Below are 113,744 nucleotides of genomic sequence, written 5' to 3'. Positions count from 1 at the left end.
GGCGTCAGACGGGCGGAAATCGCCTTCAGCAGGGTGGTTTTACCGGAGCCGGATTCCCCGACGATGCCGAGTACTTCTCCCGGCCACAGTTCAAAGGAGACATCGCGAAAACCTTTGTCCGGGGCGTAGAGATGGGTCAGGTTATTCACAGCAAGTAATGGCTGGCTCATTTTTTCTGCCCCTCGCTCTGCTGGCGGCAATAGTCGGTATCGGAGCAGACAAACATCCGCTGGCCGCTGTCATCCAGTACCACTTCGTCGAGGTAGCTGTGGCGCGAGCCGCAGATGGCGCAGGGCTCATCCCACTCCTGCACGGTAAATGGATGGTCGTCGAAATCGAGACTCTCCACCGGGGTATAGGGCGGCACCGCGTAGATCCGCTTTTCGCGCCCGGCGCCGAACAGCTGCAGCGCCGGCATCATGTGCATTTTCGGGTTATCGAATTTTGGGATCGGCGAAGGGTCCATCACGTAGCGGCCATTGACCTTCACCGGGTAGGCGTAGGTGGTGGCGATATGGCCGAAGCGGGCGATATCTTCATACAGTTTCACCTGCATGACGCCGTACTCTTCCAGCGCGTGCATGGTGCGGGTTTCGGTTTCGCGCGGCTCGATAAAGCGCAGCGGCTCCGGGATCGGCACTTGATAGATCAGGATCTGATCCTCCACCAGCGGCGTCTCCGGGATCCGGTGGCGGGTCTGGATCAGGGTGGCGTCTTCGGTACGCTCGGTGGTGGCGACACCGGTGACGCGCTTAAAGAACTGACGAATCGACACCGCGTTGGTGGTGTCATCGGCGCCCTGGTCAATCACCTTCAGCACGTCGTTCTCGCCGATGACGCTGGCGGTCAGCTGGATGCCGCCGGTGCCCCAACCGTAGGGCATTGGCATTTCGCGACCGCCGAACGGCACCTGGTAGCCGGGAATCGCTACCGCTTTGAGGATCGCCCGGCGGATCATGCGCTTGGTTTGCTCGTCGAGATAAGCAAAGTTATAGCCAGTCAGTGGGTTAGCCACGTTCGTTCTCCCGTTGCAGGCGTTTCAACAGCGCCAGTTCGGCCTGGAAATCGACATAGTGCGGTAGTTTCAGATGCGAGACGAAGCCGGCCGCTTCGACGTTATCGGCATGGGCCAGCACAAACTCTTCATCCTGAGCCGGGCCAGCAATCTCTTCGTCGTAGTCCGGCGCCTGCAGGGCGCGGTCGACGAGGGCCATCGCCATTGCTTTGCGCTCGCTCATGCCGAAGGTCAGACCGTAGCCGCGGGTGAAGTGCGGCGGCTCATCCTGCGGGGCGACGAAGCCGTTGACCATCTCACACTCGGTCAGCAGCAGCTCGCCAATATTGACGCTAAAGCCCAGCTCTTCCGGGACGATTTCCACCTGCACGTAACCGCTGCGGATCTCGCCGGCAAACGGATGGTTGCGGCCATAGCCGCGCTGGGTCGAGTAGGCCAGCGCCAGCAGGTAGCCTTCATCGCCGCGCATCAGCTGCTGTAGACGCGAGGAACGCGAACAGGGGTAGACCGGTGGAGTGCGGGTAATATCATCGGGCGGCGTGCCGTGGTCCTGCTCCGCTTTTGCCAGCCGCTGCTGCGCCAGCAGGTGGAAGACGTGCGGCGTCGGCTCTGCTTCGCCATCGGCTTGCTGCACAGACGGCGCTTCGCCGTTGGCCAGCAGGGTAAAATCGAGCAGGCGATGGGTGTAGTCGTAGGTGGGGCCCAGCAGCTGGCCGCCGGGAATGTCTTTGTACACTGCGGAGATGCGGCGTTCGAGGCGCATCTCCGCAGTGTTAATCGGTTCGCTGACCGCCAGCCGCGGTAGGGTGGTGCGGTAGGCGCGCAGCAGGAAGATCGCTTCGACGTTATCACCGCTGGCCTGCTTGAGCGCCAGTGCCGCCAGTTTGCGGTCGGCGATGCCACCCTCGGTCATCACCCGGTCCACCGCCAGGTTGAGCTGTTCGCCTATCTGATCAACGCTCAGTTCGGGAAGCCGTCCATCGCCCCGCCGTTTCTGTTCCTGTAAGGCGTGAGCGGCGAGGATCGCCTTCTCGCCGCCCTTGACGGCTACATACATTTAGCAAACCTCCACGTGGGTGGTGCGCGGGATCGCCAGCAGGCGCTCGCCGCAGGTGAGGATCAGGTCGATGCCCAGCGGGAACGGGTGCGGGCGTTCGGTTAATTCGTCGATGATGCAGTCCGGCAGTTGGGGCGCAATCATTCGCTCTTCGGCAATGCCTGCCCCGGTCAGGCGCAGCATGCGTCCGCCGCTGAGGCTGGCGAGCTGAACAATCAGCGTGACGCCGGTTTCCGGAGCGGTGACGGTGCCAGCGGAAAGGACGTTGAGCTGCTCGGCGCTGATACCGTCATTGGCGACGGCAAAGACCGCCTGCTGCGGCTGGTCCACCAGCGGCGCGCCGGTATGAAAGCGCAGATTCTGTCCCACCAGATCGTTATGCAGGGCGCTGGTGAGCCAGACCGGCGTTTCATGATCGGCAAGGGTCAGCAGCAGGCTGGTGGAGGCCACGTTCAATGGCTGCCAGCCGTGCTGAAGCTGCTGCAGGGAGACAATCACCCCCGGCTCGCTCATCGCTTTCAGCAAGCGACGAAAACTGTGTTGGGCATCCTGCACAGCCAGGGTAAAAGCGGGTTGTAAGGTCATGCGTTATCTCCGCGAACCAGGGTAAAGAAGTCGACCCGGCTGGCGTTGACTTCGGCGCGTCGGGCTTCAATGCGCGCGCTGCGTAGCGCTTCCAGCGGGGTTATCAGGGTTTCCATTAACGTGTGAAAATGGCGGGGCGACTGCAGCAGGGCGTCGATGACCGCGCAGCGTTCGGCATGCGGGCGGTCGCGGCCTAAGATCCAGCTGTAACCGAGCGTCCCGTCGGCCAGACGTACCGCCGCGCGGGTGAGCGTGGCGTCGCCGGCAAAGAAACGGTCGCCGATGCCACCCATGCGGGCCTGGAGCTGTACCAGCCCGGTTTCCGGGGTGCGAATCAATTCATACGCCGGCGCCAGCTGCAGGGACTGCATGCGCGCCAGAAGATCTTGCGGTTCACTGTGGGCCAGGATGGACATCCAGCGCTGGCGGGTGGCGGTATCGAAGTGCATTCAGTGCTCCATGGTAAATTCAATCATGTCGGCGCGGGTCAGGCTGACGGAGTATTCGATGGGGGTCTGCTCGCCCTGGCGGCTGTTAAGGGTGCGCACGCAGAGCAGCGGCGCCATGTTGGGGATCTCCAGCAGCTTGCTCTCTTTTGCCTGCGCGCGGCGGGCGCTGATTTTGGTGCGCGCCCGGGTCAGTTCGACGGCGAGCCGATCGCGCAACAGGTCGTGCAGCGAGCCGTGGCTGAAGGTTTGCAATACCTGCCAGAAGCGCAGGTCGGCGAAGTAGTGGTCGATCAGGCACAGGGCGACGCCATTGACCCGGCGCAGGGTGCGCAGGTGGATGACGTTATCGCCCTCATTGATGCCAAAGGCCTCGGCAACATGCGCGCTGGCGGGCCGCAGCACCGACAGCAGCTTTTCGCTGGTGGGATCGCTGCCCTGTTCCAACAGGTTCTGACTGAAACGCGCCTGGGCATTGAGCGGGTAATCGATGGGTCGCATCAGCACCAGCACGCCCACGCCCTGACGGCGCTGGACCCAGCCACGTTCAACCAACTGGTCAATGGCCCGGCGCAGGGTGTGGCGATTGACATCAAAGCGCGTCGCCAGCTGCTGCTCGGCGGGCAGATAGTCGCCGCAGCGATAGTGGTGGCGCAGCTCCTGCTCAAGTCGGGCGGCAATTTCCTGATAGCGCGTGGGGTAACTGGTCGGATGTCTGGACAGGTGCATAGTCATCAAGCCTCACACAGCATAGGCGAGGAAGTCCCTCGCGTTGTGGGCCGATCCTGACCGGTTTATGTTGCATTTCGGTTAAGTGATGATGACTAAAGGATGAAGAGTTGGTGCCAGAAGGATGACAGGGCGGCAGGACCGCCCTGCCGGGGTCAGCCCTGTTTAACCACGTTGATCATCCAGGGGACGCCAAAGCGGTCCACGACCTGGCCGAAACCGTGGGCCCAGAAGGTTTCCTGCCAGGGCATCTCAATGCGCCCGCCAACGGCCAGCGCTTCGAACCAGCGCTGACCTTCATCGACATCGCTGGGGGCGAGGGCGAGGGTGAAGCCAGTGTATTGCGCATCGGAACCGAAGACGCTGTCGCTCAGCATCAGCTCGCCGTTGTTGATGCGCAGGCTGGCGTGAGCGATGGCGTCTTGATCTATCTGCTGACCGGACGGGCAGTCATCCGACGCTTCCTGTGTCGATGGCGGCATTTCGCCAAAGGTCATTTTAAACGTTAACTCTGCACCCAGCGTCTGCTGATAGAAGGCGATTGCCTCGGCGCAGTTGCCCGCAAAGGCAAGGTAGGGACTCAAGGACATGGTGAATACCTCAGTGACCGTAACCCGTAAAGCGTAGTCGCCTGGGATGTCGTTAAGCCAGACGGCAGCGCGAAAATGTTTGGCGGCATACCGGCGCAATGGCCCAGTGAAAATAGCGAGTGCTGAGGCGGAAAATAAGAGGTTGCACAGGGAGCAGGTGGCACACGAGGATATCAGAAGCGGCGACGGCAGTGCAGGAAAATAATGACGTCGCCCTCCCGGAAATAAATCAGTTCTTTTTGACGAATTCCGACTTGAGCTTCATCGGACCAAAACCGTCAATTTTGCAGTCAATATTGTGATCGCCTTCGACCAGACGGATATTCTTCACTTTGGTGCCGATTTTCAGCATCGAAGAGCTGCCTTTAACCTTCAGATCTTTCACGACGGTAACGCTATCGCCATCGGCCAGTAAATTGCCATTGGCATCTTTAACGATCAGCGCGTCGTTTTCTTCTGTCGCCTCGGCAGGGTTCCACTCATGGGCGCATTCCGGGCAGATATACATGCCGTTATCTTCATAAGTGTAAGTCGAATCGCATTTTGGGCAGTGTGGCAGTTGCATGACGTTCCTCGTGATGTCGTCGAAAAACAGGACGTTGGTCCTTTAAACAGCGGCTGATAGCCGAAAGTATGGCTGATTATAGCGCAATCACCCACTTTTGTCGGGTGTTTTTTTAGTAAAAATAACCCATCACCATATTCTGTTGAAAGTAGAATAACCGACAAAATTATCCATACGGGACCGAGGGGAAATGAGGAAATAATTTCCGCAAGATCGCCGCAAAATGAACTTATTTATTTTCGGACACTCTGTAATAAGGCGGTAAATTTATGTGAAGTTGATCGCAGATATAAACACTGTTAGGGTAAAAAAGGGGAGCAGGTCAATTTCATCGGTTATCACGATCGGCCGCTCTATTTATTCACCAGTAGCCAGAGCAGGCGTCAACAGGTTCGGTTGTACATTCTGTCAGCAGACAGTGCAGGCAAACCTGCTACGCTTGAAATGAGGAGCACAGCAATTCACCGCTCCTGACGCACGATGCGAATGGCATTGCCATTCGGCGATGATGCGTGTACTCAAGGCGGAGTAGCAGAGGAAAAATATGCTTAAAAGGAAAAAAATAAAGCCCATCACCCTTAAGGATGTGACCATCATCGATGATGGTAAACTGAAAAAGGCGATCACCGCGGCCTCCCTGGGTAACGCGATGGAGTGGTTCGATTTCGGCGTCTATGGCTTTGTGGCCTACGCCTTAGGTAAAGTCTTCTTCCCCGATGCCAACCCAAGCGTGCAGATGATTGCCGCACTGGGTACCTTCTCCGTTCCATTTTTAATTCGTCCGTTAGGCGGCCTGTTTTTCGGGATGCTGGGCGATAAATATGGTCGGCAGAAAATCCTCGCAATAACCATCGTGATCATGTCGATAAGTACTTTCTGTATCGGCCTGATTCCGTCGTATGCCACGATAGGTATCTGGGCGCCGATCCTGCTGCTGCTGTGTAAAATGGCGCAAGGCTTCTCGGTCGGTGGCGAATATACCGGGGCGTCGATCTTCGTCGCGGAATATTCCCCTGACCGTAAACGCGGGTTTATGGGCAGCTGGCTGGACTTTGGCTCCATCGCCGGGTTTGTGATGGGGGCCGGCGTGGTGGTCCTGATTTCCAGCGTGGTGGGCGAAGAGAACTTCCTCGACTGGGGTTGGCGTATCCCGTTCTTCCTGGCGCTGCCGTTAGGCATTATCGGCCTCTATCTGCGCCATGCGCTGGAAGAGACCCCGGCGTTCCAGCAGCATGTGGATACCATGGAACAGGGCGACCGTGAAGGGCTGCAGGAAGGGCCGAAGGTCTCTTTTAAAGAGATTGCCACCAAGCACTGGCGTAGCCTGCTGACCTGTATTGGTCTGGTGATTTCCACCAACGTGACCTATTACATGCTGCTGACCTATATGCCGAGCTACCTGTCGCATAACCTGCACTACTCGGAAGATCATGGGGTACTGATCATCATCGCCATCATGGTCGGGATGCTGTTTGTACAGCCGGTTATCGGTATGCTCAGCGACCGCTTTGGCCGTCGTCCGTTTATCCTGATTGGTAGTGTGGCGCTGTTTGCCCTGGCGATCCCGGCCTTCATTATGATCAACAGCAACGTGATTGGCCTGATTTTCGCCGGTTTGCTGCTGCTGGCGGTCGTGCTGAACTGCTTTATCGGGGTGATGGCCTCCTCGCTGCCGGCGATGTTCCCGACGCATATTCGCTTCAGCGCCCTGGCCAGCGCCTTTAATATCTCGGTGCTGATTGCCGGTCTGACGCCAACGCTGGCGGCGTGGCTGGTAGAAACCACCCAGAACCTGATGATGCCTGCTTACTATCTGATGGTGATTGCGGTGATTGGCCTGATTACCGGCCTGTCAATGAAAGAGACGGCTAACCGCCCGCTGAAAGGAGCGACGCCAGCGGCGTCGGATATCCAGGAAGCGAAAGAAATACTTGGCGAGCACTACGATAACATCGAGCAAAAAATCGAAGATATCGATCAGGAGATCTCCGATCTGCAGGCAAAACGGTCACGTCTGGTGCAGCAGCACCCTCGTATTAACGACTAATCCTTTTGGCTGTTGCAACATGCCGCCGCGGGCTTCCCCGGCGGCATTTTTTATGTCTCCTGCAAGGCCAGGCCGTGTCGACGCTGTTGGCTGAGTTTACGATACTGCTGCGGCGGCATGCCCACGTAGCGGGTAAAGGTGCTGTAGAAGCGGCTGCTGGAACGGAAACCGGCGGTGAGGGCAATATCCAGGATGGTCTTGTCGGTATCGCTCAGCAGCGCCCGCACGTGATTGATACGCATAGCGGTAATGTACTGCTTCATGGTCTGCTGCATCACCCGCTGAAAGACCCCCATCGCGTAGTTCGGGTTGAGCTTAACGTGCTCGGCGACGGCGTCGACGGTCAGCGCCTGATCGTAGTGGGCGGCGATAAACTCCAGCATCTGGCTGACATAAAACTGGGCGTGGCGCGAGACGCTGTTCTTGTGGGTGCGCGAGGTTTTGTTGACCAGAATCGGCTGCCAGCCGGAGAGGCTCAGCCGCTTGAGCATCAGGGCGATTTCATCGATCGCCAGCTGGCGAATCTGTTCATTGTCGTGGTTCAGCTCCTGCTGCCAGCGGCGCACTTCAAAGGCGCTTAACTGCTGCGCGGCGAGGGACTTAATCACCATCCCATGGGTGACGTGGTTGATCAGTTCGCGGTCCAGCGGCCATGAGAGAAACAGATGCATTGGCAGGTTGAATATCGCCATCTGCTGGCAGTCGCCAGGGCGGGTCAGCTGATGCGGCGTACAGGCCCAAAACAGGGTGATATAGCCTTTTTCAATACGCACCACTTCGTTATTAATCAAATACTCTACATCGCCGTCGAATGGCACGTTGACCTCCACCTGGCCGTGCCAGTGGCTGGTGGGCATGGCGTGCGGCGGGCGCAGTTCGATATCCATACGCTGATACTCGGAGTAGAGCGCCAGCGGGCTGCGGCTCTGCTTTTCGTCGCTGCTGCACATGAAGGGATCGGGGGGCAGGGAAGTAAAGCGGTGTTCCATCATTAACGTGTTCCTGGATTGTCAGAGTGGCTGCATTTTTCACCAAAACTGACTACAGCTTAGCGGAATAACTGGCCCGTTTTCTCTCCTTTTAAGTCGATCTATTGCCAAAAGCTCAGATTTTGTGGCGCTTAATGGCCGATCTGAGTTTCCGGGAATGCTCCGGCGGGAACGGGGCAGCGCAGCGGGGAGCGGCGTGCCACTCTGAAAGCGTTCAATGATCTGATGGAGAGAGTGCAATGTCTGCCCCAAAAATTACTTTTATCGGTGCCGGTTCGACGGTGTTCGTCAAAAATATTCTCGGTGATGTTTTCCAGCGCCCGGCGCTGAAATCGGCGCATATCGCGCTGATGGATATCGATGAAACCCGGCTGGAAGAGTCGCATATCGTGGTGCGCAAGCTGATGGATTCGGTGGGCGCGAACGGCGAAATCAGCTGCCATCGCGATCGTAAAACCGCCCTGCAGGGCGCCGATTTTGTCGTCGTCGCTTTCCAGATTGGCGGCTATGAGCCCTGTACCGTCACCGATTTTGAAGTCTGCAAGCGCCACGGCCTGGAGCAAACCATCGCCGATACGCTGGGGCCGGGGGGCATTATGCGCGCGCTGCGGACCATTCCCCACCTGTGGGCTATCTGCGACGATATGACCGAGGTCTGCCCGGACGCCACCCTGCTTAACTACGTCAACCCGATGGCGATGAACACCTGGGCCATGTACGCGCGCTACCCGCATATCAAGCAGGTTGGCCTGTGCCATTCGGTACAGGGGACAGCGGAAGAGCTGGCGCGCGACCTCGATCTCGATCCGGCGGATTTACGCTACCGCTGCGCGGGAATCAACCATATGGCGTTCTATCTGTCGCTGGAGAAAAAGCTCGCTGACGGCAGCTACGTCAGTCTCTATCCCGACCTGCTGCAGGCCTACGCCGAGGGCCGGGCGCCGAAGCCGAACCTGCACGGCAACCCGCGCTGCGAAAACATCGTCCGCTATGAGATGTTCAAAAAGCTGGGCTACTTTGTCACCGAATCGTCGGAGCATTTCGCGGAATATACGCCATGGTTTATCAAGCCGGGCCGCGATGACCTTATCGCTCGCTATAAAGTGCCGCTGGATGAATACCCTAAACGCTGCGTCGAGCAACTGGCCAACTGGCATAAAGAGCTGGAGAGCTATAAGCGCGGTGAGCGCATCGACGTTAAACCCTCGCGCGAGTATGCCAGCACCATCATGAACGCCATCTGGACCGGCGAGCCAAGCGTGGTGTACGGCAACGTGCGCAACGATAATCTCATCGACAACCTGCCGCAGGGCTGCTGTGTGGAAGTGGCTTGCCTGGTGGACGCCAACGGTATTCAACCGACGAAAGTGGGCGCGCTGCCGGCGCATCTGGCGGCGCTGATGCAGTCCAACATCAACGTGCAGACGCTGCTAACGGAGGCCATTCTGACGGAAAATCGCGACTATGTTTATTACGCCACGATGATGGATCCGCACACCGCCGCGGTGCTGGGGATCGAAGAGATCTACGCGCTGGTGGACGATCTGATCGCCAGCCACGGCGACTGGCTGCCGGCCTGGCTGCACCGTTAATCCTCTCATGCCGCCGGGGGGATCTGGCCCGGCGGCGCCTGGCACGCTCTATCAAACACTGAAGGAGGCGCTGGCGACAGCGACCTGTACCCTATGAGTATTTCAATGACAACAAAGCTCAGCTACGGATTTGGTGCCTTTGGTAAAGATTTCGCTATCGGTATCGTCTACATGTACCTGATGTATTACTACACCGATATTGTTGGCCTATCGGTTGGGGTGGTTGGCACCTTGTTCCTGGTGGCGCGGATCCTCGATGCGATAGCCGATCCGATCATGGGATGGATCGTCAACTGCACGCGATCGCGATGGGGGAAGTTCAAACCGTGGATCCTGATCGGCACGATAACCAACTCGGCGGTGCTGTATATGCTGTTCAGCGCCCATCACTTCAGCGGCGGGGCGCTACTGGCGTGGGTGTGGCTGACCTATCTGCTGTGGGGCTTCACCTACACCATCATGGATGTGCCGTTCTGGTCGCTGGTGCCGACCATTACCCTCGATAAACGTGAACGCGAACAGCTGGTACCTTATCCGCGTTTTTTCGCCAGTCTGGCGGGATTTGTGACGGCCGGTGTCACGCTGCCGTTTGTCAGCACCGTGGGCGGCGCCGACCGCGGTTTTGGTTTTCAGATGTTCACTCTGGTGCTGATCGCCTTCTTTGTGGTTTCCACCCTCGTCACCCTGCGCAATGTCCATGAGGTTTACTCCTCCGACAGCGGCGTGAGCGAGGATTCCAGCCATCTTTCACTGCGCCAGATGGTGGCGCTTATCTATAAAAACGATCAGCTGGCCTGTCTGTTAGGCATGGCGCTGGCCTATAACACGGCGGCGAATATTATCGCTGGCTTTGCGATTTACTACTTTACCTACGTCATTGGCAGTGCGGAGATGTTTCCGTATTACATGTCCTACGCGGGGGCGGCGAATTTGCTGACGCTGATCCTGTTCCCACGGCTGGTAAAAGGGCTGTCGCGGCGCATTCTGTGGGCGGGAGCATCAATCATGCCGGTGCTGGGCTGTGGCGTGCTGTTGCTGATGGCGCTGAGCGGGGTCTACAACATCGCGCTGATTTCGCTGGCTGGTGTGCTGTTGAATATCGGCACCGCGCTGTTCTGGGTGCTGCAGGTCATTATGGTGGCCGATACCGTCGACTACGGCGAATATACGATGAATATCCGCTGCGAAAGCATCGCCTACTCGGTACAGACGCTGGTGGTCAAAGCCGGTTCGGCGTTTGCGGCCTGGTTTATCGCTGTGGTGCTGAGTATCATCGGCTACGTGCCGAATGTTGTTCAATCTGCACAGACGAAACTGGGGATGCAGGCGATTATGATTGCGCTGCCGACGCTCTTTTTTGCCCTGACGTTGTTTCTCTATTTTCGTTATTACAAACTGAATGGCGATATGCTGCGTCGTATTCAGATTCACCTGCTGGATAAATATCGCCGGGCACCGGAAAATGTCGTCGAGCCGGAACGGCCGATTGTGGTACCCAACCAGGTATAAAAAGCGTGCGAAAACCGCTGACGAAAGAGGGGAGGGATGCTCTCTTTTTGTACAAAAAACAGCGTCTGAAACAGACAGAGAGAGGAAACCATAGTTCTCTATTTTGTCTCAATAATTTCTCTTTCCGGGCTCATGGAGTTGTTTTTTTCTCTTATTGTTCTCAAATAAAACTCGGAATTGTCTCTTTTTCGTGCTCTTGCGCTGCTTTTTAACTCTTGCTACTCTTTTTGGGTCTTACATTTTTCTCTTATTTGTCTCAGTGATGGAGCAATGCGATGCGCATTTTTATCGATGATGGTTCAACCAATATCAAAATGCTGTGGGAGCAAGATGGCGAAACTTTCACCCATATCAGCCCCAACAGTTTCAAGCGAGGCTGGTCTGCCACCTTCGGTTCCGGGAAGCCATTTAACTACACCGTGGATGATGAAAAGTACTCATTCGACCTGATCACCCCCGATGCGCTGCCGACCAATAACATTGACTGGCAATATAGCCCGTTGAACTCCATCGCCGTCCATCACGCGCTGCTGACCAGTGGTCTGGAGCCGCAGGATGTTGAAATTGTGGTCACCCTGCCGCTGACCGAATTTTATGATGAAGATGCGCAATATCGCCTCGACAACATTGAGCGTAAGAAAAAGAGCCTGCTGCGCGACGTTAAACTGAATAAAGGCGTGGTGTTCAATATCACCAAAGTCACCGTGCGTCCGGAATCCATTCCGGCGGGTATTAGCTTGTGTGATGAACTGAAACCGTCGCATTCAGTGCTCATTGTCGACCTCGGCGGCACTACGCTGGATATTTCGATGGTGGCCGGGCAGATGACCTCGGTTTCGCGTATTTACGGCGACCCGAAGCTGGGCGTATCGCTGGTGACCGACGCCGTTAAGCTGGCGCTGGCGCGGGCGAATACCGACACCTCCAGCTATAACGTTGACCAGATTATTATCAATCGCCATGACGAAGCGTATCTGACCGACAACATCAACGATCCGGATGCGGTATCTGAGGTGAAGAAGGTCATCGCGAACAGTATTGAACGCCTGACCACCCGTGTCCTGACCGCCATCGATAGCTTTAAAGGCTATTCGCACGCCATCGTGATTGGCGGCGGCGCGCCGCTGGTTGCCGATGCGATTCGTGAACGTATGGGCCTGCGCGAAGATCGTTTCGTGGTGGCTGAAGAGCCGCAGTTCGCCCTGGTGCGTGGTCTGAAAATTATTGGCTAAGGAGCGTCTATGACTCTGGATCGCAGAAAGGTTCTGATATACCTGCGCCCGGATATCAGCGCCAGCGAGCGCTTTGCGGACGCGAAAATTGAGGCCCATCACCGCGGCGACCGCGGCGATATGTCGCGTACGGCGCTGTTGGCGGGGTTGGCGTTAGGGGAAGTCGATAGCCGCTTGCCGTCAATGCTGGCGGCGCTGCTGGCGGAAGACACTAAACCGGAAACGCTGCGTAAGATGCTGGCCTCGTTCCTTGAGATCCAGCCGGCCTCTTCCGCCCCGGCAACTGCGCCAGCGGCCGCTCCGGTTAAGGCGCCGGAGCCGCCCGCACCGGTCAGCGAGAGCGTTTCGGCGCGTAACCTCGCCGGTTCGTTACCGGATTAAGCGCTATTCCCGGTTTACGCTATCCGGGAAACTTCCCGGCTTGCGCTGCGCTTAGCCGGGCTACTGTTTACACCGTCCGGTAGCCCGGGTAAGGCGGAACGCCGCGACCCGGGAAATTCCCCGGCTTTCGCTGCGCTTAGCCGGGCTACTGTTTGCACCGTCCGGTAGCCCGGGTAAGGCGGAACGCCGCGACCCGGGAAACTTCCCGGCTTGCGCTGTGCTTAGCCGGGCTACCGTTTGCACCGTCCGGTAGCCCGGGTAAGGCGGAACGCCGCGACCCGGGGAACTCCCCGGCTTTCGCTGCGCTTAGCCGGGCTACTGTTTGCACCGTCCGGTAGCCCGGGTAAGGCGGAACGCCGCGACCCGGGAAACTCCCCGGCTTGCGCTGCGCTTAGCCGGGCTACCGTTTGCACCATCCGGTAGCCCGGGTAAGGCGGAACGCCGCGACCCGGGAAACTCCCCGGCTTGCGCTGCGCTTAGCCGGGCTACCGTTTGCACCGTCCGGTAGCCCGGGTAAGGCGGAACGCCGCGACCCGGGGAACTCCCCGGCTTGCGCTGTGCTTAGCTGGGCTACTGTTTGCACCGTCCGGTAGCCCGGGTAAGGCGGAACGCCGCGACCCGGGAAATTCCGCTTAGCTGTGGGTTAAAAAGCGGGCCAGGCGCTGCTGCAGCAGGCGATTTTCGCGGGTCAGCCGCGCGTTCTCATCCAGCAGCGTCAGCGCCACTGCAATCCCCGGCCAGTCCAGCTCCAGCTCGTTACGCAGGCGCACCGCGCGATGGACAATCGTCACCGCGCTGTCGTCGAACAGCCAGGTTTCCGCCTGCGGCTGGTGCGGTTCAATCATCCCTAAGCCGACGATCTCCGCCAGCTCCTCTTCCGATACCCCGGTACGCAGGCACAATTCGGTAATGGTAAACGTCACTGTTACTGTAGCCATCAGGCTTTCCCCCATGTCTTACGCGGATCGAAGCTGGCTTCGGCGGCGGCCAATTGTTGCCAGAGCTCACGCGCTTTTTCATCTGGTTTTGGCGGCATGACAATTTTGATGACGGCGAACAAATCGCCAGTGTGGGTTTTGCTCACCAGCCCTTTGCCCTTGATGCGCAGGCGCTGTCCTGCCTGACTGCCCGGCGGCACCGTTAGCAGGATGCTCTCTTTCAGGGTGGGTACCGTCACTTTCGCGCCCAGCGCCGCCTCCCATGGCGACAGCGGCAGGACGATCTCCAGGTTATGGCCCACGATGTCGAACAGCGGATGCGGGGCGATGTGGATAACCAGCCACAGATCGCCGTTCGGGCCGCCGTTTTCGCCCGGCGTCCCCTGGCCTTTCAGGCGGATACGCTGACCATCGACTACCCCGGCGGGGATCTTCACATTCAGCGTTTTCGGCGTTTCACTTTCGATCATGCCAAACACGTTGTACACCGGCAGGTTATAGCTGATGGTGCGGGTCTGCTCGGCCAGCGTCTCTTCAAGGAACACCGCCACTTCGATCTCCAGATCGTGGCCGCGTGCGGCATGCTGACGGCGACGCTGATGCGCCTGCTGGCCAAACATGGAGGAGAAGATGTCGTCGAAATCTTGCTGGCTGTAGCTCTGCTCGTGTGTCTGCTGCTGGCGACCGAAGCCGGGATCGTTGCGATGCTGCCAGAGCTGATCGTATTCGGCGCGCCGCTGCTCATCTTTCAGGACTTCCCAGGCTTCGGCGAGATCCTTGAATTTGGCTTCGGCATCGCTTTCTTTACTGACGTCGGGGTGATATTTGCGTGCCAGGCGGCGGTAGGCGGTCTTGATGGTTTTCAGATCGTCGGTTGGTTGCACCCCGAGAATGGCATAATAATCCTTCAATTCCATGATTTTATCTCATCTATGCTCAGTGCGGTGGTTACATATTCCCTGGAACAGGCGTCAGTATAAAGCGTAGGGCAAATGCGCCCTGAAGGGGAAGAAAAGTGGCGGAAACTTGACGCCGTCGGGGTCAACGGCGTCATGGGCGAGGCTAGTCTTTCGCCTGCGGGCGTGGGCGACGGCGCCATCCTTCAAACAGCACCAGCAGCGCGCCGACGGCGCCGGCCACGCGTGTGGTGCCGTCTCCGGCGTCGGGAAACAGCTGCTGAATGGTGGGATCGCTGACCAGCATCGACCCGGCAATCCAGCCGATGAGCATTCCGCCCAACAGCACCACGGCGGGAAAGCGGGTGAGCAGGACCAGGACCAGTTTGCTGCCCGCGACGATAATCGGAATGCTGATCGCCACGCCGAGGGCGACCAGCGCAATGTGCCCTTTCCCCGCCGCAGCGACTGCCAGCACGTTATCCATCGACATGATCACATCGGCGACGGTGATGGTGATCGCGGTGCGCCACAGGCTCGCGGAGCTGCCGACCTCGCTCTCTTCCTCCTCATTACTCACCAGCTTCATGCCAATCCACAGCAGGAGCAACGCGCCGACTATTTTCAGCCACGGTAGCGACAGGAGATACAGGGCGATTGCCAGCAACAGCACGCGCGCCAGGATCGCCCCCACGGTACCGATGATGATCGCTTTGGTGCGTTTTTGTGGCGGCAGTTTGCGGCAGGCCATGGCGATCACCACGGCGTTATCGCCGCCCAGCAGTAAATCGATGGCGACAATCTGCAGCATAATCACCGCCATGTCCCATTGTTGGAGTAATGCATTCATTTCGAGAGAAACCACCTGAAAAAGAGCAAGAAAAACCGCTGCGCAGGGTACTCCGCCTGGGGCGCATTGACCACTGACGCAGACCCGCGCCGTCGCGCGGGAAAAGCGAGCCTGAAAAATAAAGTTACGAATCAACGCGCCGTTGGGCAAGGCTTCGGCGAAAAAGGGTGATATTTTGTCACCCAGACTCACCTGCCGTTCACTTATCGCAAGGATCCCCACTATGTCTGGCCACAAGAAATACCTCTCTGTCGCCCTGCTGAGCGCTGTCTTACTGCCGGCGATGGCCTCTGCCGCTGACGCGCCGGCGACCTTCACCCCGGAACAGGAGGCGAAAATCGGCAAAATCGCCGCCGACTACCTGGTCGCCCACCCGGAAGTCCTCCTGCAGGCGAGCCAGAAATTGCAGCAAATACAGGCTGAACAGCAGGCCAGCGCGGCCACCCAGGCAGTGCTGAAAAACGCGGCTGTATTGACCCAGGATAAAAATACCCCGACCTACGGCCCGGCCAACGGCAAAGTCACGGTGATCGAATTCTTCGACTACCAGTGCGTGTACTGCAGCCGTCTGGCGCCAGTGATGGAACAGGTGATTAAAGCGCACCCGCAGACCCGCTTCGCCTTTAAAGAGTGGCCGATTTTCGGCGGCCGCTGGGAAAGCTCGCTGGAGGCGGCAAAAACCGGCCTGCAGATCTATCAGCAGAAAGGGGCGGATGCCTATCTGGCCTACCATAACGGGATTTACGCTACCGGCCATAACGAAGGTAAGCTGACGACGGCGGATATCCAGCAGCAGGCGAAGAAAGCCGGCTTTGATGCGAAGAAGGCCACCGACGTCGAACCGGTGCTGCAGAGCATTAACGACCTGGCGCAGGAGATTGGTCTGAGCGGCACGCCGGGCGTGATCGTGATGCCGACCACCGGCGCCACGGAAGCCAGCATCACCGTCTTCCCGGGGCTGGCGGATCAGGCCTCGCTGGAAGCCGCCATCAAAAAAGCCGGCGGCTGATCCCCCGGCGTTATTACCTATCCAGGCCGCCGACGGCGGCCTTGCTCTCATGCGCGCTCGCTCTCTTCCTGCGGCGGCGGTAACGCGTGGCTTTTTAAATCAATAATCTGCCCGATTTGATCGTGGTAAACGGTGAGCAAATTATAGCGGCTCATCTCCGAGATAATTTGCGGCGCAACGTTAAAGCTGCTCGCCAGCTCATCATGTTGCAGGGTGAGCACCGTGGTATGATGCCGGGTGCGGGCGCGGCGCCGGTTGTAATGGTACCAGAGGATCAACAGCCAGCCGTTCAGCGCGGCAATCAGCAGATACACCAGCGCCGTATTCAGTGAAGCCATCAGCGACTCCCAGCGCGGAGAGGGCGGCGCGATGAACTGCATCAGCAAATTGGCGTACAGAAAGAACAGAAAACCGAGCCAGGCCAGCAGCGTTAAACCGGCGTCGACCAGCCGGGGCAGCACACGGTGTTCGGTTAAGATGAGCGTATTTTCATTCATCACAGGCTTCCTTTTCCCCGGTCCGGACTCACCCAGCGCGCGCGGGAACGTTGACGTTTCACCATCACTTTCGGAAAAGCGACCAGCGTGGTTAGCAGGCCGATCATCCAGTAAACCATCGGGAACCAGATCACCCAGAACAGCGATTTGGCGACCTTTTTCTCATAGCGCCGTTCGATATACAGACTGGCGACGAACTGCAGCAGGCACATCACGCCAAGCAGCATGCCGGTGAACTCCGGCGGAAACAGGCTGTGCACCGCCAGATTGTCAGGCAGCGGCATCAGGCGGCTGAGGATAAACAGCAGAATGGTAACCGCGTAGGCAAAGGCCCACAGCGTGGAGCAGGCATACTCCAGAAACAGCGGCCACATCCGATGATGCTCCCAGTGAAACAGGCGACGGAGGTTGACCAGAAAAACCTCCGCGCCGCCCTGCGCCCAGCGCAGACGCTGCTTCCATAACCCTTTGAGGGTCTCCGGCATCAGGATCCAGCACAGCGCCCGCGGCTCGAAAAAGATGTCCCAGTGGCGGAGCTGAAGCTTCCAGCTGATATCAATATCTTCGGTGATCATATCCGGGCTCCAGTAGCCGACGTCCGCCAGCGCCTGGCGCCGGAAGGCGGCAATCACACCGGAGACGGTAAAGACCCGGCCATAGATCCGCTGCGTCCGCTTGATAAGCCCAATGATCGACGAGAATTCTCCCACCTGAATGCGACCGATCAGCGTGGATCGGGTGCGGATCCGCGGGTTGCCGGTGACCGCCCCGACGTGCGGATAGTGGATCAACGGCGCGACCAGCCAGGCCGCGGTATCCCGGTCCAGCAGGGCGTCGCCATCGATGCAGACCAGCAGATCGCCGCGGGCGGCGGCGGCGCCTGCTTTGAGCGCTACCGCTTTTCCCTGATTGGCGGCCAGGTGGATCACCCGCAGCCTCGGCTCCTCCTGCGCCAGCTGCTGGAGCACCTGGGCGGTGTTGTCCGAAGAGCCGTCGTTAATGGCGATCACTTCGAGATTGGCGTAACGCTGGGCCAGCGCCGCGCTGATGGTTTCCCGGGCGTTTTTCTCCTCGTTAAAACACGGGATCAGGATCGAAATCAGCGGATTGCCCGGCAGCGTCGGCGGCGGGGTATCCTCCCCCCACGGCCAGTGGCGTTCCAGCTGAAACCAGAAGTAAAGGCCCCCGGTGATCCACAGCACTGACATAAACAGCGGCCAGAAAAAGACAAAGTCGAGGATGAGCTCGCCGGTAAATACCGCTGCGACACCTAACGGCAGCCCGAATACGAGGCATAAAATGCACAATGCGATGATGCGATCAGTCATGGTCAGGGTACCACCAGGAAGAAAATTGCGGCCTGATATGGGAGATATCAGGCTGGTTGTTAATAAAATCGTCAGGGTAGTAGCCGTAATTTTTGACGCCGTTCAGCCGCAGCAAACGCATCCAGTCCGCCAGCTGCTGGTCGGGAATGGCGTTTTGCTGGCGTCGGTTCCAGTCTCTGGCCTGCAGTTCAAAGATGGTTTTCTTCAGCGCGCCCGGGTGGCTGGCGACGGCCTGGACCAGCCGCGTCAGCCAGGGCTGGCTGGCGTCAATCGGTACGGACTCCATCAGCGGCATCGCCATGGGTACCGTCCAGTCATAGGCGGCAAGGAAATCATCCAGATTCTGCGCGAACCAGGCTTCGCTCTGCGGCTCCAGGATCGGCAGGGCGAAGAGATTACGCGCCGTTTTCACCTGCGGGCCGCGGATGGCCTGCACCGCCTGGCGTAGATCCAGAGTGAAGCGGGTCAGGGTTTGGCTTTTGAAACGCATCCATGCCTGGCGCTCTTGCGGGCTTTGGGGCACCGGGCCGGCATCGTGCCCCAGACCCGTCTGCCGCCAGGCGGCGACCGCCTCCGGGCTCACGTCTTCAAAATCGGTCAGCACGGCGTCATCGTGAAACAGAATCCCGCTGAAGCTGGCGTGCCGGGCCAGATCTTCGTAGATGTCGGTGATCTGCTGGCGAACCCGGGGATCCCAGGGCGACAGGCGAACGTACGGCTGGCGGGCAAGTAATGCCTTGCCGGTTTGCGGATCCCAGCGCTGAACGCGCGGCAGATCGGACGAGAGATCGAAGGCCAGCACCGGCATCCAGGCATACACCTTCACCCCGCCGCGGGTCTGCAACTGCCAGGAGACGAAGTTAAACAGGTCGGCGCGCATCGGCAGCCAGCGGTTAGGGAAATAGAGCGACTTGACCGTGCCGTCGCCCTGCGGGTCGGAAAAGGCCTGCAGAAAGACATGGCTGATTTTCATGTCATAGACGCGCTGCACCAGCTTATCGATATTCTTCGCCTGCTGGACGGGATTGGGATCATAGACATAGTCCAGATCCACATGCATCACCCGAACAGGATCGGCTTCCTGGATCTGGGTTACGGCGTTGGCAAACGCCTTGATCGACGGATTCCCGGCGATCAGCAGGCGCGGAATATTGTCCAGGTCCTTCACGTTGCCCAGGCCGTCGTTCAGCGTAAACGCCAGCTGATAGCCCTGCTGTTTGGCGATAGCCAGGGTACTGCCGCTGGCGGCGCCATAGGGCCACACCCAGGCGCGCGGTGCTTTCCCGGTGACCTCGTGGATTTTCGCCGTCACTTTCTGCACGTCATCGGCCATCCGCCGGGTAAATTGCGCGTCGCTTTCATAACGACCGGTGGTTTTATCCCAGCCGCGGTTGGCGGCGGCTGGCTCGCGGCTGCCCTGCGGATTGGCCGGTAGGCCGTAGTGAGAGGCCCAGGTGTGCGCGCCGATTTCCACCAGCGGCGAGCGGCTTAGCTCGCGCACCATCTCCCAGGTAGCGAAGCGATCGCGCGGCGTCATCAGGCCGCCAAAATTAACGGGCTGGCCGGCGGGAGTGTCCACCCAGCTGCCCACCGGCGCCCAGAGCGCCGGAACATTCCAGGCTTTAAGCAGCGGCCAGACGCGGGTGTAAAAGCTGCTATAGCCATCGTCGAAGCTGAGAAGAAAAGCCTTGGCCGGCAGCGGCTTAACGCCATGGTGCGCGTCAAGAATGTCCTGGACGCTCACCGCATGGTAGCCGTGATGCAGCAGCCAGGCGATCTGCTCGTTGAGCGCGCTGGTGCGCACTGAAAGATAACGCTGGTCGGCGGCGTCGTCTTCGACGTCATGGTAGGCCAGCACCAGAAAGCGATCCGCCGGCCAGGGTTGATTGGCCTCCAGTTGGGGGCGCTGCTGCGGGGCGAGGAAGGGGACTTCCTCAGCACGCACGCTGAAGATAAGGCACAGCCAGACGAGAAGCATCAGGCCGTTGCGCAGGGTCGTGTTCCGCATGGTCATCCTTAAAACCGTATATTTGCATCAAGAGTGATGGCGAGGTTGTTTTCGCGTTTACCGTCGTAGGGGCGCTTGTCCCAGTTCAGCATCACCCCGGTGTCGACGACGTTGTTCCAGCGCAGGCGCTGCCCATAACCCAGCACCGTGATCGCGCCGGCGGCGTGATTTTTTTGCCAGTAGCTGCCGCCGCCGGCGAGCAGCTGCTGGCTCCAGACGGTGTCATAGCGCTGGTAAAGCGTGTGATCGACGGCCAGCGCCGCGGTGGCGGCGAGGTCCCGTGCCGGACTGTAGTAGGCGGTGTCGGTGCGGCTATTGGCGCTGGCCGACAGACCGGGCTGCAGATCCAGCGTTAACCATGGCGTCTGCCAGAGGCGCTCTTTACCGGAGAGGGTGTACTCCTGGCGGCGGTTGTGGTCGGTAAACCGGCTGGCGGCCACGCTGACGCGGTACTCCCGGCGTTCGTTTTGATACCAGCGCAGCCAGCCTTCGCCGCGGTTGGCGCTGACGCCGTTGCGTAACGCGCGCAGCGGGGTCTGCTGCGAAATCCGCTCCAGTTCGCCGCCCAGCTGCCAGCGATCGTTGATGTCGTGGGCGGCGGACAGGCGGACGCCGGGCTTGTTCTCGCCGTGAAAATTGACGCTGGAGAGCTCAAGCTCGCCCCAGTAGTCGCGCGGGCGCCATTCAACGCCGGCAAATAGCTGGCAACGGCTGCCTTTCCCCTCTTCAAAATTGCCTTCAGCGAAGCGGTGCCCGCCGAACAATCGCCAGCTGTCGGCTAGCGGCGGACTGTAGATCGCCGTCTCAAAACTGAGGTCGTGCGTGCCGCTGACCGGGTTATCGGAGTGCAATCCTTTGCCAACACTCAGGCGAAGTTCGGAAAGATGATGGACCTCACGGGCTCTGGCTAAGCGTTGGGTATTCAGATCTCGTGGCGAGCGGGCGATGACATCGTCAGCCAGCAGTTCCATTTGCCGCCACTCCTGCAGATCGAGGGCGACCCAGGCCTGCTGGCGCTCCAGCTGCAGGCTGGTGGGATCCATAGATTCCGCTGCTTTTAGCTGGTGTTCGGCGGCTCGCGGCAATCCTCGGTCCTGCAGAAGGGCGGCATAATCTATCTGCAGGCCCTGGTTGCCGGGGGCCGTCGCCGCCAGGCGCCGCATTCGGGATTCGGCCTGCGGCAGGGCGTTGGTGGCGGATAAATAGTGCACGTTAAGCGACTGTGCGGTGAGCCAGTCGTCATTCGGCTGCGGCGTCGGCGAGCCGTAGAGACGACGGATGTAGGGTGCATTCCGGGTGAGGCGGGCGACATACTGTTGCGCCGCCGGGTACTGACCGGTGTCCAGCAGGGCGTAGAAAAGCTCGTGTTCCTCATTCTGTTGGCTCGTTAGCCACGAGGGATGCTGGTGAATAAGCGTCAGCGCAGGCTCAATTTGCTTAAGGGCGATATAAGAGGAGATGACCCAGCCGATGGCCCAGTCGGGAACGGTCTGCTGCTGCGCGATGAGATTTTGGTATTCGCGGATGACCTGCGCGTAATCAGCATTAGCGTACAGGGCGCCAAGACGATCAATGCGCGCCCGGATGATGTCGGGCGCAGCCTGTGGGTCGGGGTGCCAGGCGGCGAGCATCGCGTCATACTGCGTTAGCGCCGTGCGGGCCAGCGCGTAACGCGCGTTTTCTTCGCGGGAAGGCGTATCAGCAAGGCGCACCAGTTCGGCAGCGGCGTTCAACTGCAGATTGCGCTTTTCCGCAGGCGTCAGTTCGACACTATCCGCCAGGCCGAGAGCAGGGGAATCGATCCGGTTGCGGGTCAGGGTCGCCATCAGGCTGGTCAGCGCGGCTTTGTTTTGCGGCTTACGATCGAGGATCTGCGTGTCCACCAGCAGCTGGTCCCAGCTTTTGCCAAGCCGCAGGTAGACATATGAGAGCGTTTGCAGGTGCGCGGTGCTCGCCTGCTCCGCCACCAGGCGACGCGCTTCACTGAGTGCCTCGCCGTCCTTGCGGGCATCGGCCAGCGTTTTGATATAGCCGATACGATAATCGTCGTCGGGTGCCTGGCTTAGGGCTTGCTGCCAGAGGGTGAGCGAGGCTTGCCACTGTTTCTGGTTGCGCAGGGCCTGCGCCGCCGCCGCGGTGCCGCGTGCGGGAAGCGGCATATAGACCTGGTAGCGTCGCCAGACTTTCACCACTTCATCGTCCTGGCCGGCCCAGAGAGCTACCTGCAGCCAGTCCGCCACTTGAGAAGGGGTTAAGGCATGCCGCAGCTGGTACTGCTGAAGATAAGAGAGAAAGGGGGCATACTGGCCTTGACGCGCTTGCAGGATCTGCTGGTCATAGAGCGAATCCGCTCCCTGAACCAGCGCCGGGAAGAGCAAAAGTAAGCCGATTGACAGCGAGAGTTTCGTGTTGCGATTAAACAATAACGTATTTGAATAAGGTGATCTTTCCATTTCTATTTGCCATATGTTCATCAAGAATCCATTGCACAACACGACCGTCCTTTGACGGTGAGTTAAAGGATGAGGATGGTCCCATTTAGCTGACTGGCACTGCGGGTGAATGACTTATTGCAAAGTAATAAACATATCTCCTGTCGATAATTGGATGGATAATTTATACCCGATATGGCAGCGGATAAATATGGGTAAATGATGAACTGCGTTTTAAGATAAATCTGTAAAATCGGCTTTGATCGAACATTGGCGTTGAGGGGCTGTTCTTTAACTAACTGAAATAAATAAAAAAGAGCGGTAGATGAAATTTTGTTTCAAAAATGAGCAATAAGATATATTGGCGAGTATGTGATGTTTTCTTGTGGATATTTAAGATGATTTCTGACAAAAATTCTCAATAGCAGAAAAAGCATCTTTTCTGTGGGATTTTTTTATTTATAATTAATCTGTTTATTTCCCGTCAGAACGCAAGGAGGTTTTTCACAGCCAGATTTAGATGCCGCGCTAATGATAAATCACAGGTCTCGTTATTTTTACCGCCATGCGAAGCGTTTCACAGGGGGAGGGAAAACGTCTGGTTGACGAGAATTTGTTGATTAAATGTTAAAGGGACGATTTGTGGCAACTTCAATGATATTGGTTACCCAGGATTACTATCTCTTTCAAGGTGTTAAGAATTTCTTTCCTGATATCATTCAGTTAGATTCTAGCGGAAAAGCGATTTTAGATAATGAGGTTGATGAGGTCTCTCTGCTGGTTGATAGCCGTTCGCCGCTTTGTCATTACGATTACCTGGTGATGGAGGCGGCACAATCCAGAAAGCGAATATGTTGTATTGTCCTCGACATGCGCCATCGGGAAGAGCATTTACTGAGTCTGAAATCGTTTTTAAACATGTCATTATCACCCGCCGATATGGCGACATTATTTGGGCTTTTTCTGGAGATGAAGAGCAAGCGGCTGACCAAAGAGTGGTTTGACGATCTGCGCTTAAGTTTGACTGAACAGTTAATGCTTCGTTTGCTTGGGGCGGGTATGACCATGGAGGAGGTGGCGGTGAATCTGAATACCTCGGTAAAAAGCCTTTACCGGAAGCGCACTGCGCTTTATGAGCGACTGGGGTTAGATAATTTCAATGAGGCTTGCTTATTTATCTTTAGAAATAAACTGCTGGAGCACGCCGGTAGCTCGCCATGAGGCTTCGCTGTACAGAGAGTGGATAACATCGCAAGGTATTGGATAACGGAAATATAATAAATTAAATAGCTATTGATAGGTACAACCGTCGATACCGTCCGGTATCCATGGCGGCATTCGACATATAATTCCGGAGCTCTTTGGAAGTAATTACCGCGAATGCGGTTTGCTATGCACAGCGATTATTATAATGAATATATTCCTTGCGCTGCACAGGAATAGTTTTGTCATAAATTAACTCTACCATGGTATTCCGGTTCAGGTGTCGGAATACCATGGGATATCGTGAAAGCATCAGAGGAGCGAGGTGGATGAGAATAAGGGACAGTATTGCTGAACGGTTAGAGGCGTGTGGGCTCTACCGTCGGGCGGCATCCAGATGGATTGAGGTGATGCAGCGCTGCCTGAACGATGATGACAGAGAGTGGATCCGTCACCACCGTAATCAGTGTCTGAAAAAGGCGCAACGTCCGCCAGCGCCGAAAGAGGAGTTTGCCGACCTCCACCAGGCGGCCAAAGAGACGCAGTATCGCATGGGTATTGCGAAGCCCTATGGCGAAGCGTTCAGGCTACCCGGCAAAGGGAAAACGGCCGCCGAGTAATATACCTTTCTTCATGGCGTTTGCCTGACGGCTTCGCCTTATCCGGCCTACGGGTCCCTCGCAGGTTCAAACAGCGTAGGCCCGCGCAAGCGCAGCGCCGCCGGGCGATACACATCAGACACTGTACCCGCGGTTGTGCCGGATGGCGGCATAAATGCCTTATCCGGCCTACGGGTCCTCCACAGGTTCAAACAGCGTAGGCCCGCGCAAGCGCAGCGCCGCCGGGCGATACACATCAGACGCCGTACCCACGGTTGTGCCGGATGGCGGCATAAATGCCTTATCCGGCCTACGGGTCCCCCCGCAGGCTCAAACAGCGCAGATCCGCGCAAGCGCAGCGCCGCCGGGCGATACACATCAGACACTGTACCCGCGGTTGTGCCGGATGGCGGCATAAATGCCTTATCCGGCCTACGGGTTCCCCCGCAGGTTCAAACAGCGTAGGCCCGCGCAAGCGCAGCGCCGCCGGGCGATACACATCAGACGCCGTACCCGCGGTTGTGCCGGATGGCGGCATAAATGCCTTATCCGGCCTACGGGTCCCCCCACAGGCTCAAACAGCGCAGGCCCGTGCAAGCGCAGCGCCACCGGGCAGTGGGTCATAGAGTGGAGTTCGATGGAGAGTCCGGATGCAGAAAAGCAAAAACCCAGCCATAGGCTGGGTTCTCTGAATAAGTGGTGCCCGGACTCGGAATCGAACCAAGGACACGGGGATTTTCAATCCCCTGCTCTACCGACTGAGCTATCCGGGCAACGGGGCGCATTAAACCGTAATCCGCCCAGCCCGTCAACCAAATTTCTTAAATTACGTATCGATTGCTTATCTTTGCGGCAATTCTGCGTTCAAAGGCGCGTTTTGGCTTAACTTCACTGCATGCCGTTATCGCCCTCGCGGGTTTTCCAGCCGCTGGTAATGGCGATAACGTGGCGCAACCCGGAGATAATATAATCGCCAATGACCTCTTCATCCTCACGCGGCGAGCTCAACGTAATTTCCGCATCCACGCCGTGGCGATAGGCGCCATGGTGGCTGAAAATAGTGCCGATATAACACTTCCCGTTCAGCCAGACCGGAATATAGGCCACTGTCTCATAGATATAGTTGACGGCGACGCCGCTGTAGTAGTTATCCGCCTCGTCGGCGGAGGTGCCCGGTGGGATGGGGCAGATCGGCGCATCGTTGTCGCTGGCGGGTTTGTCTTTCAGCAGGCTGCCCTGCATGACCTCCAGCGAACGCAGCAGGTCCGCTTTATCGCCGTCGCTGAGGGGGGGTGTTAACGGCTGGTCTTTCTCCGGGGAGCGTATGCTGTTCAGCGTATAGCGATAGCGAACCGTCACCACGGGCGTCTGGCTCGCGGTGCTGAACGGGCGCAGCAGGTAGAGATTATCTTCGCCAAACTGGCCGTTGTACCACAGGGCATACACCTGGCCGTTGATTTTGACCCAGTGGTTCCACTGGTTAGCCCCGCGGCCATTGATGGAAAAGAGGGCGCCGGGCACACCGGCATCGAAATCATCGCCGTTATCACTGTCGCTGCCGTCGACGGCGGCAAAGTCATTATCGCCGCGCCGGAGCACCCCGGTGTAGCTGAAGAGCCCGGTGCCGCCCACGTAGCTGTCGATGATCAGATCGCGTTTGCCGTCGCCATCGAGATCGATCAGGGTAAAGCTGACTTTACCGTTTTCTGAATCTGCGCTGATCGAGGAGCGCAGAAACGCCTGCCATTCATCATCGCTGATATCCGGGGAGGGTTTGCTGGTCGAAACCAGGGTGTCATCGGCGTAAGTGAGCGTGAAGTCGGTAATATGGCCGGTTAACGGAAACTGCTCGGCGACCTTATTCAGCGCCAGTTCTGGATCGCTTTTTTGCGCTTTCAGCACTGCGTTATACAGCGTTCGCAGGGCGAGGTTATCCGCCTCTTTCTGCTGCCTGGGGATCACCTGGCTGACGAAGGTCGGTAACATCCAGGTGCCGCCGGGGGTGATTTCCCGACACATACCGGTGCTGTACTTTAGGCTGGGGGTAAAGGTTTTACCCTCCCAGACGCGCGTCTCGCCGGTTAGGCAGTCGGCAATGCCCCGTTCTTTGCGCAAAAAGATGATAGTACCGTTGGCGTAGCTGGAGGCCTCGGTGGTCAGCAACCGTGGCTTGTTCAGCTGGGCGTTATCGACCAGCCACAGCGCATAGCCATCGTTATAGGGCGCTCGCCAGCAGAGCGCCTGCACCAGAGAATGGGTTTTATCCAGCGCGGTGAGCGTGATCTGGCGCTCTGCCGCCGGGATGGCCGGGTTCTGCCAGTCGTCACAGCGCTGGTTCAGCAGCGGCGTCAGGGAGGGCAGCAGCTTCTGGCGCTGGAGTATGCTCAGCGCCACCGGCTGCGCGTTATGGATCACCGGGGCGGCGATAATCTCCGGGGCGGGAGTGGCTGGCAAAATGGCATCGTCGCCGGCATCGCCTTTATCCAGCAGCGCGTCGGCGGTGCCGGTGCGTCGCTGAAACGCATCCATTTTACCCAGCACCTCGCGGCTGCCGGCGCTGGAAAGCGGCAGGTGCTGGCCGTTAAGGGTGAATTCGATTTTGCGCTGATTCGTCAATGCCTGTAGCAGGGCGGTAGTCTGATCGCTGTCCAGACGGAAATGGCTGTCGTCCTGGGCGTCCAGCGCGCCGAGATCCTGATCGTCGATCAGCAGGCTGGCGGTGGAGTCGGCGGGGATATCGTGCTCGATTTGCGCAAAGGTGGCCGTGGCGGCGAGGCGCTGTTCACTGCCCGCATTGCGGGTTAACAGCACGCTGACCTCGCCCATGCGGACGCCATAGCCCGCCGCCCGGCAGGTGCCGGTGTTATCGCAGGCGAGCTCCCAGTCCTTTTGCGCAAAGGAAAAACCTTGCAGGGGAGCCGCCAGCAATGACGTAGAGCAGAGGCCCAGCAAGGCAGCCCAGAAGAACGCGCGCATATCAATCCCTGTCAGCAATCAGTGAGGGGGAAATTATAGGCGCGACGTGGCGGTTAGGATATCAGAATCAGGTTAAGGCGCCGCCCATACGGCACTGAGCGAAGCGCAGAATATCTTCAGCCAGTCGCCGGGCGGTGTCCACATCCGTCTGGCTACGCTTGATCAGCAGGCGGCTCAGGCAGCCCTCGACAATCAGCTCCATCTGTTTGGCGACCATTTCCGGATCATCCACCTCTAACTGCGTCAGCAGCTCGTGAGTGTAGGCCAGCGAAGCCTGCTTCTGCTGTTCCGCCAACTGGTGAATCGGGTGCTGGGGATCGGGATAGAAGGTGCAGGCGGCGATAAACAGACAGCCGGGGTAGCGGTGGTTGCTGACGCAGGTGGTGAGCGCCGCATAGCGTGCCAGCAGCTTTTGCTCTGCGCCTAAGGTTTCATCGAGCAGGAGCTGACGACGCCAGGCATCCACCTGCTGGCTCAGATAGCGAAGCGCATCGTACAGCAGCGCTTCGCGATCGGGCCAGAAGCGTTTCAGGTCGCTCGTCGGACAGGACACGCGCTCAGCGACCATCTCCAGCGACGTGTTGGCGATACCTTCAATTTCAAGAATTTTAATGGCTTCTGCCAGGACGTCTTCACGTAGCACGGTGTTCTCCTCCATCTTTCCTCCTAAAGTGTCGCTCACGCTTGCCAATCGCGCAAATGGGCGCTGAATGCCGCGGCATCCATAAAGCCGGTGACTCGCCGGTCAGGCTGTTCCTGACCCTCAGCGTTGAAGAACAGGATCGTCGGCAGACCGAGCACCTGCAGGTGTTTCAGCAGCGCGACGTCTTGCGGGCTGTTCTTCGTGACATCAACCTGCAATAACACGGTACCTTTGAGCGCCTGCTGCACGTCAGGTGAGCTAAAGGTGTATTTTTCAAACTCTTTGCACGCCACGCACCAGTCGGCGTAAAGATCGAGCATCACCGGTTGGCCTTTTGCCTGGACCAGCGCCTGGTCAAGCTCGGCCACCGAGCTGACGCGGGTGAAGGCCAGATGCGCCTGCTGCTCGACTGCCGGGGCGCCAAATGCCCAGTCCTGCAGGGGCCGCACGCTGACCAGCGCGGCAGCAAGCAGGATGATTTGCACCAACCGCATCCACGGCCGGGTAGCGCCCAGCGAGGTGATAAACGCCCAGCTGAAGAAGGCGACACCGAGCATTGACCACAGACGCAATCCCCACGGGTCGCCGACAATGCGCTCCAGCAGGAAGACGGGCAGGGCAAGGATCACAAACCCGAAGGCAGTCTTCACATGGCTCATCCACGGGCCGCTCTTCGGCAGCAGACGGTTGCCAAACACGGTGACGAGGATCAATGGCAGACCCATGCCCAGCGCGTAAAGGTACAGCGTGCCGCCGCCCAGCCACAGATTACCGCTCTGGGCGATATACAACAGGATGGCGCTCAGCGGCGCGGTGGTGCAGGGGGAGCAGATCAGCCCGGCAATGGCGCCCATCGCAAAGACCCCGCCGGGCGAGCCGCCCTGACGCTTATTGCTGAGCAGCGCCAGCCGCGTCTGGAGCGACGAGGGCAGCTGGAGCGTGAACAGGCCGAACATGGAAAGCGCCAGCAGAATAAACACCGCTGACAGTCCTGCCAGGACATACGGGTGCTGCAGGGCCGCCTGGAACTGCAGACCGGCGGCGGCCACCACCAGCCCCAGCGCGGTGTAGGTTAAGGCCATCCCCTGGACGTAAATAAAGGCCAGCAGCAGGGCGCGCGCGGTGGAAAGCCGCTGTTTGCCGCCCAGCACGATGCCGGAAATCAGCGGGTACATCGGCAGCACACAGGGGGTGAAGGCGATACCAATACCAATCAGCAGCGCCCACAGCGCCGTAAAGGGCAGGCGGGCAGGGGCGTCCGCTGGTAGCGCGGTGGCTGGCGCAGACGATGTGGCGATCTCCGGGGCCGGTCGTGGCTCAACCGGCAGCGGCGGGTTGAACGCCGGACGGCTGCTCGCCGATGGCGCGGGCTCGATGGCGGTTGCCTGACCGTCGGATGAAGCCGCCAGCACGGCGCTCAGCGGGACCACCTTCGTTTCCGGTGGATAACAGAATCCAGCATCGGCGCAGCCCTGCCAGGTGACGGTGATGGTGGCGCCTTTCTCCGCCTGCTTCACTGAGATCGGCACGGTCAGGCGCTGGCGGAAAATCTCGCTTTTGCCGTAAAACTCATCTTGATGCCACTCTCCCGCCGGGAGCGCCGGTTCGTCGATCGTCGCCCCGGCGGCGCGGAAGGTAAACTGTTGACGATAAAGATAGTAACCATCCTTGATTTGCCAGCTCAGGTTGACATCGTGCTGTTGCTGCTGAAAGTCAAAGGCGAAGGCCTGGTCAGCAGGCACGAAGTTCGAGCGCCCTGGCGCGTCGAATAACCCGGCGGAGGCTGACGTGCTGCACAGCAGCAGGATCAGCGTAATGATGCGGTAAGCCATGAGAGGTAATCGTTGTCTCCATGAGTGACGGGCAGAACCAGCAGTTCAGGCGTTTGATACGGGTGGTGAGACTTCAGGCAATCCAGCAGCGCCTGCTGATGGGCGAGGTCGGTTTTGAGCAGCATCTGAACTTCATACTCCTGCTCCAGTTTCCCTTCCCAGTAATAGAGCGAGGTGGCGCCCGGCAGCAGCGTGGCGCAGGCGGCAAGCTTGTCCGCCAGGGCTTTTGCCGCCAGATCCTGGGCGGTCGCTTCGTCCGGCGCGGTACAGAGAACAACAACAGCATCAGGCGTAGTCATCATGAACCTCGTATCAGCGAAAAGAGGCACTATAACACGCAAGATGCGGGGATATTAGCGTCACGAGCGGGAAAGGGGCGGAAGCTGGCAACGGGCGCACGGTGGGCCCGTTGCCAGGGGGATTTACAGCATAATCCCGCCGAAGATGAAGCCCAGGATCACGCACAGCGTGATAGCGATAACGCCAGGGACCAGGAAGGCGTGGTTAAAAACGTATTTGCCGATGCGCGTCGAGCCGGTGTCGTCCATCTCCACCGCCGCCAGCAGGGTCGGATAGGTTGGCAGCACGAACAGCGCCGAGACGGCGGCAAACGAGGCGATTGCCGTCAGCGGGCTGACGCCGAGCAGCAGCGCGGCGGGCATCAGCGCCTTGGTGGTGGCGGCCTGCGAGTAGAGCAGCGTGGCGGCGAAGAACAGCACCACCGCCAGCAGCCATGGGTAATTGTGCAGCAGGTCGCCGGCCACGGCCTGGATGTCGCTGATATGTGCTTTAACGAAGGTATCGCCCAGCCAGGCGACACCGAGCACGCAGACGCAGGCGCTCATCCCGGACTTAAAGGTGCTGGCGTTGAGCACTTCGCCAGTGTCGATTTTACAGGTGATGCTAATCAGGGTGGCGATGGTCAGCATAAACACCACGATCGCTTCGTTACGCGGTAGCACCGGGTTCTTGATCAGGCCGACGGTATCGCTGATGGCCGTGGCGTAGAACATCACCGCCACGATGCCGATCAGAAACAGCAGAACGGAACGTTTGGCGTGCGGCTTCAGCTCAAACACCTGGCTGCCGCGCAGTCTGACTTCACCCTTGGCCAGCCGCTCCTGGTAAATGGGATCGTCTTTCAGTTCGCAGCCGAGGAAGTTGCAAACAATCGCGGTGAGCATTACCGCCAGCAGGGTGACCGGAATACAGATGGCCAGCAGCGTCAGGTAGCTAACGCCCAGCGGCTCAAGGATCCCGGCAAAGAACACCACCGCGGCGGAGATAGGTGAGGCGGTGATCGCTATCTGAGAGGCCACGACCGCAATCGACAGCGGACGAGATGGGCGAATGCCTTGCTCTTTGGCCACTTCGGTGATCACCGGCAGCGTGGAGAAGGCGGTATGGCCGGTGCCAGCGAGTACGGTCATAAACCAGGTCACCAGCGGGGCAAGGAAGGTAATGTACTTCGGGTGGCGGCGCAGCATCCGTTCGGCGAGGCTGACCAGGTAATCCATCCCGCCTGCGACCTGCATGGCGGCGATAGCGGCGATGACCGCCATGATGATTTCAATAACGTCGAAGGGTATCGCACCCGGTTTAATTTGAAAAATAAGCGTCAGGACAAGGACGCCAAGGCCACCGGCAAAGCCGATACCAATGCCGCCGAGCCTGGCGCCGAGATAAATCGCCAGCAGGACAATAACCAGTTCTGCACCAAACATATATGCCTTCCTTGTTTTTTAACAAGTTGATATTGGATTGTTGTATTTTAGTAAAACTAAAAAGCAAAAAGGCATGTCATCGCTGACATGCCTTTGAATCACTACCCAGAAAGACTACTGTTCGCTTTCATCGGTATAACGCTTCGCTTTATAAGCAGGATGCATCAGGTTTTGTGCGGAGAAAATGTCATCCAGCTCTGCCGCCGTTAGCAGCCCACGCTCCAGCACCACTTCCCGCACGCTCTTGCCGGTTTCGGCGCAGATCTTGCCGACGATATCGCCATTGTGGTGGCCGATAAACGGGTTGAGGTAGGTGACGATGCCGATGGAGTTGTAGACGTAGCCTTCACATACCGCTTTATTGGCGGTGATGCCGTTGACGCATTTCTCCAGCAGGTTGTAGCAGGCGTTGGTCAGGACATGTATGGATTCGAACATCGCCTGGCCGATCACCGGCTCCATCACGTTCAGCTGCAACTGCCCGGCTTCGGAGGCCATGGTCACCGTGGTGTCGTTGCCGATCACTTTAAAGCAGACCTGGTTGACCACCTCCGGCACTACCGGGTTAACCTTCGCCGGCATAATAGAGGAACCCGCCTGCAGCTCCGGCAGGTTGATTTCGTTGAGGCCCGCGCGTGGACCGGAAGAGAGCAGGCGCAGGTCGTTACAGATCTTGGACAGTTTCACCGCCAGTCGTTTCAGCGAGCTGTGAACCATGACGTACGCCCCGCAGTCCGAGGTGGCTTCAATCAGATCTTCCGCCGGGACGACCGGTAAGTTGCTCACTTCCGCCAGCTTCTGCACCGCCAGCTGTTGATAGCCGTCCGGGGTGTTGAGGCGTGTACCGATGGCGGTTGCGCCGAGGTTCACCTCCAGCAGCAGCTCCGCGGTGCGCAGAATGCTTTTGGTCTCTTCATTAAGCAGCACATTGAAGGCATGGAACTCCTGGCCGAGGGTCATCGGCACCGCGTCCTGCAGCTGGGTGCGCCCCATTTTGAGGATGTCCTGGAACTCCACGGCTTTCGCCTGGAAGCCTTCACCCAGCTGTTTAATCGCATCGATTAACTTCAGGATGGAGGCATACACCGCGATGCGGAACCCGGTCGGGTAGGCATCGTTGGTGGACTGGCATTTGTTGACGTGATCGTTTGGGTTCAGGTACTGGTATTCGCCTTTCTGATGGCCCATCAGCTCAAGGCCGATGTTCGCCAGGACTTCGTTGGTGTTCATGTTTACGGAGGTGCCGGCCCCGCCCTGGAAGACATCGACCGGGAACTGGTCCATGCATTTGCCGTTATTCAGGACTTCGTCACAGGCGGCGATAATCGCATTTGCCGCGCTTTTGGGAATGGTCTGCAGCTCCTTGTTCGCCAGCGCGGCGGCTTTCTTCACCATCACCATGCCGCGCACGAATTCTGGTATGTCGCTGATTTTGCTGTTGCTAATGTAGAAGTTTTCAATCGCTCGCAGAGTATGAACGCCGTAGTAAGCGTCCGCGGGAACTTCCCTGGTGCCCAACAGATCTTCTTCGATACGAATGTTGTTTAACATGTGAACCTTCTTTTCAAGCTGCCAATGAATTCACCAAATACACAGAATATCCAGGATTCAGTATATTTTCTGGCCGACGATTATTTCCTTAACCGGCCTGGTGCCCAAGATCATATGCTGATGATAGCGAATATCAGTAAGCTTGATCACTTATTACGTCGTGGGCGGGATAAGATTTATTAATCTGTGAAATGGGTCACCGCTTTCCTATTCCTGGAAAAAATAAGCATTTCCGCTGATTGAAAAGCCGCGCAGCATCCCCATCTTAGTGGGATGCGATCAGCAAATTGATGACTACGGGCGCTGAACGCAGCGCCCGTTGATGAAGGAGACGCCGGTGCGTTGGATTCCGTTTATTGCCTTTTTTCTTTACGTTTACATTGAGATATCGATCTTTATCCAGGTAGCGCACGTGCTGGGCGTCTTTATGACGCTGATCCTGGTGATCTTTAGCTCGGTGGTGGGGATGTCGCTGGTGCGTAACCAGGGTTTCAAAAACTTCCTGCTGATGCAGCAGAAGATGGCCGCGGGCGAGAGCCCGGCGGCGGAGATGATCAAGAGCGTTTCACTGATTATCGCCGGTCTGCTGCTGTTGCTCCCGGGGTTCTTTACCGACTTCCTCGGCCTGCTGCTGTTGCTGCCTCCGGTGCAGAAGCACCTGACGATGAAGCTGATGCCGCATCTGCGCTTCAGTCGGATGCCGGGCGGCGGCTTTAGCGCCGGAACTGGCGCTGGAGAGACCTTCGAAGGGGAATTCCAGCGCAAGGATGAACAGCGCGACCGTCTGGACCATAAGGACGATCGCCGCGATTAATACACGCCCGGCCCGGTCAGCAGATGCGACCGGGCCGCTTTCTTTCCTGGCTTACACGCTGCCTGTCGCCAGCTTGCGCCTGGGTAAAAACAGCCACAGCCCCGCCAGCATCACCAGCGCGTACAGACTCTTCCAGCCGACCATCGCCAGCAGCAGCAGACAAAGAATGCTGCCCACCACCGCCAATAGCCTATAGCGCCCGCGCAGCAAACGACATCCCGCCAGCATGCACAGCAGATAGATCATGATGAAAATGCCGTTGGCATAGACGATCAGCGCGTCCAGATTGATATCGAGCAAATAGATACACAAGGTGCTGACTACGCAGGAGCCCAGCACGGCGTTGAGGGCATTGCGCGGGATCTGCCGCGGCGACAGCCGTGCGAGGTAGCTCTGTGGCTTATGCTGCGCCTGCGACCAGACCAGGCGGGCGAAGCTTTGAATATAGATGTTGAGGCTGGCGAAACAGGCGAGATAGCCGATGACGCAGGCCACCCACAGCGCTTCGACGCCGAACAGACGGACAACGATGTTCGGTAGTGACGCGGCCGCCGCCATCTCCTCGCCAAAGGCGTGGAAGTGCAACACCAGCACGGTACAGGCCCAGTAGACCGAGCCGGCAAGCAGCAGGCCTATCATCAGCGCGCGGGGAAAATCGCGCTCGGGATGCTTGAATTCCGAGGCCAGGTGGGCAAAAGCTTCCAGGCCGACGAAGCACCAGAACATGACCGACAGCGCGGAGAAGAGCTGGCCGCGGTCGATCTCCGTCAGGGCGGGGAAGGGGATCTGCGCCGGACTTATTCCACCGCGCCACCAGACGGCGGCGATCAGCGCCACTATCAGTATGGCAACCAGCGTCTGCAGGTTGGCGCTGGAGCTGGCGCCACGCGAACCAACCCACCAGACGATGGCCAGGGTGCCCAGCTCCGCCAGCAGTAGCTGCGCATCATGCCAGCCGAACAGCGCCTGGCCAAAGCCGGTGGCGATGTGTAGCGCGGCGGGGAGTCCGACCGGGATAACCGATAAAAACAACCAACCGGTCACGCTGGCCAGACGTGGGCCAAACGCCATATCGACAAAATGGGCCACGCCGCCCGCGCTGGGAAAATGGCGGCCCAGCAGGGCAAAGACGATGGCAATCGGGAAAACAAGAAGAATGAGCAGCGGCCATGCCCACAGACTGTTATCGCCAGCGACCAGCGCCGCCAGCGCCGGAACGGCAAAGACGCCGGTGCCCAGCAATGAGGTGGAAAGCAACCCGACTCCCTGTCCCAGCCCCAACTCCTGTTTTAAACCACTCATGATTCCATCCTGCGCCAGTGAAAAAAAAGAGAGTATCACAATCGCTTTTCCTTATGACGCGTTGGCCGATAGCGTCGCTTTTTGCGCGCTAGCGCAAAGGAAAAAATTTTTTTTGATTTTGCCCTTGAAGCGGGAAATGGCCACCCCCATCTCTCTCAGCACTAGCCGGTAAACCGCGTTCGGCCCGGCGTCACCCATAACTGATAATGACTTTCTCGAAGGAGAGCTATCAATGAGTATTCGTCCGTTACATGATCGTGTGATCGTCAAACGTAAAGAAGTTGAAACCAAATCTGCAGGCGGCATCGTTCTGACCGGTTCTGCGGCAGCTAAATCAACTCGTGGCGAAATCATCGCTGTCGGTAAAGGCCGCATCCTGGAAAACGGAACTGTGCAGCCGCTGGACGTTAAAGTTGGTGACATCGTGATTTTCAACGATGGCTACGGCGTGAAGTCTGAGAAGATCGACAACGAAGAAGTGCTGATCATGTCCGAAAGCGACATCCTGGCAATTGTTGAAGCGTAATTCGCACGACCCTGAACGAATTTGAGGAATAAAAGAAATGGCAGCAAAAGACGTAAAATTCGGTAACGACGCTCGTGTAAAAATGCTGCGCGGCGTAAACGTACTGGCAGATGCAGTTAAAGTGACCCTGGGCCCGAAAGGCCGTAACGTGGTTCTGGACAAATCCTTCGGCGCGCCGACCATCACTAAAGATGGCGTTTCCGTTGCTCGTGAAATCGAACTGGAAGACAAGTTCGAAAACATGGGCGCACAGATGGTGAAAGAAGTTGCCTCTAAAGCGAACGACGCGGCAGGCGACGGTACCACCACCGCGACCGTACTGGCTCAGGCTATCATCGCAGAAGGCCTGAAAGCCGTTGCGGCGGGCATGAACCCGATGGATCTGAAACGTGGTATCGACAAAGCTGTCGTTGCCGCCGTTGAAGAACTGAAAGCGCTGTCCGTACCGTGCTCTGACTCTAAAGCCATTGCTCAGGTTGGTACCATCTCCGCTAACTCCGACGAAACCGTAGGTAAACTGATCGCGGAAGCGATGGATAAAGTCGGTAAAGAAGGCGTTATCACCGTTGAAGACGGTACCGGTCTGGAAGACGAACTGGACGTGGTTGAAGGTATGCAGTTCGACCGCGGCTACCTGTCTCCGTACTTCATCAACAAACCGGACACCGGTGCTGTTGAGCTGGAAAGCCCGTTCATCCTGCTGGCTGACAAAAAAATCTCCAACATCCGCGAAATGCTGCCGGTTCTGGAAGCCGTAGCGAAAGCTGGCAAACCGCTGGTTATCATCGCTGAAGACGTTGAAGGTGAAGCGCTGGCGACTCTGGTGGTTAACACCATGCGCGGTATCGTTAAAGTGGCTGCGGTGAAAGCACCGGGCTTCGGCGACCGTCGTAAAGCTATGCTGCAAGACATCGCGACGCTGACTGGCGGTACCGTTATCTCTGAAGAGATCGGTATGGAGCTGGAAAAAGCGACTCTGGAAGACCTGGGTCAGGCGAAACGCGTGGTTATCAACAAAGACACCACCACCATCATCGATGGCGTTGGCGAAGAATCCGCAATTCAGGGCCGCGTAGCTCAGATCCGCAAGCAGATCGAAGAAGCAACCTCCGATTACGACCGTGAAAAACTGCAGGAGCGCGTAGCTAAACTGGCTGGCGGCGTGGCAGTAATCAAAGTCGGTGCGGCTACCGAAGTTGAAATGAAAGAGAAAAAAGCACGCGTTGACGACGCCCTGCACGCGACCCGTGCTGCGGTTGAAGAAGGCGTGGTTGCTGGCGGCGGCGTAGCGCTGGTTCGCGTTGCAGCGAAACTCACTGGCCTGACCGGTCAGAACGAAGATCAGAACGTCGGTATCAAAGTTGCGTTGCGCGCAATGGAAGCACCGCTGCGTCAGATCGTGTCCAACGCCGGTGAAGAGCCGTCTGTTGTGGCAAACAACGTGAAAGCAGGCGACGGTAACTACGGTTACAACGCGGCAACTGAAGAATACGGCAACATGATCGACTTCGGTATCCTGGACCCAACCAAAGTGACCCGTTCTGCTCTGCAGTACGCGGCATCCGTTGCTGGCCTGATGATTACCACCGAGTGCATGGTGACCGACCTGCCGAAAGGCGACGCGCCTGACTTAGGTGCTGCCGGCGGTATGGGTGGCATGGGCGGTATGGGCGGCATGATGTAATCGTGCGCTCTACAGCTTAAAAAAGCAGAAACCCCTGGCCAGCAATGGCTGGGGGTTTTTCTTTTGGCGCGCTTTTTAGTATAAGGCTTATACATAAAAATCATTTAAGCTGCATCAGAGCGGCAAGCACCTCCGTTTCGGGCGTGAACTGACAAGCGCGACCGGGGAGGGAATGAACGCGGCTCATGCCGACGCAGTTTGAAGGATGACAGATTTACATCCGGGCCAGTGCGTCCAGCTCATCGATCATGGGGAATAACATGCAGGTAAAATATTTAGCAGGGATTGTCGGCGCAGCCTTACTGTTGGCAGGTTGCAGTTCCAGCAATGAATTAACCTCTGCCGGCCAGAATGTGCGTTTCGTGCAGGAGAAGCCGGGCGCAGATTGTCAGCTGTTAGGGACCGCGACGGGTAAACAGAGCAACTGGCTCTCCGGCCAGAATGGCGATGAGGGTGGTTCCATGCGCGGTGCGGCAAACGCCCTGCGCAACCAGGCGGCAGCGATGGGCGGCAACGTGATTTACGGCGTCAGCAGCCCGACGCAAAACCTGCTGTCGAGCTTTGTACCTACCGACAGCGAAATGAACGGCCAGGTTTATAAGTGCCCGAACTGATGCGTGATGCCTCTCTCTGCGAGCGCGGAGAGAGGCGTAGTTGAAGATGCGGATCAGGCGCTAAGCTCTGCTTTCTTCTCAAGGTAGAACGCGTGCAGGGGACGCAGGCACTCTTCCAGACTGAGCATTCTTCCTGGCTGGGAAGGGATAATGGTACTGAAGATCTGGCATGGCGCCAGCTCCGCGTGCATTGCCTTAAGCTTGGGACTTTTCTCGATAAGCTGCATTACCACGTTGTTTTCCAGTTCAGACAGATGCGGCGCGCTGGTTTTTACTACGCCTCCGGAGATAATTTTCTTCCCTTCGTCCGTCTCGCAGCAGTAAAGCACGCCCAGATAATGGGAAAACAGGTTCAGCTTCCACTCTTCCTGAGGATACTGTTGATAATCAATATTTGGTTGGGTGGTTAAGTCCACGGTATAGCACATTAAGAATTCAAGATTCGAGCTTAAGTACTGAATAAATTCTTGATCACCTACGGTTTTCAATGTGTACTGAATGCCAGCAAAGAGAGCTTCTACCTGCCTGTCTTCAATACATAGCGTACAAACTTGCTCATTCTGGAGAACCAGTATAAGCGTTGATCCGGTTTCGTCTGGTTTGTGAGTGATCGACATAATGCGGCGTTCCGGATTTGGCTGCTGAATCTCGGTCATCTCTACAGCAGGGATATTTGCGATCAACGATTCATTATAAGCGATGAGTTCTTCTTTATAGGTTTCCCCTTGTTCGTGTAATCGCTTATACGTCACAAGCAGACGATTTTGCAGGATAAGAAGAAGATCGAGCACTATTGGTGCTTGCAGATAATATTGCTGACAGAAACCATTTTTCTGCTTTATTTTCAACAGCAATGCCATAAAGCGATTTTCAAAGGTAATACCTGAGGTATTAAATCCAATAAACGTTCCTTGCATCATTTTCTCCTTTTTAGGCTGGCGCCAAGGTTTTCGACTGCGACAGGTCGATAACGCGGTCGGCAGAGGCAATAGTCGATGGCCGGTGAGCGACGATAATTCGGGTAATGCTTAATGACGAAATTGACTGGTTGATAACTGATTCGTTCTTTAAGTCAAGATGGCTGGTGGCCTCATCCATAAACAGAATGCTCGGTCTGCGATACAGCGCGCGGGCAATTAGAATGCGCTGCTTTTGCCCGCCGGAAATACCTAACCCCAGTTCGCCGACGATGGTTTCATAGCCCATCGGCATCTTCATAATTTCGTCATGAATGTTGCAGCGCATGGCGCATTCCATCACAAAATCAATATCGGCATTATCTTCGAAGCCACTGATATTATCGATAAGCGACCCGGAGAAAAGGCGGTCCTCTTGCAGTACGCAGGCGGTACCGTGACGATAGTTATTCAAACCAATTTTAGTGATATCAAGATTATCCGCTAAAACATCGCCACTGGTCGGTGAAAGCAGGCCACACATCACTTTTAACAGCGTGGTTTTACCAACGCCAGATGGCCCGACAAGTGCGACGGATTCCCCGGGCTCCACGGTGATATTCAAATTAGAAAAAATAGGCTGAGAAAAAGGATCGTATTGATAACAGAGATTTTTGACTTCCAGTTTTGCGCCCGAGTCAGCAGAGAAAACTTCTCTTGCGGGAAGCTCCTGTTCCGGTTCGCTGAAGACGATCTCTGACAAACGTTCATTATGTAAAGAAAGCATACGGAGTTGCATACAGAGATCAATCAGACTAGAAGCTCGCTGTGAAAACTGGCCACGGTAGGCGTTGAAGGCCATAAACATACCGAGAGTCATATTATTATCAATAACCATAATGGCACCTAGCCAAAGAACCGCGACCTGATCGATAGTAGTTATAAAAGTATTGATTCCACCAAACATCATGTCGAAGCGCGTTTGTTTGATCCCGGCATTGCAGGCTTCAATATTAATATTGAGCCAATGCTGGGAGCGACGCTCTTTCAGGTTTAGCGCCTTGATGGTCGAGATGCCATACAGAGACTCCATAAAGTGCGAGCTGGAGCGTGCGCCTTTAATCACTTGCTCTTCCGCTACGCGACGATAAAAGCGGTAGGTAGCAAAGCGCATAATCGCATAGCATAGGGTAAAACCAACGACCACCCAGGTCAGCCAACCGCCGTACAGTGTCAGCATGATCAGCAGGCCAATAGTCATGATCGAGTCAATAATGCCGCTGACGATACTGTTGGTAAACGTCGAGCGTATCGTATCCAGGGAGGAGAAACGTGACTGAATATCCCCAAGATGACGTTTTTCGAAAAACGATAGCGGCAGACTGGTCAGATGATCGAAAAGGGTGGTTTTCCACTGGATATTCGTTAGCGTATTAAGCGTTAATGAGGTCCAGGCGCGGAGCATACTGATGAAAGTGCGAAACAGCGTAAAAAACACCAACCCGATACAGATGACAGATAGCAGGCTTTGGTCATGCGCCATAATCACATGGTCGGTAACCAATTGGGTGCCTATCGGCAGCAGTAAACCAATTGCTTCAACGACCACCGAGAAGGCAAAAATTTTCAGTAGCGCTGATTTCAATCCGACAATATTGCGCATCAAATCTAACAAACGCAGGCGTGATTTAGCCTTTTCCTGCTGAAAGTTTTGATCGGGCCAGAGCTCTAAGGCGATGCCGGTAAAATAATTGGACATCTCTTGATTACCAATGATGCGCTTGCCCAGCGCTGGGTCGTGTACGATAAAGCTGGATTTGCGTACTTTGGTCAACACCACATAGTGATTCATTCCCCAATGCAGGATACAGGGCAGTTTAAGCTGACGAATCTCATTCAGGTCTAACGACAGAGCACGGCTTTTCAAGCCGGCATGATCTGCCGTTTTGCTTAATGACATCAGCGTGACTCCCTGCGAAGCACTGCCAAAACGCTGGCGGAAATTAAACAGATCAATATCTAGACCATAGTGACCGCAAACCATCGCCAGACAGGCGATCCCACACTCAGCGGCTTCCGATTGCAAGATAACGGGCGTTTTTTTCAGAAGCGAAAAGTTAACTTTTGCGATGATCTTTTCAAAAAGTTCGTTAGTCATTGATCGGGCCGCTCACACTTTGAGTAATTTTATAAACTGGGGTAAACATCCACATATAGAGAGGACGTTTTTCGAGGAAAACAACTGCCTGTGCTTTAAGTCCATTTGATAGCTGCAGAGTTTTACCATTATAATAAAAGGTTTTATTTTTTATCTTTACTATAGTTTTATAAAGGGCTAATTCTTGCTGATTGGTTCCAGTGCTCACATTAGTATATTCTGACATTTCCTGCCGTGCTGCGGGGACGGAAGATATTGATATGACTTCACCAGGGAATTGTCCAAATTTATCGGAGGGAAAAGCATCATAGCGAATGTTTATAACATCACCAGGCTTTACATAAGGTATGCTATTATTTGGCAGCCATAATATTAGATAATACTCAATGTTACCTGTGGGTTTAATTTGAGCCAAGCTGCTGCCGTTATCAACCATTTGTCCTTTAGTTACTGAGAGTGACTCAATACGCCCTTCTGTCGTAGCCTTTATAATAGCATTGCCTTTCGCATTTGATTCAACCAATTGATTTTTGAAATCATTTATTTGATTTTGTTGTGCTGTTATCTGATTGTCAAAGTCAGCGATTTTAGTTATTTTGTCGCTGTTGTATTGCGTGATTTGCGATTCTAATTGCATCTTTTGGCTTACAAGTGATTGGTATGTACTCTGTTGTTGAAAATATAATGAATGTTGATAGTTATATTGATCTTTTGTGATGAGTCCATCTCTAAGATAACTATCATAGCTGGATAAATTATCGTGCATTTTCTTTAATCCAGCTAACGCATTGGCAAGAAGTCGATTGATCTCTTTCAACGATTCTTTATTAGCTTTAAGTTGCTTTTCTATTGATGAAAAAGTTTCTTGCTTGTTTTGAGAAAGCTTGTTTATTATTTCTTCAGCATTGGCTATCTTTTCTTTATTAACTTCTATCTGTACAGAACTAACATTGCCAGTAGTCGTGTCACGAGAGATATCTATTTCATAGAGAGGTTGTCCTTTTTTAACCACATCACCAACTTTCACATATTGTGATACGATAAAACCCTGTTGTGGCGCATAAACATTTACGGAATGAGGTAAGGTGATAACTTCCCCATTAACGTCTATCCGCTGAGTAAAGCTACAAAAGATCATGGCTGATATAAGCAAGCCAAGGAATAGCAGAGATAATATTATGATTAACCAAGCAGGCATTCCAGCCAGCAATAAAGATTTACCTTTCCAATATACTCTTTTGTACTCAATCGCTTCCTTGCGATATAATCTTCTTGTCATTTTTTGTTTATTTACCGATGTAAAAAGGCCCAGTATGGGCCTTTGTTAAAGAAATTTTTAACTTATGCCCAAGGCGTGAATGTGCCGTCAAGAGCTGAAGAGTAAGAATCTGCGATATATTTTACTGTTGCTTCCCAGCCAAGTGCCGCACCGCTGACGCAGCCACCAATAAAGCCGCCAACAGCACCAAAGATGACCCCACCCAGTTCGGCGATGATACCAAACCCAAGGAGGCCACCGCCGTCGCCAGCCTTACCACCTGCCGCTAAAGCACCCCACATAGCTGTAACAGTTCCGAAGGCTAATGCGGAAGCTGCTGCTTCAACACCATTAGTTACTAGGCTTGTAATAGTTGACATAAAGCTTGAGGTATCCCAGCTATAGCCACCAGAAATTTCCTGCATTTCAAAAACGTTTAACTCACGCATTATATATACTCCTGTAATTAAATAGTTTACTTCCTGTAAAGGGAGTAAAATGTGTATGGTCATTTTACTGAGCCATGATTTAATAGAGAGCATTGCCCTCAAGATAAGAAACATACCATCACTCAAATAAAGATTATTTGCCAGAGATCTCTATTTGGTTCGTATATTTCACGGTGGAAAATGCTATGCTCATCCTTTCTTTAAAGCAACCTCTAACTTGATGAATTATTATGTTTATATTGTGATTTCATGTGAATTAAATTTATTCCTCTTGAATGACGACCTCTAACAACCCTCTGACGGTGCCAATAGTAATGTCATCGGTAGTACGATAGTAATCTGCGGTAAGATTAATCTCTTTATTGAGATTGTTGGCATCTACTATAAATGACTTTGCTTCATAATCGTAAAAATTAACAGGGGTGCCATTTTCTTTTATTATAGTGTTGACGTTTTGTGCACCTCCACTACTTGTCGGATCGCTATTGAGGAGAACCCCGGGAGTTCCATCGGTACTCGAACGAGGGTTAAACCAATAGTAAACCGTATTTCCAGTTGATTTTTGGTCGCACTTAATATTCAAGCTAAAGGTTTTTTCTTTTGAAGTTTTACTTCCCGGTGAAGTAGACAAAAGTGTCAGTTTATCAATTCTTGTGAGGTTTACGGTTTTAGTTGATGTTATTTCGCATGAGTTTTCGCGAGGTACAGGGCTTGCAAATTTCATATTTATTGATAATAGTAAGTTAGATGGCAGTGTGGCTTTTATATCGCTATCAGCAACATAAAATGATACGCTGCTATTAGTTGGGGACTGGCTTAAGTCAATAGTTCCAGTTTTGATTAACCAATAGCGATAAAGTGTATTTTCAGTTGTTCCTGGAACCGGTATGCTTCCTGCAACCGCTGGCATCATTCCATAGACCGAGCCAGTAAGCAGATCACTAACTTGATAACCAATGCCTGGGATTCCCGTTTCATAAACAGGTTTACCCATAATGCCAGTCACCCCTGGAACTTCGCTGGCAGTGATCACAGTGGTATATCTATTCTTCGATGAGTTGTCGCAAGTAAACGCGGGTGCGGAACCGCCGATACCCATCAATTTTGTATAGAGTATACCTCCTACCGGAATAGTTGGGTCAGTAGATATTTTAACATTGCTTGGCATATTAAAATTCACCCTTTTTGCGGTGCTTTTAATATCGCAGTTTGCTTCTGCTTGACTACAAAAAATAGCCAATAAAGCCGAGAATAGAAATATTTTTTTCATGTGTGAAATCCTTTTATCACTAGCGGCAAATAGCTTTGGATGTTGTGAGACTTCCTTGTGTGGGAAGTAATTGATACGTTGCATTGCAACGTTGATCCTGCCGTTGGCCCCATAAAACAAGTAACTCACCACTATCTTGCAAGCCTGAGAGATAAACCATCCCTGCATCACTGACAATGTTGGCTTGAGTATTGGCACTGTTTTTTATCGTTACCGTTGAACCATAAGGAACCGGTTTATCTCCAGGCATTACTAGTTGAATGAGTGCTCTACGTCCAATATTGCCGTCATAATTAGCACGCACGATGGCGCCTCGCGTCGGAACAACGCTCTTCGTGGTTTCCGGCAGCTCCATATCTTCACCAAGGGTGGTGCTGTCCAATGTGATATCAGTGCGACGGTAAGGCGTAACGTACGGGACGATGGCGTAACCGCGATAGTCGGTGGAGATGGTGTTATCATTGCTCAACATGACGTTATCCAGCCCCGGCGCTTTAATCAGCACGGCGGCGTCGGTGATGTCCTGGCCAAGCGTGATGCCATCAGCATGGGCAAGAATGCTACCGTTGGCGCCGTAGTCAATACGCTGGCTGTGATTGTCATAGCTGTAGCCGGCATTGACGCTGCCGCGGGCACCGTTATAGGTCCCGCGCATATCGCCGCTGTAGTACTCCCGGTTGCTGTACCCTTGCTGCAGACTCCATTCCAGGCTGCCATTATCCAGCGCGTTGCCGCCGATGGATACCGACTGATCGGTGGATCCCGGATTGCTGTTGGTTAACTGATAGCTGGTATAGGTACCCGGCAGCCAGTTGCTCAGCGGCAGGGTCACCGTCAGGGTGATGCGCTGATCGTCCTGGGCGTCTTTTCCAGAGTTATCCCCGCTCCAGGTGTAGCGGTTATAGCTGTAGCCGAGGTAGTAGTTCACATTGCGGAAACCGCCGTTGTACCCCACGCTGATCGATTTGTTGGTACGCTTATCGTCCCAGTAATCTTCAATTAACCCGCTAACGGACAGACTACCCAGGCCTTTACCCAGGCTTTGGTTCACCGTCAGGTTGGTGCGGTTACGCAGCGAGCGTGGGCTATAGTTGCCGTCATTAGAGTAGCTATCCAGTACCTCGGAGAGGGTATTAAATCCGCGGGTGGAATAGCGGTAGCCCGCGATGGTGACGTTAGTGCCAGTTTCAACAATATTTTTCCCGTAACGTACCCGCCAGGACTGTCCTGAGGTCTTCTCATCGTCTTTCTTTTTCGACCAAGCCTGGGTGACGTCTGCTGAGGCGGCACCGAGCTCGCCCAGGTTATAGCCAAGACCTGTCGATAGGGCCTGGTAGCGCGAGGCCGCCTGCATGCCACCATAAAGCGTCAGGCTGCTGGAGACGCCGTAAGTCGCGGTGGCCTGGGTAAAGGGGGTCTCATCAACTCCGCCATCGTAAGGACGATATTTACCGGAAGTAATCTCATACTCCAGTTGATTTTCACGCACCATTACCGGCAGGGTGGCGAACGGCACGACAAACTCTTGTTTGGAACCGTCCGACTCTTCTACGGTAACGTAAAGGTCGCCGCTACCGCCGCTTGGATACATATCGGTGATTTCAAATGCCCCAGGCGCCACGTAAGTCTGGTATACCTGATAGCCGTTCTGTTTAATCATGACGCGGGCGTTGGTTTTGGCGATACCACGAATGATTGGCGCATAGCCGCGCATACTTTCCGGCAGCATCGACGTATCGGTGGCCAGCTGAATACCCGTAAACGGCACGCTGTCAAAAATGGTTGAGAGCGATGAGCTCTCACCCATCACCAGGTTACTGTTGATCGGGCGAATACTGCGCTGCATATAGAGATAGGCGGAATCCCAGTCCCCGGCACCGCTATTGTTTTTATTCCAGGTGCTGAGGTTACGGATACGCCATGGGCCAACGTTGAGGCCAGACTGCAGGTTCAGGCTGTAGTATTCCTCATTAGCCTGCATATCGTTCGAGCCGCTGAACTGGTAGTTCACCAGCAGGGCGTTGATGCCATCATCAAACTGATCCGGTGGAATATATCCCTGCGCGGTAGTGGATAAGGCCGCCTGCGGAATAGAAATATTTAAGCGCTGGGCGGTGAAGTCAAAATCCGCTTTGGTGTCTGGGATGACCGAAAAGTTTGCGCAGCCGTTTTTGTCCTCGGCTAACTCTGGAAAGGCTTTTATCTTTACACCATATTCCGCGAGTGCTTTTAGACTCAGGCAGGGAACCAGGGCAGGTTCGCGGTTATCGTCGGTGGCGCGATTGTTGGCGACAAACTTTATCGTCCTGGTATCCAGGTAGCGGCCATTAAACATGATATCGACCCGATAATCCCCCGGCGCCTGTGCGTACTGGGTCTGAAATATGGATAAGTCGGGAGTGGTTGATGGATCGCTACCATTCAATGAACTAATGAATGAGGGATCGAAAAAGTCACGTGCTTGCGCTTTATTATTCAAACCAGAAAGCAATGCCGGAAGCATTGCAAGGAAAACTGTGGATAGTTTGAATAATCCATTATTCTTATTTGGCATAGACACATCCCTATAATGATAAAATAAAATTCTTATTACAGCGATGAGGAATAGAGCGACCCTGCTCCGCCATAATCATTAACGATTTTCCAGGTAATACTGGAAGCGCTGATGTTTTCTTTTAACGTGACTTCTTTGGTCGTCATTGGGGCGACCGAGTTGACCTCCGGCTTTACTTCTTTTCCGCCAATCTGGATGCTATGGAAATAGAAGAAAAAGGGCGTTGGGTTTTTGATCGTCAGCTTAGTGCCAGCTTTGCGCCATTCGAGCTTTTTCGCTTCCGTATTAGGGGAGAGATCGAAAAGCGTTTTGGGACGATAGACCAGACGCATGCGGTGGCGGACCGCCAGTTGAATAGTGTTGGCGCTGGCTTTCTCATCATCCGCTGGAGGGATCGCCATCACGTTAAAATAGTATATGGATTCCCGATCGTTCGGGGCGTTAACGTTTCCGGTAGAAAACAGGCGTACTGTATTCTGTTGCTTTCCTTCAAGGCGGAACAGCGGCGGGGTAGCCATAAATGAGGGAGATTTTCCTGCCGGGGTTTCAACCCAGGATTTAATCAGATAGGGGATGTCATCTTTATTTTCTATTTGCGCGGTAATTTCGCGCGCACCTTCTTTGTACAGATAGCGGGTGGATTCAACGACAATACCGGCATGGGCAATACTGCTGAGGAGTAATGCACAGGATGCGGTGAGATTTAATAAGGTCCTGAACATGGCTTTTCTCTGAATGCAAAAAAGGGCCCGCCGTGAAGCGGGACCCTTCGGGGAAAAATTAAAGGGTGTAATCGATAGTAAAGGTCGCAACACCTTTAACCGGACCTTCGGTAACCGGGGTGGCAGCGTTCACTTTCACATAACCAGTTTTGTAGTTCAGCTGAGTGCCGTTGGTAGCAGAGTAGGTTTCAGTCATGGTGTCGGAACCATCGAAAGCTACGCGATGGGAATCGCTGAGGCGCTGGATACCGATACCGATACCGGTAGCGCCGTTAGTAGCGGTGTTATCCAGGATGGTTTTGTCGCTGGAGGTGATGCCAGAAACGTTTACAGTTACGCCGGTAACCGGAGTAGCGCTGCCCTGTGCACAGTCTTTCACTTCAAAACCGAAGTCCTGAGTTTTGAACAGAGTGCCTGCCGCTTCAGCATTCGCTTCGGTAGTGGTTACGGTGATCAGCTGAACGATACCGCTATTCAAGGTACCAGTCGGAGTCACGACGCAAGAGTTAGCTGCGTCAGAGACTTCACCCAGTACAGTTACCTGAGCAGTGTTAGTTGCCATTGCCTGAGCACTCAGCACTGCAGAAGCAGCGACCATTACAGCTACGATTGTCTTTTTCATTTAATTAATCCATATATAGATACTTAGTCCTGTGTAGAGTCAATAACAGTTATCAAGGGAATGGAATATGCATTCGCATTGATATTGAAAATAAGCGCCAGCATTCCTTTATATAGTGCTGAGACTAATCATCCTGTTGAACGACGCTACCATATCGCTTGCCATGGCGAACCATGGGAAAGCGGGAGTAATTTAAAAGTCTGGTGCAAAAAATGCTTGTGAATTCTTTATGAAATACCCGTGAATTTAATGCTTTTATACTATGTTGATATGTGGCTTCTATTTTAGGTGAATTTAATCTGAAAATTCGGAGGCTAAACGAGATAACTGTCGCATGTCTTTTTATGTGCTGTATCCTGTGCGATGACAGTCAATATGAACTGCACTTCCCACTTTTTGAAGGGGATAATGTTTATGTTATAGTTTGACTGATTATATTTGATTCAATTATGGATAACGGTGTTTCGTGGGGCAGGGATATGGATGACGCTGTATTATTTAATGGGTGTATGATTAATCATGAGATTGTCTTTAATGCCAATATGAATGAATTACGGCCGCTTTCTGGTGACGGAGAGTGTGTCACCCTGAATGCACCCACCGCCAGATGCTTACTTTTACTCTTACAGAATAGCGGTAAAGTGATTTCTCGGGATGAGTTTCTGGCGGCCGTCTGGGAAAATAGAGGGGTAGTGGTTTCACAAAATACGTTCTATCAAAATATCTCTTTGCTGCGAAAATCGTTGATTAAAGCTGGGCTCTCTGAGGATATCATCATCACCGTCAGGCAAAAAGGGTTTAGCGTCGCGCCAGATACTCTGATCATCCCTCTCTCTGATGAAGAGTGTGAGAATATGAATCGGGTAACATTAACGCATTATAAGAATAATAAGGTTGCCGATGTTATTACTGAGAGTAGAGAGCATTCTGACGATCAATTAGGTATTCCACTAACAGAAAACATAGTGATTCAGAGCAATGAGTTGATAGAGAATAAAGTGGAAGTGACAGAGAAAGTATCAGAACGATTACATGTGACTTTTAAAATGCCCACGTGGTTAATCGCGCTGATTGTAGTGATGATTGTAATTAATATCGTTGTGCTGGCGGTGCTGCACCGATAGTTCGTCGCCGCTGAAGTTTATACATGCTATGCAATAACAGGGGAGACGGTTACTTTAATCTCCATCCCGAACGATAGTTCCAAATAGATTGTCTGCCAGGCTGGCTGGCAGACGAAGGTGTCTGGCGATTATCGCTGCTTCAGCCCTAAATCCAGCGGCGTCTTGCTGGGTTCCCCGCCGATCTCGCGTGCCAGCTTCGGCACCATATAGCCGGAGATGAGGGTCAATAGTTCACGCATGATTTCACGTGCTTCATCATCGCTGACCATGAAGTGGGCCGCCCCCTGTACCCGGTCCAGCACATGCAGGTAATAGGGCATCACCCCGGCATCGAACAGAGCATTGCTGAGGTCAGCCAGGGTTTGCGCGTTATCGTTCACCCCGCGTAGCAGCACGCTCTGGTTGAGCAGCGTGACGCCCGCCTGGCGCAGCATGATCATCGCTTCACTAAACTCAGCATCAATTTCATTAGCATGATTGACGTGGTTAACCATGATCACCTGCAGCGATGAACGCTGGAAGCGACTGGCGAGCGTTTCGGTGATGCGCGCCGGGATCACAATCGGCAGGCGACTGTGAATACGCAGACGCTTAACGTGCGGAATGGCTTCCAGCTGGGTCATCAGCCAGTCGAGCTCATGGTCCTTCGCCATCAGCGGGTCGCCGCCGGAGAAGATGATTTCATCGAGCTGCGGATGCTCAGCTATGTAGTTCATCGCCGTCTGCCAGTTGCGCCTGGTGCCCTGATTTTCGGCATAAGGGAAGTGGCGGCGGAAGCAGTAACGACAATTTACCGCACAACCGCCTTTCACCAGCAGCAGCGCCCGGTTGCGATACTTATGCAGCAGACCGGGCACTACACTGTGCTGTTCTTCCAGCGGATCGGTGGAGTAGCCGGGGGCGACGATAAACTCTTCCTCGGCGGTAAGTACCTGACGAAGCAGCGGATCGTTAGGGTTGCCTTTCTCCATGCGGGCGATAAACGCGCGTGGGACGCGCAGCGGGAACAGGCGTCTGGCCTCGCGTCCGGCCAGCAGTTTTTCATCAGCGTCTACATTTAAAAGACGCAGCAGTTCATCAGGACTGGTCACAACATTGGCAAGTTGCGTTATCCAATCTTCTCTGGATGGGGTATTTAGGGTTACAATATGCGCCATTTTGTGGCTTAGCTACCAGTTAAACAATTTCAGAGGGCCTTATGGCGACTTACTATAGCAACGATTTTCGTGCTGGTCTTAAAATCATGTTAGATGGCGAACCTTATGCGGTCGAAGCCAGCGAATTCGTTAAACCAGGTAAAGGCCAGGCGTTTGCGCGCGTTAAGCTGCGCCGCCTGCTGACTGGCACCCGCGTTGAGAAAACCTTCAAATCTACCGATTCCGCAGAAGGCGCGGACGTTGTCGATATGAACCTGACTTACCTGTACAACGACGGTGAGTTCTGGCACTTCATGAACAACGAAACTTTCGAACAGCTGTCTGCTGACGCGAAAGCGATCGGTGACAACGCTAAATGGCTGCTGGATCAGGCTGAGTGCATCGTGACCCTGTGGAACGGCCAGCCGATCGCGGTTACCCCGCCGAACTTCGTTGAGCTGGAAATCATTGAAACCGATCCAGGTCTGAAAGGCGACACCGCGGGTACTGGCGGTAAACCAGCGACCCTGTCTACTGGCGCCGTGGTTAAAGTTCCGCTGTTCGTCCAGATTGGCGAAGTGATCAAAGTGGATACTCGCTCTGGCGAATACGTATCCCGCGTGAAATAATTTCGCGTCATGATGACTGGCGCAGCCTCCGTGCTGCGCCGCTCTTTACGCACAGGTACGACGAACACGAGACATGAAGCGCAGCGTAAAACTTCTGGTGTTACTGTTTCTGAGCAGCGCGTTACTGGCTGGCTGCAACACCGCCCGCGGAGTGGGTGAAGATATTCAGGGCCTGGGCCACGCCATCTCTCACGCCGTGAGCTAAATTTCCTTCCGTTTTGCTAGTGGCGGTTGCTTCCTGGCGCGCCAGCTTCCTCCACAAATATTCCTTTTCTCTTAAAAATCGCAAAGATCCCTTCATCTGTGGACGGTTTGTCTATGCTTATAGGGCATGAAAACAAAACTGACACTAAGGATGACATTATGGTGAAAAAAACGATTGCAGCGTTCTTTACGGTTTTGGTCCTCTCTTCAGCACTGACTGCTTGTAACACTACGCGCGGAGTGGGTCAGGATATTTCCGAAGGCGGCAGCGCAATCTCTGGCGCAGCAACCAAAGCTCAGCAATAAACGCCGTCGACGGTACGGTTTTACGCCGTACCGTTCTTCACTTCCCCCATCCTGTTGGCTATACTCACTGCGACTTTTCATCCACCTTACGGGACGACCCGTAGGCGTTTCTCATTCGGGGACGGCCCCAGCAAAGGAGCCTTATGTCCTGGATTGTCTTGTTTATCGCTGGTCTGCTGGAAGTGGTATGGGCCGTCGGCCTGAAATATACCCATGGCTTTAGCCGGCTGGTTCCCAGCGTCATCACCATCGTGGCGATGGTCGTCAGCATGGCGCTGCTTTCGTGGGCGATGAAAACCCTGCCTGTCGGTACCGCCTACGCGGTCTGGACCGGAATCGGCGCCGTGGGCGCCGCAGTGACCGGTATTGTGCTGTTGGGTGAATCCGCCAGCGCTATGCGTATCGCCAGTCTCGCCTGCATCGTGGTCGGCATCATTGGACTGAAGATTAGCGCGCACTAGTTGTAGCGCTGATTGACCCAGATCAGTTTGCTGACATCAAAGCCCTGCCGGGTAGCAATATCCAGCATCTGCTGCCTGACCTCCGGAGCGATGGTGGGTGCCCGCGCCAGCAGCCAGAGATAGTCGCGATCGGGGCCGCATACCAGCGCGTAACGATACTCCTTATCCAGCGCAATGACGTTGTAGCTGCCGTAGAAAGGGCCGAAGAAGGAGATCTTCAGTGCGGCGCGGCTGGGCTCCCCGGTAAAGTACGCCACTCCGTCCGTTTTCTGCCACATACCGCGGTCGGGGTTATAGCCTTTATTGACCACGTCCATGCCACCGTCATCGCGTGGGTGCCAGGTGATCGTGACCTTTTCCAGTCCGCTTTCAAAAGGGTGGTCAAAGCGGGCGATTTCATACCAGGTACCCAGATAGCGTTGAACCTCGAAGGGACTGACCACGGTGACGCCCGGCGGCGGGGTGGGCGTGCTGCAGGCGACAGACAGGAACGAGACGGCAATCGCGGTGATTATCGGCAGGATACGCATGGCATGCTCCTTGCTGGCTTTTAAGCTAAGTGTAGAGTCCAGCAGGGAAAATGCGGCAAGATTTTTACATGAAGCGAGCCCGGTAGCAGAAATGCGGCCGGGCTCTTGCAGGATCAGATAAACAGTACGCCAACGAGGGTGATGACGCTGAGGATTGCTGCCAGGCCGTAGAAGACCCACTTACCGTTGGGTACATGGATTTTCAGGTCGTGCATGGCGTGGTGAATACGGTGTAGACCGCACCACAGCGGCAGGACAATCATCAGAAACAGGAACGCGCGGCCGATAAAGCTTTGGGCAAAGGCCAGCACGCGTTCATAGCTGAAGGCGTCGGCCGGGGCGAGCCCCAGCGGCAGCAAGATGCCGACCAGCAACACCATCACCGGCGCGACAATCGCGCCCCACATACCGCCAGCGCCAAACAGCCCCCAGAATACGGGCTCGTCGGAACGTTTCGGATTGGGATTAATCATCTCAGCCTCCTTACCAGAACAGAGCGACAAACAGGACTACTACGGTGACCACTGCCGTCACCACCCAGAGCCCTTTAATAACCGGCTCTGGCCCCATTTTTTCGCCTTTGATGATGACGTTGGCGGCTTTCGGCGCCAACTCAAACCAGGTTTTGGTGTGCAGCAGCGCCGCCGCCAGAGTGATCAGATTGAGGATCACCACCACCGGGTTTTGCAGGAATCCGATATATCCCGCCCAGCTTTCGGCGCCGTGCTTGAGGGCAAACAGCCCGTAAATCAGCACAATGCTAAACCATACCGTCGGTACCGCCGTGCCTTCCCGCACCATGTAGAAGCGATAAAACGGCAGTTTTTTCCACCAGGTGGAGGTCATCGGCCGCACGTAGGGTTTGCGTTTCGTCGTCATAATGCACTCCTTAGCGTGGTTTCAGGGTCGCGATAAGAAAGTCTTTCGAGCTTTCCACCTTGCCCTGCTGGATCGCGGCCGCCGGGTCGACGTGCTTCGGACACACTTCCGAGCAGTAGCCCACAAAAGTGCAGGTCCAGACGCCGTTCTGGCCGTTAAGCTGCGCCATACGTTCCTTTTTGCCGTGGTCGCGGCTGTCTTCGTTGTAGCGGTGGGCGAGCGTGATCGCCGCCGGGCCGATGAACTCCGGGTTCAGGCCGAACTGCGGGCAGGCGGCATAGCACAGCCCGCAGTTGATGCAGCCGGAGAACTGATGGTATTTGGCCATCTGGGCTGGCGTCTGCTTGTTTGGCCCCTGGTCCGGCGTGCGGTTATTGCCGATGATATACGGCTTAATGGCCTCCAGACTTTCGATAAAGTGGGTCATATCCACCACCAGATCGCGTTCGATCGGGAAGTTGGCCAGCGCCTCAACCTTTAAACCTTTGGTGTAATCACGCAGGAATGTTTTGCAGGCCAGCTTCGGCACCTTGTTGACCATCATGCCGCAGGAGCCGCAGATCGCCATCCGACAGGACCAGCGGTAGCTCAGGTCCGGCGCCAGGTTATCTTTGATGTAGCCCAGGGCGTCCAACAGCGAGGTCTGCTCATCATAGGGCACGTCATAGAATGCGCTATGCGGTGCGGTGTCGATCTCCGGGTTGTAGCGCACCACTTCGACTTTCAGGTTTTTCATCTCAGCCATGGGTGGTCTCCTTCTTCTCAGCCGCTTCCGCTTCGGCGCCATAGACACGTTTTGCCGGCGGCAGCGTGGTGATCTTCACATCGCCATATTCCAGGCGGGTGGTGCCATCGGCCTCGCGGAAGGCGAGGGTGTGCTTGAGGAAGTTGACGTCGTCACGCTCGGTACAGCCTTCATCCAGACGCTGATGCGCACCGCGCGATTCTTTACGCGCGATAGCCGAGTGCGCCATACATTCGGCAACGTTCAGGCCGTGGCCCAGCTCAATGGTGTAAAGCAGGTCGGTGTTGAATACGCTGGAGTTGTCGGTAATGCGCACGCGCTTAAAGCGCTCCTGCAGCTCAGCCAGCTTATCGATAGTTTTCTGCATCAGCTCCGGCGTACGGTAGATGCCGCAGCCTTCCTCCATCGACAGGCCCATTTCGTCACGGATTTTCGCCCAGTTTTCGTTACCTTCCTGGTTAACGAGCGCTTTTAGACGTTGCTCCACATCCGCAGCCTGCGCATCCAGTGCGGCGGTATTCGCCTCGGTCGTCTGAGCGGCGCGCTGCATGGCCTGTTCCCCGGCCAGACGGCCGAAGACCACCAGCTCGGCCAGCGAGTTGGAACCCAGACGGTTGGCGCCGTGCAGACCGACGGACGAGCATTCGCCCACGGCAAACAGCCCTTTAATCCGGGTTTCACATTGCTGATCGGTTTCGATACCACCCATGGTGTAGTGCGCGGTCGGTCGCACCGGAATCGGCTCTTTCACCGGGTCGACGCCGACGTAGGCTTTCGCCAGCTCACAGATAAACGGCAGGCGCTCCAGCAGCTTTTTCTCGCCGAGGTGGCGGAGATCGAGATAGACCACGTCACCGCGCGGCGTCGGGATGGTGTTCCCTTTCCGCCATTCGTGCCAGAAGGCCTGGGACACTTTGTCGCGTGGACCCAGCTCCATATATTTGTTCTTCGGTTCGCCGAGTGGGGTTTCCGGGCCCATGCCGTAATCCTGCAGGTAGCGATAGCCGTTTTTGTTGACCAGAATCCCGCCTTCCCCACGGCAGCCTTCGGTCATCAGGATCCCGGAGCCCGGCAGACCGGTCGGGTGATACTGAACAAATTCCATATCGCGCAGCGGCACGCCATGGCCCAGCGCCATACCCATACCATCACCAGTAACGATGCCGCCGTTGGTGTTGTAGCGATAGACGCGCCCGGCACCGCCGGTGGCCAGCACGACCGCGTTGGCGCGGATCTGCACCAGGGTGCCTTCCATCATATTCATCGCCACCAGGCCGCGGGCCTGCCCGTCATCGACCAGCAGGTCAAGGACGAAGTGTTCATCAAAGCGTTGAATTTGGGGAAACTGAAGGGAGGTCTGGAAGAGGGTATGCAGCATGTGGAAGCCGGTTTTATCGGCGGCAAACCAGGTGCGTTCGATTTTCATACCACCGAAGCGCCGGACGTTGACGCTGCCGTCAGGGCGGCGGCTCCACGGGCATCCCCACTGTTCCAGTTGGGTCATTTCCGTCGGGCAGTGATGAACGAAATAGTCGACGACATCCTGCTCGCACAGCCAGTCGCCTCCGGCGACGGTGTCGTGAAAATGGTACTCAAAGCTATCGTGATCCTGGGCAACGGCTGCGGATCCCCCTTCTGCAGCGACCGTATGGCTGCGCATCGGATAGACTTTAGAAATCAGGGCGATTTTGGCATTGGGGTTGGCCTGTGCGGCGGCGATAGCGGCACGAAGGCCTGCTCCGCCGGCACCAATTACGGCGAGATCGGCTTGAAAAGTTTGCACGACATTCCTCCAGTTTTAGTGTATTTCGCCGCCGGGCTGGCGAAAAAGTATCACTGCTCCTTTATAGGTACAGGAGTATAGCCGTAGGGTCAGTATGGAAAATTGACGTGTTCGATTTTTTTATCGATATGTGCGGTTATTTATCAGTGATATTTATGCATTCAGGTTAACGATAGATTAATGGCATGTAATCTGCCGGGGATTGCACAAAATTTGTTTCACTCGCCGGTTGCGAGTAGACTTCGTGCCCTTAATTTGCAATCGGAGAAAGTACCATGAGCGAGACGGCAACCTGGCAGCCGAGCGCACCCATTCCCAATCTGTTGAAACGCGCGGCGGTGATGGCGGAAATCCGCCGTTTCTTTACCGATCGCGGCGTGCTGGAGGTGGAGACGCCTTGCATGAGTCAGGCGACGGTAACGGATATTCATTTGTTCCCGTTCGAAACCCGTTTCGTCGGCCCGGGCCATTCACAGGGACTCAATCTGTACCTGATGACCAGTCCGGAATACCATATGAAGCGCCTGCTGGCGGCGGGCTGCGGTCCGGTTTTCCAGTTGTGTCGCAGCTTTCGTAATGAAGAGATGGGCCGGCATCACAATCCGGAGTTCACCATGCTGGAGTGGTATCGTCCGTGCTATGACATGTATCGCCTGATCAACGAGGTGGACGACCTGCTGCAGCAGGTGCTGGAGTGTCAGCCAGCGGAAAGCCTCTCCTATCAGCAGGCGTTCCAGCGTCATCTGGATATTGATCCGCTCTCTGCTGATAAAACGCAGCTGCGTGAAGTCGCGGCGAAGCTGGATTTAAGCAATATCGCCGATACTGAAGAAGATCGCGACACGCTGCTGCAACTGTTGTTCACCATGGGCGTGGAGCCGCACATCGGCAAAGATCGGCCGACGTTTATCTATCATTTCCCGGCCACCCAGGCCTCGTTAGCGCAGATCAGCCCGGAAGATCATCGGGTCGCTGAGCGCTTCGAGGTTTACTACAAAGGTATTGAGCTGGCGAATGGTTTCCACGAGCTGACCGATGCCCGCGAACAGCGTCTGCGATTCGAGCAGGACAACCGCAAACGCGCCGCGCGCGGCCTTCCGCAGCAGCCTATCGATAACAACCTGCTGGCGGCACTGGAGGCGGGCCTGCCGGACTGCTCCGGCGTAGCGCTGGGCGTTGACCGTGTGGTGATGCTGGCGCTGGGTGCCGAAAGCATCGGTGAGGTGATCGCCTTTACGGTCGACCGCGCCTGATGGCGCTGTCACCTCCTGCCGCCTGAGGGTGGGGGAGGTGACAGACCAGCCCTGAAAACAACGCACTCACGCTATCCCGGTTTTAGCCCGAATACCCACAATCTCCTTCCGTGCTTTTGCTACTATCCGCGCTCATTTTTTGAGGCCAGGTGTTGCCTGTTGGGCGATGCCCACGTTTGGATAGATTTATGCATCAACAATTCAAGAAGATGAGCCTGATTGGGCTGATTCTGATGATCTTCACTTCGGTGTTTGGCTTTGCTAACAGCCCGTCGGCGTTTTATCTGATGGGCTACAGTGCGATGCCGTTTTATCTTTTTTCCGCCCTCTTTTTCTTTATTCCGTTCGCGCTGATGATGGCGGAGATGGGCTCGGCTTATCGTCGCGAAGAAGGCGGGATCTATTCCTGGATGAACCACAGCGTCGGGCCGCGCTTTGCTTTCATCGGCACCTTTATGTGGTTTGCGTCGTACGTGGTGTGGATGGTGAGTACGGCGGCTAAAATTTGGGTGCCGTTATCCACCTTTTTGTTTGGCGCGGACAAAACCCAGACCTGGGCGCTGGCTAGCCTGACCCCGACGCAGACGGTGGGCATTCTGGCAGCCTGCTGGATGGGCATCGTGACCTTTATTGCCGTCAAAGGGATCAATAAAATCGCCAAAATCACCGCCGTCGGCGGTATCGCGGTGATGGGGCTTAACTTGGTGCTACTGCTGGTGAGTGGGGCGATCCTCCTGCTCAACGGCGGCCATTTCGCCCAACCGTTAAACTTCACCCTTTCACCTAATCCCGGGTATCAGTCGGGCATGGCGATGCTGTCGTTTGTGGTATTTGCCATCTTTGCCTATGGCGGAATTGAGGCGGTCGGCGGCTTAGTGGATAAGACCGATAAGCCGGAAAAGAACTTTGCCAAAGGCATTATCATCGCGGCGATCGTTATCTCGGTCGGTTACTCGCTGGCGATTGTGCTGTGGGGCGTGAGCGCCAACTGGCAGCAGGTGCTTGGCGCGCGTTCGACCAACCTCGGCAACATCACCTATGTGCTGATGACCAGCCTTGGGACGACGCTCGGCCAGGCTCTGCACCTGACGCCAGAGTCGGCGGCCCTGACCGGAGTCTGGTTCGCCCGTATTACCGGCCTGTCGATGTTTCTCGCCTACACCGGCGCGTTCTTCACCCTCAGCTATTCGCCCCTGAAAGCGATTATTCAGGGCACGCCAAAAGCGCTCTGGCCGTCGGTGATGACCCGTCTTAACGTCAACGGCATGCCCGCCGCGGCGATGTGGCTGCAGTGCCTGCTGGTCGGGGTGTTTATTGTGCTGGTGTCGTTCGGCGGGGATAGTGCTTCGGCGTTTTATAACAAGCTGACGCTGATGGCCAATGTCTCCATGACCTTACCCTACCTGTTCCTGACCATCGCCTTCCCGTTCTTCAAGGCGAAAACGCATCTCGACCGGCCGTTCGTGATTTTCAAAAACCGACCGTCGACGCTGCTGGCGACCGGCGTGGTGTTGCTGGTGGTGACCTTCGCCAATATCTTCACCATTATCCAACCCGTCATCGACAGCGGGGACTGGAACAGCACCCTGTGGATGGTCGGTGGGCCGATCTTCTTCTCACTGCTGGCGCTGGGGATCTACGAAAGCTACCGTCGGCGCATGGCGTCCGGCGCGCTGGTGATGGAGAGTTAGAGAGCCTGCCCGGCGTTGCTGCCGGGCAGGTGATGACTTACAGTCCGCCAGCCGTACGGCGGCTGGTTTTCCCGGCCGAGGTCATGGTTTTACTGCTTTGTCTGCCGTCGATACTTTCCAGACGCATCTGGAACGGAGGGAACGGCATATCAATGCCATGCTCGCGGAAGCCCGCCAGGATCAACTGATGCATCTCATGGCGCAGCGGCATGCGGTGCCCCATCTCGGCGGCAAAAATACGCAGCTCGAAAATCTGGATCCCCTGCTGCAGGTCGACGAGAAACGCCTCTGGTGCTGGGGTATCGATGACCAGCGAGCAACGATGCGCCGCGGCGATGAGAATTTTCGTTACCTCATCGGTATCGGCGTCCACGGGGGCCGGCACCGTCAGCACCACGCGGGTGACCGAGTCCGACAGAGACCAGTTGATAAACTGTTCGGTAATGAACGCCTTGTTCGGCACGATAATCTCTTTCCGGTCCCAGTCGCTGATGGTGGTCGCACGGGTATTAATGCGGGTGACGCTGCCCGTCAGGTCGCGAATGGTGACCGTATCGCCGATACGGATCGGCTTCTCAAACAGGATAATCAGGCCGGAGATAAAGTTGGCGAAGATCTCCTGCAGGCCAAAGCCGAGACCCACACCCAGCGCGGCGACCAGCCACTGCAGCTTCGACCACTCAATACCGATCATCGAGAAGCCCACCAGCCCGCCGACGAGCATCAGCAGATACTTGGTGATGGTGGTGATGGCGTAGCCGGTGCCGGGCGTTAAATCGAGATGCTGGAGGATCGCCAGCTCCAGCAGCGCGGGCAGGTTGCGTACCAGCTGAGTGGTGATGATCAGCACCAGAATGGCAATCAACACCGCGCCAAGCGTGATCGGCTCAAGGCTTTCCACCCCTTGTACCGTCGAGGTCACGTCCCACAGCGAGATATTCTCAAGGAAGCCAAACGCCGAGTGAATTTCCGACCACAGCACGATGACCGACAGCAGTGCAATCAGCATCAGCAGGGAGCGCACAAGCCGCAGCGACTGAGTACTGATGGCATCGAGGTCGACCTCGCTGATCTCCGTTTCCACCGACCCCTCCGGGCTGCTGACGTGAACGGGCTCATCTTCGCCGCGGGCACGCTGAGCGAGAATTTCCGCGCGACGGTGACGGGCCCGGTCGAAGGCCAGCCGGCGGCGCTGGATCAGCATCCAGCGGCGGATGATGTGATAGACCACCAGCAGCAGGAACCAGATGGCGACCGAGGTTTCCAGACGTGCAAGCAGCGCCTGGGCGGTGGCGAGATAGCCGACGGCAGCCGCCAGCATGGCCACCAGCGGGGCGCCAAGCATCAGGTTCCACAGCAGGCGGTTCACCATATTCTCGCCATTCCCCTCTTTATCCAGATAGAGCGGAATACCGGCGTGCTTAAGGCTCAGCGTGACCACCGCCAGCGCGCCGCAGATCAACAGGAAGCACAGGCGGCCCAACGAAGCGGAGAATTCGCGGTCGTTAAGATTATCAAACATGATCAGCGCCATAATCAGCGGCACAATCAGCCCGATGCTCATCAGGTAGTAGCGCATCGCTTTCGCCACGCGGTTACGCGGCCAGCCGAAGTGGGCGATAAACAGCCCGTTTGGCCGGGCGAAGGTGGCGCAGATCATCACCACCCACAGCAAAGGCACGGTCGCCGTGACCCCATCGCCTATCGCCACCGCCAGCGGGAAGGGCCAGGCGGACTGCAGGCCATAGCCGAGCGTCATCCACAGCACCGGCAGCGGCGAGGCCACCAGTATCGACCAGAAGACCGTGCGCAGCGTCAGCCAGAAGTGATCCTGGGTGACTTTCCCCACCCGGGCGCTGGAGCGCTCAAGGAAGCGGGTGAAATGGCGCCGCGAGCTGATGCTGAAGCCAACCAGCAGCAGGGCGGCAAACAGCGGTAGCAGAGTCTCTTTGCTGGTGAGCATCATCGCGCTGGCTTTGCCCAGTTCGCTGATGGTATCCAGGGAGATCAGGCGCCGCAGATCCTGGACAATCTCCAGCGGCCAGGAGAAGCCGATAGGGCTAACGTCCGAAGTCCAGAACAGATAGCGGTGAGTCGCTTCGTTGATCTCTTTCAGCGCGTCTTCCAGCTGGCCGTTGGCGACCTTCAGCTTGGTGAGCTCCAGCATCAGGGTATCGCCGCCGCGCAGCAGCGAGTTCAGCAGCTCGTTCTGCGTGCGCAGCTGCGCCTGCAGGATTTTGTTCTGCTCGCTGGTCAGCGGTTCGCCGTCGGCCTGACGGATCTGCCGCAGCTGCGGCTGCTTACTGAGTAAATCTTCAAAGCGCAGACGCTGCACGCGCAACTGCGCCATTTCCGTATCCAGCTGCTGTGGGCGAGGGCGCTCCGGCAGCCGCGCTACCTGGGCGCGCAGGGCTTCGCCCAGCAGGTTGGAAGAGCCCAGCCACTGCGATTGCTCGCGCAGGGTGTTTAACGCCTGGCGCACCTGCAGCGTTTGATTCGTCGCCTGCCGCTGCTGGGAGGCCACCAGATCCATGCGCTGCGCCTGCTGGTTCAGCGCCTGGGAGAGCTCCCGGTTGACCTTGAACTGCGCGTTGATGTCCGGCGGCAGGTTTTCACTGTTCTCCGCCAGCAGTTCGGTGCTCTCCAGCGCCTTTTCCGCTTCCCGCTGGCGCTGGCTGTTCTGTAAATTGCGCAGCGCCTGCAGATAGGCATCCAGTTGTTCGCTCTGCTTTTGCGCCAGCTCGGAACGGGCGCGCGACAGCTCCTGGCGGTTGTTGGCGGAAAGCTGGGCGAGGTCGAGTTCATCCACCAGCGCCTTCAGGCGCGCCGATTCCGCCTGCAGGGCAAGATTTTGCGCCTGGGCGAGAGCATTGTTGCCGGTTTGCGTGCCGATGCGGCGCTCAACCTCATTGAGCTGACGACGGGCATCGGTTTGCTGTTGCGGCAGCTGGTTCAGGGAGTCGGCGATTTCGCGCGCGCGATCCTGCTCCTGCTGCGCCTGGCGGCTCGATTCCAGCAGCTGGCTGCTGACCTGCAGGATCTCCTGGTTCAGCGCATCGGCGGTCAGGCCGGTTGGCACCTGGCGCGGTTCTTCGCTCAGATTGTTGAGCTGAGAGCGCAGGCTTTGAAACAGTTTGGGGAAATTATCGATAACGTCCTGATACTGACGGGCGCGCTCGAGGGACGATTTTTGCTCCTCAAGCGCGTTCAGCGCGGACTGTAGAACTTCAACGGTTTCAGGCTGGGCGGGCTTTGCCGCCTTCGCCTGTTCCAGTTCCTGGGTTATCTGTTTAGCATCCGGGGCTGTCGCAGCGTACGCCCCGAAACTGAGGCTCAAGGCCAACAGGAAAGTGTATATCAGGCGCACGGCATAACCCTTTTTGCTGAAGAATTAACCTTGGTCTTGTGTATCGTCAACCAGCGGGCTGGCGCGGTGTTCGGCGCGGATCTCTTCTTCCGGTAACGGCGCGGGTTCAGCAGCGGCGCTGGCTTCCACGGCGGTCGCCAGCGGTTGGCCGATTTTAGTCACGGACAGGCTTTGCAGCGAGTCAACCAGCTTCACCTGGCCCGGGGCGAACAGGTTGATCACGGTGGAACCCAGTTTGAAGCGGCCCATCTCCTGGCCTTTCAGCAGGGCGACGGAGCCTTCGCTGTCACCCGCGGGCCAGGTCCAGCGTTTAATAATGCCTTCGCGCGGCGGGGTCACGGTGCCGGACCACACGGTCTCGATGCTGCCGACGATAGTCGCGCCCACCAGAATTTGCGCCATCGGGCCAAACTCAGTATCAAACAGGCAGATGACGCGCTCGTTACGGGCGAACAGGTTAGGCACATTCTGCGCCGTCAGATGGTTAACCGAGAACAGGTCGCCAGGGACGTAGATCATTTCGCGCAGGATGCCGTTGCACGGCATGTGCACGCGGTGATAGTCGCGCGGCGACAGATAGGTGGTGGCGAAGCTGCCGTTACGGAACAGGTCGGCCATTTGATAGTTGCCGGCCAGCAGGGCTTCCAGGCTGTAGTCATGACCTTTGGCCTGCAGGATTTTATCGTCTTCAATGGCGCCAAGCTGGCTGATCACGCCGTCTGCCGGCATCACCAGCACGTTGGGATCGGTATTCAGCGGGCGAACGTCGTCGCGCAGCGGACGCACAAAGAAATCGTTGAAGGTGCGATAAGCCGCGGTATCCGGCTTCTGCGCCTCTTTCATATCGACCTTGTAGTATTTCACGAACAGATCGATGACCAGTTTCGTCAACCAACCTGCGCGTTTGCTCGCACCCCAGCCTGCGAGGCGGGTGAGCCACAGTTTAGGCAGAATGTATTGCAGTGAAAGTTTAAGATCGTTTAACAAAGTAGCCTCCAGGCCATGATATGTCGTTCCTGACCCCGCCCGCGGGCGGGGACCTGAAAAAAGGGGACGATTCTATACGTAAACCTCGCCAAATGGCATCCGCGTTAGTCGCAGTTTGACCGCGTCCTGGCAGAGCCTGACGTGACGCTCAGCTTAATGATCAGTCATCGGACGAGGAAAAGTTTTTACGCGTTTTTACCTGTACCTGCTCCATGCTTTCGAGGATGCGGTGGTAGTTCTCAAAACGGCTTTCGGCGATCTTGCCGTTCTCTACCGCTTCGCGAAGCGCACAGCCAGGATCGTTATCGTGTTTACAGTCGCGGTATTTGCAATGGCCTAAATAATCATGGAATTCGACAAAGCCATTGGTGATTTGTTCCGCTTCCAGATGCCAGAGGCCGAATTCACGAACGCCCGGTGAATCAATTACATCGCCGCCGTGCGGGAAGTGGTAGAGGCGCGCCGCGGTGGTGGTGTGCTGGCCTAAGCCGGAAACGTCCGAGACATCATTGGTGAGGATCTGATCCTCATTCAGCCCCAGCAGGGCGTTCAGCAGGCTCGATTTACCGACCCCGGACTGCCCGGCGAAAATGCTGATGCGGTCGGTCAGGGCCGCTTCCAGCGGCTTGAGGCCGTCCTGAGTCCGACTGGAGACCATGAGCACGCGGTAACCGATATTGCGGTAGATGTCCATTTGCTCATTGACGAAGCGCAGGCCATCGTCATCCAGCAGATCGATTTTATTCAGAACGATTAACGGCTCGATATCCTGCGCCTCGCAGGCCACCAGATAACGATCGATAATATTCAATGACAGCTCAGGCAGGATCGCGGAAACCACCACGATCTGATCGATATTGGCAGCGATAGGCTTCACGCCGTCGTAAAAATCCGGACGCGTCAGGACGGAGGCGCGCTCATGCACCGCTTCGACGATCCCTTTGACGTTTACGCCGTCGGCGGCATCTTTACCTGGCCGCCAGACCACGCGGTCGCCAGTGACCAGCGAACGGATTGTCCGGCGAATGTTGCAGCGATGGACGCTGCCGTCAGCGGATTCGACGTCGGCATGCATGCCAAAGCGACTGATGACAATGCCTTCCGACGTTTCGCCAAACAGGTTGTCATCGTAGTCGGCCTTCTCCGCAGTGGTTTTCAGGCGGCGCTGGTGGTTGGCGTTGACGCGGCGCTGCTGGCCTTTGGAGAGTTTATTTTTACTCAATCGAACTGGCTCCTGGTCGCCCTGATGGGGCAAAACCTCTATGATACACGCTATTTTAGATGAATATAGTCACGCAAGAAGGGTGGAAAATAGCATGAGTGCAAATGAAAACAACCTCATTTGGATCGATCTTGAGATGACAGGGCTGGATCCGGAGCGCGATCGCATTATCGAAATCGCCACCCTGGTGACCGATGCCAACCTGAACATTTTGGCTGAAGGGCCGACCATCGCCGTGCATCAGTCAGACGCTCAGCTGGCATTAATGGACGAGTGGAATGTGCGGACGCATACCGGCAGCGGACTGGTGGATCGCGTGAAGGCCAGCACCGTCGGCGAGCACGATGCCGAACTGGCGACTATTGAGTTTCTTAAGCAGTGGGTGCCGGCGGGCAAGTCGCCGATCTGCGGCAACAGCATCGGCCAGGATCGTCGCTTCCTGTTTAAGTACATGCCGCAACTGGAAGCCTATTTCCACTACCGCTATCTGGACGTCAGCACGCTGAAAGAGCTGGCTCGCCGCTGGAAGCCGGAAATTCTCGACGGCTTTAAAAAGCAGGGCACCCATCAGGCGATGGACGATATCCGCGAGTCGGTCGCCGAGCTGGCTTACTATCGCGAGCATTTCATTAAGCTGTAAACCACGACTGGCTGTGAAAACCGGGCCTGGTGCGGCCCGGTACATCTTTCTGTTTATTTAAACCACTTTTGCTGCATCTGCTGGAAGTCAGGCGTCGCCATGACCGCGGTCAGGGCATCGTTGATGGCATTCAGCAACTCCGGATCGTCTTTGCGCACCGCAATCGCATACTGCTTACCGTAATAAGCCGGGTCGGTGGCCCGCTCATCCATGATGGCGTAGTCAGGGTTCTCTTGTTGCCAGGCGTCAAGGGTGGCGAAGTCGCTCATGACGCCGGTTATTTCGCCGGCTTTCAGCGCGGCTAAAGCGCTAGCGACGTCGTCGTAAGGGATCGCCTGCACGGCCTTCTGCTTATCGCGCAGATAGTGCTGATGCAGCGTGCCTTTCACCACGCCGATTTTTTTGGCTTTCAGATCGGCAAAGGTATGGGCAACATCTTTATTGACGATCACCACCCCGGAGAGCGCCTGGCGATAAGGGCGGCTAAAGGCGACCTGCTTCTCGCGCATTGGGATCACTTCCATACCGGCAATCACCGCATCAAACTTCTTAAAGCGCAATGCCGGGATCAGGGTATCGAAACGCTGCGCCGTAAACTGGCACTGCGCCTGCATCTGCTGGCACAGGGCGTGAGCGAGATCGATATCAAAGCCGACGGGCTGATTTTTGCCGTTGGTGGTGACAAATGGCGGATTGGCTGTGGTGGTGCCAAAATGGAGCGTCTCGGCTGACGCGGTTCCGATGGCCAGCGTGCTCAGCAGCAGGACGGTGAGGACTTTTCTCATGCTAATTCCCTGTTTGGCGTCGTGGTGGCCGCGTTATACGTCGCGCCACCGCAATATGATGCGAGCGATTTTGCGTCATTCAGCCGGACGGAAAAAGCAATTTTGCCCGTTATGACGCTTATTTATACAATTCAGCGGCGTAGGTGGCGAGAAAATGTCCACTTAAACAAAAAACGCAAAAAAGTGATCGTCAGGGGGTTGCAGGGGCATCGAATTCTCGTATAATGCGCCTCCCGTAACGACGCAGAAATGCAAATTACGACGCCATCAAAATATGGCAAAAAAAGCAGTAACGCGGGAATAGCTCAGTTGGTAGAGCACGACCTTGCCAAGGTCGGGGTCGCGAGTTCGAGTCTCGTTTCCCGCTCCAAAATTTGAAAGCACCATCCTGATCACAGGATTTCAACTCGCAGATGCGAGGCGAAAGCCGAAGATTAAGCGGGAATAGCTCAGTTGGTAGAGCACGACCTTGCCAAGGTCGGGGTCGCGAGTTCGAGTCTCGTTTCCCGCTCCAAAATTTGAAAGACATACCACACCAGTCGCAGTATTCAGGTTGCTACACGATAGCTTGAATGACGATGATTAAGCGGGAATAGCTCAGTTGGTAGAGCACGACCTTGCCAAGGTCGGGGTCGCGAGTTCGAGTCTCGTTTCCCGCTCCAAATTTTCTTCCATCTCTTATTTATCCACAGTGCAATCCAGCGCCGGGGATGATTTTTGTTTGATCTTCAGAAATACTGTGAACAGAGTTATCCACAGGTTGTCGTTCCGTCTTTGACGGCGTAAATGCTTCGCTTTGTAAATAGTATCTTTATATCTCATTGAAATTTAACAATTAAATTTCATTTCGAAATGTTAATCCGATCACTTGACCTCGGTCTGCGCCTTGAAACGCAATGTGTTTTAGATTTTATTCACAGCCTGTGAATGAATCAGGCGTCGCGCGGCAAGCCTTTCTCTACCACCCTGACCAGACGTAATTTTTTCGGCAGCTGTACTTCGACGGCGTCAGCGTTCCGCTTGTTTATTTGCTCAGCGATAGCCCATTCGATGTGCTCGTCGAGAAGCGGGTGCTCACCCCGGCGACTCTCCAGCGCGCGAAGATGGGCTTCATCCCAGGGCGCATTGCCCAGCGCGACGGCGATATTGCGCAGCCAGCGCAGGTGGCCAATGCGACGAATCGCCGACCCTTCGGTTACCTTCAGAAACCACGCTTCGCTCCAGGAGAACAGCTCCACCAGCGGTGGCGCATGCAACGCTTTGCGTGGACTGAAATCCTCTTCATCGGTGAGCTGTGAGAAACGGTTCCACGGGCAGATGAGCTGGCAATCATCACAACCGTAAATACGGTTGCCGATAAGCGGACGGAACGCCTCCGGGATAGCGCCTTCCAGCTCGATGGTGAGATAGGAGATGCAGCGCCGGGCGTCGACGGTGTAGGGCTCAACGATGGCGCCTGTGGGGCAGATGGTCATGCAGGCGACGCAGCGTCCGCACTCCTCCGCAACCGGGCTGTCGACCGGTAGAGGCAGATCGATCAGCAGTTCGCCGAGGAAAAAGAATGACCCCGCGTCGCGGCTTAAGATAAGTGAGTGCTTACCTGTCCAGCCAAGGCCCGCTTTTTCTGCGATTGGCCGTTCCAGGATAGGCGCGGAATCGACAAAAGGTCTAAAATTGAGCGAAGCACACTGTTCCTGAATCTTCTCCCCCAGTTTTTTCAGGCGATTACGTAGCAGCTTATGATAATCACGCCCGAGGGCATAACGGCTGACGTAACCCAGCGCGGGATCTTTCAGGGTGCGGGCAAAGGCGGCGTTGGCGGGCAGATAGTTCATCCGCACGCTGATGACGCGTAACGTACCGGGCAGCAGTTCATGGGGGCGGGCGCGCATCATTCCGTGACGGGCCATCCACTCCATTTCGCCGTGGTATTGTTTATCCAGCCATGCCTGCAGTTTGGGTTCACCGGCGCTGAGGTCGGTATCGGCGATACCCACCTGCTGGAACCCGAGCTCTGTGCCCCATTGTTTGATTTGTTGCGCTAACTGAACGAGATCGAGGGGCTGTGACATGATGGACCATACAATGACGAAAAACCCTGACAGTATACCATACAACATTTGGCCTGCGGAGGCGCTGCGCCTGGCCGAACGAGAGGCGGCGGACAGCCTGGGGCTGACGCTGTTCGAACTGATGCAGCGCGCGGGCGAGGCGGCCTTTCAGCTGGCCAGCCGCGCTTATCCCGCCAGTGCGCACTGGCTGATCCTCTGCGGACATGGTAACAACGGCGGCGACGGATATGTCGTCGCGCGTCTGGCGCAGGCCGCGGGGCGGCGGGTGACGCTGCTGGCGGTAGAGAGTGACAGCCCGCTGCCGGAAGAGGCGCAGGCGGCGCGAGAGGCGTGGCTTAACGCGGGCGGCGTGATCCATGCGGCGACCATCCCCTGGCCCGACGATATCTCACTGATTATTGATGGCCTGCTCGGCACCGGTCTGCGCAGCGCGCCGCGCGATCCCGTTGCGGCGCTCATCCACCAGGCGAACCACCATCCGGCGCCGGTGGTGGCGCTGGATATCCCTTCCGGCCTGAACGCGCAGACTGGCGCGACGCCAGGTGCAGTGGTTCAGGCCGACCACACCCTGACCTTTATCGCCCTCAAACCCGGGCTGCTGACCGGCAAGGCGCGGGATGTCGTCGGGCATCTCCATCATCATGCCCTCGGGCTCGAGCGCTGGCTCGCCGGGCAAAGTACTCCTCTGACGCGGTTTTGCGCCGCCCACCTCGCCGACTGGCTGCCGCCGCGGCGGGCCACCTCCCATAAGGGCGATCACGGCAAGCTGGTGATTGTCGGCGGCGATCGCGGCACGGCAGGCGCTATCCGTATGTGCGGTGAAGCGGCCCTACGCGGCGGTGCAGGGCTGGTGCGAGTGCTTACTCACCCTGAGAGCATCGCGCCCATTGTCACCGTGCGGCCGGAATTAATGGTGGATGAACTGACGCCGCAGACTCTGAAAGCCGCGCTGGAGTGGGCTGATGTGGTGGCGATTGGCCCGGGCCTGGGGCAGCGCGAATGGGGGCGCAGCGCCCTGCGCACGGTGGAAAGTTTTAACAAACCGATGGTCTGGGACGCCGACGCGCTGAACCTGCTGGCATTCAATCCCGATAAACGTCACAATCGCGTGCTAACGCCGCACCCCGGCGAAGCGGCCCGTCTGCTGAATGTCAGCGTGGCAGAAATTGAAAGCGATCGCTTACTTTCTGCGCAGCGTCTGGTAAAACGGTATGGTGGCGTGGTTGTGCTGAAAGGCGCGGGCACGGTGGTGGCCAGTGAAAGCGGGGCGATGGGCATTATCGATGCCGGCAATGCCGGGATGGCCAGCGGCGGTATGGGCGATGTGCTTACCGGCATTATTGCCGCATTGTTAGGACAGCACCTGACGCCGTATGATGCAGCCTGTGCCGGGTGCGTCGCTCATGGCGACGCCGCCGACCGACTGGCCGCCCGCGAGGGCACCCGCGGCATGCTGGCGACCGATCTCTTTTCCACGCTCAGGCGTGTTGTTAACCCGGATGTGATTGACGTAGACCATGATTAACCGAGTGATTCCTTTACCCGATGAGCAGGCCACGCTGGCCCTTGGCGACCGCATCGCGCAGGTCTGTACCGGCGCCACCGTGATTTATCTGTATGGTGATTTAGGCGCGGGGAAAACGACCTTCAGCCGCGGCTTTTTGCAGGCGCTCGGTCACCGCGGCAATGTCAAAAGCCCAACCTATACCCTGGTGGAGCCGTATACCCTCGAGAATCTGATGGTATATCACTTCGATCTCTACCGACTGGCGGATCCTGAGGAGCTCGAATTTATGGGGATCCGTGATTATTTTGCCGACGATGCCATCTGCCTGGTGGAATGGCCGCAGCAAGGCGCAGGTGTCCTGCCTGACCCGGACGTTGAAATTCACCTTGATTACCAGGCACAAGGGCGTGAGGCGCGTATTACCGCGATCTCCTCACGGGGTGAATCTTTACTGGCGCGTTTAGCCATTTAGCCTGAAGGATGACGGGATGAAGTATCGCATAACCACCTGGCTTGCCGCTGCGCTAATGCTGTCGAGTCTTCACGCCACTGCGGCGAGTTTATCCGATATCCAGGTCTCTAACGGAGACCAGCAGGCCCGTATTACCCTGAGCTTTGTCGGTGAGCCGGAGTACTCCTTTACCCCACAGGGCAAACGTCTGGTGGCACTGGATATCAAGCAGACCGGCGTATTGCAGGGACTACCGCTGCAGTTTAGTGGCAGCAACCTGGTGAAAAGTATTCGCGCCGGTACGCCGCAGGATACGCAGACGCTGCGTTTGCTGGTGGATCTGACGGAAGATGGTAAAACGCGAGCGGTGAAGCAGCAGAACGGGGCAAATTACACGGTGGTCTTTACCATCAACGCCGACGCGCCACCGCCACCGCCGCCTGTGGTGGTGAAACGGGCCGACCCGCCGCCGGTGATGCCTTCCCGGACGGCGACGGCAGGACGTAACCCGTTCAGCTCGTCGGGTCATGAACGGCAGACGGCGATGACGTCCTCTCAGCCAGTGATGACCAACAATCAGACCGTGACTCGCCCGGCGGCCCGCACGGTGTCGGTGGATGATAAGGTGATTATCGCCATCGATGCCGGACACGGCGGTCAGGATCCTGGCGCGATTGGTCCGAACGGCACCAAAGAGAAGAACGTGACTATCGCCATCGCGCGCAAGCTGCGGGCGTTACTGAACGCCGATCCGCAGTTTAAGCCGGTGCTGACCCGCGACGGAGATTACTTTATTTCGGTGATGGGGCGCTCGGACGTGGCGCGTAAGCAAAACGCCAACTTCCTCGTCTCTATCCATGCGGATGCCGCGCCAAACCGCGATGCGACCGGCGCCTCGGTGTGGGTGCTCTCGAACCGTCGCGCCAACAGCGAAATGGCCGGTTGGCTCGAGCAGCATGAGAAACAGTCTGAACTGCTTGGCGGGGCAGGCGACGTGCTGGCGAACAGCCAGGCCGACCCTTACCTGAGCCAGGCGGTGCTGGATCTGCAGTTCGGTCATTCCCAGCGCGTCGGCTACGATGTGGCGACCAACGTGCTGAGCCAGCTGCAGCGCATTGGCAACCTGCACAAACGCCGCCCGGAGCATGCCAGCCTCGGTGTATTGCGCTCGCCGGATATCCCGTCGATCCTCGTGGAAACGGGCTTTATCAGTAACAACGGTGAAGAGCGGCTGCTGGGGAGTGAGGATTACCAGGAGCAGATCGCACAGGCGATTTACAACGGCCTGCGTAACTACTTTATGCAGCATCCGCTGCAGTCGGCGCCTCGAGGGGAGGCGGCGCAGACCGCCAGCGCCGCAGCGCCAGGCGGGATGTTGATTAACTAAGGAGCAGGGGATGCCGATTCAGGTTCTGCCGCCGCAGCTCGCCAACCAGATTGCCGCCGGCGAAGTGGTGGAGCGGCCCGCGTCGGTGGTGAAAGAGCTGGTTGAGAACAGCCTTGATGCTGGCGCTACGCGGATTGACATTGATATCGAACGCGGCGGCGCGAAGCTCATTCGCATCCGCGATAACGGCAGCGGCATCAAAAAAGACGAGCTGGCGCTGGCCCTGGCTCGTCATGCGACCAGCAAGATCGCCTCGCTTGACGATCTGGAGGCGATTATCAGCCTCGGCTTTCGCGGCGAAGCGCTGGCCAGTATCAGTTCGGTGGCGCGCTTAACGCTGACTTCGCGCACGGCGGAGCAGCAGGAAGCCTGGCAGGCTTATGCCGAAGGCCGCGATCAGGCGGTGACGGTGAAGCCGGCGGCGCACCCGGTCGGCACCACCCTGGAAGTCCTCGATCTGTTCTACAACACGCCGGCGCGGCGCAAATTTATGCGCACCGAAAAAACCGAGTTCGGCCATATTGACGAAGTGGTGCGCCGCATTGCGCTGGCGCGCTTCGACGTCACCATTAACCTCAACCATAACGGTAAGGTGATACGACAGTATCGGGCAGTGGCGCAGGATGGCCAGCGGGAGCGGCGGCTGGGAACCATTTGCGGCGCCGCTTTTCTCGAACATGCGCTGGCGATCGAGTGGCAGCATGGCGATCTGACCCTGCGCGGCTGGGTTGCCGATCCGCTCCATACCACCCCGGCGCTGGCGGAAATTCAGTACTGTTACGTCAACGGCCGGATGATGCGCGACCGGCTGATCAATCATGCTATCCGCCAGGCCTGTGAAGACAAGCTGGGGGCCGATCAGCAGCCGGCGTTTGTGCTGTATCTGGAGATCGATCCCCATCAGGTGGATGTGAACGTCCATCCGGCCAAGCATGAGGTGCGTTTCCATCAGTCTCGCCTGGTGCATGACTTTATCTACCAGGGCGTACTGAGCGTGCTGCAGCAACAGCTTGATGCGCCGCTGGCGGAAAAAGACGACCCGCCGACGCCGCGCCAGATGCCGGAGAATCGCATCGCCGCAGGCGGCAACCAGTTTGCTCGGCCGTCGGAAGCGCGTGAACCGGCAACCCGATTCAGCATGACATCGTCGCGTGAGCCGGCTGCCTCCGGCGGCAGTTCTGGCGGCGCGAGCTGGCCGCATGCGCAGCCCGGTTACCAGAAGCAGCAGGGCGCGCTTTATCGTCAGTTGCTCGACACGCCCGCCGCGCCGCGACCCGCGCAGCCGTCCGCCGCCCCGGCGGAACTGGCTGGTCACAGTCAGAGTTTTGGCAGAGTGCTGACGATTGTCGGCGGCGATTGCGCGCTGCTGGAGCGCGAGGGCAGTCTGGCGCTGCTGTCGTTGACCGTTGCCGAGCGCTGGCTGCGCCAGGCGCAGTTGACGCCGGGTACGGAAGCGGTATGTGCCCAGCCGCTGCTGATCCCGTTGCGGTTAAAAGTCACGGAAGGGGAGAAGCGGGCGCTGGCCGCTGCGCAGTCGGCGCTGGCGCAGTTGGGGATCGAGCTTCATACCGATGCCCTGCACGTGACGGTGCGCGCGGTCCCTTTACCCTTAAGACAACAAAATTTACAAATCTTGATTCCTGAACTGATAGGCTACCTGGCGCAGCAAAACGCATTCGACGTCGGCAATATCGCCCAATGGATGGCGCGTAATCTGACGAGCGAACAGGCGTCATGGAATATGGCGCAGGCGATTGCGCTGCTGGCGGACGTCGAACGTCTTTGCCCGCAGCTGGTGAAAACGCCGCCGGGCGGCCTGTTACAACCTGTAGATCTCCATTCGGCGATGAATGCCCTGAAAGATGAATGATGTAACCGAGGCGAGCCTGCCCAAGGCAATTTTTTTAATGGGCCCGACGGCCTCAGGCAAAACCGCGCTGGCGATAGCCTTACGTAAAGTTTTGCCAGTAGAGTTGATTAGTGTTGATTCCGCCCTCATTTATCGGGGAATGGATATTGGCACTGCCAAACCGGATGCTGCGGAGCTTAGCGCTGCGCCGCACCGGCTGCTGGATATTTTGGATCCTGCAGAAGCCTATTCCGCGGCTGATTTTCGCCGCGACGCGCTGGCGGCGATGGCCGATATTGTCGCCGCCGGGCGTATTCCGCTGTTAGTCGGCGGAACGATGTTGTATTTCAAAGCGTTGCTGGAAGGATTGTCGCCCTTACCGTCGGCTGACCCAGAGGTCAGAGCGCGGATTGAGCAGCAGGCCGCAGAGCAGGGGTGGAACGCGTTACATCAGCAATTACAGGCGATCGATCCCGTAGCTGCTGCGCGTATTCATCCAAATGATCCGCAAAGGCTTTCCCGGGCACTGGAAGTTTTTTTCATTTCGGGTAAAACTTTAACGGAACTGACGCAAACGTCAGGAGACGCTCTGCCATATCAGGTGCATCAGTTCGCCATCGCCCCGGCGAGCCGTGAACTGCTCCATCAACGCATAGAACAGCGTTTTCATCAGATGTTAGCTTCAGGTTTTGAAGCAGAAGTACGGGCGCTTTTTGCCCGCGGAGATTTGCATACGGATATGCCTTCCATCCGTTGTGTTGGATACCGCCAGATGTGGTCATACCTCAATGGCGAGATCCCGTATGATGAGATGGTTTATCGAGGTGTTTGCGCCACGAGACAGTTAGCCAAACGTCAGGTCACCTGGCTGCGCGGTTGGGAAGGTGTGCACTGGTTAGACAGTGAACAACCTGAACAAGCGCTCAACAAAGTATTACAGGTTGTTGGTGCGAGCCAGAACTGAACGTGTACAATTAAACGGTATCGTGCGTAATTTTTTTTAAGAATCGTAAGGTTCTGAGTACAAAACAAGCATACATATAAGGAAAAGAGAGAATGGCTAAGGGGCAATCTTTACAAGATCCGTTCCTGAACGCTTTGCGTCGGGAACGTGTTCCGGTTTCTATTTATTTGGTGAATGGTATCAAGCTGCAAGGGCAAATTGAGTCTTTCGATCAGTTCGTGATCCTGTTGAAGAACACGGTCAGCCAGATGGTCTATAAGCACGCAATTTCTACTGTTGTCCCGTCTCGCCCGGTGTCTCACCACAGCAATAATGCTGGCGGCGGTTCCAGTAACTATCACCACGGTGGTAGCGCGCAGGGCTCTTCTGCGCCGCAACAAGACAGCGACGACGCCGAATAAGGCCAGTGCTGTTTTTCCACGCCGGGGAGCCAGGTTTTCTGCGTTCCCCGCTGGTATTTTATAAGGGGTTTACGCTTGTTTGACCGTTATGACGCCGGTGAGCAGGCGGTACTGGTACACATCTATTTTTCGCAAGACAAAGATATGGAAGATCTCCAGGAGTTTGAAACTCTGGCCTCTTCCGCCGGTGTCGAAGCAATGCAGGTGATTACCGGTAGCCGTAAAGCACCGCACCCGAAGTATTTTGTTGGTGAAGGTAAGGCAGTCGAAATTGCGGAAGCCGTTAAAGCGACCGGCGCGTCGGTCGTGCTCTTCGATCATGCCCTGAGTCCGGCACAAGAACGCAACCTGGAACGCCTGTGCGAATGCCGGGTTATCGATCGTACCGGTCTTATTTTAGATATTTTCGCCCAGCGCGCGCGCACCCATGAAGGGAAACTGCAGGTTGAGCTGGCGCAGTTGCGCCATATGGCGACCCGCCTCGTCCGCGGCTGGACCCACCTTGAAAGACAAAAGGGCGGGATTGGTTTGCGTGGCCCGGGTGAAACCCAGCTCGAAACCGACCGTCGTTTATTGCGTAACCGTATCATGCAGATCCTGTCGCGACTGGAAAAAGTTGAGAAACAGCGTGAGCAGGGGCGGCGGTCGCGCGCGAAAGCCGATATTCCAACCGTGTCGCTGGTGGGCTACACCAACGCCGGAAAATCAACGCTCTTTAACCAGATCACCGCTGCCGAGGTCTATGCCGCGAACCAGCTGTTCGCCACCCTGGACCCGACGCTGCGCCGCATTGACGTCCCTGACGTCGGCGAAACGGTGCTGGCCGATACCGTCGGCTTTATTCGCCATCTGCCGCACGATCTGGTAGCCGCGTTTAAAGCGACGTTGCAGGAGACGCGTCAGGCGACGCTGCTGCTGCATGTGATTGACGCGGCGGATGTCCGCGTGCAGGAAAACATTGATGCGGTAAATACGGTTCTCGCTGAGATTGAGGCCGATGAGATCCCAGCGCTGCTGGTGATGAACAAAATCGACATGCTTGACGATTTTGAACCGCGCATCGATCGCGACGATGAAAATAAACCGATTCGGGTCTGGCTTTCAGCGCAGACCGGGGTTGGCGTACCACTGCTTTTTCAGGCATTAACGGAACGTCTTTCCGGTGAAGTGGCCCAGCATACGCTGCGCTTACCGCCGAAAGAAGGGCGACTGAGAAGCCGTTTCTATCAGCTTCAGGCGATAGAAAAAGAGTGGATGGAGGATGACGGCAGCGTGAGTCTGCAGGTGCGCATGCCGATCGTTGACTGGCGGCGCCTCTGTAAGCAAGAGCCAACGCTTGTTGACTATGTGGTTTAACCTTGCAGCTTGCCTGAAGATATTGACCCCTGTGGGGATATCAAAAACAAATATGGAGCATATACATGGCGTGGAATCAGCCCGGTAATAACGGACAGGACCGCGACCCGTGGGGGAGCAGCAAACCTGGCGGCAACTCTGAGGGAAATGGCAACAAAGGTGGTCGCGAGCAGGGGCCGCCGGATCTGGATGATATCTTCCGCAAGTTAAGTAAGAAACTTGGCGGGCTCGGCGGCGGCAAGGGCGGACTGGGCGGTGGTAATAGCGCGCAGACGCCTCGTGGACCGATGGGCGGGCGTATTGTCGGCATCGTTGCCGCGGCGGCAGTGATTATCTGGGCGGCCAGCGGTTTTTATACCATTAAAGAAGCCGAACGCGGCGTCGTGACCCGTTTTGGTAAGTTCAGCCATCTGGTTGAGCCAGGCCTGAACTGGAAACCGACCTTTATCGATAACGTTCAGGCGGTGAACGTGGAGTCGGTACGTGAACTGGCCGCTTCCGGCGTCATGCTGACCTCTGACGAAAACGTCGTGCGCGTTGAGATGAACGTGCAGTACCGCGTCACCGATCCGGAACGCTATCTGTTTAGCGTCACCAGCGCGGATGACAGTCTGCGTCAGGCGACTGACAGCGCGCTGCGCGGCGTGATCGGCAAATACACCATGGATCGCATTCTGACCGAAGGTCGTACCGTGATCCGTAGCGATACCCAGCGCGAGCTGGAAGAGACTATCCGCCCGTACAACATGGGGATCACCCTGCTGGACGTCAACTTCCAGACGGCACGTCCGCCGGAAGAGGTGAAGGCGGCGTTTGACGATGCCATTGCCGCGCGTGAGAACGAGCAGCAGTACATCCGTGAAGCGGAAGCTTATACCAACGAAGTACAGCCGCGGGCGAATGGCCAGGCGCAGCGTATCCTTGAAGAGGCGCGTGCCTACAAGACCCAGACCGTCCTGGAAGCCCAGGGTGAAGTGGCTCGCTTTGCTAAGCTCCTGCCGGAATACAAAGCCGCGCCGGAAATTACCCGTGAGCGTCTGTATATCGAAACCATGGAAAAAGTGCTGAGCCACACCCGTAAAGTGCTGGTGAACGACAGCAAAAACGGCAATCTGATGGTTCTGCCGCTTGACCAGATGCTGAAAGGCGCCGCCGCGCCGGCAGCAAAGAGCGATAGCAGTGACGCCAGCGATCTGCTGCGTCTGCCACCTGCATCCAGCACCGGCAGCGCCAGCACCTCATCAACCTCGAGCTCAACCGGGGGTAGCATTATGGACCAACGCCGCGCTAACGCGCAGCGTAACGACTACCAGCGTCAGGGGGAATAACGATGCGTAAATCTGTTATCGCGATCATTGTCATCGTGCTGGTAGTGCTCTACATGTCAGTCTTTGTCGTAAAGGAAGGCGAGCGCGGGATTACGCTGCGTTTCGGTAAAGTTCTGCGCGACGACGAAAACAAGCCGCTGGTGTATGCGCCGGGCCTGCACTTCAAGATCCCGTTTATCGAATCGGTGAAGATGCTGGATGCGCGTATCCAGACCATGGACAACCAGGCTGACCGTTTTGTGACCAAAGAGAAAAAAGACCTGATCGTCGACTCCTATATCAAGTGGCGCATCAGTGACTTCAGCCGTTACTACCTGGCAACCGGCGGCGGCGACGTCTCCCAGGCCGAGGTGCTGCTGAAGCGTAAATTCTCTGACCGTCTGCGTTCTGAAATTGGTCGTCTGGATGTGAAAGACATCGTTACTGACTCCCGTGGTCGCCTGACGCTGGAAGTGCGCGATGCACTGAACTCGGGTTCTGCTGGCACTGAAGATGAGGTCAGCACCCCGGCGGCTGATGACGCTATCGCCAAAGCCGCTGAGCGTGTTGAAGCAGAAACCAACGGCAAAGTGCAGGTGATCAACCCGAACAGTATGGCGGCACTGGGTATCGAAGTTGTCGACGTGCGTATCAAACAGATCAACCTGCCGGCAGAAGTGTCGGAAGCGATTTATAATCGTATGCGCGCGGAGCGTGAAGCGGTTGCTCGTCGCCACCGTTCACAGGGTCAGGAAGAAGCTGAGAAACTGCGCGCGACTGCAGACTACGAAGTCACCAAGACGCTGGCGGAAGCCGAGCGCCAGGGTCGTATCCTGCGTGGTGAAGGTGATGCGGAATCGGCAAAACTGTTTGCCGATGCGTTCAGCCAGGATCCAGGCTTCTACTCCTTTATTCGTAGCCTGCGCGCTTATGAGAAGAGCTTCCAGAGCAACCAGGATGTGATGGTCCTGAGCCCGGACAGCGATTTCTTCCGCTATATGCGTTCACCGGATTCGGCGCGTAAATAAGCCGTAGAGGGTGTAAACCTGAAGTGCTAACGCGAAAAGGCGCCTGAAACAGGCGCCTTTTTTCATGCTGCAAAGGCTAATTAGTTGCCGAGCAGTTTGTTCAGCAGGCCACCGATCACCGGCAGACTTGCCAGCGTACTTTCGATGGTGCCACCAATGGTCGACCCAACGCTTTCGCCCAGAGTTTTGCCCAGGTCAGGCGAAAGGTCGGCCAGATTGATGGTGCCAATCAGCGGCAGATTGATGCTCAGGGCATCGGTACCCATCGTCCATACGGCGGCACCGACCTTGCTGCCTAAGGAAGCCAGGCCATCCTGTAACCAGCCTGCGCCGCTCACATTTTCAATTTCAAATGCGGTTAATTCTCTCATGATAATCTTCCTGATTATGTAGACGTACCGGGTTGTAGTACGCGATGGCATAGTTACAATTTAAAAAATATCCAGCAATACAATTAGTTGTGAATTTTGTTTCACCTTGCCGGTTCATAATGAAGATGAAATACGGGACAATGTGAAATGAGTGAATGAATTCACCATGCTGGCCGATGACGCCCGCGCGGGCGGCAATAATACTTTTCAATTAGGGTTGATAATGAACTCCACCATTTGGCTGGCGCTGGCGCTGGTTTTAGTACTCGAAGGGCTCGGCCCGCTGCTCTATCCACGCGCCTGGCGTAAAATGGTCGCCAGTCTGAGCCAGTTACCGGATAATTTATTGCGTCGCTTTGGCGGCGGACTTGTGGTTGCAGGGATTGTGATCTACTACATGTTGAGGAAATCGATTGGCTGATCAAAAAGTGGTCGGATTTGCCTTATTTTGGATGCAAAAAGTGCTGTAACTCTGAAAAAGCGATGGTAGAATCCATTTTTAAGCAAACGGTGATTTTGAAAAATGGGTAACAACGTCGTCGTACTGGGCACCCAATGGGGTGACGAAGGTAAAGGGAAGATCGTCGATCTCCTGACAGAACGGGCTAAATATGTTGTGCGCTACCAGGGTGGCCATAACGCAGGCCATACTCTCGTAATCAACGGTGAAAAAACCGTCCTCCATCTTATTCCATCAGGTATTCTCCGTGAGAATGTAACCAGCATCATCGGTAACGGTGTTGTGCTGTCTCCGGCTGCGCTGATGAAAGAGATGAAAGGTCTGGAAGACCGTGGTATCCCTGTTCGTGAGCGTCTGCTGCTGTCCGAAGCCTGCCCGCTTATCCTCGACTATCACGTGGCGCTGGACGTCGCACGTGAGAAAGCACGCGGTGCGAAAGCTATCGGTACGACCGGTCGCGGTATCGGCCCGGCTTACGAAGATAAAGTTGCTCGTCGCGGCCTGCGCGTTGGCGACCTGTTTGATAAAGCCACCTTCGCTGACAAACTGAAAGAAGTGATGGAATATCACAACTTCCAGCTGGTGAACTTCTACAAAGCAGAAGCGGTTGACTACCAGAAAGTGCTGGACGATGTCATGGCGATTGCCGACATCCTGACCGCCATGGTGGTGGACGTATCCGATCTGCTGGATCAGGCGCGTAAGCGCGGCGACTTCGTGATGTTCGAAGGCGCGCAGGGTACCCTGCTGGATATCGACCACGGTACCTATCCGTATGTGACTTCCTCCAACACCACTGCGGGTGGCGTGGCAACCGGCTCCGGCCTGGGTCCGCGTTATGTGGATTACGTACTGGGCATCATCAAAGCTTACTCAACTCGCGTAGGCGCGGGTCCGTTCCCGACCGAGCTGTTTGATGAAACTGGCGAGTTCCTGTGCAAGCAGGGTAACGAATTCGGCGCCACCACCGGCCGTCGTCGTCGTACCGGCTGGCTGGACGCGGTTGCAGTACGCCGCGCGGTGCAGATTAACTCGCTGTCCGGCTTCTGCCTGACTAAACTGGACGTCCTCGACGGCCTGAAAGAAGTGAAAATCTGCGTCGGCTACCGTATGCCGGATGGCCGCGAAGTGACCACCACTCCGCTGGCTGCCGACAACTGGGAAGGTATCGAGCCTATCTACGAAACCATGCCGGGCTGGTCCGAAACCACCTTTGGCGTGAAAGAGCGCAGCGGTCTGCCGCAGGCAGCGCTGAACTACATCCAGCGTATTGAAGAGCTGACCGGCGTGCCGGTGGATATCATCTCTACTGGTCCAGACCGTACCGAGACCATGATTCTGCGCGACCCGTTCGACGCGTAATCACTCTCAAGGGGCGCCGTTCGGGCGCCCTTGTTTTTGCTGTTCGCCCGCCCCATTTCAAATAAATTAGCGGCCTGAGCGCTGGCTGGTTTATCATCAATAATAATGATGTCGCTCGACATACCCTGTTTTCTTTTCCCTGAGGTTTATGTGCAGTTAACGAGTTTCACCGATTACGGATTACGCGCGCTGATTTATATGGCGTCGCTGCCGGAAGGACGCATGACCAGCATCTCGGAAGTGACCGAGGTCTATGGCGTCTCCCGTAATCATATGGTTAAAATAATCAATCAGTTAAGCCGTATGGGCTACGTGACTGCCGTGCGGGGGAAGAATGGGGGTATTCGCCTCGGTAAACCAGCAGGGCAGATCCGCGTGGGTGACGTGGTGCGCGATCTTGAACCCTTATCGCTGGTCAACTGCAGCAGCGAATTTTGCCACATCACACCAGCCTGTCGTCTGAAACAGGCGCTAGCTGAAGCCGCGCAGAGTTTTCTCAAGGAGCTGGATAACTATACGCTGGCTGATTTGGTTGAGAAGAATCAACCGCTTTATAAATTATTACTGGTGGAGTGAACCACTCTGCCGGAGATGACAACGGAGGAACCGATATGTCACAAGATCCATTCCAGGAACGCGAAGCTGAGAAGTACGCGAATCCCATCCCGAGCCGGGAATTTATCCTCGAACATTTAACCAAACGGGAAAAGCCTGCCAGCCGCGATGAGCTGGCCATCGAGTTAAATATTGAGGGCGAAGAACAAATAGAAGCGCTGCGCCGCCGCCTGCGCGCGATGGAGCGCGACGGTCAACTGGTCTTCACACGCCGCCAGTGCTATGCGCTGCCGGAGCGCCTTGATCTCCTCAAAGGTACCGTTATTGGCCACCGTGATGGCTTTGGGTTCCTGCGCGTTGAAGGGCGCAAGGACGATCTGTATCTGTCGTCAGAGCAGATGAAAACCTGTATTCACGGTGACCAGGTGCTGGCCCAGCCGCTGGGTGCGGACCGTAAGGGTCGCCGCGAGGCGCGCATCGTTCGCGTGCTGGTACCGAAAACCAGCCAGATTGTTGGCCGCTACTTCACCGACGCTGGCGTCGGCTTCGTCGTCCCGGACGACAGCCGCCTGAGTTTCGATATCCTGATCCCGCCTGAAGAAATAATGGGCGCGCGGATGGGCTACGTGGTGGTGGTCGAACTGACCCAGCGCCCAACCCGCCGCACCAAAGCGGTCGGGAAAATCGTCGAAGTGCTGGGCGACAACATGGGCACCGGCATGGCCGTCGATATGGCGCTGCGTACCCATGAAATTCCTTACGTCTGGCCGCCAGCGGTGGAAAAACAGGTTTCCGGCCTCAAAGAGCAGGTGCCGGAAGAGGCGAAAGCCGGACGCGTCGATCTGCGCTCTCTGCCACTGGTCACTATTGATGGCGAAGATGCCCGCGACTTCGATGACGCGGTGTACTGCGAGAAGAAACGCGGCGGCGGCTGGCGTCTGTGGGTGGCTATCGCCGACGTGAGCTACTATGTGCGCCCTGGTACGCCGCTGGACGGTGAAGCGCGTAGCCGCGGGACGTCGGTCTACTTCCCGTCGCAGGTAGTACCGATGCTGCCGGAAGTGCTGTCGAACGGCCTGTGCTCGCTGAACCCGCAGGTCGATCGCCTGTGTATGGTGTGCGAGATGACGATTTCGTCAAAAGGCCGCCTGACCGGCTTTAAGTTCTATGAAGCGGTGATGAGTTCACATGCTCGCCTGACCTACACCAAAGTGTGGCATATGCTGCAGGGCGATCAGGAGCTGCGCGAACACTACGCGCCGCTGGTGAAGCATATTGAAGAGCTGCATAACCTCTACAAAGTGCTGGATAGCGCCCGCGAAGAGCGCGGCGGTATCTCATTTGAAAGTGAAGAAGCTAAATTCATCTTCAATGCCGAACGCCGTATTGAGCGTATCGAACAGACTCAGCGTAACGATGCGCATAAGCTGATTGAAGAGTGTATGATCCTGGCGAACATCTCCGCCGCGCGTTTCGTTGAGAAAGCGCAGGAGCCGGCACTGTTCCGTATCCACGATAAGCCAAGCACCGAAGCGATTACCTCGTTCCGTACCGTGCTGGCTGAGCTGGGACTGGAGCTGCCGGGCGGCAACAAGCCGGAGCCGCGCGATTACGCCGAACTGTTGACCTCCATTGCCGATCGCCCGGATGCAGAAATGCTGCAAACGATGCTCCTGCGCTCCATGAAGCAGGCCGTTTACGATCCGGAAAACCGTGGTCACTTTGGCCTGGCGCTGCAGTCATACGCCCACTTCACCTCGCCGATTCGCCGCTACCCGGATCTGTCGCTGCACCGCGCCATCAAGTATCTGCTGGCAAAAGAGCAGGGACATAAAGGGAATAGCACCGAGACCGGCGGCTGGCACTACAGCATGGAAGAGATGCTGCAGCTGGGCCAGCACTGTTCGATGACCGAGCGCCGCGCCGACGAAGCGACGCGCGAAGTGTCCGACTGGCTGAAGTGCGACTTCATGCAGGATCAGGTGGGCAACACCTTCTCCGGTGTCATCGCCAGCGTGACCGGCTTTGGCTTCTTTGTCCGCCTGAACGATCTGTTTATCGATGGTCTGGTGCATGTCTCCTCCCTGGATAACGACTATTACCGTTTTGACCAGGTTGGCCAGCGGCTGATCGGCGAGTCCGGCGGTCAGACTTATCGTCTGGGCGACCGTGTGGAAGTCCGCGTGGAAGCCGTCAACATGGACGAGCGTAAGATTGATTTCAGCCTGATTTCCAGCGAGCGTGCGCCGCGTAATGTTGGCAAAACTGCCCGTGAGAAAGCGAAAAAGAGCACCTCTGGCAAACCGGGTGGCCGTCGCCGCCAGGTGGGTAAACAGGTGAACTTCGAGCCGGATAGCGCGTTCCGCAAAGAAAAAGAGCAGGCTAAAGCGAAGCCCAAAGGCGAGAAGAAAGCGAAAAAACCGTCGGCGAAAACACAGAAAATCGCCGCCGCGACCAAAGCCAAGCGCGCGGCAAAGAAGAAAATCGCCGAGTGATTGACGTCCCTTCACTCCAGAAGTCTGCTGGCGCAGAACGGGGTGAAGGGGACGGATAACAGAACCTAAAACGAGTACATCAATGAGTGAAATGATTTACGGCATCCATGCGGTGCAGGCACTGCTGGAACGCGCACCTGAGCGTTTTCAGGAAGTTTATATTCTGAAAGGCCGTGAGGATAAACGCCTGCTGCCGCTGATCCATGCCCTGGAAGCGCAAGGCGTGGTGATTCAGGTGGCCAACCGCCAGTTCCTCGATGAGAAGAGCGAAGGCGCGGTGCATCAGGGGATTATTGCCCGCGTGAAGCCAGGACGTCAGTATCAGGAGAACGATCTGCCGGATCTGCTGGCGCAGCACGATCAGCCGTTCCTGCTGATCCTCGACGGCGTAACCGATCCGCACAACCTCGGCGCCTGCCTGCGTAGCGCCGACGCCGCCGGCGTGCATGCGGTGATCGTGCCGCGAGATCGTTCCGCTCAGCTGAATGCGACGGCGAAGAAAGTGGCCTGCGGCGCGGCGGAGAACGTCCCGCTGATCCGCGTGACCAACCTGGCGCGCACCATGCGTCTGCTGCAGGAAGAAAACGTCTGGATCGTCGGGACCGCTGGCGAAGCCGACCATACGCTGTTCCAGAGCAAAATGACCGGCCCGATGGCGCTGGTGATGGGCGCTGAAGGCGAAGGTATGCGTCGTCTGACCCGCGAGCACTGCGATGAGCTGATCAGCATCCCGATGGCGGGCAGCGTCTCCTCGCTGAACGTCTCGGTGGCCACCGGCATCTGCCTGTTTGAAGCGGTCCGCCAGCGCAGCTAAGCTGAACCGTCGACGAATCAAAAAAAGCCATCCTTCGGGATGGCTTTTTTGTGACCGCTTTCGCGGGCGAGAATCCCCCTTGAAAACCATACTTATGGCTATCGCCATTGATGGAGGGAGACACGATGCACTGGCAAACGCACACCGTTTTTAATCAACCGACTCCGCTGAATAACAGCAATCTTTTCCTGTCCGATACCGCCCTGCGTGAAGCGGTGGTCCGCGAAGGCGCCGGCTGGGATGGCGATCTACTCGCCAGCATTGGCCAGCAGCTGGGGACCGCCGAATCGCTGGAGTTGGGACGCCTGGCCAACAGTAACCCACCGGAGCTGCTGCGCTATGACGCCACTGGCGCCCGGCTGGATGACGTGCGCTTCCATCCCGCCTGGCACCTGCTGATGCAGGGGCTGTGTGCAAACCGGGTACATAACCTCGCCTGGCAGGAGGATGCCCGTGAAGGCGCTTTTGTGGCGCGCGCCGCTCGCTTTCTGCTCCATGCCCAGGTGGAGGCCGGGACATTGTGCCCGATTACCATGACCTTCGCCGCGACGCCGCTGCTGCAGCACGCCCTGCCCGCGCCCTTTCGTGACTGGCTGTCGCCACTGCTTAGCGACCGTTACGATCCCCACCTCGCGCCTGGCGGTCAGAAGCGCGGCCTGCTGATCGGCATGGGGATGACCGAGAAGCAAGGGGGCTCCGATGTGCTGAGCAATACCACCCGCGCGGAGAAAACGGCAGAAGGGTTTTACCGGCTGGTGGGACACAAGTGGTTCTTCTCAGTGCCGCAGAGCGATGCCCACCTGGTGCTGGCCCAGGCCCCCGCGGGACTGTCGTGCTTCTTTGTGCCGCGTCTGCTGCCAGACGGGCAGCGCAACGGCGTGCGTCTTGAACGCTTAAAAGAGAAGCTCGGCAACCGCTCCAACGCCAGCAGTGAAGTGGAGTTTTATGATGCCTGCGGCTGGCTGGTGGGCGAAGAGGGCGACGGCGTGCGGCAGATCCTCAGGATGGGCGGCCTGACCCGCTTTGACTGCGCGCTGGGCAGCCATGCCCTGATGCGTCGCGCCTTCTCGGTGGCGCTGTATCACGCGCTACAGCGTCAGGCGTTTGGCAAAAACCTGGTCGATCAGCCGATGATGCGCCAGCTGCTGGGGCAAATGGCGCTGCGTCTGGAGGGGCAAACCGCGTTTCTGTTTCGTCTGGCTCGCGCCTGGGACCGTCGGGATGATGCCCGGGAAAGCGCATGGGCGCGCCTGTTTACGCCTGCGGCCAAGTTTGCCATCTGCAAGGCCGGTATCCCGTTTGTCGCCGAGGCGATGGAAGTGCTCGGCGGCATCGGCTATTGCGAGGAGAGCGAACTCCCGCGCCTCTACCGTGAGATGCCGGTCAACAGCATTTGGGAAGGTTCCGGCAACATTATGTGTCTCGATGTCATGCGGGTGCTCAGCAAGCAGCCGGCGGCGATGGAGCTGCTGGCGGCAGAGTGCGCGGAGGTGAAAGGACAGAATCGCCATCTCGACCGCGCGTGGCGTCAACTGCAGCAGCTGCTGAGACGGCCCGCCGAAGAGCAGGGGAGAGAGATTGCCCGGCTGGTCTATCGTCTTGGCGCAGGGGCGCAGATGCTGCGCCACGCTTCGCCGCCGCTGGCTGAAGCCTGGTGTCGGATGATGCTCGACACCCGCGGCGGCATGCGTCTTGATGCGCCGACCCTCGACGACCTGCTGCTGCGGGCCATGGGGCGCGGGCGCCAGGCGCCTCAGGCGTAGAGAATAGCCTGCACGCGCCAGCTGTCCGGCTGTTGTTCTTCGTACATCTGAATAATGCGATACCAGGAGGCGCCTTGCTCGTCCGCTTTGCGGGCAATGGCGTGCTCCACATCCTGTTGGCTGCCGGAAAGATTAGTGACGGAGATCAGACCGATTTCATTCAGGCCAGTGACGCAATCCGCGCTGGCGAATTCGGCTGACTGCGCGGACGTATTGGCCGTCGCAGCGGTAAACAGCAGGCTGGGTAGGGTAAAAGATCGTTTCATCGTCAGCTCCATTTCACGTAGTCCCAAGGGCAGTCCGTTGCTAACGTTCTGCCAGGTGGCTGGCCGAACGTTATTATGCACAGGAGAACGTGAATGGACGCAAAGCTGTGTAAAGCAGATTTAAAGACGCCGCCTCGTCATCGACGATAGAGGATCGCCTGCGAATACCACTGGCCGGGTACCATGGTGTCATCGATCATGATGATGACGTAGTAATCGGCTTTGGCCGCTTCTGCTTTGGCCTTCAACGCCGCTTCGACATCCATCGGCGAACCGTACATCAGCACACTCACCGTGGCCATTTTCTGCAGGCCAGCCGTCTGATTACGCTGGATCTCCTGCGGATGGTCGGTGGCGGGCGGCGGGGCTTCCGGCGTCCCCTGCAGGGCACTACACCCGCTGAGCACGATAGCCAGTAACCACGGTGAAAACCTGCGCATAACCATATCTCGTTTCCTGATAGTGATAGTGTAGTGGTAGCCTTAACAGGATTTCCGGGGAATGTTCCCGAACTGTTATCTCTGACGCGATTTTCGAATGAAAATGTTGTGAAAGCGTAACCAGGTTCTCAACATTATGAATCGTAGCAAACCGGGTAGCCTGGTGAATGAATTTTCCCATGACGCCTAACCACGATAGAGAAGGGAGACGATAAATGATTGCACTAGAAATGCGCAACCTCGGCGGCGGTGAAATTTTGCATGCCTGCCCACAGGAGAGTCTGGATAAACCTTTGCCCTGTATCGTCTTTTATCATGGCTTTACCTCCTCCAAGCTGGTCTACAGCTACTTTGCGGTGGCGTTGGCCGAGGCGGGCTTCCGGGTGATCATGCCGGACGCCCCGGAGCATGGGGCGCGTTATCAGGGCGACGAGGCCGGGCGGATGCAGCGCTTCTGGCCGATCCTGCAGCAGAATTTCAGGGAGTTTCCCGCGCTGCGCGAGGCGATTATCGCCGAGGGATGGCTGGAGGGAGCACGGCTGGCGGTGGCTGGCGCCTCGATGGGAGGGATGACGGCGCTGGGCATCATGACGCACCATCCCGAACTGAACAGCGTCGCTTGTCTGATGGGGTCGGGCTATTTTCGTTCGCTGTCGCAAACCCTGTTTCCCTCGCCTGGCTTTGATGCTGACAGTCTCCGCGAGTGGGATGTCAGCCATCAGCTGGCGTCCCTTGCCCGGCGGCCGCTGTTGCTCTGGCATGGGGACGCTGACGATGTGGTGCCGCCGGAAGAGACCTTCCGTCTTGAGCAGGCGCTCCGGCAAGGCGATCTTGCCGCCAGGCTGACCTGCGTCTGGCAAAAGGGCGTCCGCCATCGCATTACGCCAGAGGCGCTGGCCGCGACGGTCGCCTTTTTCCGCCAGCATCTTTAAACGCGGATCACGCTGACGCCCTGATCCTCAAGCTGTTTGAGGATTGCGGCATCAGCCTGTTTCCCGGTGATCACCACGTCAATTTGCCCGGCCTGGCTGAATAACATCCCGGCGCGCTCGCCGATCTTACTGCTGTCGACCAGCACCGCCAGTTTGCCGACCACGCTGAGCATTTTCTGCTCGGCCATGGCGGTCAACATATCGGTTTTGTAGAGCCCTTCGGCGGTCAGCCCTTTGCCGCTGGTGAACATCCAGTGCCCGGCATACAGGCTGTTTTCGCTACCGTGGGGGCTGAGCGTGATGGCGTGGCTTCGGTTGTACTGCCCGCCCATGATAATCACGCTGTCGTGCTCCTGATCGATCAGGTAATTAGCCAGCGGCAAATAGTTGGTGATGATCTGCACCGGTTTACCGCACAGTTCCCGTCCCAGCAGAAAGGCGGTGGAGCCGCAGTTAATGACGATACTTTCCCCCGGCGCGATCAGCTGCGAAGCGGCGCGTGCAATACGCACTTTTTCATCCAGATTTTGCGCCTGGTGGATGTTCATTGGCGTCCAGCGGGGGCGCTGCTCACTAATGGCTTCCGCGCCATTGCGAACCTTTTTCAGTTTGCCGCTTTCATCCAGCTTGTTGATATCACGTCGGGCGGTTGCGGGTGAGATCCCGAGCCGCGACATCACCTGCTCTACGGTAACAAACCCCGTTTGGGCGAGCAGATCCAGCAGAATTTGGTGCCTTTGCGCTTCCGTCATGAGCGAATCCGATTAAAAGTGAACGGCAAAGATGATATTTGAAATCATGTGAAAATACTAACCCTGCGGCGGGGTATTTCCGGCAGGCAGTGCCTGCCGGAGGCGGCTTACAGGAAGGATTTGAACGGCAGGTCCGGCTCAATGGTGAAGCAGTCATCGAAGCCGCGCGGGTAGTGATATTCGAAATTGTCTTTATCCAGCGGCCAGGTAAATTTGCCGCCGACCTGCCAGATAAACGGCTTGAAGCCGTACTTCAGACGATCCTTTTTCATCTCCCACAGGACGCGGATCTCCTGCGGATCGGCCTGAAAGTTTGACCAGATATCATGGTGGAACGGGATCACCACTTTGGCGTTGAGCGACTCTGCCATACGCAGGATATCGGCGCTGGTCATTTTGTCGGTGATGCCGCGCGGGTTCTCGCCATACGAGCCGAGGGCGACGTCAATTTGATGCTCGTTGCCGTGATTCGCGTAGTAGTTGGAGTAGTGGGAATCGCCGCTGTGGTAGAGATTGCCACCCGGTGTTTTAAACAGATAGTTGACTGCGCGCTGGTCCATGCCGTCCGGCAGCACGCCGGCGGCTTTTTGATCCGCCGGGAGGGTGATCAGCGCCGTGCGATCGAACGCGTCGAGCGCGTGGATCTCAATGTCTTTGATCTTCACTACATCGCCGGGCTTCATGACGATACACCGCGCTTTCGGTACACCCCAGCCTATCCACAGATCGACGCAGGTTTTCGGCCCAATAAAGGGCACATCGGCCGGGCAGTTCTGCATCACGGCGGCGGCGACGTTGACGTCAATATGATCGTTATGATCATGGGTCGCCAGTACGGCGTCAATCTGGCGAATGGCGAACGGATCGAGCACGAACGGCGTGGTGCGCAGGTTCGGCTGCAGTTTCTTCACCCCCGCCATCCGCTGCATTTGATGGCCGGTTTTCATCAGCGGATTGCCGTGGCTCTGTTTGCCGGTGCCGCACCAGAAATCGACGCAGACGTTAGCCCCACCCTCGGATTTTAACCAGATGCCGGTACAGCCCAGCCACCACATGGCGAAGGTGCCTGGCGCAACCTGCTCTTGTTCAATCTCTTCATTCAGCCAGCTACCCCATTCCGGAAAGGTGTTCAGGATCCATGATTCTCGGGTGATGGTTTGGACTTTACTCATCGCGGTCTTCCTCATGCATTTTCAAAAGTAATCACTATTTGATTGGTTTTGATTTATGTTGTCACTGTGTTTTCAAGATTGCAATCTTGTTTTCCTGCATTTTTGCGAGACGTCGCGCATAATTTCCGGGCTCTATCCGTCCGAATTGACGTTAGGTGTTGTTTTATCTATATGATTTAAAGATGTTTATTTATGTTTCTACGTACATAATTGGTAATGGCCTGAGTGAAAGTAAGGATTATTGCGGCGTACGTCACATTTAATCAAATTCAATCTTGTTGTGATTATTTTTGATTATTAGAGTGAAGGCGACGACAACTGCTGAGCGACATGCGCGTTCAAAGCCTTCCTCTTCTGGAGTGTGTTATGGAGATCCTCTACAACATCTTTACCGTCTTCTTTAATCAGGTCATGACCAATGCCCCGTTGCTGCTGGGTATCGTGACCTGCCTTGGCTATATCCTGTTGCGTAAAAGCGTCAGCGTGATTATCAAAGGTACGATCAAAACCATCATTGGTTTCATGCTGTTACAAGCCGGTTCCGGCATCCTCACCAGCACCTTTAAGCCGGTGGTGGCGAAAATGTCAGAGGTCTATGGCATCAATGGCGCGATTTCCGATACTTACGCCTCGATGATGGCGACCATCGACCGGATGGGCGAGGCCTACAGCTGGGTGGGGTATGCGGTGCTCCTGGCACTGGCGCTCAACATCTGTTATGTCCTGCTGCGGCGCATTACCGGTATCCGCACCATCATGCTGACTGGCCATATCATGTTTCAGCAGGCGGGGCTGATTGCGGTCTCGTTCTTCATCTTTGGTTACGGGATGTGGACGACCATTATCTGCACCGCGGTACTGGTCTCCCTGTACTGGGGGATCACCTCCAACATGATGTTCAAGCCGACCCAACTGGTCACCGACGGCTGCGGTTTTTCCATCGGTCACCAACAGCAGTTTGCCTCGTGGATTGCCTACAAAGTGGCGCCGTATCTGGGGAAAAAAGAGGAGAGCGTCGAAGACCTTAAGCTGCCCGGCTGGCTGAATATCTTCCATGACAACATCGTCTCTACCGCGATTGTGATGACCATTTTCTTTGGCGCGATCCTGCTTTCCTTCGGTATTGATGTGGTGCAGGCGATGGCGGGTAAAACCCACTGGACGGTCTATATCCTGCAGACCGGTTTCTCCTTCGCGGTGGCCATTTTCATCATTACCCAGGGCGTGCGGATGTTCGTCGCCGAACTGTCCGAAGCCTTCAACGGTATCTCGCAACGCCTGATCCCCGGCGCGGTGCTGGCGATTGACTGCGCCGCTATCTACAGCTTTGCGCCGAATGCGGTGGTGTGGGGCTTTATGTGGGGCACCATCGGCCAGCTGATTGCCGTCGGCATTCTGGTCGGCATCGGCTCTTCAATTCTGATTATTCCAGGCTTTATCCCGATGTTCTTCTCCAACGCGACGATTGGCGTTTTTGCCAACCACTTCGGCGGCTGGCGCGCGGCGCTCAAGATCTGCCTGGTGATGGGCATGATTGAAATCTTCGGCTGCGTATGGGCGGTGAAACTCACCGGGATGAGCGCCTGGATGGGGATGGCGGACTGGTCGATTCTGGCGCCGCCGATGATGCAGGGCTTCGCCTCCATCGGGCTGGCGTTTATGGCCGCCATCATCCTGATTGCACTGACTTATATGTTCTTCGCCGGCCGCGCACTGCGCGCCGAGGAAGACGCGGAAAAACAACTGGCAGAGGCCTCTGCCCAATAAGGAGTTCTGATTATGACCGTACGTATTCTGGCTGTGTGTGGCAACGGGCAAGGCAGTTCCATGATCATGAAAATGAAGGTGGATCAGTTCCTGACGCAATCCAACATCGACCACACGGTAAACAGCTGCGCGGTAGGTGAATACAAAAGCGAGCTGAACGGCGCGGATATCATCATCGCTTCAACCCATATCGCGGGTGAGATTACCGTCTCCGGTAATAAACACGTGGTGGGCGTACGCAATATGCTGTCGCCGGCGGATTTCGGCCCAAAACTGCTGGAGGTGATCAAAGCTCACTTCCCGCAGGACGTGAAATAAGGAGCGGCCATGAAACTCCATGACTCACTGGCGCAGAACCACTCCATTCGCCTGCAGGCGGAAGCGGAAACCTGGCAGGAGGCGGTGAAGATCGGCGTCGATTTGCTGGTGGCCGCCGACGTAGTGGAACCGCGCTACTACCAGGCGATCCTCGACGGCGTCGCGCAGCATGGCCCCTATTTTGTTATCGCGCCGGGGCTGGCGATGCCGCACGGGCGGCCGGAAGAGGGCGTCAAAAAAACCGGCTTTGCGCTGGTGACGCTAAAAAAACCGCTGATTTTCAACCACGAAGATAACGACCCGGTCGACATCCTGATCACCATGGCGGCGGTTGATGCCACCACCCACCAGGAGGTGGGCATCATGCAGATCGTTAACCTGTTTGAGGATGAAGCCAATTTCGACCGTTTACGCGCCTGCCGTAGCGAGCAGGAAGTGCTGGATTTAATCAAAAACGCCACCGCGGCGGCTGTTTAAAAGGAACACCATCATGTCATTACCTATGTTACAGGTCGCTCTGGACAACCAAACGCTGGCCAGCGCCTATGAAACGACCCGCCTGATCGCCGAAGAGGTGGATATCATTGAAGTCGGCACTATTCTTTGCGTCGGCGAAGGGGTGCGTGCGGTGCGCGATCTGAAAGCGCTGTATCCGCATAAAATCGTGCTGGCAGACGCCAAAATTGCCGACGCCGGCAAGATCCTGTCGCGGATGTGCTTTGAAGCCAACGCCGACTGGGTCACGGTGATCTGCTGTGCCGATATCAATACCGCCAAAGGGGCGCTGGACGTCGCCAAAGAATTTAACGGCGATGTGCAAATTGAGCTGACCGGCTTCTGGACCTGGGAGCAGGCGCAGGCATGGCGCGAGGCGGGTATTCAGCAGGTGGTCTATCACCGCAGCCGCGACGCACAGGCGGCAGGCGTGGCGTGGAGTGAGGCGGATATCAGCGCGATTAAACGTTTGTCAGATATGGGCTTCAAAGTGACTGTCACCGGCGGCCTGGCGCTGGAAGACCTGCCGCTGTTCGCCGGGATCCCTATCCACGTCTTTATTGCCGGGCGCAGCATCCGCGATGCCGCCTCGCCGGTAGAAGCGGCGCGCCAGTTTAAACGCTCTATCGCCCAGCTGTGGGGTTAAGGAGCGACTATGTTGGCGAAATCCATTCCGCTCGGCATCTATGAAAAAGCGCTCCCCGCCGGGGAGTGCTGGCTGGAGCGGCTGCAGCTGGCGAAGGCGCTGGGTTTTGATTTTGTGGAAATGTCTCTCGATGAAACGGACGCTCGCCTTGCGCGACTGGACTGGAGCCCCGAGCAGCGTCTGGCGCTGGTCAAGGCGGTGGCTGACACTGGCGTCCGGGTACCATCGATGTGCCTTAGCGCCCATCGCCGTTTTCCGCTGGGTAGTGAAGACGACGCGGTGCGTCATCAGGGGCTGGAAATTATGCGTAAAGCCATCCAGCTGGCGCAGGATGTGGGGATCCGGGTGATCCAGCTGGCAGGCTACGACGTCTATTACCAGCAGGCGAACGATGAGACGCGCCGCCGCTTTCGCGACGGCCTGAAACAGAGCGTCGAGATGGCCAGCCGTGCCCAGGTCACGCTGGCGATGGAGATCATGGATTACCCGCTGATGAACTCGATCAGTAAGGCCTTAGGCTACGCCCATTACCTGAATAATCCGTGGTTCCAGCTTTACCCTGATATCGGCAATCTGTCAGCGTGGGATAACGACGTCCAGATGGAACTGAAGGCGGGGAGCGGGCATATCGTGGCGGTACACGTCAAAGACACGAAACCTGGCGTCTTTAAAAACGTGCCGTTCGGCGAAGGGGTGGTCGATTTTGAACGCTGCTTCGAAACGCTCAAGCAAACCGGCTACTGTGGCCCGTATCTGATTGAGATGTGGAGCGAAACCAGCGCTGACCCGCTGGCGGAGGTGGCGAAGGCACGTGACTGGGTGAAGGCGCGGATGGCCCGTGCGGGCCTGATGGAGGCGGCGTAATGCAACAACTGAAACAGCAGGTGTTCGAGGCCAATATGGATCTGCCGCGCTACGGCCTGGTGACCTTCACCTGGGGCAACGTCAGCGCCATTGACCGGCAGCGCGGGCTGGTGGCGATCAAGCCCAGCGGCGTCGCCTACGAATCAATGACCGTCGAGGATATGACGGTGGTCGATCTCGAGGGCAACGTGGTGGAAGGGCTGTATCGCCCCTCTTCCGATACCGCCACCCATCTGGCGCTCTATCGTCGTTATCCCGACCTTGGCGGGGTGGTGCATACCCACTCGACGCACGCCACTGCCTGGGCGCAGGCGGGGCTGGCGATCCCGGCGCTCGGCACCACTCATGCGGATTATTTCTTCGGTGATATCCCCTGCACCCGGGCGCTTAGCGCACAGGAGGTGGACGAGGCTTACGAACTGAACACCGGGCAGGTGATTATCGAAACGCTGGGTGCGTCGAATCCGCTGCATACGCCAGGGATCGTCGTCTATCAGCACGGGCCGTTTGCCTGGGGCAAAGACGCCCACGAGGCGGTACACAACGCGGTGGTGATGGAAGAAGTGGCGCGCATGGCGTGGATTGCCCGCGGCATTAATCCGCAGCTGCAGCCCATCGACAGCTGGCTGATGAAAAAACATTTTCTGCGTAAACACGGGCCAAACGCCTACTACGGGCAGAAGTAAACAGCGTGCTCCGGGGCTTTCACCGTCACGGTGAAGCAACTGGTCTGGCTCCGGAGCCGTTTTTAATCCTGACGATAGGCCGATGGCATCACGCGCATGCCGATGAGCGTGACCACGCAAATCATCGCGCCAGCGTAAAATGTCGAGGCGGCGCCGAAGGTTTCCCACAGTACCCCTGCGCCGGTACTGGCCAGCAGCAGCGCCAGGCCGCTCATCAGGTTGAACATGCCGAATGCCGTACCGCGTAGTTCCGGCGGCGCCGTATGGGCGACCATCGCCGCCAGCAGGCCCTGGGTCATTCCCATATGAACTCCCCACAGCGCAACGCCGAGCAGCAGCGTACTCCAGTGGCCGCTGAGCGCTAGCACAATATCGGCGAGGATCAGCACCAGCAGTCCCCACTGCAGCAGTTTGCTGTGACTCATGCTGTCTGAGAGTTTACCGAACGGGTAGGCCGTGAGGCTGTAGACCAGGTTCATCGCCACCATGACCAGCGGGATGGTAAACAGCGGGATATCCATCTGCTGGGCGCGCAGCACCAGAAAGGCCTCGCTGAAGCGGGCGAGGGTGAAGATGCTGCCGATGGCGACCACCCACCAGTAGGCGGCGGAGAGCTTTTGCAGATTTTCGCGCTTCAGCGGATTGCTGCGTTTATGGGCGATGGCGGATTTTGGCTCCTGCAGGCCAAAACCCAGCAGGAGAATGGAGAACACGGCGGGAATGACCGCCACCCAGAAAATGGCGTGGAAATCGTTGGCCCAGATAAACATCAGTAGCACCGCCAGCAGCGGACCGAGAAACGCGCCGACGGTATCCAGCGCCTGACGTAGCCCGAAGGCAGCGCCGCGGATCTCCGGCGGCGTGACGTCAGCAACCAGCGCATCGCGCGGCGCGCCGCGAATGCCCTTACCCACGCGGTCGATCATGCGGGCGCTAAACACCACTCCGGCGGTGGGGGCGATGGCAAACAGCGGCTTGCTGAGCGCGCCCAGGCCGTATCCCAGCAGCGCCAGTCCTTTGCGCTTACCGACATAGTCGCTGATCACGCCGGAGAAGACTTTCAGGATCAGGGCGGTGGCTTCTGCCAGCCCCTCAATAAGACCGATAATTATCACGCTGGCGCCGAGGGTGGTGGCCATAAACAGCGGTAAGAGGCTGTGGATCATCTCGGAGGAGACATCCATCAGCAGGCTGACGCCGCCGAGTACCCAAACGCCTTTGGGGATACGGCCTAAGGTGGCGAAACGCGGAACCATCAATCACTCCTGATTATCGAAAGGCGAGTGGCTGATTAAATCAGGTTGTGATGACGCTGATAAGTCGGTTTGTAAAATAATTCTCAATTGCGTTTAGGCGCAGGCCTTGCTTCGCCCCTCGCGAGGAGAGGCGAAGAATCGGGCAGGCGTTAGCGGTAAATCACCGCGCTGGCGCGAAGCGGGCCATTGGTTTCTGGTTCGTGCATCAGGATGGGCTGAAAGTATTTCGCCCCCTGCGCATCGCTCATCTGGCTAAGGGCCTGCTCGGCCTCGTGCTCAGTGGCCATATTATGATTGATATAGATAACGCCGAGGCTCTGCACGTCGTCCATGTTGCGGGCCTGTCGTTCGGTGATTTGGATAGCTGCCAGCGCGTTGGCGCTGAAGAAAAGCGCGGCCATCATGACGATGATTTTCAGTTTCATATACTACGCTCCTGACTGACAGTCCTGACGCTGACTCGGGGGCTCTCCTGTGGGCATTGGGTTTCTGATTTAAGTGTAATCGCTGCGTATCCGGCGCATGGCGACCTTTTCTGATGCAGTTGTTCAAAAAAATGCCGCTTCCGTTATTGGTTAATTTTAAATCACCCACTTAGCGCAACTTGGCGCTTAGTGCGAATTAATTGTGCAAATGCGCTTGTGTTCCTGGGGGGGCGCCATTAGAATGACGCGTCAATTTTTCAGCCGCCCTTTAACACGTTCCTTGCCTCCATGGGCCGCGGCTGACCCAGACAGGAGGCTGAATAATCCGTAAGGAGCAATTCGATGCGTCATTACGAAATCGTTTTTATGGTCCATCCTGACCAGAGCGAACAGGTTCCGGGCATGATCGAACGTTACACTGGTGCAATCACTGCAGCAGCAGGTACGATCCACCGTCTGGAAGACTGGGGCCGCCGTCAGCTGGCTTATCCGATCAACAAACTGCACAAAGCTCACTACGTTCTGCTGAACGTTGAAGCACCGCAGGAAGCGATCGATGAGCTGGAAACTAACTTCCGCTTCAACGACGCCGTTATCCGCAGCATGGTAATGCGTACTAAGCACGCTGTTACCGAAGCATCTCCGATGGTTAAAGCGAAAGACGAGCGCCGTGAGCGTCGCGAAGATTTCGCCAACGAAACCGCAGATGATTCTGAAGCTGGGGATTCTGAAGAGTAATCCTGATGACCAACCGTCTGGAGCTGTCCGGCATTATTTGCAGGACTCCACTTCGTAAGGTCAGCCCGTCAGGAATTCCTCACTGCCAGTTCGTGCTTGAGCATCGTTCAGTGCAGGAGGAAGCCGGTTTTCACCGGCAGGCATGGTGTCAAATGCCCGTTATTATTAGCGGTCACGAGAACCAGGCCATTACTCACAGTATAACGGTCGGTAGCGCAGTAACCGTTCGAGGGTTCATCTCTTGCCATAAGGCAAAGAACGGCTTGAGCAAAATGGTTCTGCATGCCGAGCAGATTGAATTGATAGATTCTGGAGACTAGCCATATGGCACGTTATTTCCGTCGTCGCAAGTTCTGCCGTTTCACCGCGGAAGGCGTTCAAGAGATCGACTATAAAGATATCGCTACGCTGAAAAACTACATCACCGAAAGCGGTAAGATTGTCCCGAGCCGTATCACCGGTACCCGTGCAAAATACCAGCGTCAGCTGGCTCGCGCTATCAAACGCGCTCGCTACCTGTCCCTGCTGCCGTACACTGATCGTCATCAGTAATCGGTCACGGTCCATTAATACGACTTTGAGAGGATAAGGTAATGCAAGTTATTCTGCTTGATAAAGTAGCAAACCTGGGTAGCCTGGGTGATCAGGTTAACGTTAAAGCGGGCTACGCTCGTAACTTCCTGGTCCCGCAGGGTAAAGCTGTTCCTGCTACCAAGAAAAACGTTGAATTCTTCGAAGCACGTCGCGCTGAACTGGAAGCCAAACTGGCTGACGTTCTGTCAGCTGCTGAAGCTCGTGCTGCGCAGATCAACGCCCTGGAATCCGTAACCATCGCGTCCAAAGCTGGCGACGAAGGTAAACTGTTCGGTTCCATCGGTACTCGCGACATCGCTGACGCTGTTACTGCAGCAGGCGTTAAAGTTGCTAAGAGCGAAGTTCGCCTGCCGAACGGCGTTCTGCGTAACGTTGGCGAGCACGAAGTGGACTTCCAGGTTCACAGCGAAGTATTCGCTAAAGTTATCATCAACGTGGTTGCTGAGTAATCGGCCTCTGACGTTCTGGTAACAACAAATCGCCGGCCTTGTGCCGGCGTTTTGCTTTTTAGCGCCTTTCATTTTGCGGCGGCGTAACGCTTGCTGTCGTCTTCTCCGCTATCGCGCACGCACAAAGCTGCCGTTCGACTGGCGGGTAAACAACACCTGCTGGCCGTTGCCGGTATCGATAGTGAGGCCGGTGACTACGCCGTTGGCGTTCTGCCGAATTTGCACCGTCTGTCCGCTCTGCAACGTGCTTAATGGTTTGCCAGCGCCTTCAACCTGCGCCATCGCGTAGACGTCGGTGGCCGGCAGCCCATGATCGCGGAACAGCTGGGCCAGGGTTTTGCCTGACTCGATGCGATAGGTCCGCCACTGCTGCTCAATGCCCGGTGCGGACTGCTGCTGCGAGGATTGATACGGTTGGGACGCTGGCTGCTGCGTCTGCGTCTGCGCCTGATCTGGCTGCTCGTCCTGAATCGGCTCCGGGGCGACGGGCGCCATCTGATCGGCATCGCTCACGGTCGGCGTATTGGTGATCGGCGGCAGCGGAACGGCCTGATTGCCGCCAGTTTGCGGCTGGGACTGCGACTGAAGATTCAGGTTCGCTTCGCGGCTGTTTGTCGCCGGGCTTTGGCTATCGTCGGAAGGAAGAAGGATACCGATAATGACCAACAGGAAGCCAGCGATGATACCCCGGCGGTGCATCGGGGGCAGCGGGTCCAGGAGGCGAAAATGATCCGGGGCGTGCCAGATCTTCGCCAGGGTAGATGTCAGTTCAAAGCGCCCGGGCATGGCTTTCCTCCTGCTCCGCATATTTTTATCCTGCATATGAGTATAGATGGCTAACGTCCTGATGACCGGAACAAAGTAAAGTTAACCTGCTGCCACCTATTGTTTCTGTTTCGCTGAGATTTGTCATCATCCGCCGACAAAGTTTTACCCATTTCGCTATGGCTGTTATGCTTTCGCACGCTTTTCTCTTGATGTTTATCACCCAAAAAGGAACAAAGATGGCAACCCCAACTTTTGACACTATCGAAGCGCAGGCAAGTTACGGTATCGGCTTGCAGGTTGGACAACAGCTGAGCGAATCCGGCCTGCAGGGGCTGCTGCCGGAAGCGCTGGTGGCGGGTATCGCTGATGCGCTGGAAGGTAACCAGCCGCAGGTGCCGGTAGAAGCCGTTCACCGTGCGCTGCGTGAAATCCACGAGCGTGCTGACGCCGTACGCCGCGAACGTTTCCAGGCTATGGCCGCCGACGGCCAGAAATACCTCGATGAAAACCGCGAGAAAGAGGGGGTGAACAGCACCGAATCTGGTCTGCAGTTCCGCGTACTGACCCAGGGCGAAGGCCCGATCCCGGCACGTACCGACCGCGTACGCGTGCACTACACCGGCAAACTGATCGACGGCACCGTCTTCGACAGCTCCGTCGCCCGTGGTGAGCCAGCTGAATTCCCGGTGACCGGCGTAATTGGCGGCTGGATTGAAGCGCTGACCTTGATGCCGGTCGGTTCTAAATGGGAACTGACGATCCCGCACAACCTGGCCTACGGCGAACGCGGCGCTGGCGCGTCGATTCCTCCGTTCAGCACCCTGATCTTCGAAGTTGAACTGCTGGATATTATCTAAACAGCAGAGGCTTCCTCTTCCCCTGAGGTGGGGGAAGCCGCAAAAATAGCGTAAAATCCTTAAGTTAAAAATTAATTAGAATTATGTTTTGCATTCATCGCATATGGGTGTATTTTTGTGAGCTATTTCGCGGTGGATGAGTGATATAACACTCACTTTAAACATAAAATTAACATTATATCTAAATCATAGTATTCATCCCTCCGATTCTTACCTAATATCGACTAGCCCTTGCTGGGGTTAATGACAGACGACGGGCCATCAGAGCCTGAACAACACAGACAGGTACAACAGGAAGAAATCACATGGTAGATCAGGTTAAAGTCGCTGCTATTGAGCAGGAGCCGACTGAACAATCGCTACGGCGAAATCTCACAAACCGACATATTCAGCTGATTGCGATTGGCGGGGCGATCGGCACTGGGTTATTTATGGGTTCTGGCAAAACTATCAGTCTTGCCGGGCCATCTATTATTTTTGTTTATATGATTATCGGTTTTATGCTGTTTTTCGTTATGCGAGCCATGGGCGAATTACTGCTGTCGAACCTCGAATATAAATCCTTCAGCGATTTTGCGGCCGATCTGCTGGGGCCGTGGGCGGGCTACTTTACCGGCTGGACCTATTGGTTCTGTTGGGTCGTCACCGGAATGGCGGACGTAGTGGCGATCACCGCCTACGCGCAGTTCTGGTTTCCCGGACTCTCCGACTGGGTTGCGTCGCTGGCGGTGATCCTGCTGCTGCTGGGCCTGAACCTTGCCACCGTCAAAATGTTTGGCGAAATGGAGTTCTGGTTCGCGATGATCAAAATCGTCGCCATCGTGGCGCTGATTGTCGTCGGCCTGGTGATGGTCATGATGCATTTCAAATCGCCTACCGGCGTCGAAGCCTCTTTCGCCCATCTGTGGAATGACGGCGGTTGGTTCCCGAAAGGGCTGAGCGGCTTCTTTGCTGGCTTCCAGATAGCGGTGTTCGCCTTCGTGGGGATTGAGCTGGTCGGTACCACCGCCGCCGAAACCAAAGACCCGGAGAAATCCCTGCCGCGGGCGATTAACTCCATCCCGCTGCGTATCATTATGTTCTACGTCTTCGCGCTGATTGTGATTATGTCGGTGACGCCGTGGAGCTCCGTGGTGCCGAGCAAGAGCCCGTTCGTTGAGCTGTTCGTGCTGGTCGGCCTGCCGGCGGCGGCGAGCCTGATTAACTTTGTGGTGCTGACTTCCGCAGCCTCCTCGGCCAACAGCGGCGTGTTCTCTACCAGCCGTATGTTGTTCGGTCTGGCGCAGGATGGTCAGGCGCCGAAGATGTTCGCCAAGCTGTCGAAGCGTGCGGTGCCGGCGAAGGGTTTAACCTTCTCCTGCATGTGCCTGCTGGGCGGTGTGGTCATGCTGATGGTCAACCCGAGCGTGATTGCCGCGTTCACCATGATCACCACGGTGTCGGCGATCCTGTTTATGTTCGTCTGGACGATTATCCTCTGCTCTTATCTGGTCTACCGTAAACAGCGCCCGCAGCTGCACGAGAAGTCCAAATATAAGATGCCGCTGGGCAAATTCATGTGCTGGGTGTGTATGGCCTTCTTCGTCTTCGTACTGGTGCTGTTGACCCTGGAAGATGATACCCGTGAAGCGCTGATGGTCACCCCGCTGTGGTTTGTTCTGCTGGGCGCGGGCTGGCTGTTTGCCGGCAAAAAACGTCTGGCGAAATAAACGAAAATGTTAACGTTGCTTGCAACGGCCCGTCATAAAAAAGGCCACCCGGGGTGGCCAAAAAGACGGACAATGTCGAGGGCGCCTGCGGGCGCCTTTTTCTTTACTTTCCGGCGAGGGCACGCGGGAACAGCACGTTATTTTCCAGACTGATGTGCTCCATCAGATCGTCAATCATCTCGTTGATACCGTTATACATCGCCTTCCAGGTGGTGCACGCTTCCGGCGGCGGCGTCACGTTATGGGTGATGTGCTTAATGACTTCCAGCAGTTCACCCGCTTCGTCATGCTCACTTTCCATCACGCTGATCGGGCCCCCGGCCTGGGCACCCATCCCCTGTTTGATCATCGGGAACAGGATCTGCTCCTCTTTCATCATGTGGCTGGAGAGTTCCTGATGCAGCATGGTCAGGTATTTGGTCAGCCCTTTCGGCACGTTCGGTTTATCGGCATGCACACGTTCAACCTTCGTCGCCTGCAGGATCAGCTCCGGCAGCTGTTCGCGGTGCCGGTCGTGATAGCGAACGATGATATGGTCGATGATCTCCGCGAGGGGCGCTGCGCGCCAGTCGCGGGAGAGAGGCTGCTCGGCCAGTTTCGCCAGCTCGGCTTCAATCACCGCGACATCCAGCGCTTTACGCGATGCAGCGCGCGCCAGCGTCTGTTTGCCACCGCAGCAGTAATCCATATCGTATTGACGGAACAGGGCGGAGGCGCGCGGGATGGTCAGCGCCAGCTCGCCTAAAGGTTGGTCACGGAAAGCCATAGCAGTTACCTCGTCATCAGAAATATAAGATGCATTTTAAATGCACCTTTGTGGCGAGGGAATACCCCTTAAGGAGGCCTGGCTACTTTTTTTCGTCCGTCAGCGGCTGCAACATCGGTTTTTCCGGTCTGGCGCGTACGGCGGAGACCACGCCGAGCACCAGCAGCAGGATCCCACTCAGGGTTAACAGCGGCGGTAAACTTTGCCGCAGCAGAAAGGTATACAGGAGCCCGGCCAGGGTTTCGAAGACAATCAGCGGCCCGAGGATCACCGTCGGCAGCCGCTGGCTGGCAATATTCCAGCACAGCGCGCCAACCCACGAACAGAGCACCGCGATGGCCAGCATCAGCGTAATGAACACCGCCGGGCGCGGGCCGAAGGGCAGGGGAAACCCGGCGTGCTGACCGTGCAGCCAGGCGCAGGCGGCGAGATAGCCGACCAGCGAAACCGGAAGCGTCACCAGCGCCTGAGCGGTAGCCCACATCATTGGCGGTTGATGCGGGTTTTCCCGCAGCCAGCGAGCGTTGCGCAGCGCATACCAGGCCCAGCAGACCACCGATCCCAGCGCCAGCGCGATGCCGGATCCGTAGCGCCACGGGCTAAAATCAGGCAGCCCCTGGCGCAGTTCTGCGACGTTAACGCAGATCAGGCCCACGGCGATGCAGACCAGCGCCGGAAACAGACGCCGCCACGGTAGCTTACCGTCACGCTGGCTGTAGAGCAGATTGGCGAACACCGGCAGTACCACCGGCAGCGTGCCGATAATCATGGTGGAGATCGGCGCCCCGGTGCGCTGAATAGCACTGGCCAGGCAGACGTAATAGATAAGATTCCCCATCATCGTCAGGCCCAGCGCAGTCCACCAGTCGTTCCGGCTCAACTGGCGCAAACGCGCGCGCCCGAGCCACGCCAGCGGCAGGGCGATCAGGCCCAGCGCCAGATAGCGTCCCATCGACTGCAGCGTCGCCGGATATTCTGGCACCAGCAAAGGCCCGACAAAGATTAATCCCCACATCAGCCCCGCCAGCAGGGCGTACAACACACCACTAATCATCATTGCATCCGTTGTCATCACAGTTGTCTGCAGTGTAGAAGGGGGCCGGGCAGGAATATTGTATGAGATTGCGCATTAGCGCCTGGCGACCTGCTTCTGATAGCGCACCGGCGTAATACCGTAACGCAGGGTGAAGGCGCGGGTCAGGTGGGACTGGTCGGTGAGGCCGACGGCTATCGCCACTTCGGCGGCGGGCATACCGTGGGTGAGAAATGCCTTGGCGCGCCACAGACGGATGGCCATCAGCATCTGATGGGGCGTCACGTGATAGTGGGCTTTAAACTGGCGCTGAAAGTGGTACGGGCTAAGCGCCGCCACCTGCGCCAGCTCGTCGAGGGTGATGGGGCGCATATAGTTATCGTGCAGGTAGTCGCGCACGCGGTCGAAGCGATGCCCGGCCTCACCCTGCGCAGAGGCATGGTGGGCCAGAGGGCGGAAGGCGTCGATGAGGTCGAGCAGCAGTCCCTGCTGGGCCAGCGGATCGTCGCTATGCCACAGGCCATAAATCAGCTGGCCAATCTGTCGGGAACGTAGAGGATCCTCGCGAACCACCTCGCTGAACCACCAGTCGCGCACCCCGGTGATGGCTTCCAGACGGTCCGGCTCCAGATAAATCATCCGGTAGCGCCAGCCGTCGGCGGTTTCCGCTTCGCCGGTGTGCAGCTCGTCGGGATTCATGGTGACAATGGCGTTTGCGGCGGCGATATGCTGGCTGCCGCGGTAGCGAAAGCGCTCAGCGCCTTGCTCAATCACGCCGATGCCGAAGGCTTCGTGGGTATGGGGTTCAAAGGCGTAGCGGGAGATATGGGCGTGGTAAAGCTCCACCCCGGGCAGCTGTTCGAGATGGCGAAAGCGCGCGCGATCTTTTTCATCACTAAATTGGGGTGGTACGCCCTGCATGCCTGCCTCCCGACGGTTATCCCTTCAATATGAGAGAGGAACCGCCGGGACGCAACCGCAAAAGCTGAGAGGGGCGGTTACAGAATGCCTTTCACGCTTTCGGCAAGGGAGGTGGTCGGACGGCCGATCAGCGTACTCAGGGTGCGGCTGTCGTCAAACAGCCCGCCTTTCGACGCGCCGACGTCGGAATCCGCCAGCATATCCGCCAGACCCGCTGGCAGACCAACGCTTTTCAGCGCGGCGGCGAAATCAGCTTCGCTGAGGTTCTGGTAGACCACGTTTTTCCCGCTTTGCGTGCTCAGCTCGGCAGCCAGCTCGCTCAGCGTCCAGGCGTTATCACCCGCCAGTTCGTAAATTTTCCCTTCATGGCCTTCACCGGCGATAACGCGGGCGGCAGCGGTGGCATAATCCGCGCGGGTGGCGGAGGCAATTTTACCCTCGCCAGCGGCGCCGATAAACACGCCATGCTCCAGCGCCGGCGGCGCGCTGGCCAGATAGTTTTCGGTATACCAGCCATTGCGCAGCAGGGCGTAAGCGATACCAGAGTCGGCCAGCATCTGCTCGGTTTCAATGTGTTCACCGGCCAGGCCCAGCGGCGAGGTGTCGGCGTGCAGCAGGCTGGTGTAGGCGATAAATTTCACCCCAGCGGCTTTGGCGGCGTTGATGACGTTGCGATGCTGAACGGCGCGCTGACCGACTTCGCTGGAGGAGATTAACAGCAGTTTATCCACGCCCTGCAGCGCGGCGGTTAGCGCCGCTTCATCGCCGTACTCGGCCTGGCGGACGACAACGCCCTGCTGGCTGAGCGCCTGGGCTTTTGCCGGGTTGCGGACAATCGCCACAATCTGGCTGGCAGGAACGGTTTTTAACAGGTCTTGCAGAACGTAGTGGCCAAGCTGGCCGGTGGCACCGGTAAGGGCGATCATGGGTCTTCTCCTTCGTGTTTATTGGCAGTTGTGGTAAGCTAACACCTTAACTAACTTTTAGTAAGTACGTACAAAAAGGTAAGTGTGAAAATGGCCGAACCGACGCTGAGCGAGAAACTGCGCAACGGCAACCTGTTTGCGGAACAGTGCCCGTCACGCGATGTGCTTAAACATGTCACCAGTCGCTGGGGCGTGTTGATTCTGGTGGCGCTGCGCGAGGGGACCCATCGCTTCAGCGATCTGCGCCGCAAAATGGGTGGGGTCAGCGAAAAGATGCTGGCGCAGTCGCTGCAGTCGCTGGAGCAGGATGGTTTTATCGACCGCGTCTCTTATCCGGTGGTACCGCCACACGTTGAATATAGCCTGACGCCGCTCGGCCTGCAGGTGAGCGAGAAGGTGGCGGCGCTGGCGGACTGGATCGAGAGCAATCTGCCTGCGGTGCTGGCTAACCATGGGGAGTGACAATGTATCACTCCCTGTAGCCCCGCCACCGGGGAGATGTTCCCGGATAGCGGCTGGCGCCTTATCCGAGCTACCCGTCAGCTCCGGTTTGTAGCCCCGGAAAGCGCAGCGCCACCGGGGAGATGTACCCGGATAGCGGCTGGCGCCTTATCCGGGCTACCCGTCAGCTCCGGTTTGTAGCCCCGGTAAGCACAGCGCCACCGGGGAGATATTCCCGGATAGCGGCTGGCGCCTTATCCGGGCTACCCGTCAGCCCCGGTTTGTAGCCCCGGTAAGCGCAGCGGCACCGGGGAGATGTACCCGGATAGCGGCTGGCGCCTTATCCGGGCTACCCGTCAGCACCGGTTTGTAGCCCCGGAAAGCGCAGCGCCACCGGGGGGATATTCCCGGATAGCGGCTGGCGCCTTATCCGGGCTACCCGTCAGCTCCGGTTTGTAGCCCCGGTAAGCACAGCGCCACCGGGGAGATGTACCCGGATAGCGGCTGGCGCCTTATCCGGGCTACCCGTCAGCTCCGGTTTGTAGCCCCGGAAAGCGCAGCGCCACCGGGGGGGGATATTCCCGGATAGCGGCTGGCGCCTTATCCGGGCTACCCGTCAGCACCGGTTTGTAGCCCCGGTAAGCGCAGCGCCACCGGGGAACAGGCATTACTTGCTCAAATCCAGCTGATAAATGGCGAAGCCGATATCATCGGTGGCCACCTGGCGCATTGGATACTGCGCTTTCTCTTTGATAAACGCCGCGGCTTTGTCGCCTGGCGAGGTCTCAAAACGAATATCCAGCGGCGTGTTGCTGTGGATCGGCGCCAGACGCCAGTTGTTATCCGCCGCCGGATGGATCGCGCCATCCTTTTTCGATTGCGCGCCTATCCACGCCGCCAGCACTGAACGGTTTTCATCCGGTGAGGCAAAGGCGATATGACTCTCACCGGTGCCGGCGAATTTGCCGCCGTAAGCGCGATAGTTATTGGTCGCGACCAGGAAAATGGCCTGCGGATCGATGGGTTTACCGTTAAAGGTCAGGTCTTTAATGCGCTCTGACTGCGGGTGAATCATCTGGCATTCGCCGTCGTAGCGGGCCGGCTGGGTGACGTCAATCTGGTAGTCCACCCCGTCAATCACGTCAAAGTTATAGGTGCGGAAGCCGTCCCAGTTGATCAGCGACTGGGGCTTGCTGCTGGCGGGATCGATCTGGTTAAACTGTCCGGCGGAGCATTCCAGCCACTCCTTAACCTCTTTCCCGCTGACCTTCATCACCACCAGGGTGTTGGGGTAGAGATAGAGGTCGGCGGCATTGCGGAAGGTGAGCTGGCCTTTCTCCACTTCGACAAAGCTCGCTGGATCGTTTTTACGCCCGCCGACTTTAAACGGCGCGGCGGCAGAGAGCACCGGTAGCTTCGCCAGGTCCGGGTCGCCCTGAATGTAGTGTTCGACGTAGGCCTTTTGCGCCATGTTGACCACCTGCACCGTCGGATCGTCCTGCACCAGCGCCAGGTAGCTGTACATGTTGTCGGTGGACTTGCCGATCGGTTTACTGACGAATTCGCGGGTGGCGTCATGATCGGCTTTCAGCACCGCGACCAGCTTGCCATCTTCCGCCGCCAGCGATTTCTTCGCCACCGCGTCATAGATTGGCCGCGCTTCCGCTTTACTTTGCGTTACCTGCCATTTGCCGCTGTCGTTGTTCAGCATCAGATCGACGACCCCGAGATGGTCACCCCACATCCCTGGCATCACTGCCGGTACGCCGTTCAGCGTCCCTTTGGCGATATCCGCGCCTTTAATCGTGGCGAAGTCTTTGCCTGGGAACACCGCATGGGCGTGGCCGAACATAATGGCGTCAACGCCGGGCACCTGGCTTAAGTAGTAGACCGAGTTCTCGGCCATCGCCTGATACGGGTCGGCGGAGAGGCCGGAGTGCGCGACCACCACCACCACATCAGCGCCTTTCGCGCGCATCTCCGGGATGTATTTGCGCGCGGTTTCGGTAATATCGTTGACCGTCACCTTGCCTCTAAGATTGGCTTTATCCCAGGTCATGATCTGCGGTGGCACAAAGCCGATATAGCCGATGCGCAGGGTGTGGGATTGACCGTCGCTGTCCACGACCCGGGTATCCTGAATCAGGTATGGGGTGAACATCGGTTTGCCGGTTTTGGCATCGATGATATTGGCGTTCACGTAGGGGAATTTCGCCCCGGCCAGCGCCTTGTGCAGGAAGTCGAGACCGTAGTTGAATTCATGGTTGCCCAGGTTGCCGACGGCGTAATTCAGAGTGTTCATCGCCTTATACACCGGATGCACATCACCCTCTTTGAGCCCTTTTGCCGCCATATAGTCGCCCAGTGGACTACCCTGAATAACATCGCCGTTATCTACCAGCACGCTATTTTTCGCTTCTGCCCGCGCCTGTTCGATCAGGCTGGCGGTGCGCACCAGACCGAATTTCTCCGTGGCGGCATCTTTGTAATAGTCAAAGTCCATCATATTGCTGTGCAGATCGGTGGTTTCCATGATCCGCAGATCGACCGTCGCGGCGTTGACGCTGGCGGCGATCAGCGTGGCCAGGAGCGTTGCGCTAAACTTAATCATCAGAGGCGTCCTTTTTTTATGAGCAATAGCACAGAAGAAAATGTATTTATATTCTGTTGCTTACAGAAATGTGAATCTTGCCAGAAAAGCGGGCAGAGAAACCGCCATCGTTATCACAGATAGCGGAACTCGCAGTGATGCGATATAAATAAAACAACGAGTTAACGCCACTGTAACCAGACGAGGTGGAGAATGTTAGAACAAGTATGTCAGCTTGCACGGAACGCGGGCGATGCCATCATGGAAGTCTACGATGGAAACCAGCCGATTAACGTGGCCAGCAAGAAAGATGATTCTCCGGTCACGGCGGCGGATATCGCAGCGCACAACGTCATCATCAGCGGTCTGCAAGCGCTGGATCCTGACACCCCGGTTCTCTCCGAAGAGGACCCGCCAGCGTGGGAGGTACGCCAGCACTGGCAGCGCTACTGGCTGGTCGACCCGCTGGACGGTACCAAAGAATTTATTAAGCGTAACGGCGAATTCACCGTCAATATCGCGCTGATTGAAAACGGCAAGCCGACGCTGGGCGTCGTCTATGCGCCGGTGATGAAGGTGATGTACAGCGCGGAAAAAGGCAAAGCGTGGAAAGAAGAGTGCGGCGTGCGCAAGCAGATCCAGGTCCGCGATGCCCGTCCGCCGCTGGTGGTCATCAGCCGCTCTCACGGTAACGATCCGGAGCTGCAGGAGTACCTTGAGCAACTGGGCGAGCATCAAACCACTTCTATCGGATCTTCGCTGAAGTTCTGCCTGGTGGCGGAAGGTCAGGCCCAGCTCTATCCGCGCTTCGGGCCGACCAGCACCTGGGACACCGCCGCCGGCCACGCGGTCGCGGTGGCCGCCGGGGCGCATGTTCACGACTGGCAGGGCAAAACCCTCGATTACACGCCGCGTGAATCCTTCCTCAACCCCGGCTTCCGGGTCTCTATTTATTAAGCAGCTTATGCAGCAGGTCGATCACCTGCTGCACCTCCTGCTGGGTCAGCGCACCGTCTTTGGCCCACTGCACGCGCCCATCCTTATCCAGCACCACGATCGCCGAGCTCTTCTCGTCCAGCTGCCAGGCTTTACGCGCCAGCCCATTGCTGTCGACAATAAACTGCGACCACGGGAAGAGCTTTTTATTACTCTCAATGCTGCTGCGCACGAACATGCCGGTGCCCGGAATGGCATCGTCGGTGTTGACGATAGTGGTGGTCTGGTAGCGATCGTGCGGGAAGCCTGCCGCTTTAATCGCTTCGATCAGGTTGGCATTTTTCTCTTTTGCTGACGAGCGTCCGGCGATGTGCTGGATGACTCGCACTTTGCCCACCAGCTGCGAGCTATTCCAGTTTTTATAGCTAAACTGATCATTATCCAGGATGAGTTCTCCCCGATCCGCGACGCCGACCGGCGCCACACGCTGGCCGTCGACGAAGTTATGCGCTGTGGCCAGCAGCGGGAGAAGGAGTAACGAGGCGGCCAGTATGCTACGTAGGGTCATGCGCAATCCTTAATCATTTTTATGCAGGTGATCCGACCACTTGGTCTCGTTTAATCATAAGTGCGATTGGCGGCGATTACCCGCAATGAGGATGCCAGTTTGTGTGATGACGCACAAATCAGTAGAAAAACGGCGACTTATACTTACTTCATCGTATGTCCGAAACGAAAATTCTGAATTATTGTCATCAAACGGTAAATAAACTTATACACACTGGGTCCCTCTGAGATTCTGGACTATAGTTTTAGGGCATTAAAATTTGCGCTCCCGATACGTGGGCTAACTGTGGCACCACAGGAGCGTAACCCTGGCAGGAGAGAACAATGAAAATTTTCCAACGCTACAATCCGCTGCAAGTGGCGAAGTACGTGAAGATCCTGTTTCGTGGACGGTTGTACATCAAGGACGTTGGCGCATTTGAATTTGATAAGGGCAAAATCCTTATCCCGAAGGTAAAGGACAAGCTGCATCTGTCAGTGATGTCCGAAGTCAATCGTCAGGTGTTGCGTCTGCAAACTGAGATGGCATAACCTGAAACGTAGCAGTACGTAGTAGGTAAAAGACGGCTCCCGATGGGAGCCGTTGATGTTTTCAGCCCTTGCTTTCCGTATATATGTTTACGAAACAAGCGGGAGAACCAGACCGGATCGCTGTCGCCCACCGATAACGCAATTTTGTTAAGCGGGTGCGAGGACGTCACATTCGGGCAATAAAAAGGGCGGATAGTCATCCGCCCTGAAAATAGAAAAAGGGTTACGCTCAGGCGTTCTGGCTTTCCGCCGCTTCGGCCTGCTTGGGCACCAGCACCGTTGGCTTGTTATCGATACGGGTCACCAGCAGCTGGTCGATCCGGTAGTTATCGATATCCACGACCTCGAACTTATACCCGGAGAACTTCACCGCGTCGGTACGTTTGGGGATTTTACGCAGCATAAACATCATAAAGCCGCCGATGGTCTCGTAGTTCCCGGACTGCGGGAACTCGTCGATATCCAGCACACGCATCACGTCATCAATAGGCGTACCGCCATCGATCAGCCACGAGTTTTCATCACGGGCGACGATCTGCTCTTCCAGCCCCTGGCCGACGAGGTCGCCCATCAGGGTGGTCATCACGTCGTTCAGCGTGATAATGCCGACCACCAGCGCATATTCATTCATGATCACCGCGAAGTCTTCCCCGGCGGCTTTGAAGCTTTCCAGCGCTTCCGACAGGGTCAGGGTGTCCGGCACGATCAGCGTGTTGCGGATCTGCACGCCGCCGGTCAGCACCAGGCTTTGGTTTGCCAGCACGCGGTTGAGCAGATCTTTTGAATCGACGTAACCGATAATGTGGTCGATATCTTCATTACAGACGAGGAATTTCGAGTGCGGATGTTCGGCCACTTTATTCTTCAGGCTCTGCTCGTCTTCGTGTAAATCAAACCAAATGACGTTTTCGCGCGGGGTCATGGAGGAAGGAACGGTACGGGACTCCAGCTCGAACACGTTCTCAATCAGCTCGTGCTCCTGCTTGCGCAGCACCCCGGCCAGCGCGCCGGCTTCGACGACGGCATAGATATCGTCGGAAGTAATATCGTCTTTACGCACCATCGGCAGTTTGAAGATGCGGAAGATCATGTTGGCCATGCCGTTAAACAACCACACCAGCGGGCGGAAGACTAACAGGCAGAAGCGCATCGGGTTGATGATGCGCAGGGCCACGGTTTCGGGCGCAATCATACCGATGCGTTTCGGAGTCAGGTCAGCAAACAGGATGAACAAGCTGGTGACCAGGGTAAAAGAGATGATGAAGCTCAGCTGCTCGGAGAGCTCCGGCGACATATACCCGCTGAGCAGGCTATAAAAAGCCGGGGAGAAGGCTGCGTCGCCCACGATACCACCAAGAATAGCAACGGCGTTGAGGCCAATCTGCACGACGGTAAAGAAGGTACCTGGGTTCTCCTGCATCTTCAGCACGCGCTGTGCGTTGACGTTGCCTTCATCGGCCAGCAGTTTCAGTTTGATTTTACGTGAGGCGGCCAGTGAGATTTCCGATATCGAAAAAAAGGCACTGACGGCTATCAGACAGAGTATTACTAAAATACTGTTTAACATATCTTTTCTGACCGTAGAGGTCAGATCCTCGGAAGGGAAGTTGATCGAACTATAAGGGAGCTACTTGAACACCCGCCCACAGGCGCGGGCTGGCAATTTCAGAAGGTAGTATAGCGTAACAGTCAGCAAAATCGCCAGAGCATTGATTAATCATTGTTAATTACGCGGTTATCTCTCCGCCACGCGTCAGCGTAAACGCGTACTTATGATGACAGGTGCGTCGCAGGATAATTCCCGCAACAAGAACGACTCATCTGCAGGTGAAAGGGAAGTCGATGATCCGCTAATAAAGGGAGCGGAGTCGATCACAGAAATTCATCTGCCATGATAATAACGGATGAAAATTTGTGATGAGAATAGCATCGGTATTTTTTACCGTCTTGACCATTCGTATTCAGTAATAGAAATATATCTGTAATTGAAAACGATACCGCAAACTATTTCACATTTATTTAGATAATATATAGATACCGTCATATTCTTTTCCGTTTCATTTCAAGATGATTAATTTTAGGGATAAAATATGCATACAAAAACCGCTTATATTATGTGTTGCGTTCTTGGCATTCCTGCAGCCGGTCACGCGCTGACCTTTGATGTCAGGGGAGGATATCGGGCGGGAAGCCACTCTTACGAGTCCCGCTATAAGATCAGCCAGGGATGGGAAACAGGCTGGTGGGCGAGTATGGAGATGGATAACAAAAACAACAAAAATAACCATCAGGGCAACCAGGGTACCGACAGAGCTGATGGTTCCCATTCTTTTGGCGACAGCACGGTTGATTATAATGAAATAGAGGCCAACTATAGCTGGCCATTCGCCGATAAGTGGGTGTTTCAGCCTGGCGGCATCTATCACTGGAGCAGCAAAGGCACTCAGCTACGGCCTTATCTGCGCGTTAATTATAAAGCCACCCCCGACCTTACCTTTGGGCTGCGTTATCGCTATGACTACAACACTTATGAAACGGCAAATAGTGTCGGTGAGTCGCATCGGGATAGCGTCAATCGTCTGGATTTATATGTTGCCTATAAATTTAATGCGAAATGGAGCGCCTTATATCAAGGCACGGTCTATCGCCACGTCAATGACGACTATAAGTATAAAAATGATAAGTCTTCGGCGACAGAAAATGCGCTCACGCTACGCTATAAATGGAATGACTGGTTTAGCCCCTATATCGAATATGATTATCTCGGGAAACAGGGCTACCATGACGGCCAAAATAAAATCTCAGAATCACGGTATCGTATTGGCATGACGTTTACGCTATAACCTCACCCTGACGAGCAAGAATCAATATCGGCTAACATTAGCTGGCATAATATTGAATACTGCCCCGGCCCTGTCACGCCCTTTGGGCCGGGAACCTTCGCCGTTTAGCGATAAGGCCGCGTGGAAGCGCGCGGGATCAGCGTGGGTAGAGAATAGCGCTGAGGATTTTCCACATGGTTGCTTAACAGTAACTCGACAGCATGGCTGGCAAGCTGATCAAGCGGCGTTTTTACCGAGGTTAAGGGGATCGGCAGACGGCTGACCAAAGGAATGTCGTTATAACCCACCAGCGAAACGTCGCGGCCAATCTCCAGTCCGAGTCGATGTGCCGCCGCCATCACGCCGATCGCCAGGTCATCATTGACGGCGAAAATGGCGCTGGGGCGCGCAGGACTATTCAGTATTTCATAACCGGCGTTTTCACCGGCCACAATGGTAAAATCGGAATCTCGCCACCACTGGGGATTCACCTCGGCCTGTGCTTCCTGCATGGCGCGCAGGAAACCCTTTTGCCGGTTTAAGGTGCTCGATGAAAAATTCGGCCCGGCAATGATGCCGATTTCCCGGTGCCCTAAATCCAGCAAATGGCGGGTCGCCAGATAACCCCCCAGTTCGTCATCACCAATGGCCGATGGACTAATGCCGTCGGTGCGTAGCGCCAGAACATGGTTGATCTGTTTTTCCCGTAGCTGCTGGGGCAGGCGATCGCCCAGGCGGCAGGTGGAAAGGATCAGGCCGTCCACCCGGCGGTCTAACAGAGATTGCGTGGCGCGCTCTTCCGTTTCTGGATCGTTGCCACAGGTGGCCACGACCGTGAAATACCCATGGCGCGCAGCGGCCTGAGAGACGGCTTCATAGAACATCGCCGTCACCGTGTCAGTCAATCTGGGGACCAGTACGCCTATCGTGCCCGTATCACCGCGGCGCAGACTTGATGCCACGTAGTCACGTCGATAGCCCAACTGCTTCGCCGCTTCGCGTATTTTTTCAGCAGAAGGGCTGCGGGACGGGGGGAGACGTTCATCCAGCACGCGTGAAACAGTTGAAACACTCACGCCTGCAGCGCGTGCCACATCCTGC

Annotated in this window: 110 protein-coding genes, 4 tRNA genes and 2 pseudogenes (2 of these 116 only partly in view); 56 read left to right on the top strand and 60 right to left on the bottom strand. The window is 56.4% G+C overall.

Annotated elements, in window-relative coordinates:
- The 8 genes from phnK to CWM54_RS21900 all read right to left on the bottom strand — a co-directional run.
- On the bottom strand, positions 1–170 hold the 5' end (the start) of the coding sequence (phnK, locus tag CWM54_RS21935) for a phosphonate C-P lyase system protein PhnK (protein WP_012543148.1). 589 nt of this gene lie to the left of the window's left edge; 170 of the gene's 759 nt are visible here — the first part of the coding sequence; it begins with the start codon at positions 168–170; the stop codon falls past the left edge of the window.
- The gene (locus tag CWM54_RS21930; RefSeq protein WP_002885202.1) at positions 167–1,015 is read right to left on the bottom strand and encodes an alpha-D-ribose 1-methylphosphonate 5-phosphate C-P-lyase PhnJ; all 849 of its coding nucleotides are present in this window, start codon (positions 1,013–1,015) and stop codon (positions 167–169) included. The genes phnK and CWM54_RS21930 overlap by 4 nt, the downstream gene beginning before the upstream one ends.
- A complete protein-coding gene (locus tag CWM54_RS21925) occupies positions 1,008–2,072 on the bottom strand; it encodes a carbon-phosphorus lyase complex subunit PhnI (protein ID WP_100681929.1) in 1,065 nt (354 codons plus the stop codon). The genes CWM54_RS21930 and CWM54_RS21925 overlap by 8 nt, the downstream gene beginning before the upstream one ends.
- Positions 2,073–2,657: a phosphonate C-P lyase system protein PhnH gene (phnH, locus tag CWM54_RS21920; protein ID WP_100681930.1), complete on the bottom strand. Its 585-nt coding sequence runs from the start codon at positions 2,655–2,657 to the stop codon at positions 2,073–2,075.
- Positions 2,654–3,106, bottom strand: coding sequence for a phosphonate C-P lyase system protein PhnG (gene phnG / locus CWM54_RS21915; protein WP_100681931.1), 453 nt, complete (start codon positions 3,104–3,106; stop codon positions 2,654–2,656). Before phnG ends, phnH begins: the two co-directional genes overlap by 4 nt.
- Positions 3,107–3,832: a phosphonate metabolism transcriptional regulator PhnF gene (gene phnF, locus CWM54_RS21910; RefSeq protein ID WP_061156076.1), complete on the bottom strand. Its 726-nt coding sequence runs from the start codon at positions 3,830–3,832 to the stop codon at positions 3,107–3,109.
- A gap of 155 nt (positions 3,833–3,987) precedes the next feature.
- Positions 3,988–4,422: a VOC family metalloprotein YjdN gene (yjdN, locus tag CWM54_RS21905; protein ID WP_100698487.1), complete on the bottom strand. Its 435-nt coding sequence runs from the start codon at positions 4,420–4,422 to the stop codon at positions 3,988–3,990.
- Between the two features lie 229 nt (positions 4,423–4,651).
- Positions 4,652–4,987: a zinc ribbon domain-containing protein YjdM gene (locus CWM54_RS21900; protein ID WP_061156074.1), complete on the bottom strand. Its 336-nt coding sequence runs from the start codon at positions 4,985–4,987 to the stop codon at positions 4,652–4,654.
- 544 nt (positions 4,988–5,531) lie between these two features.
- On the opposite strand from CWM54_RS21900, the gene proP reads away from it, so the two are divergent.
- Positions 5,532–7,034 (top strand): glycine betaine/L-proline transporter ProP, encoded by a 1,503-nt coding sequence (gene proP, locus CWM54_RS21890; protein WP_061156073.1) that lies wholly within the window; start codon positions 5,532–5,534, stop codon positions 7,032–7,034.
- Between the two features lie 50 nt (positions 7,035–7,084).
- Here the strand turns inward: proP and melR are convergent, their stop codons facing one another.
- Positions 7,085–8,023 (bottom strand): transcriptional regulator MelR, encoded by a 939-nt coding sequence (gene melR, locus CWM54_RS21885; protein ID WP_061156430.1) that lies wholly within the window; start codon positions 8,021–8,023, stop codon positions 7,085–7,087.
- Positions 8,024–8,262: 239 nt separating this feature from the next.
- Here melR and CWM54_RS21875 point away from each other — a divergent pair, with 239 nt between their 5' ends.
- From CWM54_RS21875 to CWM54_RS21855, 5 genes and pseudogenes are all read left to right on the top strand, one after another.
- Positions 8,263–9,615: an alpha-glucosidase/alpha-galactosidase gene (locus CWM54_RS21875; protein WP_100698485.1), complete on the top strand. Its 1,353-nt coding sequence runs from the start codon at positions 8,263–8,265 to the stop codon at positions 9,613–9,615.
- A 93-nt stretch (positions 9,616–9,708) separates the two neighbouring features.
- A complete protein-coding gene (gene melB, locus CWM54_RS21870) occupies positions 9,709–11,124 on the top strand; it encodes a melibiose:sodium transporter MelB (protein ID WP_100698483.1) in 1,416 nt (471 codons plus the stop codon).
- A gap of 5 nt (positions 11,125–11,129) precedes the next feature.
- Positions 11,130–11,249 (top strand): annotated as a pseudogene (locus CWM54_RS28800) (hypothetical protein); the annotation flags it as partial.
- A gap of 150 nt (positions 11,250–11,399) precedes the next feature.
- The gene (gene parM / locus CWM54_RS21860; protein ID WP_061156070.1) at positions 11,400–12,356 is read left to right on the top strand and encodes a plasmid segregation protein ParM domain-containing protein; all 957 of its coding nucleotides are present in this window, start codon (positions 11,400–11,402) and stop codon (positions 12,354–12,356) included.
- Between the two features lie 9 nt (positions 12,357–12,365).
- Positions 12,366–12,737 (top strand): plasmid partitioning/stability family protein, encoded by a 372-nt coding sequence (locus CWM54_RS21855; RefSeq protein WP_061156069.1) that lies wholly within the window; start codon positions 12,366–12,368, stop codon positions 12,735–12,737.
- A gap of 632 nt (positions 12,738–13,369) precedes the next feature.
- Here CWM54_RS21855 and cbpM read toward each other — a convergent pair.
- From cbpM to CWM54_RS21840, 3 genes are all read right to left on the bottom strand, one after another.
- Positions 13,370–13,675, bottom strand: a complete 306-nt coding sequence (cbpM, locus tag CWM54_RS21850) for a chaperone modulator CbpM (RefSeq protein WP_100681936.1) — start codon at positions 13,673–13,675, stop codon at positions 13,370–13,372.
- Positions 13,675–14,592, bottom strand: coding sequence for a curved DNA-binding protein (gene cbpA / locus CWM54_RS21845; RefSeq protein WP_074387310.1), 918 nt, complete (start codon positions 14,590–14,592; stop codon positions 13,675–13,677). Before cbpA ends, cbpM begins: the two co-directional genes overlap by 1 nt.
- A gap of 145 nt (positions 14,593–14,737) precedes the next feature.
- Complete coding sequence (locus tag CWM54_RS21840; protein ID WP_100698480.1) at positions 14,738–15,421, bottom strand: TerC family protein; 684 nt, start codon at positions 15,419–15,421, stop codon at positions 14,738–14,740.
- Positions 15,422–15,644: 223 nt separating this feature from the next.
- On the opposite strand from CWM54_RS21840, the gene CWM54_RS21830 reads away from it, so the two are divergent.
- Positions 15,645–16,430 carry a DsbA family protein gene (locus CWM54_RS21830; protein WP_008807232.1) on the top strand — a complete coding sequence of 262 codons (786 nt, stop codon included), beginning with the start codon at positions 15,645–15,647 and terminating at the stop codon, positions 16,428–16,430.
- Positions 16,431–16,477: 47 nt separating this feature from the next.
- Here the strand turns inward: CWM54_RS21830 and pgaD are convergent, their stop codons facing one another.
- Genes pgaD through pgaA form a run of 4 tightly spaced genes read right to left on the bottom strand, consistent with a single transcriptional unit; the run spans position 16,478 to position 22,716 of the window.
- Positions 16,478–16,927 carry a poly-beta-1,6-N-acetyl-D-glucosamine biosynthesis protein PgaD gene (pgaD, locus tag CWM54_RS21825; protein WP_061156065.1) on the bottom strand — a complete coding sequence of 150 codons (450 nt, stop codon included), beginning with the start codon at positions 16,925–16,927 and terminating at the stop codon, positions 16,478–16,480.
- Positions 16,927–18,255 carry a poly-beta-1,6-N-acetyl-D-glucosamine synthase gene (gene pgaC / locus CWM54_RS21820; protein ID WP_008807230.1) on the bottom strand — a complete coding sequence of 443 codons (1,329 nt, stop codon included), beginning with the start codon at positions 18,253–18,255 and terminating at the stop codon, positions 16,927–16,929. The genes pgaD and pgaC overlap by 1 nt, the downstream gene beginning before the upstream one ends.
- Entirely contained in the window at positions 18,248–20,263 is a 2,016-nt protein-coding gene (gene pgaB / locus CWM54_RS21815) for a poly-beta-1,6-N-acetyl-D-glucosamine N-deacetylase PgaB (RefSeq protein ID WP_100698478.1), read from the bottom strand. The genes pgaC and pgaB overlap by 8 nt, the downstream gene beginning before the upstream one ends.
- An 8-nt stretch (positions 20,264–20,271) precedes the next feature.
- Positions 20,272–22,716 carry a poly-beta-1,6 N-acetyl-D-glucosamine export porin PgaA gene (gene pgaA, locus CWM54_RS21810; RefSeq protein ID WP_165785952.1) on the bottom strand — a complete coding sequence of 815 codons (2,445 nt, stop codon included), beginning with the start codon at positions 22,714–22,716 and terminating at the stop codon, positions 20,272–20,274.
- Positions 22,717–23,349: 633 nt separating this feature from the next.
- Between pgaA and CWM54_RS21805 the strand changes: the two genes are divergently transcribed.
- Positions 23,350–23,916, top strand: a complete 567-nt coding sequence (locus tag CWM54_RS21805; protein ID WP_100681941.1) for a helix-turn-helix transcriptional regulator — start codon at positions 23,350–23,352, stop codon at positions 23,914–23,916.
- Here the strand turns inward: CWM54_RS21805 and CWM54_RS28795 are convergent.
- Positions 23,914–24,033: pseudogene (locus CWM54_RS28795) on the bottom strand (hypothetical protein); the annotation flags it as partial. The gene CWM54_RS21805 and the pseudogene CWM54_RS28795 sit on opposite strands and share 3 nt — an antisense overlap.
- A gap of 128 nt (positions 24,034–24,161) precedes the next feature.
- Here CWM54_RS28795 and CWM54_RS21800 point away from each other — a divergent pair.
- The gene (locus CWM54_RS21800; RefSeq protein ID WP_319823395.1) at positions 24,162–24,518 is read left to right on the top strand and encodes a PerC family transcriptional regulator; all 357 of its coding nucleotides are present in this window, start codon (positions 24,162–24,164) and stop codon (positions 24,516–24,518) included.
- A 676-nt stretch (positions 24,519–25,194) separates the two neighbouring features.
- On the opposite strand, the gene CWM54_RS21790 is transcribed toward CWM54_RS21800, so the two are convergent.
- The 7 genes from CWM54_RS21790 to aspA all read right to left on the bottom strand — a co-directional run bounded on the left by CWM54_RS21790 (position 25,195) and on the right by aspA (position 33,223).
- Positions 25,195–25,270, bottom strand: a tRNA-Phe gene (locus CWM54_RS21790).
- A 115-nt stretch (positions 25,271–25,385) separates the two neighbouring features.
- On the bottom strand, positions 25,386–27,473 hold the full coding sequence (locus CWM54_RS21785; protein ID WP_100698472.1) for a DUF1176 domain-containing protein: 2,088 nt from the start codon (positions 27,471–27,473) through the stop codon (positions 25,386–25,388).
- A 67-nt stretch (positions 27,474–27,540) separates the two neighbouring features.
- Positions 27,541–28,116, bottom strand: a complete 576-nt coding sequence (locus CWM54_RS21780; protein ID WP_100681949.1) for a transcriptional regulator — start codon at positions 28,114–28,116, stop codon at positions 27,541–27,543.
- Between the two features lie 35 nt (positions 28,117–28,151).
- Entirely contained in the window at positions 28,152–29,948 is a 1,797-nt protein-coding gene (locus CWM54_RS21775) for a protein-disulfide reductase DsbD (protein WP_100698470.1), read from the bottom strand.
- Complete coding sequence (gene cutA / locus CWM54_RS21770; protein WP_061156059.1) at positions 29,924–30,247, bottom strand: divalent cation tolerance protein CutA; 324 nt, start codon at positions 30,245–30,247, stop codon at positions 29,924–29,926. Before cutA ends, CWM54_RS21775 begins: the two co-directional genes overlap by 25 nt.
- Before the next feature lie 123 nt (positions 30,248–30,370).
- Positions 30,371–31,672, bottom strand: coding sequence for an anaerobic C4-dicarboxylate transporter (locus tag CWM54_RS21765; protein WP_061156058.1), 1,302 nt, complete (start codon positions 31,670–31,672; stop codon positions 30,371–30,373).
- Positions 31,673–31,786: 114 nt separating this feature from the next.
- The gene (gene aspA / locus CWM54_RS21760) at positions 31,787–33,223 is read right to left on the bottom strand and encodes an aspartate ammonia-lyase (RefSeq protein WP_100698468.1); all 1,437 of its coding nucleotides are present in this window, start codon (positions 33,221–33,223) and stop codon (positions 31,787–31,789) included.
- Between the two features lie 337 nt (positions 33,224–33,560).
- Here aspA and CWM54_RS21750 point away from each other — a divergent pair, with 337 nt between their 5' ends.
- Entirely contained in the window at positions 33,561–34,037 is a 477-nt protein-coding gene (locus CWM54_RS21750; protein WP_061156057.1) for an FxsA family protein, read from the top strand.
- Positions 34,038–34,088: 51 nt separating this feature from the next.
- Here CWM54_RS21750 and yjeH read toward each other — a convergent pair whose 3' ends face one another.
- Positions 34,089–35,339 (bottom strand): L-methionine/branched-chain amino acid transporter, encoded by a 1,251-nt coding sequence (gene yjeH, locus CWM54_RS21745; protein ID WP_061156056.1) that lies wholly within the window; start codon positions 35,337–35,339, stop codon positions 34,089–34,091.
- 232 nt (positions 35,340–35,571) lie between these two features.
- Here yjeH and CWM54_RS21740 point away from each other — a divergent pair, with 232 nt between their 5' ends.
- From CWM54_RS21740 to CWM54_RS21730, 3 genes are all read left to right on the top strand, one after another.
- Positions 35,572–35,865 carry a co-chaperone GroES gene (locus tag CWM54_RS21740; protein WP_003855929.1) on the top strand — a complete coding sequence of 98 codons (294 nt, stop codon included), beginning with the start codon at positions 35,572–35,574 and terminating at the stop codon, positions 35,863–35,865.
- A gap of 37 nt (positions 35,866–35,902) precedes the next feature.
- Positions 35,903–37,549 (top strand): chaperonin GroEL, encoded by a 1,647-nt coding sequence (groL, locus tag CWM54_RS21735; RefSeq protein ID WP_100681945.1) that lies wholly within the window; start codon positions 35,903–35,905, stop codon positions 37,547–37,549.
- A 260-nt stretch (positions 37,550–37,809) separates the two neighbouring features.
- Positions 37,810–38,163, top strand: a complete 354-nt coding sequence (locus tag CWM54_RS21730) for a DUF4156 domain-containing protein (RefSeq protein ID WP_023313845.1) — start codon at positions 37,810–37,812, stop codon at positions 38,161–38,163.
- A 53-nt stretch (positions 38,164–38,216) separates the two neighbouring features.
- Here CWM54_RS21730 and yjeJ read toward each other — a convergent pair whose 3' ends face one another.
- The 8 genes from yjeJ to CWM54_RS21690 form a co-directional block, all read right to left on the bottom strand.
- Positions 38,217–39,080 carry a YjeJ family protein gene (yjeJ, locus tag CWM54_RS21725; protein ID WP_100698466.1) on the bottom strand — a complete coding sequence of 288 codons (864 nt, stop codon included), beginning with the start codon at positions 39,078–39,080 and terminating at the stop codon, positions 38,217–38,219.
- Between the two features lie 13 nt (positions 39,081–39,093).
- Positions 39,094–41,217 carry a peptidase domain-containing ABC transporter gene (locus tag CWM54_RS21720; protein WP_100698464.1) on the bottom strand — a complete coding sequence of 708 codons (2,124 nt, stop codon included), beginning with the start codon at positions 41,215–41,217 and terminating at the stop codon, positions 39,094–39,096.
- On the bottom strand, positions 41,210–42,496 hold the full coding sequence (locus tag CWM54_RS21715; protein WP_100698462.1) for an HlyD family secretion protein: 1,287 nt from the start codon (positions 42,494–42,496) through the stop codon (positions 41,210–41,212). Before CWM54_RS21715 ends, CWM54_RS21720 begins: the two co-directional genes overlap by 8 nt.
- Before the next feature lie 62 nt (positions 42,497–42,558).
- Positions 42,559–42,924, bottom strand: a complete 366-nt coding sequence (locus CWM54_RS21710; RefSeq protein WP_100698460.1) for a hypothetical protein — start codon at positions 42,922–42,924, stop codon at positions 42,559–42,561.
- Positions 42,925–43,186: 262 nt separating this feature from the next.
- Positions 43,187–44,194 carry a fimbrial protein gene (locus CWM54_RS21705; protein ID WP_100698458.1) on the bottom strand — a complete coding sequence of 336 codons (1,008 nt, stop codon included), beginning with the start codon at positions 44,192–44,194 and terminating at the stop codon, positions 43,187–43,189.
- 19 nt (positions 44,195–44,213) lie between these two features.
- Positions 44,214–46,748, bottom strand: a complete 2,535-nt coding sequence (locus tag CWM54_RS21700; protein WP_100698456.1) for a fimbria/pilus outer membrane usher protein — start codon at positions 46,746–46,748, stop codon at positions 44,214–44,216.
- A gap of 35 nt (positions 46,749–46,783) precedes the next feature.
- Complete coding sequence (locus CWM54_RS21695; RefSeq protein WP_100698454.1) at positions 46,784–47,470, bottom strand: molecular chaperone; 687 nt, start codon at positions 47,468–47,470, stop codon at positions 46,784–46,786.
- Positions 47,471–47,528: 58 nt separating this feature from the next.
- Positions 47,529–48,092, bottom strand: coding sequence for a fimbrial protein (locus CWM54_RS21690; RefSeq protein ID WP_100698452.1), 564 nt, complete (start codon positions 48,090–48,092; stop codon positions 47,529–47,531).
- A 479-nt stretch (positions 48,093–48,571) separates the two neighbouring features.
- On the opposite strand from CWM54_RS21690, the gene CWM54_RS21685 reads away from it, so the two are divergent.
- Positions 48,572–49,216 carry a winged helix-turn-helix domain-containing protein gene (locus tag CWM54_RS21685; RefSeq protein ID WP_100698450.1) on the top strand — a complete coding sequence of 215 codons (645 nt, stop codon included), beginning with the start codon at positions 48,572–48,574 and terminating at the stop codon, positions 49,214–49,216.
- Between the two features lie 128 nt (positions 49,217–49,344).
- On the opposite strand, the gene epmB is transcribed toward CWM54_RS21685, so the two are convergent.
- Positions 49,345–50,373 (bottom strand): EF-P beta-lysylation protein EpmB, encoded by a 1,029-nt coding sequence (gene epmB, locus CWM54_RS21680; RefSeq protein WP_100698448.1) that lies wholly within the window; start codon positions 50,371–50,373, stop codon positions 49,345–49,347.
- 41 nt (positions 50,374–50,414) lie between these two features.
- Between epmB and efp the strand changes: the two genes are divergently transcribed.
- The 4 genes from efp (at position 50,415) to sugE (ending at position 51,952) form a co-directional block, all read left to right on the top strand.
- Positions 50,415–50,981 carry an elongation factor P gene (gene efp, locus CWM54_RS21675; RefSeq protein ID WP_002885506.1) on the top strand — a complete coding sequence of 189 codons (567 nt, stop codon included), beginning with the start codon at positions 50,415–50,417 and terminating at the stop codon, positions 50,979–50,981.
- Positions 50,982–51,054: 73 nt separating this feature from the next.
- A complete protein-coding gene (locus CWM54_RS21670; RefSeq protein WP_002885511.1) occupies positions 51,055–51,186 on the top strand; it encodes an entericidin A/B family lipoprotein in 132 nt (43 codons plus the stop codon).
- A gap of 158 nt (positions 51,187–51,344) precedes the next feature.
- Entirely contained in the window at positions 51,345–51,491 is a 147-nt protein-coding gene (gene ecnB / locus CWM54_RS21665; protein ID WP_004206423.1) for a lipoprotein toxin entericidin B, read from the top strand.
- A 143-nt stretch (positions 51,492–51,634) separates the two neighbouring features.
- Positions 51,635–51,952 (top strand): quaternary ammonium compound efflux SMR transporter SugE, encoded by a 318-nt coding sequence (gene sugE / locus CWM54_RS21660; RefSeq protein WP_008807209.1) that lies wholly within the window; start codon positions 51,635–51,637, stop codon positions 51,950–51,952.
- Here the strand turns inward: sugE and CWM54_RS21655 are convergent.
- The 5 genes from CWM54_RS21655 to frdA all read right to left on the bottom strand — a co-directional run bounded on the left by CWM54_RS21655 (position 51,949) and on the right by frdA (position 55,889).
- Positions 51,949–52,482, bottom strand: coding sequence for a lipocalin family protein (locus CWM54_RS21655; RefSeq protein WP_100698446.1), 534 nt, complete (start codon positions 52,480–52,482; stop codon positions 51,949–51,951). The genes sugE and CWM54_RS21655 overlap by 4 nt on opposite strands.
- 113 nt (positions 52,483–52,595) lie before the next feature.
- Entirely contained in the window at positions 52,596–52,955 is a 360-nt protein-coding gene (gene frdD, locus CWM54_RS21650; RefSeq protein WP_061156043.1) for a fumarate reductase subunit FrdD, read from the bottom strand.
- Positions 52,956–52,965: 10 nt separating this feature from the next.
- Positions 52,966–53,361: a fumarate reductase subunit FrdC gene (gene frdC / locus CWM54_RS21645; RefSeq protein WP_074387291.1), complete on the bottom strand. Its 396-nt coding sequence runs from the start codon at positions 53,359–53,361 to the stop codon at positions 52,966–52,968.
- 10 nt (positions 53,362–53,371) lie between these two features.
- Positions 53,372–54,106, bottom strand: coding sequence for a fumarate reductase iron-sulfur protein (frdB, locus tag CWM54_RS21640; protein ID WP_100698444.1), 735 nt, complete (start codon positions 54,104–54,106; stop codon positions 53,372–53,374).
- Positions 54,099–55,889, bottom strand: a complete 1,791-nt coding sequence (gene frdA / locus CWM54_RS21635) for a fumarate reductase (quinol) flavoprotein subunit (RefSeq protein ID WP_100698442.1) — start codon at positions 55,887–55,889, stop codon at positions 54,099–54,101. The genes frdB and frdA overlap by 8 nt, the downstream gene beginning before the upstream one ends.
- Positions 55,890–56,164: 275 nt before the next feature.
- Here frdA and epmA point away from each other — a divergent pair, with 275 nt between their 5' ends.
- Both epmA and yjeM read left to right on the top strand, forming a co-directional pair.
- Positions 56,165–57,142: an elongation factor P--(R)-beta-lysine ligase gene (epmA, locus tag CWM54_RS21630; protein ID WP_008807206.1), complete on the top strand. Its 978-nt coding sequence runs from the start codon at positions 56,165–56,167 to the stop codon at positions 57,140–57,142.
- Positions 57,143–57,330: 188 nt separating this feature from the next.
- The gene (gene yjeM / locus CWM54_RS21625) at positions 57,331–58,833 is read left to right on the top strand and encodes a glutamate/gamma-aminobutyrate family transporter YjeM (RefSeq protein WP_074387290.1); all 1,503 of its coding nucleotides are present in this window, start codon (positions 57,331–57,333) and stop codon (positions 58,831–58,833) included.
- A gap of 37 nt (positions 58,834–58,870) precedes the next feature.
- Here the strand turns inward: yjeM and mscM are convergent, their stop codons facing one another.
- The 3 genes from mscM to rsgA all read right to left on the bottom strand — a co-directional run bounded on the left by mscM (position 58,871) and on the right by rsgA (position 64,409).
- Complete coding sequence (gene mscM / locus CWM54_RS21620; protein ID WP_061156038.1) at positions 58,871–62,200, bottom strand: miniconductance mechanosensitive channel MscM; 3,330 nt, start codon at positions 62,198–62,200, stop codon at positions 58,871–58,873.
- A 24-nt stretch (positions 62,201–62,224) separates the two neighbouring features.
- On the bottom strand, positions 62,225–63,187 hold the full coding sequence (gene asd, locus CWM54_RS21615; RefSeq protein ID WP_074387288.1) for an archaetidylserine decarboxylase: 963 nt from the start codon (positions 63,185–63,187) through the stop codon (positions 62,225–62,227).
- A 160-nt stretch (positions 63,188–63,347) separates the two neighbouring features.
- On the bottom strand, positions 63,348–64,409 hold the full coding sequence (rsgA, locus tag CWM54_RS21610; protein ID WP_061156037.1) for a small ribosomal subunit biogenesis GTPase RsgA: 1,062 nt from the start codon (positions 64,407–64,409) through the stop codon (positions 63,348–63,350).
- A gap of 94 nt (positions 64,410–64,503) precedes the next feature.
- Between rsgA and orn the strand changes: the two genes are divergently transcribed.
- Positions 64,504–65,049, top strand: coding sequence for an oligoribonuclease (gene orn, locus CWM54_RS21600; protein ID WP_074387286.1), 546 nt, complete (start codon positions 64,504–64,506; stop codon positions 65,047–65,049).
- Between the two features lie 53 nt (positions 65,050–65,102).
- On the opposite strand, the gene CWM54_RS21595 is transcribed toward orn, so the two are convergent.
- Positions 65,103–65,834 (bottom strand): transporter substrate-binding domain-containing protein, encoded by a 732-nt coding sequence (locus CWM54_RS21595; protein WP_012543116.1) that lies wholly within the window; start codon positions 65,832–65,834, stop codon positions 65,103–65,105.
- Positions 65,835–66,128: 294 nt separating this feature from the next.
- Between CWM54_RS21595 and CWM54_RS21585 the strand changes: the two genes are divergently transcribed.
- The 3 genes from CWM54_RS21585 (at position 66,129) to CWM54_RS21575 (ending at position 66,496) form a co-directional block, all read left to right on the top strand.
- Positions 66,129–66,204: transfer RNA gene (locus tag CWM54_RS21585), tRNA-Gly, on the top strand.
- A 68-nt stretch (positions 66,205–66,272) separates the two neighbouring features.
- Positions 66,273–66,348 (top strand) — tRNA-Gly (locus tag CWM54_RS21580).
- A 72-nt stretch (positions 66,349–66,420) separates the two neighbouring features.
- Positions 66,421–66,496, top strand: a tRNA-Gly gene (locus tag CWM54_RS21575).
- A gap of 270 nt (positions 66,497–66,766) precedes the next feature.
- On the opposite strand, the gene queG is transcribed toward CWM54_RS21575, so the two are convergent.
- Entirely contained in the window at positions 66,767–67,906 is a 1,140-nt protein-coding gene (queG, locus tag CWM54_RS21570; RefSeq protein ID WP_100698440.1) for a tRNA epoxyqueuosine(34) reductase QueG, read from the bottom strand.
- Positions 67,907–67,919: 13 nt separating this feature from the next.
- Between queG and nnr the strand changes: the two genes are divergently transcribed.
- The 9 genes from nnr (at position 67,920) to hflC (ending at position 78,156) form a co-directional block, all read left to right on the top strand.
- The gene (gene nnr / locus CWM54_RS21565) at positions 67,920–69,431 is read left to right on the top strand and encodes a bifunctional ADP-dependent NAD(P)H-hydrate dehydratase/NAD(P)H-hydrate epimerase (protein ID WP_165785951.1); all 1,512 of its coding nucleotides are present in this window, start codon (positions 67,920–67,922) and stop codon (positions 69,429–69,431) included.
- Positions 69,424–69,885, top strand: a complete 462-nt coding sequence (gene tsaE, locus CWM54_RS21560; protein WP_008807197.1) for a tRNA (adenosine(37)-N6)-threonylcarbamoyltransferase complex ATPase subunit type 1 TsaE — start codon at positions 69,424–69,426, stop codon at positions 69,883–69,885. Before nnr ends, tsaE begins: the two co-directional genes overlap by 8 nt.
- A gap of 16 nt (positions 69,886–69,901) precedes the next feature.
- On the top strand, positions 69,902–71,251 hold the full coding sequence (gene amiB / locus CWM54_RS21555) for an N-acetylmuramoyl-L-alanine amidase AmiB (RefSeq protein ID WP_100698436.1): 1,350 nt from the start codon (positions 69,902–69,904) through the stop codon (positions 71,249–71,251).
- A gap of 10 nt (positions 71,252–71,261) precedes the next feature.
- Positions 71,262–73,121, top strand: a complete 1,860-nt coding sequence (mutL, locus tag CWM54_RS21550) for a DNA mismatch repair endonuclease MutL (protein ID WP_043875915.1) — start codon at positions 71,262–71,264, stop codon at positions 73,119–73,121.
- Positions 73,114–74,064, top strand: coding sequence for a tRNA (adenosine(37)-N6)-dimethylallyltransferase MiaA (miaA, locus tag CWM54_RS21545; protein ID WP_061156030.1), 951 nt, complete (start codon positions 73,114–73,116; stop codon positions 74,062–74,064). Before mutL ends, miaA begins: the two co-directional genes overlap by 8 nt.
- Positions 74,065–74,156: 92 nt before the next feature.
- A complete protein-coding gene (gene hfq / locus CWM54_RS21540; RefSeq protein ID WP_002885659.1) occupies positions 74,157–74,465 on the top strand; it encodes an RNA chaperone Hfq in 309 nt (102 codons plus the stop codon).
- A 75-nt stretch (positions 74,466–74,540) separates the two neighbouring features.
- Entirely contained in the window at positions 74,541–75,821 is a 1,281-nt protein-coding gene (gene hflX, locus CWM54_RS21535; RefSeq protein ID WP_004146725.1) for a ribosome rescue GTPase HflX, read from the top strand.
- A 65-nt stretch (positions 75,822–75,886) separates the two neighbouring features.
- Entirely contained in the window at positions 75,887–77,149 is a 1,263-nt protein-coding gene (gene hflK / locus CWM54_RS21530; RefSeq protein WP_061156029.1) for an FtsH protease activity modulator HflK, read from the top strand.
- A 2-nt stretch (positions 77,150–77,151) separates the two neighbouring features.
- Positions 77,152–78,156, top strand: coding sequence for a protease modulator HflC (gene hflC, locus CWM54_RS21525; RefSeq protein ID WP_002885662.1), 1,005 nt, complete (start codon positions 77,152–77,154; stop codon positions 78,154–78,156).
- A gap of 80 nt (positions 78,157–78,236) precedes the next feature.
- Here the strand turns inward: hflC and CWM54_RS21520 are convergent, their stop codons facing one another.
- Entirely contained in the window at positions 78,237–78,527 is a 291-nt protein-coding gene (locus tag CWM54_RS21520; RefSeq protein WP_061156027.1) for a hypothetical protein, read from the bottom strand.
- A 223-nt stretch (positions 78,528–78,750) separates the two neighbouring features.
- On the opposite strand from CWM54_RS21520, the gene CWM54_RS21510 reads away from it, so the two are divergent.
- The 6 genes from CWM54_RS21510 to CWM54_RS21485 all read left to right on the top strand — a co-directional run bounded on the left by CWM54_RS21510 (position 78,751) and on the right by CWM54_RS21485 (position 85,976).
- Positions 78,751–78,948, top strand: coding sequence for a DUF2065 domain-containing protein (locus CWM54_RS21510; RefSeq protein ID WP_002885664.1), 198 nt, complete (start codon positions 78,751–78,753; stop codon positions 78,946–78,948).
- 102 nt (positions 78,949–79,050) lie between these two features.
- Positions 79,051–80,349: an adenylosuccinate synthase gene (locus tag CWM54_RS21505; protein ID WP_100681717.1), complete on the top strand. Its 1,299-nt coding sequence runs from the start codon at positions 79,051–79,053 to the stop codon at positions 80,347–80,349.
- 150 nt (positions 80,350–80,499) lie between these two features.
- Positions 80,500–80,925 carry a nitric oxide-sensing transcriptional repressor NsrR gene (gene nsrR, locus CWM54_RS21500; RefSeq protein ID WP_002885667.1) on the top strand — a complete coding sequence of 142 codons (426 nt, stop codon included), beginning with the start codon at positions 80,500–80,502 and terminating at the stop codon, positions 80,923–80,925.
- Positions 80,926–80,960: 35 nt separating this feature from the next.
- Positions 80,961–83,399, top strand: a complete 2,439-nt coding sequence (gene rnr / locus CWM54_RS21495; RefSeq protein ID WP_061156026.1) for a ribonuclease R — start codon at positions 80,961–80,963, stop codon at positions 83,397–83,399.
- A gap of 82 nt (positions 83,400–83,481) precedes the next feature.
- Positions 83,482–84,213 (top strand): 23S rRNA (guanosine(2251)-2'-O)-methyltransferase RlmB, encoded by a 732-nt coding sequence (gene rlmB / locus CWM54_RS21490; protein ID WP_061156025.1) that lies wholly within the window; start codon positions 83,482–83,484, stop codon positions 84,211–84,213.
- Positions 84,214–84,338: 125 nt separating this feature from the next.
- Positions 84,339–85,976, top strand: coding sequence for an isovaleryl-CoA dehydrogenase (locus CWM54_RS21485; RefSeq protein WP_074387278.1), 1,638 nt, complete (start codon positions 84,339–84,341; stop codon positions 85,974–85,976).
- Here the strand turns inward: CWM54_RS21485 and yjfN are convergent.
- Complete coding sequence (yjfN, locus tag CWM54_RS21480; RefSeq protein WP_008807186.1) at positions 85,967–86,242, bottom strand: DUF1471 family protease activator YjfN; 276 nt, start codon at positions 86,240–86,242, stop codon at positions 85,967–85,969. The two genes, CWM54_RS21485 and yjfN, sit on opposite strands and share 10 nt — an antisense overlap.
- Positions 86,243–86,379: 137 nt before the next feature.
- Complete coding sequence (gene bsmA / locus CWM54_RS21475) at positions 86,380–86,688, bottom strand: biofilm peroxide resistance protein BsmA (RefSeq protein ID WP_008807185.1); 309 nt, start codon at positions 86,686–86,688, stop codon at positions 86,380–86,382.
- Between the two features lie 209 nt (positions 86,689–86,897).
- Here bsmA and yjfP point away from each other — a divergent pair, with 209 nt between their 5' ends.
- Positions 86,898–87,614 (top strand): esterase, encoded by a 717-nt coding sequence (gene yjfP, locus CWM54_RS21470; RefSeq protein WP_100698434.1) that lies wholly within the window; start codon positions 86,898–86,900, stop codon positions 87,612–87,614.
- On the opposite strand, the gene ulaR is transcribed toward yjfP, so the two are convergent.
- Both ulaR and ulaG read right to left on the bottom strand, forming a co-directional pair.
- Entirely contained in the window at positions 87,611–88,366 is a 756-nt protein-coding gene (gene ulaR / locus CWM54_RS21465; protein WP_004206453.1) for an HTH-type transcriptional regulator UlaR, read from the bottom strand. The genes yjfP and ulaR overlap by 4 nt on opposite strands.
- A 107-nt stretch (positions 88,367–88,473) precedes the next feature.
- Complete coding sequence (ulaG, locus tag CWM54_RS21460; protein ID WP_100698432.1) at positions 88,474–89,538, bottom strand: L-ascorbate 6-phosphate lactonase; 1,065 nt, start codon at positions 89,536–89,538, stop codon at positions 88,474–88,476.
- Positions 89,539–89,904: 366 nt separating this feature from the next.
- On the opposite strand from ulaG, the gene ulaA reads away from it, so the two are divergent.
- The 6 genes from ulaA to CWM54_RS21430 are packed head-to-tail and all read left to right on the top strand — an operon-like array spanning position 89,905 to position 94,314.
- Positions 89,905–91,305, top strand: coding sequence for a PTS ascorbate transporter subunit IIC (ulaA, locus tag CWM54_RS21455; RefSeq protein WP_100698430.1), 1,401 nt, complete (start codon positions 89,905–89,907; stop codon positions 91,303–91,305).
- Between the two features lie 12 nt (positions 91,306–91,317).
- On the top strand, positions 91,318–91,623 hold the full coding sequence (gene ulaB, locus CWM54_RS21450; protein WP_002885682.1) for a PTS ascorbate transporter subunit IIB: 306 nt from the start codon (positions 91,318–91,320) through the stop codon (positions 91,621–91,623).
- A 9-nt stretch (positions 91,624–91,632) separates the two neighbouring features.
- Positions 91,633–92,100: a PTS ascorbate transporter subunit IIA gene (gene ulaC, locus CWM54_RS21445; protein ID WP_061156022.1), complete on the top strand. Its 468-nt coding sequence runs from the start codon at positions 91,633–91,635 to the stop codon at positions 92,098–92,100.
- Positions 92,101–92,113: 13 nt separating this feature from the next.
- Entirely contained in the window at positions 92,114–92,764 is a 651-nt protein-coding gene (ulaD, locus tag CWM54_RS21440; protein WP_008807179.1) for a 3-keto-L-gulonate-6-phosphate decarboxylase UlaD, read from the top strand.
- A gap of 9 nt (positions 92,765–92,773) precedes the next feature.
- Positions 92,774–93,628 (top strand): L-ribulose-5-phosphate 3-epimerase, encoded by an 855-nt coding sequence (locus tag CWM54_RS21435; RefSeq protein WP_100698428.1) that lies wholly within the window; start codon positions 92,774–92,776, stop codon positions 93,626–93,628.
- On the top strand, positions 93,628–94,314 hold the full coding sequence (locus CWM54_RS21430) for an L-ribulose-5-phosphate 4-epimerase (protein WP_100698426.1): 687 nt from the start codon (positions 93,628–93,630) through the stop codon (positions 94,312–94,314). Before CWM54_RS21435 ends, CWM54_RS21430 begins: the two co-directional genes overlap by 1 nt.
- Before the next feature lie 62 nt (positions 94,315–94,376).
- Here the strand turns inward: CWM54_RS21430 and CWM54_RS21425 are convergent, their stop codons facing one another.
- Together CWM54_RS21425 and CWM54_RS21420 are read right to left on the bottom strand one after the other, a co-directional pair.
- The gene (locus CWM54_RS21425; RefSeq protein WP_100681709.1) at positions 94,377–95,570 is read right to left on the bottom strand and encodes an MFS transporter; all 1,194 of its coding nucleotides are present in this window, start codon (positions 95,568–95,570) and stop codon (positions 94,377–94,379) included.
- Positions 95,571–95,719: 149 nt separating this feature from the next.
- A complete protein-coding gene (locus CWM54_RS21420; protein WP_061156018.1) occupies positions 95,720–95,995 on the bottom strand; it encodes a DUF1471 domain-containing protein in 276 nt (91 codons plus the stop codon).
- Between the two features lie 342 nt (positions 95,996–96,337).
- On the opposite strand from CWM54_RS21420, the gene rpsF reads away from it, so the two are divergent.
- Genes rpsF through rplI form a run of 4 tightly spaced genes read left to right on the top strand, consistent with a single transcriptional unit; the run spans position 96,338 to position 97,776 of the window.
- The gene (gene rpsF, locus CWM54_RS21415) at positions 96,338–96,733 is read left to right on the top strand and encodes a 30S ribosomal protein S6 (protein ID WP_008807174.1); all 396 of its coding nucleotides are present in this window, start codon (positions 96,338–96,340) and stop codon (positions 96,731–96,733) included.
- Positions 96,734–96,738: 5 nt separating this feature from the next.
- Positions 96,739–97,053 carry a primosomal replication protein N gene (gene priB, locus CWM54_RS21410; protein WP_002885722.1) on the top strand — a complete coding sequence of 105 codons (315 nt, stop codon included), beginning with the start codon at positions 96,739–96,741 and terminating at the stop codon, positions 97,051–97,053.
- Positions 97,054–97,057: 4 nt separating this feature from the next.
- Positions 97,058–97,285 (top strand): 30S ribosomal protein S18, encoded by a 228-nt coding sequence (gene rpsR, locus CWM54_RS21405; protein WP_000135199.1) that lies wholly within the window; start codon positions 97,058–97,060, stop codon positions 97,283–97,285.
- A 41-nt stretch (positions 97,286–97,326) separates the two neighbouring features.
- Positions 97,327–97,776 (top strand): 50S ribosomal protein L9, encoded by a 450-nt coding sequence (gene rplI, locus CWM54_RS21400; protein WP_008807173.1) that lies wholly within the window; start codon positions 97,327–97,329, stop codon positions 97,774–97,776.
- Between the two features lie 108 nt (positions 97,777–97,884).
- Here rplI and CWM54_RS21395 read toward each other — a convergent pair whose 3' ends face one another.
- The gene (locus CWM54_RS21395; protein ID WP_100681708.1) at positions 97,885–98,562 is read right to left on the bottom strand and encodes a LysM-like peptidoglycan-binding domain-containing protein; all 678 of its coding nucleotides are present in this window, start codon (positions 98,560–98,562) and stop codon (positions 97,885–97,887) included.
- 218 nt (positions 98,563–98,780) lie between these two features.
- Here CWM54_RS21395 and fklB point away from each other — a divergent pair, with 218 nt between their 5' ends.
- Together fklB and cycA are read left to right on the top strand one after the other, a co-directional pair.
- Complete coding sequence (gene fklB, locus CWM54_RS21390) at positions 98,781–99,401, top strand: FKBP-type peptidyl-prolyl cis-trans isomerase (protein ID WP_002886687.1); 621 nt, start codon at positions 98,781–98,783, stop codon at positions 99,399–99,401.
- A gap of 305 nt (positions 99,402–99,706) precedes the next feature.
- Positions 99,707–101,110 carry a D-serine/D-alanine/glycine transporter gene (gene cycA, locus CWM54_RS21385; protein WP_023323511.1) on the top strand — a complete coding sequence of 468 codons (1,404 nt, stop codon included), beginning with the start codon at positions 99,707–99,709 and terminating at the stop codon, positions 101,108–101,110.
- 103 nt (positions 101,111–101,213) lie between these two features.
- On the opposite strand, the gene ytfE is transcribed toward cycA, so the two are convergent.
- The 4 genes from ytfE to CWM54_RS21365 form a co-directional block, all read right to left on the bottom strand.
- A complete protein-coding gene (ytfE, locus tag CWM54_RS21380; RefSeq protein ID WP_061156009.1) occupies positions 101,214–101,876 on the bottom strand; it encodes an iron-sulfur cluster repair protein YtfE in 663 nt (220 codons plus the stop codon).
- Positions 101,877–101,958: 82 nt separating this feature from the next.
- Positions 101,959–102,930, bottom strand: coding sequence for a DMT family transporter (locus CWM54_RS21375; RefSeq protein WP_165785955.1), 972 nt, complete (start codon positions 102,928–102,930; stop codon positions 101,959–101,961).
- Between the two features lie 75 nt (positions 102,931–103,005).
- Positions 103,006–103,830, bottom strand: a complete 825-nt coding sequence (locus CWM54_RS21370) for an AraC family transcriptional regulator (protein ID WP_012543102.1) — start codon at positions 103,828–103,830, stop codon at positions 103,006–103,008.
- 77 nt (positions 103,831–103,907) lie between these two features.
- A complete protein-coding gene (locus tag CWM54_RS21365; RefSeq protein WP_100698422.1) occupies positions 103,908–104,756 on the bottom strand; it encodes an SDR family oxidoreductase in 849 nt (282 codons plus the stop codon).
- Between the two features lie 90 nt (positions 104,757–104,846).
- On the opposite strand from CWM54_RS21365, the gene CWM54_RS21360 reads away from it, so the two are divergent.
- Entirely contained in the window at positions 104,847–105,218 is a 372-nt protein-coding gene (locus tag CWM54_RS21360) for a winged helix-turn-helix transcriptional regulator (RefSeq protein WP_061156005.1), read from the top strand.
- Positions 105,219–105,864: 646 nt separating this feature from the next.
- Here the strand turns inward: CWM54_RS21360 and cpdB are convergent.
- The gene (gene cpdB, locus CWM54_RS21355) at positions 105,865–107,808 is read right to left on the bottom strand and encodes a 2',3'-cyclic-nucleotide 2'-phosphodiesterase (RefSeq protein ID WP_100698420.1); all 1,944 of its coding nucleotides are present in this window, start codon (positions 107,806–107,808) and stop codon (positions 105,865–105,867) included.
- Between the two features lie 192 nt (positions 107,809–108,000).
- Here cpdB and cysQ point away from each other — a divergent pair, with 192 nt between their 5' ends.
- Entirely contained in the window at positions 108,001–108,744 is a 744-nt protein-coding gene (cysQ, locus tag CWM54_RS21350) for a 3'(2'),5'-bisphosphate nucleotidase CysQ (RefSeq protein WP_074387262.1), read from the top strand.
- Here the strand turns inward: cysQ and CWM54_RS21345 are convergent.
- On the bottom strand, positions 108,734–109,291 hold the full coding sequence (locus CWM54_RS21345; RefSeq protein ID WP_074387261.1) for a YtfJ family protein: 558 nt from the start codon (positions 109,289–109,291) through the stop codon (positions 108,734–108,736). The two genes, cysQ and CWM54_RS21345, sit on opposite strands and share 11 nt — an antisense overlap.
- A 323-nt stretch (positions 109,292–109,614) precedes the next feature.
- Between CWM54_RS21345 and CWM54_RS21340 the strand changes: the two genes are divergently transcribed.
- On the top strand, positions 109,615–109,821 hold the full coding sequence (locus tag CWM54_RS21340; protein WP_002886707.1) for a DUF1107 domain-containing protein: 207 nt from the start codon (positions 109,615–109,617) through the stop codon (positions 109,819–109,821).
- A gap of 229 nt (positions 109,822–110,050) precedes the next feature.
- Here CWM54_RS21340 and CWM54_RS21330 read toward each other — a convergent pair whose 3' ends face one another.
- On the bottom strand, positions 110,051–111,388 hold the full coding sequence (locus tag CWM54_RS21330; protein WP_061156001.1) for a hemolysin family protein: 1,338 nt from the start codon (positions 111,386–111,388) through the stop codon (positions 110,051–110,053).
- Between the two features lie 523 nt (positions 111,389–111,911).
- Between CWM54_RS21330 and CWM54_RS21325 the strand changes: the two genes are divergently transcribed.
- On the top strand, positions 111,912–112,664 hold the full coding sequence (locus CWM54_RS21325; RefSeq protein ID WP_100698419.1) for an oligogalacturonate-specific porin KdgM family protein: 753 nt from the start codon (positions 111,912–111,914) through the stop codon (positions 112,662–112,664).
- 104 nt (positions 112,665–112,768) lie between these two features.
- On the opposite strand, the gene CWM54_RS21320 is transcribed toward CWM54_RS21325, so the two are convergent.
- On the bottom strand, positions 112,769–113,744 hold the 3' portion of the coding sequence (locus CWM54_RS21320; RefSeq protein WP_023339457.1) for a LacI family DNA-binding transcriptional regulator. It continues 47 nt past the right edge of the window; 976 of the gene's 1,023 nt are visible here — the last part of the coding sequence; the start codon falls outside the window, past its right edge — the gene reads right to left on this strand; it ends in the stop codon at positions 112,769–112,771.

Source organism: Klebsiella sp. D-Nf1 (genome assembly GCF_002810515.1).
In the GTDB taxonomy this organism is placed as follows: domain Bacteria; phylum Pseudomonadota; class Gammaproteobacteria; order Enterobacterales; family Enterobacteriaceae; genus Klebsiella; species Klebsiella variicola.
Note: the sequence above shows the minus strand (reverse complement) of the source record. Positions and strands in the feature narration are given on the sequence as shown.

Coding starts and splice junctions, on each gene's coding strand:
- CWM54_RS21925 (WP_100681929.1), bottom strand. CDS start 2,072: ATGTATGTAGCCGTCAAGGGCGGCGAGAAGGCGATCCTCGCCGCTCAC.
- phnH (WP_100681930.1), bottom strand. CDS start 2,657: ATGACCTTACAACCCGCTTTTACCCTGGCTGTGCAGGATGCCCAACAC.
- phnG (WP_100681931.1), bottom strand. CDS start 3,106: ATGCACTTCGATACCGCCACCCGCCAGCGCTGGATGTCCATCCTGGCC.
- phnF (WP_061156076.1), bottom strand. CDS start 3,832: ATGCACCTGTCCAGACATCCGACCAGTTACCCCACGCGCTATCAGGAA.
- yjdN (WP_100698487.1), bottom strand. CDS start 4,422: ATGTCCTTGAGTCCCTACCTTGCCTTTGCGGGCAACTGCGCCGAGGCA.
- CWM54_RS21900 (WP_061156074.1), bottom strand. CDS start 4,987: ATGCAACTGCCACACTGCCCAAAATGCGATTCGACTTACACTTATGAA.
- proP (WP_061156073.1), top strand. CDS start 5,532: ATGCTTAAAAGGAAAAAAATAAAGCCCATCACCCTTAAGGATGTGACC.
- melR (WP_061156430.1), bottom strand. CDS start 8,023: ATGGAACACCGCTTTACTTCCCTGCCCCCCGATCCCTTCATGTGCAGC.
- CWM54_RS21875 (WP_100698485.1), top strand. CDS start 8,263: ATGTCTGCCCCAAAAATTACTTTTATCGGTGCCGGTTCGACGGTGTTC.
- melB (WP_100698483.1), top strand. CDS start 9,709: ATGAGTATTTCAATGACAACAAAGCTCAGCTACGGATTTGGTGCCTTT.
- parM (WP_061156070.1), top strand. CDS start 11,400: ATGCGCATTTTTATCGATGATGGTTCAACCAATATCAAAATGCTGTGG.
- CWM54_RS21855 (WP_061156069.1), top strand. CDS start 12,366: ATGACTCTGGATCGCAGAAAGGTTCTGATATACCTGCGCCCGGATATC.
- cbpM (WP_100681936.1), bottom strand. CDS start 13,675: ATGGCTACAGTAACAGTGACGTTTACCATTACCGAATTGTGCCTGCGT.
- cbpA (WP_074387310.1), bottom strand. CDS start 14,592: ATGGAATTGAAGGATTATTATGCCATTCTCGGGGTGCAACCAACCGAC.
- CWM54_RS21840 (WP_100698480.1), bottom strand. CDS start 15,421: ATGAATGCATTACTCCAACAATGGGACATGGCGGTGATTATGCTGCAG.
- CWM54_RS21830 (WP_008807232.1), top strand. CDS start 15,645: ATGTCTGGCCACAAGAAATACCTCTCTGTCGCCCTGCTGAGCGCTGTC.
- pgaD (WP_061156065.1), bottom strand. CDS start 16,927: ATGAATGAAAATACGCTCATCTTAACCGAACACCGTGTGCTGCCCCGG.
- pgaC (WP_008807230.1), bottom strand. CDS start 18,255: ATGACTGATCGCATCATCGCATTGTGCATTTTATGCCTCGTATTCGGG.
- pgaB (WP_100698478.1), bottom strand. CDS start 20,263: ATGCGGAACACGACCCTGCGCAACGGCCTGATGCTTCTCGTCTGGCTG.
- pgaA (WP_165785952.1), bottom strand. CDS start 22,716: ATGGAAAGATCACCTTATTCAAATACGTTATTGTTTAATCGCAACACG.
- CWM54_RS21805 (WP_100681941.1), top strand. CDS start 23,350: ATGATATTGGTTACCCAGGATTACTATCTCTTTCAAGGTGTTAAGAAT.
- CWM54_RS21800 (WP_319823395.1), top strand. CDS start 24,162: ATGGTATTCCGGTTCAGGTGTCGGAATACCATGGGATATCGTGAAAGC.
- CWM54_RS21785 (WP_100698472.1), bottom strand. CDS start 27,473: ATGCGCGCGTTCTTCTGGGCTGCCTTGCTGGGCCTCTGCTCTACGTCA.
- CWM54_RS21775 (WP_100698470.1), bottom strand. CDS start 29,948: ATGGCTTACCGCATCATTACGCTGATCCTGCTGCTGTGCAGCACGTCA.
- cutA (WP_061156059.1), bottom strand. CDS start 30,247: ATGACTACGCCTGATGCTGTTGTTGTTCTCTGTACCGCGCCGGACGAA.
- CWM54_RS21765 (WP_061156058.1), bottom strand. CDS start 31,672: ATGTTTGGTGCAGAACTGGTTATTGTCCTGCTGGCGATTTATCTCGGC.
- aspA (WP_100698468.1), bottom strand. CDS start 33,223: ATGTTAAACAACATTCGTATCGAAGAAGATCTGTTGGGCACCAGGGAA.
- yjeH (WP_061156056.1), bottom strand. CDS start 35,339: ATGAGTGGTTTAAAACAGGAGTTGGGGCTGGGACAGGGAGTCGGGTTG.
- CWM54_RS21740 (WP_003855929.1), top strand. CDS start 35,572: ATGAGTATTCGTCCGTTACATGATCGTGTGATCGTCAAACGTAAAGAA.
- groL (WP_100681945.1), top strand. CDS start 35,903: ATGGCAGCAAAAGACGTAAAATTCGGTAACGACGCTCGTGTAAAAATG.
- CWM54_RS21730 (WP_023313845.1), top strand. CDS start 37,810: ATGCAGGTAAAATATTTAGCAGGGATTGTCGGCGCAGCCTTACTGTTG.
- yjeJ (WP_100698466.1), bottom strand. CDS start 39,080: ATGCAAGGAACGTTTATTGGATTTAATACCTCAGGTATTACCTTTGAA.
- CWM54_RS21720 (WP_100698464.1), bottom strand. CDS start 41,217: ATGACTAACGAACTTTTTGAAAAGATCATCGCAAAAGTTAACTTTTCG.
- CWM54_RS21715 (WP_100698462.1), bottom strand. CDS start 42,496: ATGACAAGAAGATTATATCGCAAGGAAGCGATTGAGTACAAAAGAGTA.
- CWM54_RS21710 (WP_100698460.1), bottom strand. CDS start 42,924: ATGCGTGAGTTAAACGTTTTTGAAATGCAGGAAATTTCTGGTGGCTAT.
- CWM54_RS21705 (WP_100698458.1), bottom strand. CDS start 44,194: ATGAAAAAAATATTTCTATTCTCGGCTTTATTGGCTATTTTTTGTAGT.
- CWM54_RS21700 (WP_100698456.1), bottom strand. CDS start 46,748: ATGCCAAATAAGAATAATGGATTATTCAAACTATCCACAGTTTTCCTT.
- CWM54_RS21695 (WP_100698454.1), bottom strand. CDS start 47,470: ATGTTCAGGACCTTATTAAATCTCACCGCATCCTGTGCATTACTCCTC.
- CWM54_RS21690 (WP_100698452.1), bottom strand. CDS start 48,092: ATGAAAAAGACAATCGTAGCTGTAATGGTCGCTGCTTCTGCAGTGCTG.
- CWM54_RS21685 (WP_100698450.1), top strand. CDS start 48,572: ATGGATGACGCTGTATTATTTAATGGGTGTATGATTAATCATGAGATT.
- epmB (WP_100698448.1), bottom strand. CDS start 50,373: ATGGCGCATATTGTAACCCTAAATACCCCATCCAGAGAAGATTGGATA.
- efp (WP_002885506.1), top strand. CDS start 50,415: ATGGCGACTTACTATAGCAACGATTTTCGTGCTGGTCTTAAAATCATG.
- CWM54_RS21670 (WP_002885511.1), top strand. CDS start 51,055: ATGAAGCGCAGCGTAAAACTTCTGGTGTTACTGTTTCTGAGCAGCGCG.
- ecnB (WP_004206423.1), top strand. CDS start 51,345: ATGGTGAAAAAAACGATTGCAGCGTTCTTTACGGTTTTGGTCCTCTCT.
- sugE (WP_008807209.1), top strand. CDS start 51,635: ATGTCCTGGATTGTCTTGTTTATCGCTGGTCTGCTGGAAGTGGTATGG.
- CWM54_RS21655 (WP_100698446.1), bottom strand. CDS start 52,482: ATGCGTATCCTGCCGATAATCACCGCGATTGCCGTCTCGTTCCTGTCT.
- frdD (WP_061156043.1), bottom strand. CDS start 52,955: ATGATTAATCCCAATCCGAAACGTTCCGACGAGCCCGTATTCTGGGGG.
- frdC (WP_074387291.1), bottom strand. CDS start 53,361: ATGACGACGAAACGCAAACCCTACGTGCGGCCGATGACCTCCACCTGG.
- frdB (WP_100698444.1), bottom strand. CDS start 54,106: ATGGCTGAGATGAAAAACCTGAAAGTCGAAGTGGTGCGCTACAACCCG.
- epmA (WP_008807206.1), top strand. CDS start 56,165: ATGAGCGAGACGGCAACCTGGCAGCCGAGCGCACCCATTCCCAATCTG.
- yjeM (WP_074387290.1), top strand. CDS start 57,331: ATGCATCAACAATTCAAGAAGATGAGCCTGATTGGGCTGATTCTGATG.
- orn (WP_074387286.1), top strand. CDS start 64,504: ATGAGTGCAAATGAAAACAACCTCATTTGGATCGATCTTGAGATGACA.
- CWM54_RS21595 (WP_012543116.1), bottom strand. CDS start 65,834: ATGAGAAAAGTCCTCACCGTCCTGCTGCTGAGCACGCTGGCCATCGGA.
- queG (WP_100698440.1), bottom strand. CDS start 67,906: ATGTCACAGCCCCTCGATCTCGTTCAGTTAGCGCAACAAATCAAACAA.
- nnr (WP_165785951.1), top strand. CDS start 67,920: ATGACGAAAAACCCTGACAGTATACCATACAACATTTGGCCTGCGGAG.
- tsaE (WP_008807197.1), top strand. CDS start 69,424: ATGATTAACCGAGTGATTCCTTTACCCGATGAGCAGGCCACGCTGGCC.
- amiB (WP_100698436.1), top strand. CDS start 69,902: ATGAAGTATCGCATAACCACCTGGCTTGCCGCTGCGCTAATGCTGTCG.
- mutL (WP_043875915.1), top strand. CDS start 71,262: ATGCCGATTCAGGTTCTGCCGCCGCAGCTCGCCAACCAGATTGCCGCC.
- miaA (WP_061156030.1), top strand. CDS start 73,114: ATGAATGATGTAACCGAGGCGAGCCTGCCCAAGGCAATTTTTTTAATG.
- hfq (WP_002885659.1), top strand. CDS start 74,157: ATGGCTAAGGGGCAATCTTTACAAGATCCGTTCCTGAACGCTTTGCGT.
- hflK (WP_061156029.1), top strand. CDS start 75,887: ATGGCGTGGAATCAGCCCGGTAATAACGGACAGGACCGCGACCCGTGG.
- hflC (WP_002885662.1), top strand. CDS start 77,152: ATGCGTAAATCTGTTATCGCGATCATTGTCATCGTGCTGGTAGTGCTC.
- CWM54_RS21520 (WP_061156027.1), bottom strand. CDS start 78,527: ATGAGAGAATTAACCGCATTTGAAATTGAAAATGTGAGCGGCGCAGGC.
- CWM54_RS21510 (WP_002885664.1), top strand. CDS start 78,751: ATGAACTCCACCATTTGGCTGGCGCTGGCGCTGGTTTTAGTACTCGAA.
- CWM54_RS21505 (WP_100681717.1), top strand. CDS start 79,051: ATGGGTAACAACGTCGTCGTACTGGGCACCCAATGGGGTGACGAAGGT.
- rnr (WP_061156026.1), top strand. CDS start 80,961: ATGTCACAAGATCCATTCCAGGAACGCGAAGCTGAGAAGTACGCGAAT.
- rlmB (WP_061156025.1), top strand. CDS start 83,482: ATGAGTGAAATGATTTACGGCATCCATGCGGTGCAGGCACTGCTGGAA.
- CWM54_RS21485 (WP_074387278.1), top strand. CDS start 84,339: ATGCACTGGCAAACGCACACCGTTTTTAATCAACCGACTCCGCTGAAT.
- yjfN (WP_008807186.1), bottom strand. CDS start 86,242: ATGAAACGATCTTTTACCCTACCCAGCCTGCTGTTTACCGCTGCGACG.
- bsmA (WP_008807185.1), bottom strand. CDS start 86,688: ATGGTTATGCGCAGGTTTTCACCGTGGTTACTGGCTATCGTGCTCAGC.
- yjfP (WP_100698434.1), top strand. CDS start 86,898: ATGATTGCACTAGAAATGCGCAACCTCGGCGGCGGTGAAATTTTGCAT.
- ulaR (WP_004206453.1), bottom strand. CDS start 88,366: ATGACGGAAGCGCAAAGGCACCAAATTCTGCTGGATCTGCTCGCCCAA.
- ulaG (WP_100698432.1), bottom strand. CDS start 89,538: ATGAGTAAAGTCCAAACCATCACCCGAGAATCATGGATCCTGAACACC.
- ulaA (WP_100698430.1), top strand. CDS start 89,905: ATGGAGATCCTCTACAACATCTTTACCGTCTTCTTTAATCAGGTCATG.
- ulaB (WP_002885682.1), top strand. CDS start 91,318: ATGACCGTACGTATTCTGGCTGTGTGTGGCAACGGGCAAGGCAGTTCC.
- ulaC (WP_061156022.1), top strand. CDS start 91,633: ATGAAACTCCATGACTCACTGGCGCAGAACCACTCCATTCGCCTGCAG.
- ulaD (WP_008807179.1), top strand. CDS start 92,114: ATGTCATTACCTATGTTACAGGTCGCTCTGGACAACCAAACGCTGGCC.
- CWM54_RS21435 (WP_100698428.1), top strand. CDS start 92,774: ATGTTGGCGAAATCCATTCCGCTCGGCATCTATGAAAAAGCGCTCCCC.
- CWM54_RS21430 (WP_100698426.1), top strand. CDS start 93,628: ATGCAACAACTGAAACAGCAGGTGTTCGAGGCCAATATGGATCTGCCG.
- CWM54_RS21425 (WP_100681709.1), bottom strand. CDS start 95,570: ATGGTTCCGCGTTTCGCCACCTTAGGCCGTATCCCCAAAGGCGTTTGG.
- CWM54_RS21420 (WP_061156018.1), bottom strand. CDS start 95,995: ATGAAACTGAAAATCATCGTCATGATGGCCGCGCTTTTCTTCAGCGCC.
- rpsF (WP_008807174.1), top strand. CDS start 96,338: ATGCGTCATTACGAAATCGTTTTTATGGTCCATCCTGACCAGAGCGAA.
- priB (WP_002885722.1), top strand. CDS start 96,739: ATGACCAACCGTCTGGAGCTGTCCGGCATTATTTGCAGGACTCCACTT.
- rpsR (WP_000135199.1), top strand. CDS start 97,058: ATGGCACGTTATTTCCGTCGTCGCAAGTTCTGCCGTTTCACCGCGGAA.
- rplI (WP_008807173.1), top strand. CDS start 97,327: ATGCAAGTTATTCTGCTTGATAAAGTAGCAAACCTGGGTAGCCTGGGT.
- CWM54_RS21395 (WP_100681708.1), bottom strand. CDS start 98,562: ATGCCCGGGCGCTTTGAACTGACATCTACCCTGGCGAAGATCTGGCAC.
- fklB (WP_002886687.1), top strand. CDS start 98,781: ATGGCAACCCCAACTTTTGACACTATCGAAGCGCAGGCAAGTTACGGT.
- cycA (WP_023323511.1), top strand. CDS start 99,707: ATGGTAGATCAGGTTAAAGTCGCTGCTATTGAGCAGGAGCCGACTGAA.
- ytfE (WP_061156009.1), bottom strand. CDS start 101,876: ATGGCTTTCCGTGACCAACCTTTAGGCGAGCTGGCGCTGACCATCCCG.
- CWM54_RS21375 (WP_165785955.1), bottom strand. CDS start 102,930: ATGATTAGTGGTGTGTTGTACGCCCTGCTGGCGGGGCTGATGTGGGGA.
- CWM54_RS21370 (WP_012543102.1), bottom strand. CDS start 103,830: ATGCAGGGCGTACCACCCCAATTTAGTGATGAAAAAGATCGCGCGCGC.
- CWM54_RS21365 (WP_100698422.1), bottom strand. CDS start 104,756: ATGATCGCCCTTACCGGTGCCACCGGCCAGCTTGGCCACTACGTTCTG.
- CWM54_RS21360 (WP_061156005.1), top strand. CDS start 104,847: ATGGCCGAACCGACGCTGAGCGAGAAACTGCGCAACGGCAACCTGTTT.
- cpdB (WP_100698420.1), bottom strand. CDS start 107,808: ATGATTAAGTTTAGCGCAACGCTCCTGGCCACGCTGATCGCCGCCAGC.
- cysQ (WP_074387262.1), top strand. CDS start 108,001: ATGTTAGAACAAGTATGTCAGCTTGCACGGAACGCGGGCGATGCCATC.
- CWM54_RS21345 (WP_074387261.1), bottom strand. CDS start 109,291: ATGACCCTACGTAGCATACTGGCCGCCTCGTTACTCCTTCTCCCGCTG.
- CWM54_RS21340 (WP_002886707.1), top strand. CDS start 109,615: ATGAAAATTTTCCAACGCTACAATCCGCTGCAAGTGGCGAAGTACGTG.
- CWM54_RS21330 (WP_061156001.1), bottom strand. CDS start 111,388: ATGTTAAACAGTATTTTAGTAATACTCTGTCTGATAGCCGTCAGTGCC.
- CWM54_RS21325 (WP_100698419.1), top strand. CDS start 111,912: ATGCATACAAAAACCGCTTATATTATGTGTTGCGTTCTTGGCATTCCT.